This is a genomic window from Rhodococcus sp. AC861 (genome assembly GCF_979256035.1).
On record NZ_CEEDMW010000001.1, the window covers coordinates 912119 to 1024719 of the forward strand.

Consider the following 112601-nt stretch of genomic DNA (forward strand, 5'->3'; position numbering starts at 1 on the left):
CACATCGGTTCGGCCGATGACAGAGTAGAAACCCCTACTGTCCCTGCGCGGGGGTCGGGAAGTCGTCGATCCGAGTCGGTATCCGACGCGAATCTCGACATCCGGACACGATGAGCCCCGACAGGCCGACCAGCCGCTCACGACTGATCGACGCTGAACTGGGTGTCTTGTCGTGAAGAAGCAGTCGACAGAGGTGCGAATCACGACTAGCGGGATCGGTGTCCTGTCGACAGGATTGCCGCGATGACAGCTCCGACGAGCAACAGCATCATGACATCGTTGCTGCGATCCGCGGCCGCGGTGTCACTCCACGTCGACACGCGCACGATGACCGCGAGTAGGTACAGTCCGACAGTCGCAGATCGCCAGTAGCCCACAACTCGGCAACTGTACGTGCCACTCCGCCCACGCACGGCAACAATTCTCGAACGCCCCAGCTGGACAGCCGCTTCGGGTCAATCGCCCTTTCAGGAGGTACGCGACATGGTGTCCGCGTTCTCGAGGTCGAAGCTGGCGGACTCGAGGCTCAGTCGTCGAATCTGGAGCAACGCTCGTTCGATGATGACGGTGCCCACGATCATGGTTCCGACAGCGGCCGCGCGGTCCTTGCTCGCCCTGGCGTAGGCGACTTCGCTTCTTACTACGGTCTCGGCATGGTCTGCGGCAGTGTCGAAGTCCGACATCGACACCGGTATGCCGAATCGGCGCATCGTGGTGATGAGTTCCGCAAGTCGGTGATGCGCAGGCGCAGCCGGGTCGACGTGCCAGTGCCGGGCGGTCATCCATGCCTCCACCACGTCGCGCGCGGCAACCAGGTCCGGATCGGTATCGGAGGCGGTACGAGGGTCGCCCAGGCCGTGCGTCACGGCGCCGAAGGTGTCGTGCAGCGTCACCGTGTCGTCGTCCACCGCAGCCAAGGTGGCGCGCACACGCGCAAGGGGCAGTTCGCCGATCTCGGTCATCGAGCGAATGAGCCTGAGTCGACGCACGTGCGATTCCCCGGAGTCCGCCTGATTCGTCGCCGTCCGCACTCTGCCTCGCAGCAATCCTTCGCGGAGGTAGTACTTGATCGCTGAAATGGGCACGCCCGAGCGCGTGCTCAGTTCGGCGATCTTCACGACCGGGGCCTCGACATCACAATCGGAGACGAGCCATATCCATTGTGGATAGCTGAGGTTTCTAATTTGCTGAGGGGCGCTTCCCGCCCATATGCGGGTGTCGCCCGAAGTTGAGCTTCCGCAGTAGACGAATAGGCGACCGCCGACAAGGGTGTTCACTCGGGTGAACCCGTACCCGCAGAGGAGAATTGCATGGTTGCACTGCCCTGGCTCGCGGGCCCCCAGGACGCGAAGGGACTCGACACCGCTGTCGTCATGGCGTCGCGATTCGAGCTCGCCTCCACCCGGCACGTCATGCAGTTCAGGTCGCGTCGCTCCGCATACATCGTCAGGTGCGCCGATCCGACGGAGCGATAGGGGTAGCCCTGATCGCGAGGCCGCTGCGTCGTGAGTTCTACACACTCAGCTCCTGGCGAGACCGCGACGCGGTCGATGCAATGCGTGCTCGCCGCCTGCGCCCTCGGCACGCGCACGGCTACTCTCGGACCGGTGACCTCGACGTGGACGACCGCAGACATCCCGGATCAGACGGGGCGGCGTTTCGTCGTGACCGGCGCCAACAGTGGCTTGGGTGCGGCCACGGCGCGAGCCCTGGGTGCTCGTGGGGCGGAGGTGGTACTCGCGTGTCGCAATACCGACAGGGGAGAGGATGTCGCCCGCGAGATCGGGCCGACTGCGACCGTTCGCGAGCTCGATCTCGCCGATCTGGCCTCCGTGAGACGCTTCGCCGACGCGACCGAGCCCTTCGACGTCCTGGTCAACAACGCCGGTGTGATGGCGTTGCCACACAAGACGACGGCTGACGGTTTCGAGATGCAGTTCGGGACCAATCACCTCGGGCATTTCGCGTTGACCGGACTGCTCGTCGACCGCATCTCCGACCGGATCGTCACACTGTCCAGTCTCGCGCACACGAGCGGAGACATCTCCCTCGACGACCCCAATTTCGAGCACCGCCGCTACAGTCGTTGGGCTGCCTACGGCCAGTCCAAGTTGGCGAATCTGTTGTTCGCGTACAAGCTCCAGCGGCGCCTGTCGGAAGCGCGCTCCTCGGTCGTCTCCGTCGCGGCGCATCCCGGCATCTCGTCCACGAACCTGGCGTCCCACACCGAGTCTGCCCTCGACAAGATCCTCTCGTTCGGAGCGGGCGTCATCGGTCAGACCTCGAACATGGGAGCGTTGCCGCAGCTGTACGCGGCCACGGCCGCCGGCGTCGAGGGAGGCTCATACATCGGACCCGACGGTTTCCGGGAGATGCGTGGCCATCCGACTGTCGTCTCGTCCAGTAACCGTTCGCGCGACCTGAAGCTCGCGACCGCCCTGTGGAATCTGTCCGAGCGGCTGACCGGGGTGAGCTACACGAGCCTGCGCCGGGACCCGCCGATTGCCTGAGGGCTCCACGTCCCCGGGGGCCGCAGGGTTCCCGTCTCGGTGGGACACCGACGAGGCTTGTGCATTCACGATGCCCTTGGCGCGTTCGAGCATCGCCTACCCGGTTCCGCCCACGCGCGCGTTGTAGCGACCGGTCGCATCCGGACACGCTGCCGAGATGCCGTTCACCGGCAGTCGCGTAACAGCGGAAACCGTTTCTCCGTTCGCCGCCACGCGGCGTTCCGTCAACGTCACGCCGCCTGTGGTCGGGGTGATCTCGAAACCCCACACCATGCCATTCTCGGTGATCCGGTACGAGATCTCCCGATTGGGCTCGAGAGTCACCATTTCGCCGGTGGTGGGCCACACCAGCAGGCCACGCTTGTTGATGTTGATCATCTTGTACGCCGACATCCCGTGTCCAGCATCCGATCACTTCCGGGGGCAACACCGCTTGCAGCCGACGTGCCGGCGCCGATTACACGAAGGTGGCAGCGAAGGTCAGGAACACCACGAACAGTGCCGCTCCTCCGAGTGCTGCGCCGATCACGGCGTCGCGCCCGTTGGTCGCAACGCCGTCTTCGTCGCGGCACAGGCCGATCCACCCGCACGCCACGGCGAGGACGCCGGCGGGGACGGCGACGTAGTCGCCGATGAGCGGTATGAAGGCGAAGACCAGAGCGACGATTCCGGCGACCAGCGCGGTGTTGCCGGCGCCGTCGCGATACACCGGTCGGCCGGGCGGTGTCTCAGCCATCGGTGGGTCTCTCCACTGCGCAGAAGGAATTCATCCGTGGCATAGGTCTCTGGTCCGAACGATCCGGCGACGAAGCATGCTCGCAGCTGCCACGCTGAAACCGTACGCCGAACACGATCGGTACAGCGCCGGTGGCGTTCACGGTGCGGCCTGGCCTATGAATCGACTGTCGTCTCGAGCCCCGAGAGGCTCGATGCTTCGATGCCGCTGCCTCTGAACGTTCGAACCTACGGTCCAAACGAAGAGGCTCACACCGGTCGACATGTGATTCCCGCCTCATGGCGGTCGGTGGTCCGCGATTTGTCCGGACAATAGTGGGGGTGACCTCACCTATGGCTCTCAGTCGTGACACAGCAGTCGGCCCCGAAGCCCGGTTGTCCTGGATATTGTCCGGCCTCGCCGGGATGGTCGGGGCCGTCGCATTCCTGCATTCCGCCGGATACTTCGTGACCTTCATGACCGGAAACACCGAACGTGCGGTCGTGGGCCATTTCGGTGAGCCCGCCGGCAAGGAGGTGGCGCCGGGTGCCTCACCCTGGGCGGCCCTCGCTCTGATGGGATCGTTCCTGCTCGGCGTGGTCATCGCATCGATCTGTCGACGGCGATACTGGTCCAATCACCCGCACGGCGCCACTGTGGTGACGACGATCGCCCTCGCGGCTGCCGGACTGATCGACATCGCTCTGTCCGGATGGTCGTCCGCCGACGTCAATTTCTATCCGATTCTGCTCATCGCTTTCGCGCTGGGCGCGCTGAATACCGCCTTCACAAAGAAGGAGGAGACCTACATTCCTCTGAGTTATGTCACCGGGACCGTAGTCAAATTGGGGCAAGGAATCGAGCGCCACCTGTTCGGTGGCGGAACCCGATACGACTGGCTCTGCTACGTCATGCTTCTGGGGTCGTTCTCGCTCGGCGGCGCCTTCGGCGCTTTCATCGGCGTCGTCATCACCGGCCCCCAGGTGCTTCTGATTGCCGCGGCGATCAGCTTCGGTGCCACTCTCTTCACGTTGACGCACACCGAGCGTCAGTCGGTCTTCGGCTGACGTCTGCGCCTCACACGGGTCGGTGTCGTGCGACTCGAGGCAGACGGCCTGTGCGCGTTGCCGAACCGAATACGACGATGCATACGGCGATTCACCACGAGGCGAGTTAGTCAGCCATCGCCTTCGTGACGGCGGGACCACTGGTGAGTGTCCGATCGGCTTCTCCCTGCTTGGCGAAGTCGAACCACAGGACTCCGGACACGTTCTCCGACGACAGATACGCCAGGAGTTCGCCTGTCCAGGTTGCCTTGTCGCCGTGGGTGTCGCCCGATCCTGTTTCGTGGACCCATACCGGCGCGGAAGGAGCGATCATGTCGACAGTCGACAGGATCGGACCGAACACTTCGGCGGGTGTCTGCCAGAAAGCGCCCGATGCACCGCCGTTGTATCCGTCGACGCCGATGACGTCGACGTAGGCATCTCCCGGATATGCCGCCCTTGCCGCGTCGAGCCCTGCTGGTCGTTCGGACGAGCCGTCGACCGACCACACCCACTGAACGGCGGTGGCGCCTGCGCGAAGGAACACGTCGTGCACGTGGCGGTAGGCGTCACGGTATTGCTCTGCGGTGGTGCCCCCGACGCCGACGGCCCACGGGTACCACGTGCCGTTCATCTCATGACCGAATCGGATCTGCATCGGTTTGCCGAAAGTCGCTGCTGCGCGCGCCCAATCTTCGATGTACGGGTCGAATGTCCCTGCCGCGCAACGGCGGCATCCACGCCGGGTTCGGGCCCTCCCGACGACAAGCCGAAAACTCGCGAACTCGGCACCGGGTTGCTGCAGGACACCACAAGACACGAGGTCGACAGGAGTACAGACGACCTTCGAGTGTGTCTTGCAGAATGGCGTTCCGGGCACCCGCCCGCTATTCGTCGGTCGATGTGATCCTACCGAGCGCGGGCGAGGATCTCCGCGTAGTGGACAACACCTTCACCCATGTCGCCGACCTGAACAGTCATGGCCCGGGGGATCTTGGTGGGTCGCCTTCGTTGGTCCCGGTCGACGGCAGTCGGGAGTTGATGGAGGTGACGATGGTGTGCGCGGTTGTCACCAGCGTTGTGCGCTGACGGGCTGTCAGGTTCGCGGTGGTGACGTCGTCCAGTTCGCGCCACATCGCGGCGATCGGCTCGCGCATCGATTCACCCTTCGCGGTGAGGTGGTTGACCGATACGCGGCGGTCGTGCTCGGCGGGTCGGCGCGTGAGCAGCCCGGTGTCCTGCATCCGTCGTAGCGCCTTGGACATGGTCGAGTGGTCGACGCCGACATTCGCCACAAGCTCGGACTGTGTCTGACCGTCTCGTTGATGCAGGTGCATGAGAATCAGTTCTTGCCCGGGGTGAAGGTCGAGACGCCGCAGCAGTGCTGAGGCGTAGCTGCGGTGGGCGCGTGCTAGTTGGAAGATCGAGTAGCTCACGTTCCCTTCGACGAAGACGGTTCCTGGAGGCGGTGCTGCGGAGTCAGGCATGTCTCTATTCTCGGCTCACAAGGTCGGGTAGTCGGTGTACCCGACCTCTCCTCCGCCGTAGAACGTGCTGGGGTCGGGCTCGGTGAGCGGGGCACCACTCCTCAGCCGGGCCACGAGGTCGGGATTGGCCAAGGTGAGGCTGCCGACGGAGATGACATCGGCGACTCCGCTGTCGACGTCGGCGACGCGGGTGGCGATGTCGGTGCCGGCGCGATTGAGGATCAGTGTCGTCGGCCACAGGTCGCGGAGGCCGGTGAGTAGAGCATCGTCGCCGAAGTGCATGACGTGCAGGTATGCAAGGCCCAGCGGCGCCAGGGCGCCGACGAGTGCCGGGTAGAGCTCCCGGGTGTCGGATTCGGCGATGTCGTTGAGGGTGTTGCCGGGAGAGATGCGGAATCCGGTTCGATCGGCGCCGATGTCGTCGGCGACGGCTGTTGCGACCTCGACGGCGAAGCGGATCCGGTTGTCGAGCGAACCGCCGTAGGTGTCGGTGCGGTGATTGGTGTTGTCGGAGAGGAACTGATGGATCAGATATCCATTTGCTCCGTGGATCTCGACGCCGTCTGCGCCGGCTGCAATCGCCGCGGCGGCGGCCTCGCGGAAGTCGTCGACGGTCTGCGAGATCTCCCGACCGGACAGTTCCCGAGGCTGAGGGATCTGCTGCATCCCGGACTCAGTGAACATCGACGCTGCGGGTGTGATCGCCGACGGTGCTACCGGTTGACGTCGGTGGGGAGTGTTGTCGGGGTGCGAGACACGTCCGACATGCATCAGCTGGATGACGATCTTGCCGCCGGCTGCATGGACTGCGCTGGTGACCTGGCGCCACCCGGCGATGTGGGCGTCGGTGTAGATGCCAGGGGTCAGCAGGTAGCCCTGTCCGTCATCCGACGGTTGGGTTCCCTCGGTGATGATCAGGCCGGTCGAGGCGCGTTGGGCGTAGTAGAGGGCGTTGAGCTCGGTCGGAACGCCTTCGGGTGTGGAGCGATCGCGGGTCATCGGGGCCATCGCCAGGCGGTTGGCGACTTCGGTGCCGCCGACGGTTGTCGGTGACCAGAGAGCGTCGTACATGGGATTTCCTGACGTGTGGTGGGGGTGTGCCATCGGGGGAGCGGGTCGAGGCCGTTCGGAGTGTGGCTAGGTCATTCGATGGTCAGAGCGAGCTTGCCGCGGGAGTGGCCCGCATCGCTCGTGTCCTGGGCGGCAGCGGCCTGCTCGAGCGGATAGGTGTTGACGGTGGTGACGAGAGTGCCGGCGGCTGCGTCACGGGCCAGCTCGCGCAGGCGTTTCGGCGAGCGCGGAGTGGGGCCGCTCACGAACGGGATACCGAGCTCGCGGGCGCGGAAGTCCGCGATGGTGGCGATCCGCTCGGTCCCGCCGCGAAGTGCGATCGAGTCGTCGAGCGCACCTCTGCCCGCCAGGTCGAACACCGCGTCGACGCCGTAGGGGGCCAAGGCCTTCACCCGGTCGACGAGGCCCTCCCCGTACTCAGTGGCGACTGCGCCGAGTGAGGTGATGTAGTCCTGGTTCGCCGGCCCGGCGGTCGCGATCACTCGGGCACCGCGCGCCGTGGCGAGCTGGATGGCGATGGTGCCCACCGCCCCGGAGGCACCGTGCAGCAGAACCGTCTCGCCCGCAGCGACTTCGAGTAGATCGAGAACCCGCTCGGCGGTCGCTCCGGCGATAGGCAGCGCCACCGCCTGTTCCCAGGAGAGGTCGGCGGGTTTGATCGCCACAGCGGAGTTGCCGGCGAGGGCGTACTCGGCATAGCTCCCGGTGTCCGACCAACCGAACACCTCGTCTCCGACGACGATGTCGTTCACGTCCGGACCGACGGCGTCGACTATGCCGGCGACCTCGAACCCGGGTGTCGACGGCAGCGAGGTGGTGATGGCGCCGGACATCTGGCCCGAACGGATCTTGCCGTCGAGGGCGTTGACCCCTGCGGCCCGCACTTCGACGCGCACCTGGCCGGGGCCGGGCTGCGGGATCTCGATGTCTGCAAGGTGCAGTTCTGCGGTGGTACCGAATCGATCGAACTGCATGGCTTTCACGAAGTCTCCTCATTTATTTGGCTAGCCACACGTTAGCACAATTATGTGGCTGGCCAAGTAATGACTGCTGCTGACGGCTGCTTCGACTCGGTCGGGTGACAGTGAGGCCGTCCAGGTCACACCGGCACGTGGCGCACCCCCGGAACCCGGACCCGTTGCGACAACCGGCCTCGAACATCGGGGGCATGATTCAAGCAACTGAAACAGCGGTGGACTGTCCGCGGCAGCCTGGAAACATTGTCTGCTCCCGATAATGTGGACAGCACCGGGCGCTGCGATCGAGCACCGCGAGCGCGGGCGTCGGTGCGCACCGTGTGGTGCCGAGTTGGGACACCGCGCAGCGCTGTGTGCGATAGTTTCTCGGACGTGCACCTTTCGGAAACCGCCGCGATCAGGCTGATCGGTTCGCCTCGGGTTCAGGGGATTTCAGGTGTTGTCGACGTGCGCGCGTTCGGTGGTCCGCGGTGCGCGACCGTGTTCGCATACCTCGCCATGAACAACGGGCGAGCCGTCCTCTACGGAGAACTGGCGACTGCTGTCTGGTCGAAGGATCGCCCGACCACCTGGGCCGCAGCTCTGCGAAGTGTCATCTCCAAGGTCCGCCAACTGCTCACCGAGTCCGACGTTCTTGCCGGGTCGACTCTTACCAGTAGGTCCGGGGCACTTCTTCTGTCGTTGGCTCCGTCGGTGCAGGTCGACCTGGACCTCGCTCGGCGACATCTCGAAGTCAGCGAGGACAGTGCTGCGCTCGATCGTGCGCATCGGGCCTCTCGACTGTTGGGGCTGCTCGCCGCGCCGGCGCTCGAAGGTCTGCACAGTCCGTGGGCGGACGAGGTTCGCGGCGTGTTCGACCGGATTCGATTGCGCGCGCTGGAAGTCGATGCAGTCGCGGCAGCGGAGCTCGGGCGCCACGACCATGCGCTACGGAGGTCGCAGGAGCTGCTGGAGGCGGATCCGTTCTGCGAGGAGGCGTATCGGGTAGCAATGCGTTCCCACGCTGCGCTCGGGAACAGAGCTCGGGCACTGGGTGTGGCGCAACAGTGTCGTACCGTGCTGGCGAACGAGCTCGGTGTCGAGATGTCGGCGGAGACACAGGCCGTGTTCTCGGAGCTGCTGGTCGACCCGGTGCCTGTCTCCCTGGCACCCGTCGATGTGGTCCCTGATGGGCCCGAAGCGGGAGAACTCGCCGGCTCGGATGCGGCTGCAGTGGCCGTGCCCCGTCGGTTGGATGCGAATGGTCCGGGGACCGTCGTGGTGGGGGTCGAACGAGAACTTCGCATGATCGAGAATGCGATAACGGCCGCGTCGGCGGGTCGGGCACAGTTGGTCGTCGTCGCCGGTGACGCGGGTGCGGGAAAGACGACATTGGTCGCCGAAGCTGTCCGCCGCGCGGCTGTCACCGGAGCCGATGTGTTGGTGGGGCGGTGCAGTATGAACGCTCTGATTCCGTTCGAACCGTTCATCGATGCGTTCGTGCGGGAATCCGACCCTCATACGGGTGGTTCCCCGTCGACGGGGCAAGGTGAAAGTGCAGGACAGACGATTCTGTCGATGTTGACTACCGGATGGGGTGGCTCGGAGAAGTGGTCGGCGGAGGGGCCGGAAGCAGACCACCGCTCGATGCTGGTGGCTGCGGTAGAGCATTGGCTGACCGGGCCCGACCGAGGTCCGGTGACGGTATTCGTCGTCGACGACCTGCAGTGGGCATCGCCCGCAACGCTGTCGGTTCTGCGGTATCTGTTGCATTCTGCCGCCCACCGACGACTGTGCGTGGTGGTGACCGTGCGCGGCGCCGGCCGCAGTCACAGCAGCACCGACGCGCTGCGCTCGGCGCTTCCTCCGTCCGAGGTGACGTCTGTCGGTGTCTCCGCTCTCGCTGTGGAAGACGTCGCCGAGTGGGTGCGGCGCGTCGGCAGTGACCTGGACCCTCTGTGGCTGCACGGGTGGACATCGGGGTTGCCGATTCTGGTCGAGGCGGTGCTCGACGCGCGTCGCCGAGACCCCGACGGGCCGTCTCCGTCGTCCGTCGACGACGCAGTGCTCTGGTTGCTGAATCGGCTGACATCCACGGCGAGAGACATTGTCACCGCCTGCGCCATCGCCGGGTCGAACACTGCCCGCGAGGTGGTTCGACACGCCGTCGATTGCACCGATCTGCAATTCGTCGCAGCCTTGGACGAGCTGATGGATGCGGGCCTGGTCGGCGCTGTCGAGAACGCGTTGACGATGCGCCACGCGCTGATCGTCGATGTCGTCGACGGAACCGTCTCCGGGACAACACGTGCCGCGGTCCATTCCGCGCTCGCCGTGGCCCTGATCGCGGTGGGTGCCACCTCGACAGTCGACCAGCTGGCACGAGTGGCGGATCACCTCGAGCGCGGGCTGGACGCGGATCGCGCGGCGTCCGCCGACTTCCTCCGCCGTGCGGGGGACCGGTCGTATGCCGTTGCGGCATACGAGGATGCCGCCGAGTTCTACCGTCGCGCGTTGGCCGCTTCGATTCCTCGTGGGCACACCCGCACCCGGTGCGAGCTTCTCATCGGACGGGGGCGGGCGCAGCGGCGGGCATTGGATCGTGAGTACCGCGCCACACTGTTCGAGGCCGTCGACATGGCCCACCGTCTGGGCGATCTCGACCTACTCGTCGATGCCCTGACCTCCGACGTGATCGACGGCATCGCGCTGTTCCAATTGTACGAACCGGATTCGACGCGGCTGAGCCACCTCTACGCGGGCCTCGACGCCCTCGAGCGCGCCGGGCGCGGTACGACCGCGGCGGTCGCGGAACTGCTGACGCAGACCACCGAGGAGATGACCTGGACGTCCTCGGGCTGGTCACGCCGAGCCGCACAGCTGGCGCGGGCAATGCAGATCGGCCGGTCCACCGACCGCGGCGCGCTGATGCACGCCCTCCGTGCCGTGCTCACGGGACTTCGCGTGCCTGCATATCGCGACGAGCGCCGAGCTGCTGTGGCGGAATTGCAGATGCTCGTCGATACCGAGCAGCGTCCCCTCGACCCATCGCTGGCAGTCACTCTCGCCAGAGCCCACCTGGAAATGGGGGACACCCACGCAGCTGGTGATGCCCTGGATATGGTGTCCGCCTCCCGCCTGGCGATCGACACGGAGGCGTCGTGGACGGTGCACTACATGCGCGTCGGTCTCCTCGTGACCGCCGGCGATCTGGGTCGCGCGGAGACCATTTTCGACGACGCCGTCCGCGAACCTCCACCCGCCCCGATGGGTCTCCACACATGGGGTCGAGACAAGACTGCACTGCTCCAGTTGCGTATGTTCCGCGGCGGCCTCGGTGAGATAGCCGCCATGAGGGAAGACATGGCACCGAAGTTCGACGCCATTCCTGCCTACCGAGGCGCTATCGCACTGTCGCTGTTCGACATAGGCGATGTCGATGGTGCCCGAGATATCGTGGGGTGGTTCGCCTATGGGCGCCTCAGTGCAGTTCCCGACGGCATCCTGTGGCTCGCCACCGTCGTGCTGGCCGCGCGGGCGGCCGCCTTGACACGCGTCACCTCGGTCTGTGAGGAGGCACTCGATCTGCTGGCCCCTTACGCAGAGCACACCATCGTGCTGACTCCCGGTGTCCTAGGGGTCGTCGATCACCATCTGGCGCACGTCTGCATGGCGCTGAGACGGTGGGACGAGGCCCGGAGCCATGTCGTGAAAGCCCGAGAACTTCATGGGCAGCGAGGGTTCCGCGTATGGGAGGCCGAGAGTCTCCTTCTGGCGGCGCAGATCGACATCGCGTCCGGACGAGAGATCGACCCCGAACACTTGCAGGCGGCGCGTTCGATCGCGTACCACTGCGGTGCCACCGCACTGCTCGACAGAATCGACGACATGCAGGTGCCGTGCGAGCAGTGATCAGGAGTAGACGACGGTAGCGCTGTCAGCGCCGCGCACGCCGTCGGCGTTGCAGCCCATACGGATACCGGTGTAGCCGGGCACGATGTAGTCGGGCTCCCCGGCGCATCGCGTCCAGGCGGTCGTGGTGGGGTTGCCGCTCGACGGGGCGAACATGACCACCTGGAAGTTGCCGGTGTACCGATCACGACTGCCCTCCGACCGCAGAGTGAGACGGAAGTTTCCGGTGGCCGTCGAGCAGCTTCCGCTCTTACGGAAGGTGAAGGTTGCCGTCCTGGTGCTGGGGAACGCGTCCTGCTGCTCGAAGAACCCTTCGGATGACAGAAACACGCAGCTGTTGTACGCCCCCGGATAACCGAACTCGAACTGCGCTGACGTGAAAGGAACGCTGCCCGTGTACCTGAAGGTGACGGGGTAGCTGAAGCCTGCGGTGGATCCCGGTGGGTCGGTGGGAGAGCCGAAACCGGACGATCCGAAGTCGATGCCGTCGAGTATGTCGCTCACCGGAGAGGCTGACGCGGGTGCAGTGGCCAGCGTCGAGGTTGCCAGCACGGCCAGCGCACCGAGGAACGCGCGCCGCAGGGGACGTCGACCTACTGCGATTGTCGTCATCGGAGACCTTTCGGGAGAGGGGATCATGATGCGACGACGAGGCCGACGAGCAGGCACGTCGCTGCCGCAGCAACGGCGAAGGCGATGGTCATGGGCCGAACTCGTCGCACCGAAGTCCAGAGGACCGCTGCGACGACAAGGGCGATGCCGGCGGCGGCGATGACCGAAGCGCGCCCGGAGCTGATGGGGAGCGCGTTGATCAGGACCCAGGCGACGACGGGCCCGAGCACGATGCCGACGATCACCTGCAGGACGACGGCGGGGGCCCGGCGGGTGGGACTCGAGCCGGTCATGCCGGACGCTCGACGACTTCGAGGAGTTGCATCATGCCGTGATCCTCGTGGAAGAGGATGTGGCAGTGCATCACGAACTGGCCGGTGAAGTCCTCGAATCTGTGACGAATGGTGAGTGATCCGAACGGTGGGAGCATCGCGGTGTCGCGGTAGTGCTGTTGGTCGACGGGTTCGTCGTTGATGGCGACAACCTGGAAGTCGTTGACGTGGATGTGAACCGGATGCGGTTCGTAGGTGCGGTTGACGAAGTGCCATTCCTCGGTGTCGCCGAGGATCATCGTCTCGTTGACGACGTGGTGATCGAAGGTGGTGCCGTTGATGTAGTACATGAAGTGGCCCATGTCGCCGGTGCCGCGGGGTTCGAGTTCTTCGAAGACGAATTCCCGACGGCGGTCGATGGTGGCGGTGCGAAGGTCGTCGAACGGCAGAAGTGTCGTAGGCAGAGACGCGGGCTGCTGGGTGTCGCCGCGGGAGACGAGGTTCATCAGCGGCATCGGCGCCGGGACCATGGAGGAGTAGTAGGGCCCGAATTCTTCCCAGCTCAATGAGCGGAGTTGGTAGGTACCGGTGTTGGCGCCCTCGACGAGGACGTCGGCGCGTCCGCCGGGAATGACTTCGATGATGTCGTGGCTGGTGACGGAGGTGAGAGCATCCCCGTCGACGGCGAGCATGTTCATCCGGTGGCCGTCGAGTTGCAGGCGGAGGAACAGCGAGCTGGCGTTGATGATGCGCCAGCGTTGAATCTCCCCGGGCGCGATGTGGGTGGTGGGTTGGTAGGTGCCGTTGATCAGGGTTTGTTGTAGGTCGTTCGAGCTCTTGTCGCCGGGGACCATTTCGCCGTCGATGATCTGGGTCTGGCTGATCACGAGGAGGCGTTCGGGGCGGTCGGCGACGCCGGGAAGGTCGTCGAGTTCGCCGCGCACGACGAGGGCGCCGAAGAGGCCGCCGAAAACCTGTGTGTCGCTGAGGGTGTGCTGGTGCGAGTGGTACCAGAAGGTGCCGGCGGAATGGTCGGCCGGGAGATCGTAGGCGTAGTCGAAAGTGTTGCCGGGTTCGATAGCCAGCAGGACGTCGTCGCTGGGTTGTTTCGGCGAGACGTGCCAGCCGTGGGTGTGGAGATTGGTGGCTTCGTCGATGTCGTTGATCAGCGCGACCTCGATGCGGTCGCCGGGGCGCACGTCGAGGGTGGGGCCGGGGTAGGTGCCCTCGTAGGTGACGGCTCGAATCCTGCTGCCGCCGAGTGCCACATCGCTGTCGGCCACTCGTAGCTGGGTGGTCAGAGTGCCACCCTTGCTGCGCCGTACCTCGGGTTCGAACCACGTGATGGCGTCGGCGTCCGGTTTGGATGCGCAGGCGGTGAGGGTGGTGCCGGCGAGGAGGGGTAGCCCGAGGAGTGCTGTGGCGGCGCCGAGGAACTGTCGACGGTTCAAGGCACTACGCGCGGATGACGGGTCAGCCATCGGTGGGCTCCTTGGTGATGGTGGCGGTGCGGGTGACGGGGGCGACGCCGTCCGCGGTCCAGGTGACGTTGATGGTGTGGCCGGGTGCACCGTCGCAGGCGAATACGACGGAGGCGCCTATGCCGGTCGGCCCTCCGGCCGGAACTTGATAGGGCAGTTGGTCTTCGATGCCGGCGGGGAGGACGCGTCCGTCGAGGGTGATTTCGACAGCGGTGGCAGAGGGGGCGGTCCACCCCACTGTGACGAGTGCACGGGGTGGTGTTTCGTCCAGGCATCCGAAGGTGGGCAGGACGGTGAAGTCGGCGACCTCGATCGCGGACCCGGGCGTCGGCGACGATGATGCGGGTTGCGCGGTACGGGTGGGTACGGGTACGAACCCGGCGCGATCCTCGGAGTCGGCAGAGCATGCTGCGGCGAGCAGCGCCGCTGCCAGAATGGTCATGGACACCAGTGCACGTGGTGGTGAATGTCGCCGTCCCGCTGGGGCTTGCATGAAGTTCTCCTGGTGCTCATCGGTGGTGGCGCGAATACCCCCTACCCCGCGGAGGGGTAGGGGGTATTCGCAGTTGGTACTGGCTCAGCTGCCGAAGATGCCGGACAGATCGTCGAAGAAGTCACCGAAAAGGCCGCCGTTACCGCCGGTGGGGGGAGAGACGATGTCGAGGTTGCCGCTGAGGTAGAAGTCCTGCCAAGCATCGCCGGTCAGGCCGGGGCCCTCCGATGTGACATTCAACCGAAGCTTCTGACCGTCTCGTGCCAGGACCCCGAACTCGGGGACGTTGAACTCGGTGATGGTGAAGTCGCCGGATCCGCGGCTTGGAATGGTGCCCTTGACCACCGACCCGGAGGTAGTCGTGAACACCAACTCCGTGCCGCCCGGGTACCCGCCGTAGTAGACGCGGCCCCAGATGTTGTTGAACCCGGCGGTGTGCCCGGCATCGTAGAATCCCGCGTCGTCGCAGCGGCTTCCCTCGCGGCTGAACTTGTTGTTGCGGTAGCAACGGGGGGAACCCTGTGGCCCGTCGGCGACGCGGATGTGCGTGTTGAAGTACTTGGTTTGCGCTGTCGACTGGACAGGGTCCGCCGAGGCAATGGCAGTGGGTGCGACGAGGGAGCCGGTCATGGCGGCCGCGACAGCGACGGCGGCCGCGAGAATGCGGAAACGACGGATCATGGAAGTCCTTCGACTGTGAGTCATCCCAGTGGGTTCGGCTCAGGTGTTGATGGTGGTCGGCGAAACTCTGATTGACGATTGCAATTTTTTTGCAATGTCACAAAGTGTCGGAGGATATGACCAGATCAGCTGACACGGCGATGGAGGCGTGGCGAGGCTTGACGGCGAGACCGCCCGGCAGCAATCAGCACCACTGCACATTGTGTAAACAGACCGTCAGAGCTGGTGTAGGCCGGTAGAGCCAGCGGCAGGGCTCCACGCCGAGGTGCTCCGATCCGAGCTCCTCCGGGGGTCGGCAGCGGCCCTTGCCCTGCCGACGCTCAATCCCGCAGGTCGCTGTAGCCGCCCGCCAACCACTCTCGGAGACGCTTCACGGCTCGGATCCCGTCGGGTGTGCCGGGCCGGTCGAGCGGCGCGTGTTCGGATTCGCCGAACACGTCGTGCTGAACGGGTACACCGTTCTCCCGCAGGCGCGCCGCGAACGGTTCGCTGGCGCGCCGCAGGCTGTCCAGCCCGCAACTCATGACGTAGGTGGGCGGAAGTCCCCGCACGTCGGCCAGACCCGGTGACACGTAGGGCGAGTCGATCGGCGTCGAACCGGCCCAGTGCCGCACCATGGCCTCGACCCACGCGTCGTCGATGACGTCGTGGCCCGCCATCGCCTCGGCCATGCCGGGAGTGGTCGGCGGAAGATGCGCCTGCAGAACCGGATACCCCAGGTACAGGGATGCGGGGAGAGGTTCTCCGGCGTCTCGCAGTCGCAGGGTCGCGCCGGCGACGAGGCAGGCGCCCGCGCTGCCCCCGCCGAGGTGCAGTGCGGTGGGGTCGACACCGATCTCGTCAGCGTGAGCGACCGCCCATCGCCACGCGGTGAGCACGTCGTCCTGTGGAGCGGGGTAGCTCACGCCGCCCAGACACATGCGGTAGTCCACGGACAGGACGGGGATACCGGAGGCAGCGAGTTCGATGGCGGGCCAGTGCGCTTCCTCCTGATCGAGGCCGCCCACGAGGAAGGCACCGCCGTGGACCCAGACGAACGCCGCGGTCGCTTCGGGCCCGCCCGCGGGCGGAAGGTAGAGGCGCGCGCGTAACCGGCCGCCGGTGTCGTCGACGAGGTCCCTCGTACGCACGGTCTTCAGGTGCGGTTCGCTCGCGAGGAGCCTGTTCTTCCATCTCGTCCCGTTCGGCATGCCGCCCGCCGCATCGAGTAGACGGACCAGATCGGGAACCGGGGGCAGATCGCCGGTGATGGAGCCGGTCATGCTGTCCAACAACCGCTCTCGGATCGGTCCCGGAAGGTGGGTGATCACGCGCACCACGTGTCCGAGAGCGGCGTAACGGCGCCTGCCGGGGGGTGTGTCGGCGACGGCCATGGCTGCTCCTGTGCTGTCGGATGGTGCGGGCAAGTGTGTCGATACGAAAGCGAGCAGGTGGCGTCTATGACGCCGTTGTTCGGGTGACGGCAGAGCGGTGAATCCGTGTATTGCGCCGGGGTATTCGACCAGATCGACGTCGACGCCGTCGGAACGCATGGCGCGGGTGACCGCGCGCGAGTCGTCGAGCAGGAGGTCTCGCGTACCGACCGAGATCATGGTGGGTGGGAACGTCCTGAACGATCCGTGGATCGGGGACACTGCCGGGTCGTGGAGATCGCGTTCGCCGGCGAACCACGCTGCCTCGCGGACGAGTTCGGATCGGGTGAGCATGTCTCGGCCACTGTTGCCGACGATGCTGGCACCGCTCATGGTCAGGTCGGCCCAGGGAAAGGCCACGGCCAGACCGGCCGGCATAACCACACCGCGGTTCCTGGCCCGTTGCAGCATCAGCAGTGCCAGTCCACCGCCTGCGGATTCGCCTACGACGATCACGTTCCGCGCCCCGATGGATACCACGAGGTCCTCGTAGACGGACAGGGCGTCGTCCACCGCTGCAGGACAGGGGTGTTCGGGTGCGAGCCGATAGTCGACACTCACCACGTCCAGACCGCCGCGAGCGGCGAGGAATCCGACGGTGAGGCCTTGCCGGGCGTCCCCGAGTACGTAGGCACCTCCGTGCAGGTACAGCACGACACCGCTCTGCGCTGCGCCGGAGGACAGGCGTACGACGGGTACTCCTCCGCGATGCTCCGAGGTGACGTTCACACCCCGCGGGGCTCTCAGGAGACCCGTGATCCTGTCGATACTGCGTCTCTCCGCGTCGAGGTCGACGGGCCTGCCCTCTCGCCGTCGTGCGCGCATCCCGGCCAGCGATCCCGCAGTGCGCATCACGACGCTCGCTCTGTCGGTCATCATGCCTCCGTCTCGGTGCGTGTCATCATCTCGTCGAGTACCGAGGCCGGTAGGACGTCGCCGAGCATGTCGACGATCTTCTGCATCGGCATGGAGCCGACCATGCGGAGCAGTTCGGGTGTGATCTCGGGGAGTCCACGATCGGGTGGCACCTGTGCAAGCAACTCGAGCAACTCGGGTCCGATCTGCGGGTGCGTCGTCCAGGTCTCGACAGTGGACTGCAGAGTCAGTGCTGCCGCGGTGTGGTCGCCGGTGAGAGTGACGACCTGATCTGTCAGCACCGTCGCAGCGTCCCGGCACACCTGGACGGTGTAGTCACCGGGCGCCACTACCCAGCCGTGGCGACGAATGTCCCAGTACGCGAACGCTCGTCGCGACAACGAGAACTCGACTCGGTGACTCTCGCCCGGTTCGAGGCGAATCTTCGTGAAGGACCGGAGCTCACGTACGGGACGGCGAACGGGGCCGGCGGTGGTGGAGACATAGATCTGCACGACCTCGGAACCGGCCAGCCGGCCGGTGTTGCGGACCGTCACCGTCACCGTGGCACTGTCGTCGCCGACCGCTGTGACAGTCAGGTCGTCGACCCCGAAGGTGGTGTAGGACAGCCCGTGTCCGAACGGGTGTCGAGCAGGGCGCTCCGCAGTTTCGTGCCAGCGATATCCGACCATGACACCCTCGCCGTAGCGGACATGCCCCTGTTCTCCGGGGAAGTTGGTGTAGGAGGGAGTGTCCGACAGGCGTACCGGGATGGTCTCCGCCAGTCGGCCCGACGGGTTCGCGACGCCGAACAGCAGGTCGGCTACCGCACCACCGGCGGCCTCGCCGGCCAACGACACGTCCAGGACGGCGTGAACGTCGTCGTGCCATTCCTCCATGGTCACCACTCCGCCGTGCGCGAGTACGACGACGGTGCGAGGTGCGGCGGCCGCCACCGCGGTGATCAGCGCAGATTGCTGCTCGGGCAGGAGCGTCGTCGAGCGATCGAACCCTTCGGATTCGGCGGTGTCGGGTAGTCCGGCAAAGATCACCGCGACCTCTGCTGCGCTCGCGGTAGCCACGGCCTCCGCGCGGAGTGCGGTGGCCGCCTCGGTCGACGGGGCGTCGTCGAGAGTGAATCCCGGTGCGAAGGTGACGTCGCAGTCGCGCATCGAGGCGAGTTCGCGCAGACAGGCGAGTGGCTCGTCGACATCGACAGCTGCCACGCGTGAGCTTCCGCTGCCCTGGAAGCGGGGAGTCCGGGCGAATTCGCCGATCACCGCGATCCTGGTGCCTTGGTGCAGTGGGAGAGTGCCATCGTTGGTCAGGAGTACCGCGCATTCTGAGGCGAGAGTTCTGGCCAGCGCATGATGAGCTGCGAAGTCGACGTCGCGGTCGTCCATCTCCGCGGCGCCGCGACCGAGTTCGAGCACACGCGCGGCGGCCCTGTCGACGACGGTCTCGTCGAGCGACCCGTCGGCCAGCGCATCGAGTATCAGGCGTGCACTTCTGCCGCCGGTTCCGGGCATCTGGAGGTCGAGACCCGCCCGGACCGATGCGACGGGATCGGCGACCGCTCCCCAGTCGGAGACCACCGCACCCCGAAATCCCCACTCGCCCCTGAGGACGTCCGTCAGCAGCCAGGTGTTCGCCGATGCGGGTGTGCCGTTGATCCTGTTGTAGGCGGCCATGACGGTGGCAGGAGCGGACTCGGTGACCACCCGCTCGAAGGCCGGGAGATAGATCTCGCGCAACGTCCTCTCGTCGACGTCGGCACTGATCTGCATGCGGTCCGTCTCCTGATTGTTGGCCGCGAAGTGCTTGACCGACGCCCCAACTCCCTCCGCTTGCTGACCCTCTACGTGGGCTGCGCCGAGGACGCCGGACAGCAGGGGATCCTCGGAGTAGTACTCGAAGTTCCGCCCGCACAGCGGTGATCGCTTGATGTTCACCCCCGGCCCCAGAACGATGCCGACGCCCTGCGCGCGCGCCTCGATCGCGATCGCCGCACCGATCGCGCGCGCGACGGCGGGATCCCAGCTCGCACCCACGGCTGCGGCCAGAGGGAAGCAGGTCGCGGGCGTGCCCGATTCATCGGAACGTCGTTGCAACCGGACTCCGTGCGGACCGTCGGTCATCGTCACGGACGTGATGCCGAGTCTCTCGACCGAGTGGGTGGACCAGAAGTCTCGACCGCTGAGTAGGTGCGCCTTCTCCTCCGCCGTCATCTCGGATACGACGGGATGGGTCATGGGTCGACTCCAGACGTTCGGGGTGTGGTTACCCGTGTCAGTAACGCGTGTTACCGCATGTCAGAGTAGAGACGGACTTACAGCCGCGCAAGGCCGGATGACAGGATGAGCTCATGGACGATGCGGTGAGCGCCGGGCGCGGGCGGCGTGCGACGAGCGCCGACGTCGCGCGGGAGGCCGGTGTCTCGCGGACGACGGTGAGCTTCGTGTTGAACGACGCTCCGCACAAGGTGCTCCCCGAGGAGACGCGTCGCCGTGTGCTCGACGCAGCGGCACGGTTGTCGTACGCGCCGTTCGCGGAGGCACGCGCTCTGAGCCGGGGGCGCAGCGACGTGGTGTTGATGATCCTTCCTCCGGCACTTCCCTTGTCCTCGGACGTCGGGGAACTGGTGGAGCATCTGTCGCACGACTTCGGCCGTACCGGACTGACCTTGATGACTGTGCCGTCCACCGATCTTCCGGGCGGCTCGGCCTGGACGGCGGTGACACCCGCGGCGGTCATTGCGTGGACGCTCGATGGCACGGACGCGGATCGTCTGCGGCGCAATGGTGTCGGGGTGACGGCCTCGCTGACCGGGCCCGACGCCATCGGTCGGTGGGTCACCGGACCTCGCGAGGATCGAATCGCCCGCCTGCAGGTCGATCGGCTGCGTCGAGCCGGCCATCGAACGCTCGGTTACGCGGTGCCCGACGACGACCGTTTGTCCCCAGCTGCGACGCTCCGTCTGCGCGCGCTGGAACGTGTCTGCGCCGAAAAGGGACTGACCGCCCCGGTCGCCGTGCGTGTTCCGCTCGATCGAGGTCTCGCCGGCGACGCTGTCTCGACGTGGCGGGAGGGGCCGGCTCCGGTCACCGCCGTCTGCGCGCACGATGCGTTGACCGCGCTCGCCGTTCTCGCCGGAGCGCGCGACGCCGGCCTCGAGGTGCCGAGAGACCTGGCCGTCATCGGCGTGAACGATTCTTCCGCAGCGGCTCTCGCGTTCCCCGCCCTAACTATGGTGACCCTGGACGTGGCGGCGAGTGCCGGCTTCGTCGTCGACGTGGTCACCGCGTTGCTGGATGGCCGCGAGGTTCCCGAGGTGGGTCCCGACGTCGCGGGAGTGGTCGAGCGCGACTCCGTGTGAGCGCCACGTCAGAGACCCACCCATTCGCTGGTGCCGGCGGCGAACTGCTGGCGCTTCCAGATGGGCACCTCCGTCTTGATCCGGTCGACCAAGGCCTGCAACGCTGCGAACGCCTCGGCGCGGTGAGGGGACGCGACCGCGGCAACGAGAGCAGTGTCGCCGATCGTCAGGTCGCCGACGCGATGGACGGCCGCTGCCGGCAGGCCGGACGACGCGGCCGCGTCCTCGCAGCAGCGACGGAGGAACTTCACGGCGTCGGGGTGGGCTCGGTATTCGAGTGCGGATACCGACTCGTCGTGGTCGTGGTCGCGCACGACTCCCCAGAACACCAGCACGGCACCATGTTCCGGACCGGCCACGGCGTCGGAGACCCCCGCGGGATCGATCGGGTCGCTCGAGATCCGGGCGAGAACCGTTGGCCTCAGGTGCCTGTCGCTCACGCCGGATGCTGAATCAGTTCTGTGCGTAGCGGCAGAGGTGTGTCGATACGGCGGGCAGTCCGTCTTCTGCGATCCGCTGGTTGTGCTGCTCTCGAGCATGAACGATTCCTTCCACTCGTGGTGGTGATCCGACGCGGGCGCCCCGGTCAGAGCACAATCGCCGTGACCGTCTCTCCGGCGTCGAGCGAAGGAACTTCGCCGTCCAGCTCCACGAGACAGCGCGCCTCCCGCACCGCCCCGAGTCCGTGTCGTCCCGAACCGGTGAGCAGGGCGAGCGACCCGTCAGGGCGTTCGGCGGCGAGATCCAGCGTGTGTCGGCCAGGCCTCCTGGCCATCGGGTGGGCCAGCGGCATCCGCACGGTGGGACGGTTGTCCGGCACCAGACCCATGGCGCGCCGGAGAATCGGCCGCGCGAAGATCTCGAACGAGGCGTAGGCCGCGAGGGGGTTGCCCGGAAACGTCAGCAGGGTCGTACCGAAGGCGGTCCCGGCACCCTGCGGTCGCCCGGGCGACATCGACACGCCGGCGAAGAGTACGCCGTGGGGCGTGAGCGTCTGCTTGACCACCTCGTGATCCCCCACGCTGACTCCGCCCGAGGTGATGACGGCGTCCGCCCGTGCTCCGAGGTCTTCGAGGTGTGCGCTGAGCCGGTCCACCGAATCCGGCACGGCGACACACGCGACGAGTTCGGCCCCGCAGTCTTCGACTGCGGCAGACAGGAGTGCCGAGTTCGCATCGTGGATCGAACCGTGCCGCAGGGGAGTGGAGGCGTCGACGATCTCGGCTCCGGTCGACACCACGGCGACACGGATTCGGCGATGCACGAGAACCTGCCCCACGCCGGACGCTGCCAGTAGTCCGATCCGCAACGGTGTCAGGACCGTCCCCGCACCGAAGAGCCGCTCGGGAGGCATGACGTCCTCGCCGGTCCGCCGCACGTGCGCGCCGAGCGTGCTGGGACGACGAAACGCCACCTGCAGGCCGTCGTACCGAGCGTCCTCCACCGGCACCACCGCATCGGCCCCGGCAGGAAGCGGGGCGCCGGTCATGATGCGCGCCACCGTTCCCGCGCGCAGCTCTTCCGGTATCGGGTGACCTGCGGGTATCAGGTGGGACACCGGGAGCCGGACCAGCGCGTCCGATCCGGCGGCGGCCACGTCCTGGGCATGCACCGCATATCCGTCGACAGCGGAGTTGTCGAACGGCGGAAGCGGGATCGACGCGTTCACCTCCTCGGCAAGGACGAGTCCCGTTGCCGCCGCCAGCGGCGTCAGCACTGTCGGCGTGCGCGAGATCAGGCCGGCGATGATCCTTCGATGCTGCTCCACCGTCCGAAGGCTCGGTGCCGACGGCATCACGGCGATGGTGAGCCGACGACGACAGCGGACACGAGGTCCGTGTCCACGCCGGTGGCACCGAATTTTGCTGCGCCACCGGGGGATCCGATGATGTCGAAGAAGTCCACGTTGGTCGAGATGTACGCGGACCACTGCGCGGGAACATCCTCCTCGTAGAAGATTGCCTCTACCGGACACACAGGTTCACACGCTCCGCAGTCGACGCATTCGTCCGGATGGATGTAGAGCATGCGGTCACCCTGATACATGCAGTCGACCGGACACTCCTCGATGCAGGCCCTGTCCAGAACATCGACGCACGGCTCTGCCACCACGTAAGTCATGAAAAATCCCCTTCTATGTATATCGCCATAATACAGAGGATCGCGTGCGGCGCAACGTATCTCGAAGCGACAGTCGGCTGGATGAGTGATGTGTGCGCGTGCACAGCATTTCCGACCTGATCGTGTACTCACACCCCTTGTCATCGCCACTCGGTCCGGGCAGCGTTGTTCATCGGGGCGAAATGACGCTGCTCGAAGCGATTCGCGACCGGGAAGACCCACCCCCGGCGATCACGCGCGGCGACGATCCGTGCTTCATCACATACAACGACTGGAGACGACCGTGACGGACGAGAACGGCCCCGGCTGGCAGAAGACCGCATGCATTCTGTGCGAGAACAACTGCGGTATCACTGTCTCCATGGAGGGCCGGAGTATCGCCAAGATACGTGGCGACAAAGAGCACCCCAAGTCGCTGGGGTACACGTGTAACAAAGCGCTACGACTGGATCATTACCAGAACGGCGGGTCTCGACTGGACACCCCCATGCGACGTGAGACCGACGGCACCTACAGCCCGGTCGACTGGGACACGGCGATCGGCGAGATCGCACACCGTCTGCGGGCGGTACGCGACGAACACGGCGGCGAGAGCATCTTCTTCTGCGGGGGTGGAGGACAGGGAAACCATCTGGGTGGCGCGTACGCCGGTGCCATGATGCGCGGACTCGGCGCGAGGTACAGATCGAACGCCATCGCGCAGGAGAAGACCGGTGAAGCCTGGGTGGACGCGCACCTCACCGGTGGGCACACGGTGGGCGACTTCGATCGTGCGCAGGTGAGCGTCTTTCTCGGAAAGAATCCGTGGCAGTCTCACGGTGTCGCTCGGGCGCGCACCGTGTTGCAGGAGATCGGCAAGGACCCGAACAGGTCGATGATCGTTCTGGACCCGGTACGCACGGACACAGCGGAGCGCGCCGACCTCCATCTTCAGGTCAAGCCGGGAACCGATGCCTGGTGCCTCGCTGCCGTTCTCGCCGTCATCATCGACGACGGAATGATGGACCACGCCTTCCTCCGTGAGCACACGGCCGGTGTCGAGCAGATCGTGGCCGCTGTCCGCGGACTCGACGTCTCGGCGTACGCGCGGACGTGCGGGGTGGACGAGTCGTCGATCAGACGAGCGGCGCATCTCATCGGGACAGCGGACAGCGTCTCGGTGTACGAGGATCTCGGAGTGCAGCAGAGCCCCAACAGCACCTTGGTGTCCTACCTCGAGAAGCTCATCTGGCTGATCACCGGAAATTTCGCGAAAAGTGGTGCCATGCAGAATCACTCGTGGATGGCGCCGGTGGTGAACTACTCGCTGGACGTGAAGCACACACCGGTCCACGGCACTCCGATGTTCGGCGGGCTGGTTCCGGGAAACGCCATCGCGGAGGAGGTGTCGAACGATCACCCCGCAAGATTCCGGGCGATGGTGATCGAGTCGTCCAACCCGGCGCATTCGATGGCCGACTCGGCGAGTTTCCGGCAAGCCATGGAGGACCTCGAGTTCAGCCTCGTGATCGATGTCGCCATGACGGAGACCGCACGGTGCGCAGATTACGTGCTGCCCGCGTCCAGCCAGTTCGAGAAGTGGGAGGCAACCTTCTTCAGTCTGGAGTTCCCACGCAACAGTTTTCAGCTCCGGGCGCCGATTCTGGACCCGCTGCCGGGCACCTTGCCCGAACCCGAGATCTACGCACGACTGATCGACGCTCTCGGGCTGATCGAACCGTGGTGGCTCGCGCTGCTGCGCGGAGCGCTGAAGCTTGGTCACAAGGTGTACGGCGTCGTTTTTCTCGCGCTGCTCAGACTGGACAAGAGGTGCGTCCCGGTCGCCGCATACCTGCTCTACGCGACACTGGGGCCCACGCTCCCGAACGGCGCGACATCGGCCTCGGTCATGTGGGCGTTGTCCCAGAAAATCTTCCACGAACATCCCGGCTCGGTCCGCGCAGCCGGCCATCGCAACGCCGAGGCCCTGTTCACCGCGATCTTGGAGAACAGATCAGGCGTCGAGATCACCGTGGACGATCTCGACGGCGGAGCGTGGAACTACGTTCCCGCTGCGAACCGGCCGATACAGCTGGCCATCACACCCCTGCTGGAGTCGTTGACGGCGTTGACGGGCAAGAACCCGTCCCATGTCAGCGACGAATTCCCGTTCGTTCTCTCGGCCGGCGAGCGACGCGCATTCACCGCGAACACAATCTTCCGTGATGACACGTGGCGCAAGCGGGGCGGAAACGGCGCATTGCGCATCTGCCCCTTCGATGCCGAGAAGCTCGGTCTCTCCGAAGGTTCCACTGTCCGGATCACGACTGCCAAGGGTTCAGCGATGGCACATGTGGAGATCACGGACACCATGCAGCCCGGCCACATTTCCCTGCCGAACGGGTTCGGACTCGACCTTCCCGGTTCGGCCCGCGTGGGTGTGGCACCCAACGAGTTGACCGATGCTGCCCGCCGCGACGAGTACTCGGCCACCCCCTGGCACAAGAACGTGCCCGCACGCGTGGACGCGATGCACACTCCGGAGTAAGTGCGCCGGCGCAGTGAACACGGGCACGCGGCATCGACACTGCGGCACGTGTTGCGACCCTGCGCCGTTGGTACTATCCAGTTTCCCGAAGTCGTCACAACGTCGTTCTCACAGGAGGATTCATCATGCGACTGTCCACTCGCAACCAGCTCGTCGGCACCATCACCGAGGTCACTCTCGGTAGCGTGATGGCGACCGTGAAGCTACGTCTCGACGGCGGCGACCAGACCGTCACGTCCTCGATCACACGAGAGGCGGCCGAAGACCTCGGCCTCGAAGTGGGTCAGCACGCAACCGCGTTCGTCAAGTCCACCGAGGTGACGATCGGCGTCGAGTGAGCCGGTCACCAGTCTCGGGTCGACACAGCTAGCCGCCGGCGAAGGGCGGCAGGACGTCGATCCGGGAACCGACGGGGTAGGCATCGTCGCGGACCATCTCGTCGCCGATGAGGAACACCGCCACGTCCAGCACACGATCCAGTTTCTGCCCGTGGCGTCCACACAGCGCAGACTTCACGTCCGCCACGGTCGCGCCGACCCTCAGATCGTACGACTCCTGCGTGGTGCCCGCGGCGTCCGCGGCCCCTGCGAAGTACCGCACGCTCACAGTCACGGACTCAGCCACCGATGGCGCCCATCGAGCGTTCCGGTGGCACGAAGTCTTCTCGCTCCATCCCGTGCCCGGCCCACTTGTTCCACATCGCTCCGCGCCAGAGGTCGGCAATGTCTTCGTCGGTCGCACCCCCGCGCAACGCCACCCGCAGATCTGTCTCGGAGTCGCTGAACAGGCACGACCGCACGGTCCCTTCCGCCGTCAACCGCGTCCGATCGCAATCGACGCAGAACGAGCGGGTGACCGAGGCGATGATCCCCACCGTGGCCGGGCCGCCGTTCACGGACCACTCCTCGGCCGGTGCCGACGGGTCGGTGCGTCCGATCTCCTCCAGGGTGAACCGACCCCCGAGCACATCCAACAGTTCTGCCGCCGACACCATCGTCGAACGAGCCCACTCCCGGTCCGCGTCGAGCGGCATCTGCTCGATGAACCGCAGATCTACACCCCGGTCCAGGCACCACTGCACCAGGTCCCGGGCGCCGTGCAGAGTCTCGCGCATGAGGACGGCGTTGATCTTGACCGGCGTCAGACCGGCCGTCAGGGCCCCGTCGATACCGGCGAGCACGGCGGGCAGACGGTCCCGCCGCGTCAACGACGCGAAGTGTTTGCGGTCGACCGTGTCGAGGGAGACGTTGACCCGCGTCAGACCCGCCGCGCGCAGACGCTCCGCGCGGCGCTCGAGGCCGATCCCGTTGGTGGTCATCGATAATTCGACACCGGGCGCGTGCTCAGCAGTCAGGGCGATGATGTCCACGATGTCCTTGCGGACCAGCGGTTCGCCGCCGGTGAAGCGCACCTCCCGCACACCGAGAAGACGATCGGCGATGCCGACGAGGCGGGCGATCTCCTCCGCCGCGAGCAGTTGTTCGAACTCCAGGTTCGGCAGCCCCTCGGCCGGCATGCAGTAGGTGCATCGCAGCGAGCACTTCTCGGTGACCGAGATGCGGAGGTCCCGCGCGATGCGACCGAAACTGTCCAGCAGGTGCGGAACGTCCGGACGGCCGACCATCATGTGCTGCGGACGCGGTAGGGCGGACGGCGCGCGTGCGACACCGGGCAGGCTGGGAATTCCCATGCTCACCGCCGTCATCCGATCACCTCTCGTCGAGTCGCGGGCATCATCGCACCGTGACACCGAGGAGTGTGGCCAGCTGATTCGCAATCGGATTGAGGTCGAGTGCGCCGGGGTCCACCTTGGGCTTGTCGTCCCAGGGCTGCGGAACGGCGGGATCCATGTAGGGCGCACTGCCGGCACCTCTGACGCCCGTCACGGATCCTCGCGGTGCTGTGCACCCGACCGACAGATCGATCGGGAAGTCCCGGGTCGTCTCGTCGAAGTCGGGATCGGCAGCGCGTTCTCGCTCGAGGGTTCTCTGGGTGGCTTCGTATCCCACGGTGCACGGCGGGGGGTTGTTCGTCTCCACGACGAGGCCGAAGTGGGTGGTTCCGTCACCGGGGCTCTGAGCTCGGGCCCCCATGGCCGTCCGGGGGAGAACCTGCAGCAGCGGTCGAAGGGCCCATGCCCGTGGGCTGACCGCGGCGGTCACCGAGGCGACGTCGCTCGCGATCGATGTGATGCTCGCTCCTGCACTGGTGATCAGTGCACCGGTTTCATAGGATGCGTCGATTCCGCTGTCGACTAGTCGACGTAGGTCGCCGTCGCTCGCGCGGAGCTGCGCGGTGATGTCGTCGAGCCCCGAGCTGAAATCGATTATTGCGGAGGATTGTTCGGATTGCGTGTCGAGCACGACGCGCGCATCCCGTACGAGATCCAACGTCTCGGGGAGGGCGTCGAGCTGCGCCGCACTGAGCGAGTCGAGTGATGTGACGAGTGTCGCGAGATCACCTCCCATACCGTCGAACCCGTCGCCCAGTTCGGTTACGACGGTTCGCAGTTCATCGACCGGAATGCTGCGCGCGAGGCCGTCGACGTTGGACAGCACGCTCTCCACTGGAGTCGGGATGGTCGTCATCGATCGTTCGATGATCGAGCCGTCCTCCAGATAAGGGCCCTCGTCGGTATCGGGCCGCAGGTCCACGTACTGCTCACCGATGGCGGAGCGTGCGGCTACCACCGCGGAGGTCGACGCGGAAATCGGTTCGGACGAGTCGTCGATCAACAATTCGACGTCGACGCCCGCGTCGACAAGTGTCAGCGATCCGACGCGACCGACGGGAATGCCGCGCGACGTCACCTCGGCGTTGGTGAAGATGCCGCCGGAGTCGCTGAGCTGCACTGTGACCGAATACTGGCCGATCCCCAGGAGGGACTCCATGCGGACATATGATCCGCCGGCCACGGCGAGAGCGGTCGCGGCTACTGCGAGGGCGGCGAGTCTGACGTAGGTGCTTCGTTCGACGGCGGTCATGCAGCGGTCGCGCGGTCAGCCGCAGGAGGGCAGTCCGTCACCGTGTGGGGATGTGCAGTGCCGTGTAACGCTGTCATAGCGCATGTATATCAATGTTATGCCGTTCTCGCAACGCATCCCGAGCGTCGACGGCGCGGGTAGGCCACCCGGACAGCGAGTTCGCCCGAGGCGTGGCTGCGCTCCCCGTTTCGAGGCCGACGGGGGAGATGCTCTGACGACGACATCGTGCGGTTGCCGTCCGACGTCTCGAGTGGTGGAGAGCGACATGCCGTTCGCCGGATCGACCAGAAGCGGTTCGTCACTGGACTCGAGTGGCGTGGGTTCCGGTCCGTCGGGGCCGGCCAGGGGAAGGTGCCGCGGGGCGCCGACCGTCGGTACGAACTGCCGCTCCGCCCCGGTCGCCGCGTCGAGCAGCCTCAGACCGTCGGGTTCGCGCACTGCGGCGACAGCGATGCCGGACGCTCTGAGTCCGCCCTATGACGTCACCCGTGAGGGTCGTCGCCGTCGCGTAAGCCCACCTACACGGCTCGGTTGTCGGGTGTCCCGACTCCGGGGACAGATACTGGCCACAATCCACATCGACGTCGTCCGTCTCGGATGGATACTTGTCCCGTGACCGACATCGATGCCTCTGGTTTGCCCCGCTACAGCAGGACGGGCCGGGGGGCTCCCATGCTCCTGATTCACGGGATCGGGCATCGACATCAGATGTGGGATCCGGTGGTTCCGATACTGGCCGAACACTTCGATACCGTCTCGATCGACCTGCCGGGCTTCGGAGAGAGCGATCCCCTCGGCGACGGTGACGCACCCACGCCGGCACGGCTGGCGGATCGGGTGGAGCTGGTGATGGACGAGCTGGGGTGGAGCAGTGCGCACCTCGTCGGTAATTCTCTCGGTGGATGGCTCTCGCTGGAGCTGGCGCGCCGTGGTCGGGCGACGTCGGTGTGTGCACTCATGCCCGCCGGTCTGTGGCGGTCGACGGGTGGCACAGCGCGTGTGCGGCGGCAAGTGCTGTTCTCGTTGTGGACGAACGGTTCTCGACTTCCGGGTGCGGGGTTCCTCCTGCGTCGCTCGCTGCTGCGGACCATCGGCTTGTTCGGTTTGTTCGGCCGTCCGTGGCGCATTCCGCCCGCCGTGGCGGCAGACGATGCACGGAATCTCGCCACCTGCGACTTCGATCGCACGATGGCGGCACTCGAAGGCACCCGATTCGGCGGCGGCGCAAACGTCGATGTCCCGATCACGGTGGTCTTCGGGGGCAGAGACCCGCTGATCCGGGTAGCGGAGACCGACCTGGGTGAGCTGCCGTCGCTCGTTGCCGTCTTCGCGCACAAGCACTTGGGTCACGTTCCGACATGGGACGATCCGGAGCTCGTCGCGGATCTGATCACGGGCTCGACGACGACTTCCTGAGCACGCATGATCGCCCCGCGACGACTGTCGCGGGTGCGGAGCACGCACTCCGCACCCGCGACAGTCGATCGAAAGAATCAGTCGGTGACGGCCACGAACTCGTTCGGGGTGATGTCGAGTGTGCTGCTGACGGTGACGTCACCGGTGGTCAGGTCGACGGCGTGAATGCCGTCGGTGTCCGGTTCGGTGACGTAGGCGGTGTCGCCGGTGATGGAGATGCCGGGGTGCGCATCCTGGTATTCGGTGGGGCCTTCCCACTCACCGATGACGGGGTAGGAGGCGGTGAACTCGCGCGTCGTCGGGTCGAAGACGTGAACCGCGCCGTCGGTGCCGATGATGTATGCCTTGTCGTCGGGACCACGGGACACCCCGCGCCAGGTGTACTCGGCACCCTCTGGCATCTGGACCACCTCGAGTGTCTTGGTGGCGGTGTCGATGACGGTGACCGCGTGCAGCAGTGAGCCTTCCGCGTCGGCGTCGTCCTTGTAGTCGCCGACGATCAGGGGGCTGGTCTCGCTGACGTACGCGTTTCCCACGCGCCCGTAGGGTTGATCCGGCGCGTCGAGCTTGGTGATCTCACCCTTGTCGTAGACCAGAGCGCCGTTCTCGCAGCCGAAGACGACGACCTCGTTCTGTGCCGTTCCCTCACCGTGCACGCCGGGGCACTGGTCGTTGCGGGCGATGACGGCGCCGGAGGTGTCACGCACCTCGATACCGGTGCGTCCGTTGGCGTTTCCGACGGTGGTGAGGAACGTGCCGTCCTCGAGGACGATCGATACTCCGTGGTGCGCCTCGACGCCGGGGATGCTCTCCACCTCGGGGAGCCCGTCGGTCGATTCAAGTGCGGCCGTGTCGAAAATGGTTGTATCACTGGTCCCGTCGGCGTACAGAACGGTCTTGCCGCCGTGGCGGACGACGTGACCGGCCTTCTCCGCCTCGAACACAGTGTCGGTGAGCACGGGTTCGTCCGTGGTGCCGGCGGCGGTGTCGAGTACCTGGAAGCCCTTGCTCGTGGTCACCATGACGTTGCGACCGTCTCCGGCGAGGTTGAGGCGCGTGTAGTCCTCCGAGTCGAAGTCTGCGACGGTCTCGAGGGTGGCCGCGTCCAGCACCCGTAGGCCGCCTTCGTAGGAGACCGCGACACGGGGCCCGGCCTCTCGCGCTACCGACGTGGTCGTAGAGGTGGAGTCGGCGGCAGTGGTAGTTCCGGAGGAGCAGGCCGCGAGGGTAGCGACTGCTCCCAGAGCGAGCACCGTGGTGCCTGCTCGCCGGACGTGACTGATGCGCATGTGATGTCCTTTTCTGTGGGGGATCGGAACTGATCAGGTGGAGAGGCCGGTGGCGATGCGTTCGGTGTTGACGCGCATCATCGTGAGGTAGTCGGGAGCGCCGCCGTCGGCGCCGGAGAGGGACTCCGTGAACAGCGGGACGACGTCGACACGGATGTCGGCTTCGCTGGCGAGTGCCTGGACGAGGCGGTCCGGTGACGACGACTCGGCGAAGATGGTGCGGACTCCGGTGGTGTTCACGGCATCGACGAGGTCGGACAGGTCCGACGCCGACGGTGCGGCGAGGGTGGTGCCGCCGGGAATGACAGCGCCGACGACCTCGAAGTCGAAACGATCGGCGAGGTAACCGAATACGTGATGATTGGTGACGAGCGCACGCCGTTCGTCCGGGATCGCGGCGAAAGCGGCGGACATCTCCGCGTCCAGAGTGTCCAACTTCGTGCGATAGACGCCGGTGCGCTCGGCGATGGCGGCGGGATCCACCCCGTCGAGTCCGGCGAGCACAGGCTCGAGGGCATCGACGACGGCGATCATGCGTGCAGGATCGGTCCAGAAGTGCGAGTCGGGGCTGCCGGCAGCGTCCCCCTCGCGGTAGTCGAGGACGTCGATGGAATCGCCGGCGACGAACATCGGGACGTTTTCCGCGGCTGCCGCGTCGAGATGCTGCTGCAGGCCCTCCTCCAGGCCGAGTCCGTTCGAGACGACGAGGTCCGCCGAGCGCAGTCGAGCGCCCTCCTGTGCGGAGATCTCGAAAGAGTGCGGGTCGGCGTCGGGTTTCATCAGGGTCACGACGTCCACCTCGTCGCCGACGAGTTCTTCGACGACATCGCCCAGGATGTTCGTCGAGACCATCACGGACGGACGGTCGTCTCCTGCCGCCGAACACGCTGTCACAGAGAGGAATACTCCGATCGTCGCCACCGCCGCGGCGAGGGATGATCCTGTTCGATGTCGTCTCACGCTCAGCGTCCCGTCTCGGCGGTGAAGGCCGGTTCGGTCGCCGTCTCGAATGTGCGTGAGATGCGGGCATCGTCGGCATAGTCGATCTCGTACACACGACGTTCGTCGGGCGCGCTGAGATAAGCGCGCTGCTGATCGGCGACCAGGGTCGGTGCCTTCCCTGAGGCCAGGGATGCGGCTACGAGCGGACCCGTCTCGGCGACCACGGAACCGTCGCTTCCGTCCAACACGAGGACGCGACCGTCGGTCGCGAGAGCCAGGACGTTCTCGTCGCTGTCGTCGACCGCCGACACGTGCACCAACGGTGTGGGGGTGGGCAGGAGCGTCCACGACTTCTCGCGGGTGTCGAGCAACCAGATGCCCTGGTCACCGGCAAGGCCTGCGACAGTAGGACGACCCTCGCGGTTGTCGAATGCTGTTGCGGGAGGGGCGGTCGCGTCGGCGGGGTACGGAATCCTCTCCACCGTGAGCTCATCTCCGGTGGCTGACGCGAGCAGTGCGCCGTCGGAGCAACCGACAACGGCGCCGACCCGCGTGGTGATCGTGCCGGCGGCATCGGGGCACGGCTCGACGAGGCCGGTGCGCTGACCGTCGGCGGTATAGCCGACGACCGTCCGTGACTCACCGACGCCCTCGGTGACGAGTGCGAACGTTCCGACGGGCACGACCATGCCGACGCCGGGTGGGTTCTGCAGGCGGAACGACTCGGCGATCTCGCCCCGGGACAGTGCCTCGGTGTCGAGAAGCACGGCGTCGCCGGAGTCGGGGAAGTACAGCCCGGTTCCTCCCGAGGTCGACAGGTTCGACGTGGCGACGGCCGGCTCACCGTCACCCTCGACGGTGCCGAGGAGTCGGGGTTCGGCGCGGTAGTAGTGGAAGTGGTCCACGTGGTCCCAGGTCCAGACGCCGCTGTCCACGATCTCGATGCCGGCGTTCGTCGTGGCGAACAGATAGCGGCCGTCGGTAGTCATCGCCTCGGGTGCCCCGATGGTGCCGAGATCGGACACCGAGTCGTCCAGAAGATCGACGTGTGAGACGGCCCCGGTGGGGTCGATGGTGGTGAGCCCCAGGCGAGGCTCGGCGAGTTCCGCCGCGTCGGCGACGGCCCCGTGGCCTTCACCGGACGCCTCCTCGACGGGAAGCGGCGCCGCCTGCTCGGTGGAGCACGCGATCGGGCCGACGACGAGGACGCCGAGTGCGAGGGCTGCGGTCATGATTCGTTGTCGCACAGTGTCCTTACGGGTAAGAGGTGGGTGATCGAGCAGTTGTCAGGCGGGAAGAGCCGCCACCGCGCCGCGGCGTCCGAGCGATGTGACGGCAGATCTCGAGGCCACCGACAGGCCTGATATCGCGATCGCGGTGGCGGCGACGGAGGCGCCGGCGGCCGTGGCTGCGTGCCACGACACCAGAAGCCCCCCGAACACCGACAGCACCCCCAGAAGTGCGGCCAACGCCATCCGGGTCGGGATGCGGGTGGTCCACTGCCCGGCTGCGACGGCAGGAGCGAGCAGCAGTCCGACGACCAGAAGCGAACCGACGGCCTGATACGAGGCGACGACCGCCAACGTCACCAGAGCGACGAGGCCGGCCTGGGCCGAGCGGGGACCGAGACCCAGAACGGCGGCGATCCGCGGGTCCAACGCGAGCGCCACCAACGGCCGATGGAAGGCGACTGCGACCGCGAGACCGATTACCGCCGCGGCCGCCAGGAGAACGAGGTCGACGGCGGTGATGGCGAGAATGTCGCCGAACAGGATCGACGTGGCGTCGGTCGCGAAGCTTCCCGAGTGGGAGATGATGATGACCCCCAGCGCGAGCATCGAGACGAACAGCATGCCGATGCTCGTGTCGTAGGACAACTTTCCCCGCCGCTGAAGTGCGGTGATTCCGAGACTCATCGCCACCGCGCTCACCGCTCCGCCCACCAGTACCGGTGCTCCCAGAACCGTGGCCAGAGCAACGCCGGGCAGCATCCCGTGCGCGAGCGCCTCGCCCAGGAATGCCATGCCGCGGATGACGACCCAGGTCCCGACGACTCCGCACAGCACCGCCACCAGTGCGCCGCCGAACATGGCCCGCTGTACGAAGCCGAGCGTGAAGGGCTCGAACAGGGTGCTGATGGCCTCGGCTGTCACCCACGGGATGTTAATGACAGTGATAACGGTTTTCAAAATCGTTTAGGCTGGGCTCGTGTCTACCTCTCGATCCGAACAGTCACCCGCCGCTCGTCTTCGTGGGGTGCGCGTCGAATACTCGGGACACGTCGCCGTGCGCGACGTCGACCTGGACGTGTCACCCGGTGCGATCATGGCGATCGCCGGTCCCAACGGTGCCGGCAAGTCCACTCTGCTCGAGGTGATCGCCGGCACCACCCCGCTGACGTCGGGTAATCGTGTTGCGACACAGCGGATTGCGTTCGTACCGCAACGCGCAGCGGTGTCCGACCGGTTGCCTCTCACCGTGCGCGATGTCGTGACCGTAGGCGCGTGGGGTCGAACCGGTCGGTGGCGCAGACTCGACTCCGGCTCTCGCGCGTCGGTGAACGACGCCCTCGACCGTCTCGGCATCGCCGAACTGGCCGCGGTGCCTTTCTCGACACTGTCCGGTGGGCAGCGTCAACGCGCGCTTCTCGCCCAGGGTCTCGCGGGCCAGGCAGACCTGCTCCTGCTCGACGAACCCACCACAGGTCTGGACACTGCGAGCGGGGAAAGGATTCGGGCCGTGATGAGAACGGAATCCCAGCGCGGCGCGGCCGTTGTCTGCGTGTCTCACGACCCGTCGGTACTGGGCACCGCTGATCGGGTCGTGACACTCGAGGACGGTCGCATCGTTTCCTGACAGCACCAGGGGCAGAACGCAGAATACGGGTCGCGAGTGCGGATACGGTGCGCTCGCCGCTGCTTGACGGGCGCACCGCTCCGGGCGCAGCGGGGCGCCTGAGGTGGGCATTGACATCCATGAGGGGTCCCGAAACGGATCGAGCGGAAGCGGTTGCCATCGTCCAGTACTGAACGAGTCGTTCACAGTGCTAGCTGCCCACGGGCGGTAGTCGTCCCGTGTCCGACTCGGACTCCATCACCCGCACGGGCCTCCGGGGGGGGGCATTCGCTGTCGGATCTCTCGTGCGGAACCGACTGGGCGAGTGTGTGCGCCGATGTGGTGGATGCACACGGCGTCGCGATCGTCGCCACATCGGCCTCGCACCTAGATTCGCGCCGGGTTGATCGCAGTCGCAGTCGCTGTCGCCGTCCGGTGCGGGTAGTCCGCCTCGCGGTGCTGGAAGGCGAGAATCGCAGGGTTGCTGATCCTGCCGTTCCGTATCTCTATGGACCGGGCGATGGTGGGGGAGGAGTCCCATGAGGACGGGCCGTCCATCACGGTGCGTAGGTAGGGCAGCAGGGCTTCGCTGATCTCCCAGGTCGCGGAGTCCCACAGGTAGGACGGGCTGTGATCGACAGCGTAATACCGGACGTTGTCGCCGACGAGGAATGTCGGAGCGTCGAACGACGTCGGCCGTGCCCACTCGAATCCCATTCCCTCGTCGCAGGAGACGTCCACGATGAGCGTTCCGGGCGCCACGGCCTGCAAGTCGTCGGTGGAGAGGAACGTCAACGGTGACGCGGTGTCCTGAAGGACGCAGTTGACGATGATGTCGTGGTCGGCGAGGAACCCGGGCAGCGGCACTCGGCCGGTGTCGGTGAGGGCTCGGTTCTCGTGCGGATCGTGCTCGTCGACATCGAAATTGACGATGCGCGCGGAGTGGATGGGCGAGCTCACCGCCGATGCGCCTCTCTGGGTAAGGACGTCGACGTCGTGGATGCCGTGGGCGTTCAGCGCGGTCACTGCGCCGCGGGCGGTGCTGCCGAATCCGATGACGGCCGCGCGGAGTCGGCGACCGTAATCACCGGTCGACCCGGCCAGTTGAAGCGCGTGCAGGACGGAGCAGTAGCCGGCGAGTTCGTTGTTCTTGTGGAAGACGTGCAGTTTGAACGAACCGCTGCTGGACCAGTGGTTCATGGCCTCGAACGCGATCAGGGTGAGCCGACGGTCGATGGCATTCTGCGTGAGTTTCTCGTCCTGAACACAGTGCGGCCACCCCCACAGTGTCTGCCCGACGCGCATTCCCGCGAGGTCCGAGACCTGCGGTTTGGGGAGGAGGAGGACGTCGCAGTCGGAGATGAGGTCGTTTCTCGATCGCAACCCTGCGACCAGACGCGACAGATCGTCGTCCGTCACACCGTACGGCGCTCCGTATCCCTTCTCCAGGTAGATGCGCGACCGGAGATCGGCGTCGATGCGCTCGAGGTGTCGGGGATGGATCGGGAGGCGACGTTCGCTCGGTTTACTGGAGAGTGATGCGACGCCGAGGGTGAGCTGGTGCACGAGTGCCCTTCCGGTTGCAGTGCAACCGATTGTCGGAGAACGAGATCGGACGTCAGGTGAATGCCGGTTCCTGCGGGTGGGGTGTCGTGGAAGACCATCTCGCGCGGACGGTGGTCCCGGTCGCCGAACGGTCGACCGTCGAGACGGTGCTCAGCGCCGAGATGAGCGGCAGGCCGTTGCCGCGAAGACCGTTGTGTACGGGGTTCTTCCACCGTCCGCGATCGATCACGGTGACGTCGAGGGAACCGACGTCGACCGTGTATGTGACGCCGATCTGCATCGTGCCGACACCGTCCGAGTCGAGGTACGCGTGATCGACGACGTTGGCCATCGCCTCGTACACCGCCAGCACGATGTCTGCTCTGCGCGTGCTGTCGAACGGCAGGATGTAGAGCCACGCGGCCAGAGCCCTCCGCACGGCGCCGATGCACAGGGCGTCCGCGGGTACTTCGGACATGACGAAGTGCGGGTGCCGGGTGACCGGAAGGCCGGGGACGCCGCTGCGGTCTGTGGCGGGGTCGCGTGTCGTCTCCAGTACGCCCAACGCACGGCCGTTCAGGACGACACCGCGGCCAGCGCCGTGTCGAGGTCGGCGTGCAGGGAGAGCATCTCGTCCAATCCGACGAGCATCAGCGGACGCGTCGTGGCCGGGCCGTTCGAGACGACCGCGAGCGCGCCGATCCGACGGTGCGTGTCGATCAGAGCCGTCATCCCGGTGGACGACAGGAAGGCGACCTCCGTCAGGTCGACGATGACAGCGGAGGGCACCGTCTGCGACAGCGCTCGGTCGAGCTCTGCCGTCAGCATCGGCGTGGTGTTGAGGTCCAGGTCGCCCCGGACCGAGACGATCAACACCGAACCATCGAGGGCAGTGGTGACCTCGACGGAACGGGTGTCGTGGTTCCGGTTCATTGCGCTACCGCCACAACCGAGCTGACCGTGCGCTCCGCGAGCACCGACACACGTACGTTCTCCCGCTGAGACTGTTCGACCAGGGCGGCAAAAGCCGCGTCCGCGGTGATGCCGCGCACCGCCATGACGATGCCCTTCGCCTGTTCGATGCAGGCGCGGGTCTCCATCGCACGACGCAGGTTGCCTGATTCTTCCCGGGCCTCCGCGGTGTGCCGCGATTCCCACACAGCGACCTCCACGGCGGTCACGAGGACCTTCACCAGGACCTCGTCGATGTCGCTGAAGCCGTGATCGCCGACGCTGTAGATGTTCAACGACCCTGCATGCTCCGAATCCACATCCAAGGGTGCGGACAGGAAGCTGCGTACGCCGGCGTCGGTGGCCGCCGCCGCGAAGAGCGGCCACCGCGAAGCTGCTTCTTCGACGCGATCCCGCACGATGCGCCCGGTCCGGGCGGCCTCGAGGCAGGGGCCCTCGTTCACGCGGTACTGATCGGCTTCGATGTCGCTGACCCTCGAATCGGATCTCGCCGCGGTTTCCGGGTTGGCCGCATCGTGATGCAGGAGTGTCACCCCGGCCATGTCCGCGCCGGGGAGTGCGGCCACCGCTTGGTCGCACAGTCCCTGAAGAAGGGCCTGAAACCGACTGTGTGACAGCAGGATTTCACGAAATACGTCCAACGCGTCGAAAGTGTCCGCAGCGAAGTAGCGCATCGCGATCGGGGTGGGAGTCGCACGAGTAGGGCGGGACGACAACGCCCCCGCGATCTCGTCGTCGAAGGCGGTCGCAGCCGCCAGCGTGGCCGCCGTGCTGCGATCATCCGGGGGCAGGCCGGACGAGATCGAATCCGTCATGCGGAGTCCTCTGTGGTGCAGTCATGACACCTGTCGACGTGCGCGGAGGACGCTGCGCGGTGATGACTTCACCGGATGAGGCCAACCGTACGCTGCGGGTCAACCCCCTGACCTCGCGCACGGACTAGTTCCGCCGGGATCGGCTTCCGATCAACGACGTGATGGATGCCGCCAGAGCGGCAACGAAGACATCGCGTGTCGCGGCAGCGACCCGGTCCAGCGACAAGTAGGGGTTCAAGTCCTCGAGCTCGACGAGAAGTAGGTCGCCGGTGCTGGTGCGACACGCGTCGACGCGCTGGATCCCATGGTCGATGTCGTTCCAGTCGATGAAAGTTCGAGCGAACGTCAGATCGGCGTGCGTCGGTTCGTAGTGTTCCAACGCCCACCGTCGGCTGGGATCCGGTGCGTAGAGCGCGTACTCGAATGTGTGACCGATGAAGTAGAAGGACACCTCGTACTCGAACATGATCCGGGGTTGCACGAAACTGTCGTCGTCGTCCAAGTCCGCGAGCTCGGCATCACGGACGAAGCGCAAACCGACCGAGTCTGCGCCGAACTTCGGTTTGACGACATATTCGACCGACTCGGGCAGGCGTGCTACATCCGCGGGACGATCGACGGTGGGAATCACCGGGTACCCGTCGGCGAACAAGTCCACCAGGTATTGCTTGCCGGCCATGTCGGCCTTGCCGCTCAACTCGGACAGCACCGGGACCTTCCGGGCCTCGGCAAGCGCCCTGAACGCATCGTGTTCCTGTCGGTAATGGATTGCGGGGCCGGAATTTCGAACGAGGACGGCATCGAACGAGTCCATCAAGTGCGACGCGTCCAAGGGATGACACAGTCCTATGTCGAAATGCTCTCGCAAACGTGTCGAGAGGTAGATGTCCTCGTCGCAATAGCGGCGCCCACGAGCCTCGTAGGCCAGGTCGGTGACGTAGAGAACCCGCTTGCGGGCAGGTGGGGCGGAGACGCTGGACAGAGCCTGGACATTCACTCGATCAGTGTCGCAAACCGTCAGTACACCGGCCTGAACCCGGCGATCAACGTGACTACGTTCCCGTCAGGATCGGTGATCGATGCGAGTCGGACTCCGTTGGTGGCATCCGTCGTGTCGCCGACGAGTAGTCCGCGGCCTGTGACCTCCGTGATCTGAGCGTCGATGTCGTCGACCGCAAGATTCGTCTGTGTGTGGCCGGCCCGGTCGGCGTCGCGGAACACCTGGATCCATGCACCCGGAACGACCTGCCATTCGATCAGACCCGGCATCGGGTTGTTGTCGGGCTCACGTCCCAGCAGGCGTGTGTACCAATCGCGTGCGACATCGATGTCGCGCACGGGTACGACGGTCAGCACGTGGTCGATCATGGGATTGTCCTCTCGTCGGGTGTCGTGGGTATAGACCGGCGAGAGGTCGCGATCTCATCGGTGTTCCGGACGTTGTCCGCGTCGATTCGACCCCGCTCGATACGTGCTGATCAGTGGGCGTAGGTCGGCTGTGCCGACGATTCGAGATCGTCCGGCCTGCATCGCGTGGCCGTGCGACACTTCGAGAGTCGGAGAACAGTCAGTCGAAAGGGTTCCGCCGTTGCGTCAGCTGCCTGAATTCCGAAGTGCGATTCGCGGTCCCTGGCTGACGTCGGTGTTCGGTGCCGTCCTTCTGGTGGCACTGCCGGTGATCACTGTGACCGGGCTGCTGTCCTACATCGCGTACGGGCCGCAGTTCGGGCAGGCCCGCCCGGGCGACGTGGGGTGGCTGAGATTGCCCCAGTTCGACTGGCCGACCGATCCGTCATGGATCTACCGGTTGAACCAGGGCCTGCACGTCACGCTCGGCATCGTCATCATTCCGTTGGTGCTCGCGAAGCTGTGGTCGGTGATGCCGAAGCTGGTGCAGTGGCCGCCGGTCCGATCCCCGGCGCAGGCGCTCGAGCGGCTCAGCCTGTTGATGCTGGTCGGTGGTGTGCTGTTCGAGATCGTCACCGGTGTGCTCAACATCCAGTACGACTACGTCTTCGGCTTCGACTTCTACACGGCCCACTACTTCGGGGCATGGGTGTTCATTGCCGGATTCCTCGCGCACGTGGCCGTCAAGGTTCCGGTCATGTGGAGGACGTTGCGACAGACGTCGCTGTCCGAGGTGCTCCGGGAGCGCAATCGAGCGGCCGGGGTGGAACCGGAGCACGAGCAGAAGGCGCCGGACGGCATCTCTCGGCGCGGGGCCCTTGCACTCGTGGCCGGCGGGAGCGGACTGCTGGCGGCACTCACTATCGGACAGACCATCGACGGGCCATTGCGATCGACCGCTCTGCTGGTGCCCCGCGGCCGCTCCTACGGCGACGGGCCGAACGACTTCCAGATCAATCGCACGGCGGTCGCAGCGGGAATCGATCCGGCGTCCACCGGGGATTCGTGGCGTGTGGAGTTGTCGGGAACGACGAGCGTGGTTCTCGACCGAGCAGCACTCGAGGCGATGGATCAGCACACCGCGGTATTGCCGATCGCGTGCGTCGAGGGGTGGTCGACGACGCAGGAGTGGACCGGGGTGCGCCTGCGGGACCTCGCCGGCCTCGCCGGCGTGTCCGACGGCACCGCCACAGTGGCCTCGCTGGAACAGGGAGGTGCGTTCGCGCAGGCGACGCTGGCGCAGAACCAGGTGTGGCATCCGGATTCGCTTCTCGCGTTGACCGTCAACGGTGAGGCGCTGTCGCTCGACCACGGCTATCCCGCTCGGGTGATCGTTCCGGGCCTTCCCGGTGTCCACAACACCAAGTGGGTGTCGCGTATCGACTTCGCCGGCGGGGCCGATCGATGAGGCGGCTGTACGGGGCGGGCGCCGCTCATGCGGCCGTCATGGTCGTGTCCTTCATCCTCGCGGGTGCCGCCGTCCTGACTCTCGGGGTGGACGCACTGTGGAACCCGGACAGGTGGTGGCAGTCGATCGCCGTGTGGTTCATCGGTGCGGCGATTTTGCACGACCTCGTTCTGTACCCGCTGTACTCGCTGGCGGATCGGGCGACGCGCCCGACTCGCAACTGGACGGTTCGACAGGTCCCGGTGCGGCAGCACATTCGGGTGCCGGCCCTCGGCGCCGCCCTGACGCTGCTGGTGTTCTTCCCGGGCATCCTGAACACCGACGACACTGCCATCGTGGCGGCCACTGGCCTGAACCGTGACCCGTATCTCGAGCGGTGGCTGTGGGTCGTGGCGGCCATGGTCGCGATCAGCGTCGCGGTGTTCCTGGTGCGGGTGCTCGCGGCGGTGAGGCGGCCGTCACCTGCGATGCCACGCGTCCACGACCGGACGGATACACAGGGCGCGTAGATGTAGCGCGAAAATGGCTGTGCTACAACGTTCTACGTCCGATCGGGTGAGGTTCCACCATCGCTGCCACGCAGGTGGCCGCGGGAACGATTGCGGTCGAACACCATCCATGGGCCGTGTCGCGGCGAATGTGGAGTAACCATTACCGACGACAAGGAGCTGATATGTTCACCATCCGTAAATCCGTGGCCGCTACTGCGATCGGCGTGATGTCCCTGATTCCGCTGGCCGCCTGCTCGTCCGGTGACGACGGCGGATCGGCAGCGACGACGTCCAGTTCGTCCTCCGCCGCCGCATCGACGTCCACTCAGCCCGAACCTGCCGCGCAGGTCGACGCTCTGACCGGCGTGGACACCGCCGTTGCGCTCGATACCGGCTTCACGGACGCTCTGACCACGCTCGGGTTGACCCCGGGAACCGTGGGCACGGCGACCCTGGCGGACGGATCACTTCGATTCCCGATCACCGGCGGCAACGTCAAGTACTGGACGCCGGGCACGGTCGATCCGTACGTGCAGGGCTCCATCGACCACGAAGGCAGCGGATTGTCGCTGACCGCCGGCGGCACCACGGTGGAGCTGACCAACTTCGTCATCGATCCGGGCACCTCACTGCTCATGGGTGATGTGACCGTCAACGGAGAGAGCGCCGCCACCGACGCCGTGCTGTTCGATCTCGACGGCCGCACCCTCGAGCCGCTGGCCACCGGCCCGAACAACACCGCGATTCTGCAGGGCACGACCGTGCATATCTCCGAGACCGCCGCCGGCCTGCTGAACGAGACGTTCAAGACCGACGCCGTCACCCCGGGACTGCTCGTGGGAGTCGCCACGATCACTGTCAACACGCAGTAACGAGGCATAGCCTCCTACCCGGCCCACATCGACACCGATGTGGGCCGGATCGTGTCGACGAGTCGGGCGATGGCCCCTGAACGTGGAAAACGACTCAACGCGACGTTTGTCGCCGACGTCCACCGGGAATGGACAAGCATCCACATCGAGGAAGTGCCGGACCAGTCGGGGTCTGTAGAAGGGACAAGCGTGACAGCGACTTCGGCGGGCGAGGCCCCTGACAATTTCGATGTTCTGTTCGACACTGCCTCCACCGGTACCGCGTGGTGGGTGCGGCACCGGGACGGCCGACGGAACCTGTTGCCGGTCGGGCGTTGGCTCGGCGGCGAGCACGCAGACGCCGATGACCGCGCAGTGGACGAGACGTTGCTCGCCCTTTGCCGGGGACGCACGATCGATCTCGCGTGTGGGCCGGGCCGGTTGGTCGAGGAACTGCGGCGACGGGGAGTGTCGGCGATGGGTGTGGACACGTCCCCGGCAGCTGTCGCGCTGGTCCGTGAACGTGGTGCCAAAGCCGAGCTGGCCGACATCTTCGACATCGTTCCACACGAAGGGCATTGGGACACAGTGCTTCTCGTCGACGGGAACATCGGCATCGGTGGTGATCCCGGCCGTGTCATCGGTCGTGCTCACGACATCGCGTGCGAGAGCGGATCGGTCCACGTCGAAGTGGCAACGCCCGGAACGGGATTCGTCGCCGAATGTCTGCGTATCGAGAGCGACGAGACTGCGGGGCCCTGGTACGACTGGGCGCGAATCGATGCGGACACGCTGGCGCCACTCGCCGCGGCACGAGGGCTGGTACCGGTCGGTGTGACCGCGATCGCCGGTCGGTACTTCGCTCACTTCGTCAAACCCCCGTACGGTTCAGCCCCCGAGACTTCCGAGTGAGCGGCCCGACTGCGATCGATCGGCGGCGCGGGTGGGTTCCTCGAGTTCCGGAACTGATCGGCGCACTCCTCGCGGCTGCACTGGTCGTCGCGGCAGTGTTCGTGGCGCGGCGGGAGAACGCCGTCGTCACCCCGCTGATCGGCGGCTTGGGTTTCAAGTTCGACGATTTCGCGTCGCTCGCGCCCCTGTTCGGGCGGTGGGGCGCTCACGTGGGACCGGGGACTCCGGTCGCGGTGATCGTCGGCGTCCTGGTGGTGATCCTCGGCCCGTCCGTGGCGGCACGCATCTCGTGGCGTCCGCTGCTCCTCGTCACCTGGGCGACGGCCCTTGTCTGGACCGTCGGTCTGGCTGCGGTCGACGGCTGGCAGAAAGGGTTCGTCGACAAGTTGACGTCCCGCGACGAGTATCTGTCCGAAGTGGGCGGTATCGACGACATCGGTGCCACGCTGCGCGGCTTCTCCGACCGGATCGTCGACGGCCAGGCGGAGTCCTGGACCACGCACGTCTCCGGGCATCCCCCCGGCGCGATCCTGACGTTCGTGTGGTTGGACCGCATCGGACTCGGGGGAGGCGCGGCCGCCGCATGGTTGTGTGTGATCGTCGGGTCATCGGCCGCCGTTGCCACCGCTGTGGCCGTCGCAGCGCTCGTCGGCCGCGACACCGCCCGACGGTTGATCCCGTTCGCCGTGATCGCGCCGAGCGCGATCTGGATCGGTGTCTCCGCGGACGGATTCTTCACGGGCGTGTCCGCCTGGGGCATCGCCCTTCTGGCCGTCGCAGCAGCCGGTCGACGACTGCTCCACGACGCCGTTGCCGTCGCGGCCGGTCTCCTGCTCGGGTTCTCGGTCTACCTGAACTACGGCCTTGCCCTGATGGGACTGCCTGCTCTCGCGGTGCTCATCGCATCCCGCCGTGTGCGGCCACTGCTACCGGCGATCGGCGGCGCCCTCGTCGTCGCCGGACTCTTCACCGCGTCGGGCTTCTGGTGGTTCGACGGGTATGTGGCGGTCCAGGAACGATATTGGCAGGGCATCGCGTCCGCGCGCCCGTTCGAGTACTGGAGCTGGGGCAACATCGCCGCTCTGGTCTGCGCCGTGGGACTCGCGGTGCCCGCCGCCCTGTCCCGCGTGGTGTCACTGCCACGTGTGCGACGTGCCGAGCCGGTGACGCTACTCGTGGTGGCAGCTCTGCTGGCCGTGACTTTCGCGGACCTGAGCAGGCTGAGCAAGGCGGAGACGGAGCGGATCTGGCTGCCGTTCCAGGTGTGGATGACGGTCGCCACTGTCGCGATCGGGGACCGCTCGGTGCGCTTCTGGCTGGCAGCGCAGGCCGTGCTGGCATTGGCGATCAACCATCTGACGTACACGAACTGGTGAGCGACCCGCCCCCCTCGATCGACACGACAAGGAGAAGACGATGCACGTGTTACTCACCGGCGCGGCCGGTTTCATCGGTGAACACATTTACGAAGCACTGTTGGCGGCCGACCACGACGTAACGGCTGTCGACGCGTTCCTGCCTTCGGCACACGGCTCGACGCCGCGGCACGCGCCGAACGTCACGACTGTCGACGTCCGTGACCCCCGCGCTCTGGACGATGTCATGGCGGGGGTCGACGTGGTGTGTCACCAGGCCGCCGTCGTCGGAGCCGGCGTCAGCACCGCGGATGCGCCCGCTTACGCCAGCCACAACGACCTCGGTACTGCCGAAGTACTTGCCGCGATGGCCCGAGCCGAGTGCCGGAAGCTGGTTCTCGCGTCATCGATGGTCGTCTACGGCGAAGGTCGCTACCGCTGCCCCGTGCACGGTGTCGTCCGTCCGCGCCCACGGAACCCGTCGGATCTGCGGAACGGGGTGTTCGATGCGAAGTGCCCGGAGGGTGACGAGCCGGTGACGTGGGAGACGGTGGACGAGGACGCTCCGCTCGAGCCCCGAAGTCTCTATGCAGCAAGCAAACTCGCGCAGGAGAACTATGCACTCGCCTGGTCGCTGGCGACGGGCGGATCGGTCACGGCGCTGCGCTACCACAACGTCTACGGTGACCGAATGCCGCGTGACACACCGTATTCCGGTGTCGCCGCGATGTTCCGCTCATCGCTCGAGGGCGGTGAATCACCGACTGTGTACGAGGACGGTGGGCAGATGCGGGACTTCGTCGACGTCCGCGATGTCGCCGCCGCCAACCTTGCCGCCGTCGAGCACGACGGAGCGGGGTTCGTGGCCTGCAACGTCTGTTCGGGACACCCGATCTCGATCGGTGACGTAGCGCGCATTCTGTGTCGTGCACACGGGGGCGGCATCGAGCCGAAGGTGACGGGTCAGTTCCGTCCCGGCGACGTGCGGCACATCGTTGCCGGTGCCGCTCGGGCCGAGAAAATTCTCGGATTCCGAGCTGCAGTCGGTCCGGACGAGGGACTGACGCGGTTCGCGTCGGCACCGCTACGGGCGGCATCCGACGGCTCGGCCCCGGTGGTGTGACGATGATCGATCCTTCCGATGTCACCGTCGTACTCCCGTGCCGCAACGAGGCGCAGTCTCTCCCCGATGTTCTCGACGCCGTGCCCGACGGCTATCACTGCCTGGTCGTCGACAACGGCTCCACCGACGGCACCGCGGAGGTGGCCCGCGCGCACGGGGCCGAGGTGGTCGTCGAGGCGATACCCGGATACGGCTCAGCCGTGCACGCCGGAATCACCGCTGCTCGAACGACCGTCGTGGCTGTCATGGACGGCGACGGATCGATGGACCCGCGCGAACTGCCCGGGCTCGTCGCAGCGCTGGACTCCGCCCAACTCGTCGTCGGTCGGCGCCGCCCGGTGCACCGCAGTGGCTCGCCGTGGCACGCCCGCCTCGGCAACAAGGCTATTGCCTGGCGTCTGCGCAGACGGCTGAAGATCGATGTCCACGACATCGGCGCTCTTCGGGTGGCGCGCCGCGAGGATCTGCTCTCGCTCGACGTCCCGGACCGACGCTCCGGTTACCCGCTGCAACTGCTGGTTCTCGCCGCTCGGGCAGGGTGGACGGTGGTCGAGCACGACATCTCGTACCGCCCGCGGACCGGGGGAGTGTCGAAGGTGTCGGGGTCGGTTCGCGGCACAGTGGTGGCCGTCTGGGATTTTGCGAAGGTGATTCCATGATCGATGCGACGCTGCTCGTCATCGCGAAAGCGCCGGTACCCGGTTTCGCCAAGACTCGACTGATGGCCGCCATGACCGCCGAGGACGCCGCGTCGGTGGCGGCCGCGGCGCTGCTCGACACGCTCGCCGCGGCGAGGCAGGCTCCTTTTGCCCGGAGGGTGGTCGCGATGACCGGCGACCTGGCCGAGGCGATGCGCAGCGACGAGATCCGAAAGTCACTGGCAGATTTTCTGGTCATCGACCAACGCGGGGACGGATTTGCGGAACGCCTGATCCACGCGCATCACGACGCCGCCGGATCCGGTCCCGTCGTGCAGATAGGCATGGACACACCGCAGGTCGACCCCGCGATGCTCACCGACGTCGGTGAGGCTCTGGCACCGTCGTCGGCGATCCTGGGCCGTGCCGAGGACGGAGGGTGGTGGGTGCTCGGACTGCACGACGCATCCGATGCGCAGGCCCTGCGAGCAGTGGAGATGTCCACTGACCGCACCGGGGACGACACTCGGGATGCGTTGCAGCGCCGCGGACTCGTCGTCGATGCAGCACCGACTCTGCGTGACGCGGACGAGCTCGTCGATCTCGACCCGATCGCACGACAGTGCCACCCGGACAGTGAGTTCGCCCGATGCGTGGCTGCGCTCCCCGTTTCGAGGCCGACGGGAGAGATGCTCTGACTACGACATCCGGAACCCGGAGTGTGCTGTTCCGCTTTTACCTCGTCGGGGCTGCGAGCGCCGTCGCGTACGTTCTGTTGTTTCTCGTGTTCCGGGTCGTCATGTCGTCCCAGGCTGCGAATGTGCTGGCGCTCCTGGTCTCTGCGCTCGCGAACACCGCGATCAACCGCCGATTCACCTTCGGTATTCGCGGTACCGATGCAATCGTTCGCCAGTACGTGCAAGGACTGGTCGTCTTCGCCCTCGGGCTGGCGGTGACCAGCGGGTCGTTGGTGCTCCTCCACAGGTGGGTACCTGATGCGTCGAGAGCAGTGGAGGTGTCCGTCCTCGTTGCCGCGAACCTCGTGGCCACGGTGGTGCGCTTCCTAGGGCTGCGCCGAGTGTTCACCGAACACTGATCGTGAACGTCGCACAGGCACGTGTCACGACGCGTCGACACTGTCGGCAGGAATGATCTGCAGGCTCGAGTCCGCGCCGGGATCGCTGCCCGTCACCAGGACGTTTCCCGAGCGCGGATCCACGGCAACGGAATTGGCCTGACGAACCGTCGGCAAGTCGGCCACGATCCGCGGCGACGCCGGGTCGGCGACATCGACCACCCGAAGGATGTTGCTCTCGGTCAGCGTGATCAGAAGTAGCTTCCGATCGGCGTCGTAGGCGAGCCCGTACGGATTACCGGGTGCGTCGATGCGAGCGACCTCGCTGATGTCCGGGGTGATGCGCTCGAGGTAGACCGCGCCACCGTCGGTGTCGGCGAAGGCAGCAAGGTCGGGGCCGAGCGATGTCGCATGCGTCAGTTTGGTCCCCAACGGTCCCTGCGCGACGAGCTTCTGGTCCGGCCCGCTGTAGATCCAGATCCCGTTGCCCTGCACATCGGCGACAGCTGCGTAATCGCCCACAGCGGCAACTCCGCCCGGTTGTACGGGGCCGGCGGGGAGAGATGCTGTCACGACACCGTTGCGGACGAAGACGACTCCGCCGCCCATCTCGTTGGTCACGACGGTCGTGCCGTCGGCGGTCACCACGGCATCGTGCGGTTGCCGTCCGACGCCTCGAGTGGTGGAGAGCGTCGCGCCGTTCGCCGGATCGACCAGGAGCAGTTCGTCACTGGACTCGAGTGGCGCGAGTACAGGTCCATCCGGGCCGGCCAGAGAGAGGTGCCGCGGGGCGCCGACCGTCGGCACGAACTGCCGCTCCACCCCGGTCGCCGCGTCGAGCAGCCTCAGGCCGTCGGGTTCACGCACTGCGGCGACGGCGATGCCGGACGCCGTGACGACGATTCCCTCGGGTGCTCCCGGAAGCGGGACGACGGTGCCGATCGGATCCTGTGCTTCGGGTGCCCGGGCCGGTTCGGCAGCAGGGGTCTGTGTGGGCGCGGGTGCAGGTTCCTCGGTGGAACAGCCGGCGAGAAGAGCGAGTACCGACAGAGCGACGACGAGTCGTTTCACGTTGTGCCACCGAGCTTCCTTAGTGCGGCGTGGAGCGTTCCTTCGAACATACCCGGGAGGCCGGCCCGATCTGCGCGAGTGGGCTCGATCAGGCGCAGCGAATCGTATCGAGCGCTCCTCAGCGGGTAGAAGGCTGCCGTGTGCGCCGCTCGGCTCGGAGGTCGGGATCGAGTCGCCGCGCGAGCGATTCGGATGCCGCGGGGCCGGCGACGAACCGAGCGTTGCTGTCGCCCAGCGTGCGGCCCGTTCGACGATCGACGAACACAGGGTCGATCTCCTCGCCCGCGTCGTCCACAAGGAGCATCCCTCGATCGTCGGGGTCGACATGCTTGTTCCCCCACGCGTACAGCGCGACGATGACGGGAGTGAGTTCACGTCCTCGGCGGGTCGGCACGTATTCGGAACGTGGTGGACGGTCCTGGTACTGCCGACGTTCGAGCAGACCCGCCTCGACCAGAGACTTCAGACGCCTGGTGAGCATGTTCGGCGCAATACCGAGGTTGCGCTCGAACTCGTCGAAGCGGGTGAAACCGTCGAGAGCGTCGCGGAGGATCAGCAGTGTCCACCATTCGCCGACCTGCTCGAGGGTGTCGGCGATGGGGCATCCCATGCTGTCGAAGCTGCTGCGCTGCATCGGTTATCGCGGTGAGATGACGAGCAGCGAGCTGGTGGCCGTCGCTACGAGTCTGCCCTGGTTGTCGACGACGGACCCTTCGGCGAAGATCACCCGCGACCCTGTCTTGGTCACCCGTCCTGTCGCGGTCAACGGGCCACTGGTGTCCAGGATGTTGCGGAGGTAGCTGACGTTGATGTCGATCGAGGTGTAGCCGGTGCCGGCGGGCAACGTCGTCTGGGCTGCGCACCCGACGATCGTGTCGAGGAGGGTGCACGCGAGTCCGCCGTGGACCGTGCCGATCGGGTTGTAATGCGCCTGTGACGGTGTGCATTCGAACACCACCGTGCCGACCTCGGCTCGGATGGCGGTGAACTTCATCAGGGCGGCGATCGGTGGGGGAGGCAGTTCGCCGTCGACCAACGCCTGCATCACATCGAGTCCGCTCATGCTTGCGGCCCGGGCCAGAACCGGACCCGGGTCTGCCCAGGTGAAGGTTTCGGACCGCCGAAGCTCGTCGGTGTCGCTGTGCATAGCGCTCCCATAGGTGCTCGAATCGGGCCGTCGCCGGCGTGTGGTGCCGACACTATGGTGGTTACTAGCATGATGCAAGTAACCGACCATGGTGTTCGTCGGTGCCCATGATTGCGGTCTGCGGATCCGGGAGATCAGTGCAGTTCGCGCAGCACCGCGTAGAACGCGGCCTTCTCCTCGAACCCGATTCCGGGGCTCTCGGTAAGTCCCACCTGACTGCGTTCGACGACCGCCCCGTCGGCGAATCCACCGGTGGGCTGGAACTCGCCGGGGTAGGACTCGTTGCCGCCCAGCTTCAATGCGGCGGCGATGTGCAGCGAGAACTGGTGCCCGCCGTGCGGGATGCACTGACGTGACGACCAGCCGTGGTCCTTCAGCATCGTCTGGATGCGCAGATACTCGGTGAGGCCGTAGCTCAGCGCCGGGTCGACCTGGATGATGTCGCGGTCCGGTCGCATGCCGGCGTAGCGCACGAGATTACGAGCGTCCTGGAGTGAGAACAAGTTCTCGCCGGTGGCGATACGACCCGAGTAATGCTCGGACAGAACAGCATTGAGTCGGTAATCGAGTGGATCCCCGACCTCCTCGTACCAGAAGAGTCCGTACGGCTCGATCGCCGCGCCGTATTCGAGGGCGGTCGCCAGGTCGAATCGACCGTTGACGTCGACGGCGAGGCGTGACCCGTCACCGTCGAGGACCTCGAGCACGGCGTCGATGCGGCGCAGGTCCTCGGCGAGGTCGGCACCGCCGATCTTCATCTTGACCACGTGGTACCCCATGTCCAGGAACCCGCGCATCTCGTCCTGGAGATCGGCGAGGGTCTTCCCGGGGGCGTAGTACCCGCCGGCCGCGTAGACGAAGACGGAGTCGTCGGGCACGCCATCGCCGTGCTTGTCGGAAAGCCAACGGTAGAGCGGCTTCTCGGCAATCTTCGAGGCGAGGTCGAACAGGGCCATGTCCACGACACCGACGGCGACCGACCGCTCACCGTGGCCGCCCGGCTTCTCGTTGCTCATCATGACGTCCCACGCGATGGTGGGATCGAGTTCTCCTTCCGCATCGAGCAGCGCGTCCGGTGACGCGTCGAGCAGGCGCGGAATGATGCGGCGGCGCAGGATCTCGCCGGCGCTGTAGCGGCCGTTGGAGTTGAAGCCGTATCCGACGACGGGCTCGCCGTCGCGCACCACGTCGCTCACGATCGCGACGATGGAGCAGTCCATCTTGCTGAAGTCGATCCAGGCATTGCGGATCGACGAGCTGATCGGAACTGTGCCCTCGTGGACAGCGGTGATTTTCATCTGGACCCCTTCTTGCATCTTGTAAGTCTTATAAGATATTCGAACGCTATACTCATCACGACCGAGAACACAACCCGTGACGAGAGGCGGACCACCGTGGCCGTTGCGCAGAATGTCTTCTCCAGTAAGGGAGACGTGGCCTACGCCCAACTGCGTAGCTGGATCCTGCTGGGAACACTTCCCGCGGGATCCCGTCTGGCGCAGTACGAACTCGCCGATCGTCTGCAGATGAGCATCACCCCGTTACGAGAGGCGGTGCGGCGACTGAGCAGTGAAGGTCTGATCGAACTCGACAGCCACAAGAACGTGCGCATCGCATCGATGTCGGCCACCGAGGCACGCCAGCTGTTCGAGGTGCGTCTGTCTCTCGACCCGACCGCCTTGGAACTGGCGGCAGAGCGGCGCACCGAACGCGACATCTTCGAGATGCGGGCCGCGGCCTCTCGACTGGTTCCGGTGACGCAGAGGTGGGGTGAAGAAGGTCTGATCGCGCACCGTGACTTCCACCGGACCTTGTACCTCGCGTCCCACAACGACGTTCTCATTCATCTGCTCGAGGACCTGTGGGACAAGTCCGATCGGTACCGCCGGGTGGGCCTGGAGTTACCGCCCGGCGCCGAACCCCGCACCATCGATCACGAGGAGCACTTCCAGATCCTGGAACTCGTCGTCTCGGGTGACGGTCGCGCGGCGGGGGAGCTGACCCGCACGCACATCCAGAACAGCCTCACCGCCGCAGCGATCGAGGCGCTCGAGGGTGACGAGGTCACCCCTTTCTGACCCGGTGGTCAGCCGCTCCCCGCACAGGTCAGGCCGAGCCTTCAGGGGCCGGCGCCTGGTCGCCGTCAGAACTGTCGCGCGGCGACGTCAGGTCGGTGGGAGGCGGCGAGCAGCTCGCGGAGACGGTCGGCCGGTACCGGCGCTCCGGGGTCGGCGAGGTAGTCGGCGGCGAATGCGGCTTGATCTGCAGCGTAGATCGGGGTGTACGCGCCGGATTCGGGTTCGAAGCTCCAGGATTCGGCGAGGGTTCCGGCGTCGACGGTGTCGAAGCCGAGTGCGTTCACGATGGCCGCCACGCGCGCCTTGGCATCGGCGTCGTCTCCGGCGATCGGCAGGGCTGTCCGGGGTGTGGAGTGGGCCAGGTTCGGGATGTGATGGAAGAGGATGTTGTTGAACGCCTTGACGATCACGGTGTCGGGTAGCAGTGCCTGTTCGTACTCGGCGGTGGTGTTGTCGAGGGAGTCGAGTTGCGCGATGCGTCCGTCGCGGTGCGGGTAGTAGTTGCCGGTGGAGATGACGGTCTTTCCGGCGAAAGCATCGACCGGGAGGTTCCCGTACGCCCCGAGCGGCACGGACAGCAGGGGGATGTCACCGAACTCTGCGGCGTCGCGGACCGTGCCTGCCCGAGCGCCGGGTCCCAACTCTGCGATCAGGTCCGTCAGGGACTCCGGTCCTCGCGAGTTCGCGATCACGACCTCGTGGCCCGCGGCGACGGCGAGTCGGGCCACCGCGGATCCGATCGATCCACTGCCGATGATTCCCAAGCGTGTCATGGTGCTGTCTCCTTCTGTCGATGTCGTCTCACGGTCGTGAAACGTAAAGTCGTCGGTCACTTCTGGGCGGGTTCGCCGGTCGTGTCGCGGGTGTGCGAGGTGGTCTCCCACCCTCTGCGGGTGAGGGTGGCCAGTGCCGCGGCGGAGTCGCGGTCGGCCATCGCCGCACCTCGGACCCAACTCGTGGCGAGGCCGGCGAGGAACAGGTCGCGTGCTCGGACGTCGGAGCGTGCACTGCCTTCGCGCTGTGCGGCTTCGAGGAATTCTTCGGTCGTGGTGATGAATCCCTGACACGTCGTGGCGAGTGGGGACTGGTCCGTCGTCGTCGCGGCCCGCAGTGGTTCGGGGAGCCCGTCGAACGCGCTCGCCCACTCGGTCAGTGCCTCGAGCCACCCGTCGAGGGCGTCGGCCGCAGTCGTCGATCGGGTGCGCAGCTCGTCGCGTCGGGAGACCAGTGCGTCGTCTCGCGCGGTGAGCAGTGCGGCGAGAAGTGCTTCGCGACTGGGGAAGTGGCGGTACAGCGTCCCCGCGCCGACGCCGGCCTGCTTCGCGATCGCGTCGAGGGAACCGCCGACTCCGTGTTCGGAGAAGAACTGTTCGGCGACGCCGAGGATGTGGTCCCTGTTGCGGCGTGCATCGGCTCGCGGGGCGCGAACCTTGCTGATCGCGTCATCGGCCACGTCGGTCACCTCTCTGTTGACAAAGCGGGGAGTGTCTCCATATCTTGCTGAAGTGGAGACTACCTCCTCTTGTCGACGGTGTCGACAGCCGGTTGTCTCTCGATCGCGACCACGCTCTGCCACGGAAAGAAGACACGATGTCCGAACAGATGATCATCGGCATGCATCTGGGCAACGGGTACGGCAACCTGCCCGGCTCCTGGCGGGCACCCGGAGTCGACCCCACCAGCTATGCGAGCTACGACGCGAAAGTGCGGCACGCGCAGACGGCCGAGAGAGGAAAGATGCAGTTCCTGTTTTTGCCCGACGGGCCCACCCACGTCGGCGACATCGAGAACGAGCCGCCGAATTTCAACCTCGACGTCATGATCACAGTGGCTGCTGTCGCGCGCGAGACGACCCGGATCGGCCTGGTGGCCACCGGCTCCACCACCTTCACCGAACCGTTCACCCTCGCCAGGCAGTTCAAGGCGCTCGACGTTCTGAGCCACGGTAGGACGGGGTGGAACGCCGTTACCTCGAGCGGCGAGGATGTCGCGGCCAACTACGGCAGGTCGTTGCCCTCCGGGCCCGAGCGCTACGCACGAGCACACGAGACGGTGCAGCTGGTGCAGTCGCTCTGGGGCAGCTGGGGAGAATCCGCCTGGGTGCACGACCAGGAGACCGGCCGCTTCGCGGATGCCGAACAGATCGCTCCGATCAACCTCGGTGGTGCCCATGTGGCCTCCCGCGGTCCGCTGTACATTCCACCGTCGGAGCAGGGACAACCGGTCATCTTCCATGCCGGCGGAAGCGCGAATTCTCTCGAGCTCGCCGGTCGTTTCGCCGACGCCGTCATCGGTGCCGCATTCACCATCGAGGACGCACGTGGGCAGCGCGATGCGTTCCGACGTGCGGCCGAGCGCGCCGGGCGCGACCCCGATGCGATTCGCTATGTCGCCGGTCTGATGACCTCCCTCGCCGACACGCGGAGGGATGCGCTCGATCGTCGAATCCTGCTCAGCGGGCGGACTTTTCCCCCGCGCGTGTCCTACCTCGGACGCATGCTGGGACTGCGCCTCGACCACACGCACCTCGACGAACCACTGTCGGCCCAGCAATTGTCCGCGGCCCGTCCGTCGCCGGGCGACCCCCGATCGGGTCACGCCCTGGCCATCGCACGTGAGGGCTGGACCGTCCGAGACGTGCTCGCCCACGGGGTCATCGACTACCACCCTGTCATCGTCGGTCCGGCCTCCGACGCCGCCGATCACATGCAGGAATGGTTCGAGGCAGGAGCAGTCGACGGCTTCTGGGTCTCCCCGGACGTCTACGACGGAGGGATCGATGCGTTCGTCGACGGAGTCGTCCCGATCCTGCAGGACCGCGGTCTGTTCCACCGGGAGTACGAGGGGACGACCCTGCGCGACCACCTCGACGTCCCCGCGCTGTACGGGACGAGGTGACCCGGCGGCATCGTTTTGTGTGAACCCGCTCCTTGACTGCGGATGCCGTCATAGGTGACGATATCGTCAAATAGTCCGCAACCTGAGGATCATCATGCTTCGAACATCGCCGCGCGGGCTTTCGCGAGACCTTCCCGCGGCCGTCGGGCTCGCCCGTGCGGCGATCGGTATCGCCCACATGATCGCGCCGACTCGTGCGAACGAGCTGCTCGCCGGCCCCGACGCTTCGCTCGCCACGACCCGCGCAGCGGCCCGAACATTCGGTGTCCGTGAGATCTACATCGGCGGCGGGCTGTACGCGGCAACTCGTCACGCACCGGCCGTTGTGCGGACACTGCTGCGCGCAGGGGTGGTCGTCGACATGTGGGACACCGCTGCATTCGCCTGCACCGCTGACTTGCCGACCAGGACGCGGACAGCCGGATGCATCATCGCCGGGGGCTTCGCCATCGCCGGCGCCCTGGCCGAGATGCACCTGGATCGGTGACGGCCGAACCACGTGATCCGACGGTCAGCGCACCATCTCCACCTGAGCATCGAAGTCGAACCTGTTGATCGCTCCGATTCCCGTTGTCGTCTCGGTGCCCATCAGGGACGCGATGGGTGAATTCGGTTCGGCGGTCACGTGCCCGATTCCGGCCTGCGCCGTCGGCCGATCGACCGTCAAGCGAAGAGCACTTCTGCTGTTCTCGGTGTCCTTCCAGATGCTGACCTGACCGAGAGGCGACGGCAGTCGTGGAACGGGCGCCTCGTCCACGATCCGTACGGAGCCGCCCTCCGAGACTCCGCCGACTGCGTCGGCAGTCGCGCCGACTCCCGGCACCAACGTGATATCGAACCCGGCCGAACGCATCAGATCGTGGATCTGCTGATTGTCGGTCACCTGCTCCACGGCGTAGAAGTGGTACCCCGGCCGAGCATCCTTGCGGTCGACGGAGAGCACACGCTCACCGAAGGTGACGGGACCGTCGACGGGGACGCCGTCGATGGTCCCGCTCTGGCAGGTCTCGACACCCATCAGGAGTGACGAGTTACCCGGAATGCCGGGGCCACCGGGCAATCCGATGAAGGACGAGGAGGTATAGCCGTCCGGCAGTGCTGCGGCTGCGCGCTCGGGTGGCACCGAGACGATGGCGGACACCTCGACGCAGTCTCGAAGCTGGAAGCTGCCGAGAACATCGTTCGGTGTGGCGGACGCGGACGGGGCGACCGCCGAAGCAAGGGCGAACACGAGTGCCGCGGTGAACGAGACGGCCTTAAGCCGCAAGTCCTTCGAATGTGTGTGCATCGACATCTTCCTGTGGCGTGAACGGTCAGTTCAAGGCGACGAGTTCGTGCAGCGTTCGCCCCGTGCGGGTCTCGGTCACCCCGTCGCGCACGACGGTCAGCTCGAAAGTCGAGTCGAAGCGAAAGTACCCGGGGTGTCCGACGAGGCTGTAGAGCAACGGTCGGAACATGCGATGGCCGGCGACGGGAACGTCGTCCAGCAGGTCGTGGGCGTGCACGACGTTCTGGACGGTCAGCAGGAGGGACACCTGTCCCGGTACCTCGATGCGGAGCCACGCGGGGTACGACCGGTTGGCGATCTCGTTGAACACCATCGGTCCCTCGGTGACGTCCGCCTCGCCGGAGCTCAGTATGATCTCGTCCCTGTACGCCAACATCAGTGGGCGACTCTCGTGGGCGCCGAGCCGAGCCTGGGTCTTGACCAAGGCGTAGAGCAGCGAGTAATCGTCGTCGTACAGTCGGCCCCAGTGCCAGCGGTCGATGACGCGCTTCATGTCGCCCGCGCCCCAGTTGTGGTCCGCGTAGCCGCGCCCGGTGACGGCAGTGGTTCGTCCGCCGATGGTGATGGATCCCTCGACGCGCGCACGCGGCGCGGCGACGACCCAGCCGAAGACGTCGGTGCCTCCGAACAACGTCTCTCCCTCTCCGGGCATCCAGCTCGGAAGTTCGTTGTGGAAGCGGAGATCGAAAGTGACGTCCTCCTCGGAAAGGTAGAGATGATGGATGGGAAGCCCGTCCGCAGGGAACTCCGCCCATGCGTGGTTCGGCCCCACGACGACGTCGCAGGCGGCGATCGACGCGGTGGTGTCCTTCTTGGAGTGACGGACGAAAATCTGCCGCCGTGAGCCGTCGGGTGCGTAGATCAAGATCTCCACGCTCGGTTTCGCCACCAGCGCAGGCTCTTCCGGCCGGCGCAGGTTGAGGAATCCGATGATGGTGTGACCGTCGTCGAGATGTGCGTCGAAGTACCAGTGCTCGAAGCCGGATCGGCTACCCGGCACAGGATGGGCCGCGTTGTGGCGCGGGTGGACGTCGGTCAGTCGTGCGTCGCGTCGGCCGGGGCCGTTCCAGGTCTCGACGATCTCCGGCGCGCTCATGCGGAGAATCCGATGTGGACGGTCTTCTCTTCGGTGTCTCCGTCGAGTCCGGTGCGACCGAGTTCGCGGCCGACCCCGCTCGCGCCGCGTCCGCCCCACGGCAGAGCCGGGTCCGGCACACCCCACCCGTTCACCCACACGGTGCCCACGCGAAGTTGCTCGACGACGGAGTGCACTCGGGAGATGTTCTGCGAGTACACCATCGCGTTGAGGCCGTATTGCGTGTCGTTGGCGATCGCGACGGCCTCCTCGGTGGACGAGAAGCTGATGACGGTGGCGACGGGACCGAAGATCTCCTCCCTGGCGATGGTGAGGTCGTTGTGTCCGCGGAAGACGGTGGGCTGCACGAACTGTCCCGGGCCGTCCAGTCGGCGCCCCCCGGTCACCAGTTCTGCACCCTCGGCGACACCGGAGTCGATGTATCCCATGATGCGATCGAGCTGACGTTCGTTGACGATGGTGCCCATCGTGCTGGTGTCGTCGAACGGGTCTCCGATCACGGCCGCGTCGGCCGCAGCAACCAGCCCCTCGACGACACGATCGACGACGGACTCGTGTGCGAGAACGCGCGTGCCCGCGGCACACACCTGGCCCTGGTGATAGAAGTTGCCCATCGCGATCCACGGCATCGCCGCGTCGAGGTCAGCGTCCTCGAAGATCAGTTGCGGTGCCTTCCCGCCGAGTTCGAGGACGATCTTGCGGAACGTGGTGCCGGCGAGCGACTGAATCTGCCGGCCGACACGGGGACTGCCGGTGAAGGACACCTTGTCCACACCGGGATGGCCGGCCAGAGCCGCACCGGCGGTGACGCCCAGACCGGTGACCACGTTGAGCACACCCGGCGGTAGGCCGGCTTCGGCACACAGATCCGCGAGATGCAGTGTGGACAAGGACGCGTCCTCCGCGGGCTTGATGACCACCGCGTTTCCTGCGGCGAGTGCGGGTGCCAGCTTCCACGCGGCGATCAACAGCGGGTTGTTCCACGGCGTGATCGCGGCGACGACACCGAGAGGCTGCCGGACGGTGTAGCCGAACCGACGTTGCGGTCCGAAGTCCGGCAGCATGACGGTGGTTCCGGAGATCTTGTCCGCCCACCCAGCGAAGTGCCGGAACACCGCGGCAGCGGCCGGGATGTCGCCGTTCACGGAGTCGCGGAACAACTTGCCCATCTCGACTGCTTCGAGTGCGGCGAGGGTCTCGCAGTCGCGATCGATCAGATCCGCGATCGTGAGAAGGATCCTCGTACGTTCCGGGCCGCTGACGCGCGACCAGTCACCGTGGAACTGCGCACGTGCAGCGCGGACGGCCCGGTCGACGTCGGCCTCGGCGCCGGCAGCGACGGAGGTGACGAGAGCACCCGTGGTCGGATCGATGCTGTCGTAGGTCTGCCCATCGGAGGCAGCCTGCGAGGCGCCGCCGATACGCAGCAGCGGATCGGGTAGGGCGACAGAGGGACGGGTGGTGGTGCTCGCGGTCATGGCTGCTCCGGGTTGCTGGGAGTGAGGGGAGACGTGAGATGGCGCTGCAGTCCGGCCCACGAGGAGTCGTAATCCGGCTGGCGATGCGGTGCGTCGTGGGCGAGTGGGGTGACGAGCAGGGGGAGCCGTGTCTCGAACATGAACGGCAACGATCCTTCGAGCTTCTGCGGTGCCAGGTCGGCCGCGGTGGCGAGGTCGAAAGTCTCCTGGTCCGGTCCGTGCGCACCCCACATGTTGTGCAGACTTGCACCCCCGGGCAGGAAGCCTTCTGCCTTGGAATCGTGTTGCCCCCGGACCAGTCCCATGAACTCGGTCATGACGTTGCGATGGAAGTGCGGGGGCCGGAACGTGTGCTCGGCGACGTTCCACCGGGGCGGGAAGATGGCGAGATCCACATTCGCCTGTCCCGGCCGTTCGGAGGGCGACGTCAGAAGCGTGAAGATCGACGGGTCGGGGTGGTCCCACCCGAGTGTTCCCATGACGTTGAAGTCGGCAGTGTCGTACTTGTACACACCGTGATTGCCGTGCCAGGCCACCACGTCGAGAGGCGAGTGGTCCAGCTCTGTCGAGAAGAGTCGGCCGCCGAACTTCTGGATCTTCTCGACGGGTCGGTCGTCGTCCTCGAACGCTGCGACGGTGTAGTGGAAGTCCCGCGCGTGGGCGAGACCGTTCGCGCCGATGGGTCCGAGTTCGGGGAGCGTGAAGTAGGACCCGTAGTTCTCGCACACATAGCCCGCGGCATCGTCGTCGAGCAGCACGACTCGGAACGTGATGGCCCGTCCGACGACGGCGATCTCGCCGGGAGCGACGTCGACGATTCCGACCTCGGTGTGTATCCGTAGACGGCCGGACTGGGGAACGATCAGCAACTCTCCGTCCAGGTCTGCGACGTAGCGGTCGGTCATCGATCGTGTCGCGTGGTACAGGTGGATCGCGATGCCGTCACGCTGCAGCGCATCACCGTTGGCAGCGATGGTCGTGAGGCCGTCGAGAAAGTCGGCCGTCTCGAAGGGTCGGGCCACGGGATTCCACCGAAGCCGGTTCACGTCGAGAACTCCGTCACTCAGCGGCGCGGATCGGAGCGTTGGGTGGTCGATGAGGTGATACGGCCGGTGCGCTGCACTGGGGCGGATCCGGTACGTCCAGGTGCGACGGTTGACCTCTCGCGGCTCGGTGAACGCCGTCGCGGACAGTTGTTCCGCGTAGAGACCGTGGGGCGCTCGCTGCGGCGAGTTCTGACCTCGGGGGAGTGCACCGTCGAGGGCTTCGGACTGGTGTTGGTTGCCGAAGCCGGATAGATACTCGGTCATCGTCGCAGTGCTCCGTTCGCGTCGAATTCGGCCTCGCGGCCGTCCATCTGGTCCCGGTACCACCGGAGTCGTTGTGCCACAGCGACCTTCTCGACGACGGGCGCCACTCCGGGTAGGAATCGTCGGGAGAGCTCGATCGCTGTCAGGAGAGGGAAGCGCAGGAGGATGATCAGAATCCACGGGAACGCCCGAGGCATCGTGTAGTCCGACCGTGTCACCGGACTCATGAAGAGAGCGGTGTAAGCGCCGTGAATGCCGTAGTTGTACCGCGCGCGGAGACGCGCGAGGCCTCGCTGCTCGGGGCGCGGTGCGAAGCCTGCGGGGAAGGACTCGATGAGTTCCTTGCCGTGTGGTCCGGCGTCGTAACTGCGGGCGGCCGACACCATCGCCGTCATGCGGAGTGAGTCGGCGATGGTGGTGGGGAAGTTCGACACGTCGACACCCAGCAGGTGACCCATGTACTTCTGGAAATGGAGCAACGCCCGGATCTCGTCGGCGGTGGTCTGCAGACCCACCAGCCGCAGAGCCAAAGCAGGGACGGTGCTGCCGCCGAGGAGAGTCAGCATCTGGTAGCCCTGGCTGATGGGGTAGCCCCACTTCTCGCGATCCCACTCCGGGTGTCCGTCGACCTTGCGACGTACGGCGACGTGCATGACGCGGACCTTCATCGCGGTGGCTCGGCCTTCGGACCCTATGCGGGACAGGGCACCCGGCTCGGAGGTGTCGATCCAGAACTTGCAGGTCTCGAGGAATCGGCGCATCGCGTTGTCGCCGGCGTACCCGCCTGCCAGTGAGAGCGGGGTGGCGACGGCAGCCTCGGTGTACATCTCGAGGGTGATGCCGCCGGCAACGGTGAACAGCATCGTGCCCCACCGTCGCCACACCGCGGCCCCGCGTTCCACCAGATCGGTGTCGAGCCAGTCCGGTTCGGTCTCGAACTCGTCGAACAGGACGCGCATGCTCTCGGGAACGTCGGGAAGAGAATCGATCCCGTGAGCGAGTGCACGGTCGAGGAGGGCGCGTGTTCCCGTCGGGTCTGCCGCGTACACCTCGTCGACGAAGTTCTCGGCCACTGTGTCGCCGAGGAACAGACTCTCGCAGAACTCCCTCGCGACGTCATCGCTGGGGAACGGTGACGACCGGAACACTCGCTCGAACAACGCTTCAGCGCGCTGGATACCGGGACTCTGCCGGTTCTCCCAGTAGGTAAAGGCGGTAGGAGTGCGGGTGGCGCTGGTCATCTCGATGTCCTCTCCGACAGGGCGTCCGTCAGCCAGGCCAGCGCTGCGGTGGTGACTCGGTCGACTCCGTCGGGTTGATCGACCAGGTAGTGGTTCAGGTGGGGCATCTCGACGACCGTCGCGCCGCCGCGAGCTGCGGCCATCGCACGCGCATCGTCGGCGAAGGCCGCTTGGTCACCGAGCAGAGGCATGACGAGGGTAGGAACTGTCACGTCGGTCAGGTTGCGCACGGCATCCGCGTTCGTGTGGTCGAGGCTCCACGTGCTGAGCCAGCTGCGGACCGAGACGAAGCGCGCGAGTCCGCCGGCAGCGGAATTGGCCGCGAACGGGTCTCCGTACATGCTGCCCGGAACCCGATCGCTCGGGTCCAGCGTGATGTCGACGAAGCGTGGATCCGCGACGGTGCGGTGGACGACGAAGGCCCGGTCCGACGCCCCGCGCCGCGTGAGATCGTCGAGTTCGCCCAGTGCCCACGTGTCGATTCGGCGCATGCGGGCGAGCTGCGCCGCCCGGTACTCCTCGACCCACGTGCGGTCGAGTGGCGTCGTACGTCCAGGTGCGTAGAGGTCGAGGTCGGGGGCGACCGAGGACGGGTCGGACTCGTCCACGACTGCTCCGTCGATCCAGTGGCGCAGGACGCGGGCGCGTCCGGAGTGCGCTCCGACAAGCATGAGGGCATCCGCGGGAACGAGCTCCGCCGACGCGAGATCGACAGGGTCTCCGGCGGGAGTCGTCGTGATCGTCGGAGTCTCGGCCTGCGACTGGTAGAACGCGGACAGCGAACCGCCGCCGCTGAATCCGAGGAGAACGACCTTCTCGAACCCGAGCTCGTCCTTCATCCACCGCACACCGGCGCCCACGTCCAGAGCCGCGCGTTCCATGATCAGTGCCGGCTCGTTGGAGGAGTAGCGGGTGTTGAGACCCATCGTGGGGATGCCGGCGGCCGCGAATCCGCGGAGCAGGAAGTGCGACAGGAAGTCGCTCGACGGGTGCGCCATCAGGATGCCGACGCGTCGATCAGGCCTGCCGATGGGCGACACCAGATTCGCATGCAACGTCGGGTAGTGCCGGGAGAGTCCGGAATGCATCTCCACGCGCCCGTCCCGCGCCGGTTCGTACGGTATTCGCTGGAACTCGTCGACTGTCTCCGGCACCTGCCCCCTGCTTTCGATCGGTGAAATCCGGTTGTTCGTGTGGAGCGAACGTACCGTACTACCGGGTATGGAGAAAGCGTTTCGGACAACGAAATCTGTTCCGCTGTTTCGGAAACAGCATCCGTACTCTGTAGTACGGTCGGACCTGAGGGCCGCGCTGGAAGTGGCCCGGGACAGGAGTGGCTGTGCGCACACGAACGCGGGTGATCGTCGGTGTACTCGCTGTCGCCGCGGTGGCCACCTCGGTCACGGTCTCGGCCACGACGTGGACGCGATCTCAGGAGGCTCGCGAGCGCACCACGCTCGAGCAGCAGTACCTGCAGGTCGCACGGCAGGGCGTCCTCGACCTCACGACCATCTCCGCAGACACGGTCGATGCGGACGTCGAGCGGGTGACGTCGGCGTCCACCGGTCGCTTCCGCGACGAGTTCTCCCAGCGCGCTGCGGATTTCGTGTCCGTCGTCCGGGATGCGGACGTCACTGCCACCGGATCGGTGAGCGAGGCGGGAATCGAGTCGATGACCGATTCCGACGCGCAGGTGCTCGTGGCGGCGACATCGACGGTCACCAATGCCTCGGGAGCCACGGACGAGCCGCGTGTCTGGCGCCTGCGCGTCTCGGTCGCACGCGACGGTGACCGCCTCGCGTTGTCCGACGTGCAGTTCGTGCCGTGAGCGACGACGTGGCGGTCACTCTGGACGCCGACACGGAACCTGAGGATGCGGTCGACGACGGCGCGGCGACCGATCGACGACGGGGCCTGCGCCGGAGGGGTGCGCAGATCTCGATCGTCGTCGGAATCGTTGCGCTGGTTGCTGTCCCGGTCGGGATCGAACTGACGGTCCCGGATCGGGCGGTATCCGATGCCGTCGAGTCGGACGTCGTCCGGGCGGCGACGGAGGGGACCGTCGCCGTCCTGTCCTACCGAGCCGACAGCGTGCAGTCCGACGTCGACGGCGCGAAGGCACGCCTCACCGGCGATTTCCTCACCTACTATTCCGGTTTCGCCGAGCAGTCCGTCGTTCCGGGAGCGATCGAACGCGGACTCACCTCGAGCGCGGTCGTGTCGGGTGCCGCGCTCGTCTCGATGGACGACGCCGAGGCCGTCGCGCTGCTGTTCGTCAACCAGACTGTCACTGCGGCAAACTCTCCCGATCCGCGTGCCACCTCGACCAGCCTCCGCGTGGAGATGGCGCAGGTGGACGGCCGCTGGCTCGTCTCCGCGCTGGATCCTGTGCGGTAGGTCGCCGGGTCACTCGTCCGGCAGCATCATCTGTTCCACTGTTGCGGGCGGCGCGTCGGACAGTGTCGACTCGACCCATCGCGACCCGTCATCGGTGATGTAGGACCCGTTGTTCGGGTCGTAGGCACCCTGTCGGCACAACTGCACCGTCGCCGCCCGCCGGCCCGGGAACTCCTGGCACGGCAGGTTGCGTGCACCGCGGATCGCGCTGGGGTCGTCCGGCGCAACCTTGCAGTACAGGTCGGTCGGCGTCGGCACGGTGTCGACTTCGACGGGTGATCTGCGTTGGTCGGCGGGGAGAAAACCTTCCGTGCACGGCGGCGGGTCGTTGAGTTGTGCGGCGAAGTACGTGTTCTGGCCGGGGTCACCGGCGTCTGCATTCGCCTTACCGGTGCCCTGCGTGGCGGCGATGAGTGGGGGATACAGAACCAGGATCTGTTCCAGCGCAGCGTTATAGGTGACGGCTACCTGCTCGACGCTGATCAGGTTCGACAACAACAAGGGGAGTGTGGGGCGCAGGTCCTGGAACAGTCCCGACACCGCAGCGCCCAGGGGTTCACCACCGTCGATGACGGATCGTAGGTTGCCGTCGCGCGCCGACACCTGACCGGTGACGGTGGCCAGTGATGCGGCCCATGACCGGATGGCGTCACTGCTCGCGGCGGTCGCACCGAGCACCGGGTCGAGATCGGTGACGAGGGCCGCGATCGGGTCGATATTCTCCCGCGTCGCCGAGGTGACGGACCCGAGCGAGTCGAGCAGCTCGCCGAGGGTGTCGCCGTCGGCACCCAGCGCGAGGGAGCTGTCGTCGAGAACGCGGCCGAGAGTCACCGGGTCGACGGAACGGAACGCGGCGTCGAGCCGGTCGATGGTGGGGGCCACCGACGTGGGGATGGTGGTGCGGTCGATCGGGATGACCGATCCGTCCCCCAGAAAGGGCCCGTCGTCCGTGTCGGGCAGGAGATCGATGAACTGTTCGCCGATGGCCGACATGCTGTGCACCTCGGCGCGTGTCGACGCAGGAACCGACACGTCCGACGACAGCGAGACGACAGCGGATGCACCGGTGGGAGTGACGCGCAGGGCACTGACCTTGCCGATCTCGCTGCCGCGGTAGGTGACGTTCGCGTTGGTGTAGAGACCGGCGCCCCCCGCGAGCTCCACAGTCACGCTGTACCGGCCCAGCCCCAGCTCTTGCGGAATGCGTGCGTAGTGGACACCCGTGATCCCCACCGACAGCACTGCCACCACGGCGATGACCGTCAGCTGGACACGGAGTCGGACAGTCGGAGTCATGGTGCGCCGTTCTGTGGCAGAAGGTTCGGGGGCAAGAGGTTCGGGGGCAGTAGCAGGTCGTTCACGGTGGGAAGCGTTGGCGTCGGCGTGGGTGCCATGGCGCCCACGGCTCCCTCGAGCCCGGCGAGCATCCCTTCGAACGGTGTGCCGAGGAGAAGAGCGTTGTCCAGCGTGGCCATTCGGAGATCGAGCGTCACCTCGCCGTTGGCGTAGTCGCCGCGCACCGCGTTCTTGTAGACGTCGATGGGGAACGGATAGGTGAGGAGATACCGGAATGATTCGGTGAGTGATGTTCCCGAATCCGCGAGAGACTTCAGGACCGGGCCCAGATCGTCCAGTGCTGTGACGAGGTCGTCGCCGGTGTCGTTCACGATGGCCTCCGCCGTCGTGCCGAGGCGTCCGAGGGAGTCGAGGGCCGAGACCAGGTCCCCCCGGCGATCCGACAACACGGTCAGAGCCGGAGCCAGCGCGGTGACCGCGTCGCCCAGGACCGCGTCGTTCGCGGCGACCGTCCCGGCGAATCGGTCCAGATCCACGATGGCGTTCTGGATGTCGCTCTTCTGATCGTCGAGTCCGACGAGCAGTGTCTCCAGACCCGCCAGGACCGAGCGCAGCGACTCCTCGTTGCCGTCCAGTGCCGCGTCCACCTCGGTCGTGATGTCGTTGATGCGGGCGAGCCCACCCCCGTTCAGTACCAGGGACAACGACGACAACGTCTGCTCGGTCGTCGGATACGCGCCCGCCCGGTCGAGGGGGATCACATCGCCATCGGAGAGTCGACCCTGGGCGTCTCCCGTTGTCGAAGCGGCCAATTCGATGTGGGTCGATCCGAGGAGGCTCGTCTGCCCCACCGATGCGACGGCATCGGCAGGGAGTGCAGTACTGCCGTCGAGACGCACGGTCACCTCGGCGTGCCCGTCGACGAGCGCCAGATCGGCCACACGTCCGACGGTGACGTCGCCGACGAGGACTCGCGCGTTGCGTTCGATCGTGGAGACGTCCGGCATCTCGATGACCACCTCGTACGATCCGGGACCGTCCCCCGCTGTGCCCGGCAGCGGAAGCGAGTTCAGGCCCTGCCATCCGCACGCCGACAGCAGTGTCGACGAGCACAGAACGAGTGCCACCGACGACGCGGCCTTCCGTGTCGTCATCGCCCACCCTCGCTGTCGACGATCTGGCCCGGCAGAGCGCCGACACCCTTGATGGGGTTCGCCTGCAGGGGCAGGTAGTCGAACGCGAGAGTCTTCAGCAAAGGACCCAGGTACCGAACACACGACTCTGCTCCCTCCTGCGCTCCCACCTGCTCGGCGGCGGCGATGGCCGAACAGACGAAGTCCATCGGATTCGCGAAGTTGTTCGGCGCCAACGACGACACGATCGCGTTGTGCGCCGGCTGGTAGATGTTGTTCAGATTCGACAGCGCAGTAGGCGCTACGTGGAGGATCTGCGCGATGCCGTCCCGCTGGGACGCCAGCTCGGCCGTGAGCTCCTCCAGGCTGCCCAGCGTGGTTGCGACGCCCGTCCTGTTCTCGCGGACGAAGCGCTCCACGTCCGACACCGCGCCGTCCAATGATGCCAGCGCGCTGCCGATCTCGTCCTGATCGTCGGCCAGCACGGAGGTGACCGAGGCCATCGTCTCGTTGAACGTGACGATCTGCTGATCACTCGCAGCGAGTGCCGACACGAAGACCTGGAGGTTGCGCACGAGGGAGTAGAGGTCGGTTCTACCGTCCGAGAGCGTGCGCATCGCGTCGGACAGCTGGGTCAGCGTGGTGCGGATGTCCTGCCCACGCCCGCCGATATTGGCGTCCACCGCATCGACGAGCGCTCCGAGGGGCCTGGCGGCGTCGACCGAGTCGGGCCCGGTGGGGCCCTGCGGCGCGAGCGTTTCGGACACGCGAGCGAGTTGTTCGGTGATGCGGTCCCACTCGACGGGCACTGCGGTCCGATCGAGCGGGATGGTGTCGGCGGATCGGAGGGTGTCGCCGCCGTCGTACGCCGGGGCGAGCTGGACGAAGCGCGACGCCACCACACTCTGCGAGACGATGACCGCCTTCGCATCGGCCGGAATGGGGTACGACGAGTCGTAGCGCAGTCCCACCTCCGCGTGGTCGCCGCGAGGCTCGATCGAGGTCACCGAGCCGATGGTCACTCCCATCAGGCGCACGTCGTCACCGACGTAGAGACCGGTGGTGTTCGCGAACTCCGCCGTCACCGCAACCGAGGTGAACCGCGGCACGATCGCATAGGACGCGGTCGCAGCGACGACGAGGAACAGCACGACGCCGACGAGCCTCCTGGTCATCGGGGTGCTCCGTTCAACGCAGTCAGCGGATTGACGGAGGTGGAATCGGCCGGAGCCGGGCCCAGTCCGAGGGCAGCCCGGATGAACGGGCTGATGACCTGGCCGGGGATCAGGTTCTGGATGTACGAGTTGAAGAACGGTCCGCTGGACACCGCCTCGCCGAGTTGCGTCACGTACGGCCCCAGGTTCTCGATCGCGGCGGAGATGTCCGCCTTGTTGTCGGTCAGGACGGTGAGGACGGAGTCGAGCGAGGCCAGTGTCGGCGCAAGCTCGGCCTGGTTGTCGGCCACCAGTCCGCGCAGTTGGTCCGCCAACCGCGTCACGGTTCCGAAGAGTGTGTCCACGGCGCCGCGTCGTCGGTCGAGTTCGGCGAGAACCGTGGCCGCATCGACGATGAGCGTGTCGACCTGCGCACTGCGGTCTGCAAGGACGCCGGTGACCTTCTCGGCCGACGCCAGGAGGTCACGCAAGCTCTCGTCCCGCGACGCGACCGTCGCGGACAAACGACCCACCCCGTCGATGGCGCGGCCCAGGTCGTCCGGTGTGCGGTCGAGCATCTCGGTGGTGGCGGCGAGTGAGTCGGTGAGCTGCTCGGTGTCGATACCGGCTGCGTCGTCGGTGAGGTCGCCCAGAGCGTCCGTGAGCTGATACGGGCTGGTGGTGCGGTCGAGCCCCACGGGTTCCGTCGTCGACAGGCGGCCGGCGCCACGCGGATCCATCCGGAGGTTCTTGGTGCCGAGGACGGTTTCGGTGGCGATGGCGAGACGGGTATCGATGCCGGGCAGCACCTTTCCCTCGACCGAGAACGTCACCAGGACGGCCTGTCCCGCGACCGCGATGTCGGTGACCGTCCCTACCCGCACCCCCGCGACCTCCACGGCGGCGCCTGTCTCGAGTCCTCCGGTGTCGAGGAACAATCCGCTGTACGACGTTCCGGCGGAGACGATCGGCAGTGCGGCCGCGTTCATCGCTGCTGCTGCGGCGATCACCACGAGGAAGGTGCCGACGATGCCGGTGCGGACGGTGTCGACCGTGCGAAAGCGTTCCATCATGCTGGGGCACACCTTCCCGAGTTCTGACCGATGAGCGGTGTCGTCAGGCCCCGCCCGTCGGGCGTGTCGATTTTCAACCTGATGCCGCACAGGTAGTAGTTGAAAAAGTTCCCGTACGCGCCGAGGCGGCTGAGGGAGGCGTACGTGTCCGGCAAGCGAGTGGTGATGCTCGCGATGGTGTCCTTGCCGGCATCGAGTTGTGCTGCCGTGCGCTGCAACTGGTCGACGGTGGTGTCCAACGGCGGACGTGCGTCGACGAGCAGGTCGCCGATCGTGGCGGCCGAACTGTCGATGCTCGTCAGTGCCTCACCCCAGGTCCGGGTGTCGGCAGCGAGGCCGGACACCAGCGTCCGAGCACTGTCTATCGCGAGGGACACGTCGTCCTGGCGCCCTGCGAGTGTCGCCAGGGTGGTCCGCAGATTCGTGATCAGCTGTCCGATCACCTCGTCACGGTCTGCCAACGATGACGTCAGACTCGCGAGCCGCGCCAGCACCGAGGCGACGGTGCCGCCCTGCCCCTGAAAGACGTCGACGAGTTCGCCGGTCACTCTGTTCACGGTGCTGGGGTCGAGGCCGGAGAACAAGGGTTGGAATCCGCCCAGGAGTCGGTCCAGATCCAGTGCAGGAGAGGTCCGGTCGACCGGGATGGTGACGCCGGCAGCGAGAGGCGCGGCGTCACCGGCAGTGTCGGCCAATTCGAGGTAACGATCGCCGACCAGGTTCTGGTAGCGGATCGTGGCCGTGGTGGACTCGGTCACGGTGTACGCATCGGTCACGTCGAACTCCACCACGGCGTGGTCGTTGTCGACGATGTCCACCGTGCCCACCGATCCGACCTCCACACCCGCCACTCGGACGAATTCACCACTGCGCAAACCGGACGCGCTGGTGAAGAGCGCCCGGTGGGTGGTGGTCGAGTCGAAGCGGACCTGGCCGAAGACGACCACCAGGGCGGCGAGCACCAGGGTCATGGCGACGACGAAGCTCGTGAGCCGAACGAGGTTGCTCCGGTGACTCATCGAGTCGTGCTCGGTGCTGCGAGACCGCCGGGGAGGAAGTCGATGATGGACGTCGGGTCGAGGACGGGGGCGGTGGTACCGGCGCGGAACGGGTTCGATCCGGTGTCGGCGCGGACGTAAGGAGCTGGAATATCGTTGTCGGACAACAGCGGTAGCGCACCGCACCGGGGCCCGCCGGTGGCGGCGACCTTCGGTAGGTCGGTGGCGTACTCGTACGCCGGCACCCCGAACAGCACGGTGCTGTTCAGCAACATCGTGCGGCCGTTGCCGCCGGAGACCTTCTCCGCGGCCTGCCGTGCGATGTCGGCGCCCTGAAGGAAGCACGTGAACTCGGGGGAGTACTCCCGCAGCAACCCGGTCGTCGGGACGAGATCGGCCACCGTGGCTGTCACTCCGTCGGCGTTCTCCGCGAGAACGGTGCGAGCGTCGGTCGCCGCTCCCGTCAGTGATGTCAGGGCGGGGCCCAGCGCATCGGTGCTGTCGGTGACCGTGCGCGCGGTGGTGGTCAGCGAGGCCAGAGTACTGACCAGATCCGGTGCGCTGTCGCCCAGTGCACCTGATGTGACAGCAGCGGAACGCAGGTCACGTCGGAGTGTGGGAACGAGCGGAGTGACCGCCCCGAGCACGGTGTCCAGGTTCTCGATGGTCGTGCCCAGCGCGCGGCCGCGACCGTTCAGGGCGGTCGAGAGCGCTCCCAGGGTGGTGTTCAGCTTCTCGGGTTGCGACGCGACGAGAACGGACGTCAGCGATTCGAACACGGAGTTCACCTCCACGGTGACGGAGGAGGCGGCGATGACGGCGCCGTCGGCGATGGGCACGGCGGACGGTGCCGGAGGAGCAGTGAGGGTGACCATCTTCGATCCGAAGATGGTGGTGGCGGCGATGGTGGCCCCCACATCGGAGGGCACCGAACCCGCGATGTCGCCGCGGAGGCGGAGGTCGATCACGGCTCCGCGGGTCGACGGGCGGACCTGCGAGACGGTGCCGATCTCGACACCGTTCATCTTGACCAGGGCGCCGCGCTGCATCACCAGCCCGGCGCGATCGGACTGCACCGACACGGTGACCGACGGCATGATCGCTTCCCTGACGGTGCCCCGATAGGCGAGGTAGGCCGCCGCGACGACTCCGACGATCAGCAGAATCGACAGGAGCGCAGCACCTTTGAGGCGTGCGGAGGATTGCGTCATGTCACCCTGCCAGGTGCACGGATCGTGCGCTACCGTACAGCGCGAGCGAGATCAGCAGTGTGACGCTGACGACCGTGATGAGGGACAGTCGCACGGCGCGTCCGGTGGCGGTGCCGACGCCCGCGGGACCCCCGGAGGCGGTGTAGCCGTAGTAGGTGTGGATGACCATGACCGCGACGGCCATGACGATGACCTGGACGAACGACCACAGAACGTCGGTCGGGACGAGGAACGTGGAGAAGTAGTGGTCGTAGACCCCGCCGGACTGGCCCAGCACCACGACTGTCGCGACCCGGCTCGCGAGGAACGACGTGATGAGTGACAACGCGTAGAGCGGAACCACGGCGACGATGCCCGCGACGATGCGGGTGCCGACGAGGTACGGCAGCGACTTGATCGCCATGACCTCGAGCGCGTCGATCTCCTCGCTGATCCGCATGGCGCCGAGCGCTGCCGTGGTCCCGGCGCCGATGGTCGCGGCCAGTCCGACTCCCGCGGTGACCGGTGCGACGACCCGGACGTTGACGTAGGCGGCCAGGAACCCGGTCAGCGCGTCGACCCCGATACTTCCGAGCGAGTCGAAACCCTGCACCGCGACGGTGGCACCGGCGAACAGCGTGAGGAAGCCGAGAATGACGATACTGCCGCCGATCGCGGCGAGAACCCCGGTGCCGAGGGAGATCTCGGCGATGACGCGCATCGTCTCCCCGCGGTACGACCGGACGGCTCGGCCGGTGGACGCAAGTGCACGCGTGAAGAAGATCGCGCGTTCGCCGAGTACATCGACCGCTCCGGAGGCAGCGTTCGTCCGGCGTCGCATCGCAGCGGCGACGTCGCTCATCTCGAGAACCATCAGCGGCCGCTCACGGCGAGGCCCACGGAGGTGAGGACCAGGTTGGCCAGGAACAGGGCGACGAACGAGAACACCACGGTCTCGTTGACCGCCTCCCCGACGCTCTTCGGTCCACCCCGCACGGACAGTCCGCGGTAACAGGCGACCAGCGCGGCGAGGAGACCGAACAGTGCTGCCTTCACCTCGGAGAGCAGCAGTTCCGGAAGTCCCACCAGCAGCGTGACTCCTGCGGCATAGGCACCCGGCGTGACGTCCTGGAGGTACACGGAGAAGAAGAACCCGCCCACCAGTCCGATGGTGCACACGGCGCCGTTCAAAAGAGCCGCGACGAGGGTGCAGGCGAGAACGCGAGGCAGGACGAGGCGGTGTACCGGGTCGATGCCCAGCACCTCCATCGCATCGACCTCCTCGCGGATGGTGCGCGATCCGAGGTCCGCGGCGATGGCGGTGGCCGCAGCGCCGGCCACGACGAGAACGGTCACGAGCGGCCCGATCTGGGTGACGGCGCCCAGACCTGCGCCCGCACCGCTCAGATCGGAGGCACCGATCTCGATAAGCAAAGAGTTCAGGGTGAAGACGACCAGCACCGTGAACGGGACCGACATCAAAATCGTCGGCAGCAGGGACACCCGGGCGATGAACCAACTCTGATCGACGAACTCCCGCCACTGGAACGGCCGCTTCGCGAGTGCTCGGGCGGTGTCGAGTGCCAAGGCGTAGAACTCCCCGAGAGACGACACCGCGCCGCGTGCCGCCGACGTGACTGCGCGCGAGGTGGAGACGCTCACCGGCCTACCCGACCGGGTTGTGTCCGTTCGTGGTCCATGCGACCTGCCCTTCCGGCGATCCTCGGCACAGCGTCTGTGACTCAGGACACCATACCGCACTGTATGGTGTGTTCGAACGGTTTCGACGATCCGGCCTTGGGAGACATGAATGTCGTTGTGCAGCAGACTCATTTACGTGGTGCTCATCGCGATCGGAGTCCAGGCGTGTGTCGTGGCTCCGGCCATGGCCGGCCCGGCGGATCCGTGCGTCGACACTGTTCTCCTGGTGCACGATCTGGGTTCCTCCGCGGCGGAGTGGGACGGGTGGACCGACGACCTGATGAGTCGGGGGTGGTGTCCTGTCGCATTGACCTACGGCGAATCGGCTCTCACGGAGGCGCTCCGGCCGGTCGCCACGGTCGCCGGTCTGGCTGCCCTCGAGGACTCAGCGTCGCAGGTGCGGTCAGCGATCGACGGGATCATCTCCCGCACCGGGGAGTCGCGAATCCGCGTCGTGGCACGCGGTGCGGGAGCGTTGGCCGTGCAGTCTGCACTGACCCGCTCTATGAACGACGGACTTGCCCCCGTGTCCACACTGGTCACGCTCGGACCGCTCTGGCGCGGAACGAACCTCGCCGGGGCCGGCACTATCGCCGCGTTCAACCGCGGTATCGGTATCTACGACGAGCTGGCCCGCCTGGAGGAGCCAGTGGTGGGTCCATGGTGCGGGGCGTGCGGTGAGATCGTCACGGGGTCGACGTTTCTCACGACTCCGCCCGTCGATGTACCGGTGGTCGGCGTGCGGTATGTCGACGTCGCCACGGCGACCGACGGACTCGTGACCGATCCGCTCACGAGTGCGATGCCGGGCAGTGAGGCGATCGTCGTGCAGTCCGTCGATCCGACGAGCACGGTCGACCACGGCCAGCTCTCGGGCGACGAGCAGGTCCGGCGACTCGCGCTGGACGCCCTCGGTCGGGTGTGACCCGGCGAGGTGATCGTACGATCGACGGATCAGTCGAGCATCACGACACGAAGGAGAGCGATGGCACCCGAAGCCGCGTCCGGCGATGCCCGCACCCGGAGTGGCGCCCCCGCGCGTCGACGGCGTGGCAGTGAGAAGAAGTCGGCGCCCGCGCCACGGGCTCCGCGGCTCACCGTCGACGACTGGATCGACGCCGCCTTCGCACTGCTGGTGAGCGAGGGCGTGTCGGAAGTGAAGATCACGACGTTGTGCGAGCGGCTGAAGGTGACCAAGGGCAGCTTCTACTGGCACTTCGCTGATATCGACGAGCTGATGACCGCGATCGCCGACAAATGGTGCGACGAGCAGAACGACACGCTTCGCGGGCTTGCGCAGGTGGACACCGTACCCGTGGACGCGAGACTGCAGGTGATGGCGGAACTGCTTCTGCAGGAACGTACCTGGGCTGTCGAGGCGGCGGTGCGGGACTGGGCTCGGACCTACGACAAGATCGCCGTGGTCGTCCGCGAGCTCGATCAGCGCATCTTCGACGTCGTCCAGAACTCGATGCGCGAACTGGGGTTCGACGAGGCCGAGGCACGGTTGCGAGCAGGCTTCCTCGTGTACGCGGGAATCGGTTTCGTGCATGCCCGCGACAACCTTCCCACGCCCACCCCGGACGAGGTGCGGGCGATGTTCGCCCTGCTGACCGCGCGGTAGTTGCCCGTCACTCCGCCGAAACGGGCCTGACACACCATACGGTGCGGTACGGTCAGCCCCGGCGCACTCGCGCCGCGGGCATGGGGGTGCGAAGTGGCGGAGGATTTCTCGGTCGGTCGTGACGGTGCGATGGCGCGCCGGCGGTTCCTGCGCAATCTGGGCTTGGCGGTGGCAGTGGGTGCGACGGGGTGTGTTGCCACCCGCGCTCAGGCTCAGCCGACCCTCTCGAGTCCGCTGCTGTTCCACTCGCCGGCACTGACGCCGTACATCGACGAAGTGGCTCCGCTACCTACTGTGCGCGGGGCCGACCACGTCGTCCGAACCGTGTCCACGATGCATCGATATCACTCGGGAGTGTCTGCGGCGCCCGCGATGGCGTACGAGGTGGACGGGGTGGCGACCACGGTGCTCGGCCCCACCCTCGAAGCGGTGTCCGGTCAACGGATGTCGCTCACCCTCACCAACGACCTCGGCCCGCATCCGTTCGCGCGCGATCTCGACACGAGTCTCCACGGAGTCTCGCCTCTCTTCCGGACCAGTCCGCCGACGGTGCTGCATCTGCACGGCGGGCTGACCCCGCCGGACAGCGACGGGCACGCCGAGCAACTCGTGCATTACGGTCGCACCCTGCGCTACGAGTTCCCGTTCCGCCAGGAGGCGGCGCACTTCTGGTATCACGACCACGCCATGGGAATCACCCGCGCGAACGTGTACGGCGGACTCGCCGGGAACGTCCTGCTCCGCGACCGCTTCGACACCGGCGAGCCGGGTAATCCGCTGGGTCTGCCCGCAGGTGAGTTCGAGATTCCGCTCGTACTGCAGGAGAAGATCCTGAATCCTGATGGCAGAGCGAGTCTGCGATCTACGCCCGTGGTGCCCGAGGGGTCCTGGGAAGGCGGGGCTGTCGGCGATCTCGGAGTGGTGAACGGTGCTGTGTGGCCGCGTATCCCGATCGCTCGCGGGGTGTACCGCTTCCGGATGATCAACGCCGGCTCGTACAGCGTCTGGAATCTCTACCTCGATCACGAGATCCCGTTTCTGGTCATCGGCAACGACGGCGGACTGCTCGATGCCCCGGTCGAGACCCGACACCTCCGGATCGCCCCGGGTGAGCGCTACGACGTGCTCGTGGACTTCGGTGCAGTCGAACCCGGCACGGCGGTGCGGCTGCTCAACGACGAGGCACCACCCTTCCAGGCCGCCCAACTGGGCGCCGTCGCCATGACACACTTCTGCCGCTTCGACGTCACCGCGGCTCGCGGCCATACGGGCACGGTTCCGAACAGTCTGCGCGACGGCGGATCTCGACCGGAACCCCTACCGCCGATCGCGACTCCCGACCGCCACCGCGTCGTCACCGTCAGTCAGCCCTACGCGCTACGGCTTCCGCCGGCCTACATGGCTCTCAACAATCTCCGCTACACCGACGGGGACATCGAGTCGCCCCGCGCCGGAACCACCGAGCGGTGGGACATCGTGAACATCACGGCGGATCCGCATCCGATCCACCTGCACCTGGTGCACTTCCGTATTCTCGAGCGCGTCCCGCTACGCACCGTCGAGCTTCAACTCGCTCATCCGCAACCCGCAGTCGGGACCAAGTGGACGCCGTCACCGGAACCCTTTCTCGCCGGCCCGGGTCTCCCTCCGGCGCCCTGGGAGAGCGGGTGGAAGGACACGGTGCGGCTCGATCCCGGCACCGTGACTCGCATCGTCGTGCGATTTCCCACCGCCGAGGAACTCGACTTCGATCCCGACGCCGTGTTCCCCCGGCCGCCCGAACCGGGTGCTCTGGCGTCCTACGACCATGCAGCTCACAGCGCACCGGCCGGGGATCTGCAGGGCTACATGTGGCACTGCCATATCCTCGACCACGAGGATCACGAGATGATGTTGCGGTACCGCGTGATTCGCTGAGGTGGGGGAGGTGCTCACCCGCTGGCGACGTCCCTCACGTATCTCCGTGGCTGGTGTCACCCCCGACGAAGTAGGTCCCGACCGAGGTGCTGGGCGAGTTCAGTAACCAGGCCGTCATGTGACCTCACCCAGGGCGTAAGCGTCGTTGTGCGGGCCATGCGTCCGGTGCATGGTGTTGCCGACAGGGTCGGCATTGTGCTCCAGGTCGACGAAGTCGCAGTCTGTGACATGAGCAACTATGAGCGACCGTTACGCAATCCGGCTGATGGTGAGCCAGACATCGAGGGGACACATGAGTCGAATAGTGATAAGTGGTGCGTCGGGTGATCTGGGTCGACGTGTGGCGAGCGACCTGTTGCACCGTGACCCCCACCGCGATCTCACGCTGGTGACACGGTCTCCGGCGACGCTGCTTACCGAAGGCGCAGGGGTGTGGGTCCGGGCGGGTGACTACCAGGATCGTTCGTCGCTCGACGAGGCGTACCGGGGCGGCGACACCCTGTTTCTCATCAGCGGTCTCAACCTGGGGCGTCGCGTCGAGGAGCACCGGAACGCCATCGGGGCGGCAGCGGCGGCGGGCATTCGCCACATCGTCTACACATCGGTCGGCGGTGTCCAGCCCGGAAATCCGGCACTGTCTGCCATCGACCACCTGCAGACGGAGTCCGATCTCCGTGACAGCGGGCTGGACTACACGATTCTCCGTAATCAGCTGTACGCGGAAATCGTAGCCGCCATCTGGCTCGCGCCGGCGGCCGCGGAAGGCGTCCTGGAAATGGCCACGGGACACGGCTCGTTGGCGCCGGTCTCGAAGGTCGATATCGCCAGAGTGGCGGCGTCCGTCCTCGACGATCCCACGCGCCATGCACGCGCCGTGTACGAGATCACAGGGCCGGATCTCCTTTCGATGGACCAGATCGTGGAACTTGGACGCGAGGCGTGGGACACGGAGATCGCGTATCGGCCCGTCTCGGAGAGCGCGCGTCTCGAGTTCTTCGATTCGGCCGGCATCCCCCGTACGTACGACCCCGCGATGGCTCCCAGTGCCGACGGTCACCTCTGGGCCAGTGACGAACTCGTGTCCGCCGATCTTGCCGTCGCGCAGGGCTACCAGGCGCTGCTGTCCGGACACGTGGAACAGATCACCGGTCAGGCGCCCGTTCCTCTGCGCTCGGTACTCGAGCAGTTGCACGGCGTCCGATACGACGAGATCGCCCTTTCCCGTTGACCGTTCATCACCGATCAGAACAGCGAGTGCCTCACATGTCACTACAAGAAGATGTCGTCTCGATGCCGCCGGCAGCATCACTGTCCGATGTGCCGGCCTATCCGGACGTGCCCACCTATCTCAACATCCTGGGGAGCCTCCACGTCTGGGAGGGGGACGGCTGGAAGAAGGAGTCGATGTCGTGGAAGGAGGGAGCTTACATCGGGTCCAACCTCAGCGGAATTCCGGAGATGACGTTCCGGGGTCCTGATGCGCAGGAATTCCTCTCGCGGCTCAGCATCAACAACGTCTACACGTGGCCGTTGGGAAAATCGAAGCACCTGGTGATGCTGGACGACGACGGGTACATCGCCAATCACGGCCTGGCGGTCAGGGACGGTGAGGACTCGTTCCGGCTGTTCGCATCCATGCCGTGGCCCCTGTACAAAGTGCCATCGATGGGTCTGAACGTCGACGTAGCGTTGCGAGACATTTTCATCTTTCAGGTCGCTGGTCCGCAGTCGCTGGCTGTCCTGGAGGAACTGACGGGCACATCGCTGCGGTCATTGGCATTTCTCGGCATCCAGAAGATCGACGTGCAGGGCATAGATGCTTCGATAGAGATCGAGCTCTCTCGGATCGGGATGTCCGGCACGCTGGCGTACGAGGTGCGCGGACCGCTCGAGCACGGTCCGGCGGTCTTCGACGCTGTGTACAAAGCAGGCCGAGATCACGACATCACTCGTCTCGGGTGGCGCACCTACGTCGTCAACCACACCGAAGGTGGTTTCCCGCAGCAGGGTTGCACATTCCTTCCGGCGGCCTTCAAGGATCCAGGTTTCGTGACTCACCCGATCTTCGGCGCGGCCCTACCGCCGCATCAGGTCAACGGGCAGCTCAGTGGCAGCGCGGAATCAGCAGACATCACCAAGCGTTTGCGTACCCCCTTCGAGGTCAACTGGGGCTGGATGGCGAAGTTCGACCACGATTTCATCGGTCGCGCCGCCCTCGAAGCCGAAGCGGCGGCCCCCCGGCGCAGGACTGTCGTTCTGAGATGGAACAAGGACGACGTTCTCGACGTGTTCGCGTCCCAGTTCGAACCGGGTGAGGAATACCGGCACTTCGAGTTTCCCACGACGCCGCAGTCACCGGCGGGCGACCACGCAGACGTCGTGACCAAGGACGGTGTGGAAGTGGGGATCTCGTCGCTGGCGGTCTACTCGTATTACTACCGCGAGATGTTGTCGCACTCGACGATGGATGTGGAGCTCGCGGAGATCGGTACGGAGGTCGTGCTCCGATGGGGGCATTATGGACGGCGAGTCAAGGAGATTCGTGCAACGGTGGAACGGTTCCCGTATCTCGATCTTCCGGCCAACAAGGATATCGATTTCGAGGCAGTACCGCCGAACTCTGTCCCTTCGTCGACCGTCGCGAAGGGGTGAGCCGGCCATGTCACTGGCAAGCTTGACCTCCACCGACCTCGGTACCCTCGTCATCCAAGGCGCTGACCGGGAGGGGATAGTTGCATCGGTCTCGTCGCTGCTGACGAAGTACGGTGCGAACATCGTGTCGCTGGACCAGCATTCGACGGATCCCCAAGGTGGTCGTTTCTTTCAACGTACGAGGTTTCACCTCGACGACCTGCCGGTTCGGCTTGCGGCGTTGAAGGACGACCTCGATCTGGTTCTGGGAGAGTTGGGTCAGTCCTATCAGCTCACGGAGGTGCGTACACCCAAGCGAGTGGCGATCATGGCGTCCAAGACCGATCACTGCCTGCTCGATCTGCTGTGGCGCCGCCGTCGCGGAGACATTCACATGAATGTGGCAATGGTGATCTCCAATCATCCCGATCTGGGTGACGACGTCCGCGGGTTCGGAATTCCTTTCTTCCACGTACCCGCCGATCGCGCGTCGCGGTCCGCCGCCGAGGCGGAGCACCTCAGGCTTTTGACGGGAAATGTGGATCTCGTCGTGCTGGCGAGATACATGCAGATTCTCACCGGTGATTTCTTGCGAGAGGTCGCAGTACCGGTCATCAACATTCATCACTCGTTCCTTCCCGCATTCATCGGCGCCGGCCCGTATCAAAAGGCGAAAGATCGTGGCGTGAAGCTGGTCGGTGCCACCGCGCACTACGTCACGGAGGATCTCGACGAGGGTCCGATCATCGAGCAGGACGTGGTCCGGGTGTCCCATGTCGAGTCGGCGTCCGAACTTCAGAGGCGTGGAGCCGATGTGGAGCGACAGGTGCTGTCGCGTGCTGTGCAGTGGCACTGTGACGACCGCGTCGTCCGGGACGGGAACCAGACCATTGTCTTCTGAACCGACTCCGTCAGTCCTGCTCGACGGGCGGGCTGTGTCGTCGTCGATTCGTAAGGCACTGCACGAGGACGTGGCCGAGCTCGTGGCCGCAACCGGGCGACGTCCCGTCCTGGCCACAGTTCTCGTCGGTGACGATCCCGCATCGCATACGTATGTTCGGATGAAGGTTTCTGCCTGCGCGAAGGTCGGTCTGGAGTCTCGCCGGGTGGATATGCCGTCGTCGTCGACCACGGAGCAGGTCGTCTCGCTTGTCGAGTCGTTGTCGAACGACCCGGACGTGGACGGGATTCTCGTGCAGCATCCCCTGCCGGCCGGAGTGGACGAACGTGCGGTGTTCGAGGCGATCGATCCCACGAAGGACGTGGACGGCGTGACGATGACGTCGTTTGCCGCCATGGGGCTCGGCGTGCCGGGGTATCAGTCCGCTACGCCGGGGGGAATCGTGCGACTCCTCGATGCCTACGACATCCCGATCGCCGGCTGCCACGCTGTCGTGATCGGACGAAGCGCAATTCTAGGCAAACCCATGGGGCTGCTGTTGCTCGCCCGCGATGCGACGGTGACCTGGTGTCATTCGCGCACAGGGGATCTGCGTGTTCATGTCGAGAAGGCTGACATCGTGGTCGCGGCGGCGGGGTCAGCCGGACTCGTCGAGGGAGACTGGATCAAGCCGGGTGCAGTAGTCATCGATGCCGGATACGCAGACAATCGTGGGGACGTCGACTTCGACGGCGCGATGGGACGGGCATCCCACATCACTCCGGTGCCCGGTGGCGTCGGACCGATGACCATCACGACGTTGCTCGCCCAGACTGTCCGGTCTGCGCAGTACCGACGGCGACACAACCGGATCTGACCGGGATCGAGAAGGTACCCGATGTTGCCAGGCGGCGACATCGGGTTCTCTCGTGTCTGCTGTCAGTTACAAAGTATGACCACTCGATGCCGGTCTCATGAGTCGTGCGCATGGTTACAACAACGTTCCTGTCTATGGACCCGAGTGCGGCGCGGTGATGGGCTGTAACCCGCATCACACCGATGTCGGGCGCTCGTCGGTCGAGCCGCGGCGCCGACCCACCACTCCCTGAGGAGCATTCGTGACCACCTCATCCGATTCGCATCCGGGCACCATCGAAAGCCTGAGCGCGCACACCATGACGCCGAAGCGCGTCGTGGAACTGTTCGACGACGCTCGCTCTCGATGCCCGGTCGCGCACAGCGACGAGCACGGCGGATTTCACATGATGTTGGACCATACGACGGTCCGAGCGGCGGCCGCGGATCACCGGCGATTCTCGTCGGAGCCGCAGGTTCTCCGTCCGATCCTTCCACGGCCGTCCCTCGCGGCTCTGGAGATGGATCCGCCTCGTCACGGAGACTGGCGTGCGCTCTTCGACCAAGCGGTGACGCCACACGTCGTCGACGTTCTCGAACCGTTGGTCCGCGCAGACGTGGACAAACACCTCGACGAGGTGATGCCCGCCGGACGGGCCGACCTCGTCGCTGACCTGGCGAATGCCGTTCCCGCCGAGGCGATTTGTCGACTCGTCGGAATCGACGACGATCTCGTTCCGGAAGTACGCGACCGAGCGATCGCGATGTTCGCTGCGCAGGGTGACCCGGTAGCGTTCCGCGAGAACCTGGGTGCCTTCGCCGAGATCGCCCTGGCGGAGGTACGCGAGCGGCAGGAGCGACCTCGGGACGACTTCCTGACCTACCTCACCACCGCCAGCGTCGAGGGTGTGCCGCTCGATGACGACGGCTACATCTCGGTGCTCACCGGGTTCCTCGGCGCAGGACATCACACCACCACGTCGGCCATCAGCAGTCTCTTGTTCGAGGTGTTCAGTCGACCCGACGTCCGTGCGCGGCTGATCGCCGATCCGGGTGCGATCCCGATTGCCGTGGAAGAGACCTTGCGGCTCCGGCCACCTTTCTTCGGCTTCTTCCGTCGTGCCACCGTCGAGTCGACAGTGGCCGGAGTGGTGATACCGGAGGGGGTCGACGTCTACCTCGGATGGGCGGCGGCGAATCGTGACCCGGCGGTGTTCGACTGCCCGGCCGACTTCAGCCTCGAACGCGGACGCAACCGTCATCTGTCGTTCGGGTCCGGCCTGCACACCTGTCCGGGCTCCCGGCTCGCCAGGATGGAGCTCAGGGTGTGCCTGGAACAGATGCTCCGACGGCTTCCCGATCTGGAGCTGGATAACAGCCGACCGGACTACCGCTTTTCGGGCGGTGACTACGCGCACTTCGCGACGCTGCCGGTCCGTTTCGAGCCGGCGACGGGTCGGAACCGATGACAGTCGGCATCCCGAGTTGGATGGTCCCGCCCGCACCGACGGTCGATCCCGCGACCGTTCTCCGTGTCCGAGTGCTGTCGCGTCGTTGCGTCGCGAACGACGTCGTCGAGTTCGCGCTGTCCGCTGACGTCGACACATTGCCGGACTGGGAACCGGGCGCGCATATCGATGTGCATCTGCCGGAGAGGCGAGTTCGGCAATACTCGCTGTGTGGAGATCCGGCGGACCGCGACATCTACCGGATTGCCGTACTCCGAGAACAGGAAGGACGCGGAGGATCGCGCTTTCTCCATGACGACGTCGAAGAGGGCGATATTCTCCAGATCTCTTACCCTCGGAATCATTTCGCGCTGGTCGACGCGACGAACTATGTGTTCATCGCCGGCGGGATCGGTATCACGCCCATTCTTCCGATGGTCGGCGCGGTGCGATCGCGTGGTGCTTCGTGGTCGCTCGCGTACAGCGGTCGCAGAGCATCCACCATGGCTTACCGCGAGCACGTGGAGGAAGATCCCCGCGTGAGCGTGAGACCGTCCGACGGGGGTGACCGACTGGACCTCCGAACCCTGCTCGCAGCCCAACCGCGCGGCACCGCGGTGTACTGCTGCGGACCCGGAACGCTCCTGGACGAGGTCGAGCGGGTCATCACGACGTGTTCCGGAGTGTCGCTCCATGTCGAGCGCTTTGCGCCGATCGACGTAGATCTTCCTCGTCGGCCATTCGACGTCGAACTCGATCGATCGGGCGTCGAATTGCACGTGCCGGCGGACCGCTCCCTTCTCGACGTCCTCGAGGGTGCCGGCGTGGTGGTTCCCGCGTCCTGCAGAGAGGGAACATGTGGAACGTGCGAGACCACAGTTGTGAGAGGAACTCCCGAGCACAGGGACAGCGTGCTGTCGACTGCGGAGCAGGCCGTGGGGGATTGCATGATGGTCTGCGTCTCGCGGTCCTGCGGCGCCACCATCACGCTGGACCTCTGACAGAGCCCCCTGTCAGGAAGTTCACTGCAGCGGACGAGAATTGCTCGTGGAACTGGAAGATCCCCCCGTGGCCGGAATCCGGATAGATGATCAACTCGCTGCCGGCGATGCGCCGGTGCAAGTCCTCGGACAGGATGCTGGGCACCATGCGGTCGTTGTCGCCGTTCGCGATCAACGTCGGCTGCGTGATCAGGGACAGGTCGGACGGTGCGGACCGCCCGTACTTCTTGATCGCCGCGAGCTGCGTGCGGAGCGTGCTGACGGGGACCTCGGTGTCGCGATCGGTGGTGCGTTCCTGCAGTCGTGACACGAATTCCTTGCCGGCCTTCTTACCCGGCGCGTTCCGGTCGAAGAACAGGAATTCTTTCGGGTCCGACAGGGTCAGCGTCGCACGCAGGATGTCCTTGTAGGTGACACCCGCGACCTTGTCGATACCGGTTCCTCCCCGCGGCCCGGTGCCGGTCAGCACGAGCTTCCGAACCAGTTCGGGGTGCGCGAGGGTGAGATCCTGCGCGACCATGCCTCCCAGGGAGAAGGCGAAGATGTCGATCGTGTCGAAGCCGAGGGCACGAACGAAGGTGTAGGCATCGGCGGCAGCTTCTTCGACTGTCCCCGCGACTGCCCCGGACGACGCCCCGACCCCCTTGTAGTCGAAAGCGATGACGTGGCGGGTCCGCGCGATGGGATCGACGATCCGAGGGTCCCAGTTGTCGAGGTTGGCTGCCAGATGGACGAAGAAGACGACGGGAACACCGCCTCGCGGACCGAGCTCCCGGTACGCGTACGTCGTGCCGCCCGCGGAGATCGTCCGGGTCGGCGCCTCCGCGTAGGAGGTGATGGTGCGATCGCCGATAGTGTTGTCACTCATGCTGGTTCGCTCGTCTCGTGGTGGGGGAGGGTGATGACGGTCTTGCCTCGAACGCTGCTCGTACCGAGGGAGGCCAGTGCGTCCGGCGTCTGCTCGAAGGGGAAGGTGGCGCCCACGACGGGTCGGATCGTGCCGTCGTCGATCAGCGCGGCTATGCGGCGCAGTCGGTCGCCGTCGGAGTGCATGAACAGGAACGAGTAGGTGACGCCGAGCTTGTCCGCCTGCTTGCGGATCTTGCGGCTCAGCATGCCGATCACCGTGCGTACCAGGAGATTGAGGCCGGCCTCCCGTGCGAATGCCGGGTCGGGCGGACCGGCGATGCCGACCGCGATGCCGCCTGGCTTCAGTATTCGGAGCGACTTCTCGAGGTTCTCGCCTCCGAGGCTGTGCAGAACGAGGTCGAAGTCGTGATCGCCGTCCTCGAAATCCTCGCTGCGATAGTCGATGACGACGTCGGCACCCAGGTCGCGGAGGAATTGCGCGTTCGACCCGCTCGCGGTGGTGGTGACCGTCGCTCCGAGATGTTTCGCCAGTTGGACGGCGATGGTGCCGACGCCGCCGGACCCGGCGTGGATCAGAACCTTCTGTCCTGCTCGAAGGTTGCCCTTGTCGACGAGTGCCTGCCACGCGGTGAGCGCAACGAGGGGCAGGGATGCTGCCTCGACGGAGGTCACCGTGGTCGGGCGCAGCGCGAGGTCGGCCTCGGCGACCGCGACCCGCTTCGCGAACGTACCGATGTAGTCCTTGCCGACGCGGGCGTAGACCTCGTCGCCCGGTACGACGCTGCGCACCTCCGGACCGACGTCGACAACGGTTCCGGCGACGTCGTGACCGACCGTCCGGGGAAGCGAATAGGGGAGGATCTGCTTGAACTCGCCTGCTCGATTCTTCTCGTCGAGGACGTTGATGCCGGCGGCGTCCACTCGGACCAGAACGTCGTGGGCACCGATGGTCGGCTCGGGAACGTCACGGAGTTCGAGTGGCTTCGTGTAGCCGGTGAGCACGAACGCCTTCACGACGCCGCATTCCGGGTTGCGGCGACCGTGAGCAGGTCCGCGTAGACGGATTCGGCCGGCTGGCTCAGGGCGTTCTTGGCGTGGTGGGAGATCTCGTCGGCCAGCACTTCGAACCGGTCCGACTCGACGGCGTCGAACACCGAGCGCACGAGGTCCTCGGTGGTCAGTTTGGGGCCCTCGGCGTGCGCGGCCATGGCCGTGTCGACGTATCCCATGTGGACTCCGACCACGTGCACACCCCTGGGTGCGAGTTCGATCCGCAGAACATTGGTCGCCGACCACAGGGCTGCTTTCGACGCGCTGTACGCGCCGCCGAAGGCGAGCCAGCTCGCAACCGAATGGATGTCGATCAGCGCCGATCCGGGTCGCGCGGCCAGGATGGGTGCGAACGCGCGGGCGAGCAGAACCGGTCCGAAGAAATTGGTCTCGAAGTTCTCTCGGATGTCGGCCTCGGTGACATCGAGGAGGCTGGCGCTCGGAGGCGTCGCCCCGGCATTGTTGATGAGCACCGTGACATCGGATGCGGTGTCGGCCGCGTTCGCGATCGAGCGGGAATCGGTGACATCGAGGGTCAGGGGAACTATCCGGTCGTCGTTCCAGTCCCTCGGTGTGCGCGCTGTGGCGTAGACCTTGGTGGCGCCGCGTTCGAGTGCGTCGTGGACGAACTGGGTCCCGATGCCCCCGTTCGCGCCGGTGACCAGAACAATGGAGTTGAGCAGTGTGGGCATGGTCGAGGCTCCTTCGGGCGTTCGATTTTCACGACTATACTCATAACTGAGTGCAATCAGATTTATTCCGGAGGAGGTTCGATGTCGAACGCACGCCCGCAGGCACCGGGGCGCCGCGAGCGCAACAAGCAGGAAAAGCTCGCTCGCATCACCGCTGCGGCCGGCGAGCTCTTCCTCGAGCACGGAGTCGACGACGTCACGACGCAGCAGATCGCGGACAGGGCCGACATCGGAACCGGAACGCTGTTCCTCTACGCGAAGACGAAGAGCGAACTCCTGCTGCTCGTCCAGAACTCGTTCTACGTCGACGCGCTCGTCAGGGGTAGGGCCGCCGCGGCTCGTATCGAGGACACGCTCGGTGCCGTGATGGCCATCGTGCGTCCGGTGGTCGAATGCAACAGGACCAGGGTGGACAACGGGCGAACGTACCTGCGCGAGATCGTGTTCGGAGATCCCGACGAACCGCACCACGGTGCCGCGCTGGCGTTGACCGTGGAGACGGAGGGAGAGATCGCCTCGGTACTGCTGCGTGACGAGACAGCCGACCCGGCGCGTGCCGAGGTGACGGCGCACATCGTCTCCGCCATCATGTTCGTCACGATGGCTGCGTCCTTCAACGCCGACAAGTCGGTCGAGGATCTGCTGAGTGAGATCGAGGCTCAGGTGGCCGTCCTGCTGCGGTGATTCGGCTCTGGCACCGATAGTGGAATCGGGACCCCGGAATCCGGGGTCCCGATTCCACTGTCGCGGCGCGGGGTGTCAGGCGTTGTGTGGCGCAGCCTGCTGCGCCGCCCACGATCCGAGGAGTCGAAGGCGCTCCGCGCTGGCAGACCCCGGCTCGGCGGTGTAGACCATGAGAATGGAGCCGGGGTCCGCCGTGATCACCAGTTCCTCGTACGCCAGGTGCACCTCTCCGACCACGGGGTGATGGAAGCGCTTCGTACCCGCGCCATGGGTTCGCACGTCATGGGCTCCCCACAACGTGCGGAAAGTCCGGTCGCGAGTGGACAATTCACCGACCAGGTCCTGCAGTCCCTTGTCGTGGGGATCTCTGCCCGCTTCCGAGCGCATGATCGAGACACACATCTGTGCGAACAGATCCCAGTCGGGATAGAACTCGCGCGAGACCGGGTCCAGGAACTGGAACCGCGCGAGATTGGGAACTCGTCCGCCGTCGCCGATGATCGGCGCGTAGAAAGCCTTGCCGAGTTCGTTCGTCGCCAGAATGTCCTGCCGCTGATTCCGCACGAAGGCGACGCCGTCGGTGATCGAGTCGAGTGCCCACTGCAAGCTGATTCGCGGTGCCGCGGGGCGTGCCGCCTTACGGCGGGGTCGCCCCGATGTCGGAACGCCGTCCGCCGCGCGCGCGAGATCGAGCAGATGCGCGTGCTCCGTGTCGTCCAAGTGGAGTGCGCGTGACAGTGCGTCGAGCACCGACGAGGATGCGCCACCGATGGCGCCTCGCTCGATGCGGGCGTAATACTCGACGGACAGGCCGGCCAACGACGCAACCTCGCTGCGCCGCAGGCCGGCCACCCGACGAGTGCCGCTGCTCGCGATCCCGGCATCCTCCGGTGTGATCCTCGCGCGGCGCGTCATGAGGAACTCACGCACCTCGGCCTTGTTGTCCATGCTGTCCAGGGTAGGGCGGCGACGGCGAGGGAGGGAGACCCTACGAGTACACCTTTCCCGCGGTGATCAGGCCAGCGTCGCCGTGTCGATGACGAAGCGGTAGCGGACGTCCGAGGCGAGTACTCGCTCCCACGCGTCGTTGATCCTGTCGGCGGAGATGACCTCGATCTCCGCCCCCAGGTGGTGCTCGGCGCAGAAGTCGAGCATCTCCTGCGTCTCGGCGATCGAGCCGATGGCAGAGCCTGCGAACGTCCGTCGGTAGGGGATGAGGGAGAAGATCTGCACGGGCAGGGGCTCGGCAGGAGCGCCGACGTTGACCATGGCCCCGTCGACAGCGAGCAACGACAGATGCGCATTCAGATCGATCGCGGCACTGACGGTATTGATGATCAGGTCGAACGTGGAGGCGAGTGCGGTGAACGTTTCGGGATCCCCGGTCGCGAAGTAGTGGTCGGCTCCCAAGCGGAGGCCGTCCTCCTGCTTCTTCAGCGACTGCGACAGAACGGTGACCTCGGCGCCCATGGCGTGGGCGATCTTGACGGCCATGTGACCGAGTCCCCCCATTCCGACGACAGCGACCTTCTTGCCGGGCCCGGCGCCCCAGTGGCGGAGAGGAGAATAGGTGGTGATGCCGGCGCACAGCAGCGGCGCCGCAGCGTCGAGCTCGATGCCGTCAGGGATTTTGACGACGAAATGCTCGGTGACGACGACCTGCTGGGAGTAGCCGCCCTGGGTGGTGGTGCCGTCGCGGTCCGTGCTGCCGTACGTCTGGATGTTGCCGACGAGGCAGTACTGTTCCGATCCCTTGATGCACTGGGCACATTCGCCGCACGAGCCGACCATGCAGCCGACGCCGACGCGGTCGCCCACGGCGTGCTCGGTGACCTCCGAGCCGATCTCGGCCACGATTCCTGCTATCTCGTGGCCGACGACGAGCGGGTACGGCACCGGGCCCCATTCGCCTCGAGCGGTGTGGATGTCGGAGTGACAGATCCCGGCGAACGCGATGTCGATGCGGACGTCGTGGGGCCCGACGTCGCGGCGGTCGATGGTGGTGGGGGACAGCGGCTGATCGGCTGCGGTGGCGGCGTAGGCCTTCACGGAAGTAGTCATACGACCAGTCGACACCCGATGCCGAGGCCGAGGGAGTCCCTGACGTGAGGTGTACCGGCAGGGCGCCCCTCGAGTCGACGAGTTCTGGGGCCGGTCAGTCGAGGGGCGCCGCGAGGGTGCGGAACTGCCCGCGTTCGGTGTGGATGGTCCACAGGGACTCGGCGAGGGCAGCAGGCTCGTGTGACGGCTCACCGGCTCCGATTCCCCGCGGAATGATCAGCTGACCGACGTGTACGCCCTCGGGCACGAGAGCATCGTGCAGGAGTTGTGCGTAGGCACTCTCGCCCGCGAAGGCGACGGATGTGCCGGTGACGGTAGCGCCCGGACGAATGGCACTGCCGCCGTTGACGAACAGGACGGTGCCGCGTCCCAGTGCGCGCATACCGGGTAGGACGTGCGTGACAGCAGTGACGGGACCGAAGATGGAGAACTCGACCGGACCGACCAGATCCTCGGCACGGGTCTCGAGAACGGGCTTCATGAATTCCCTGGCAGGAACCGGACTGTACTGCAGCACCTCGATCGGACCGAGCTGCTCGGCGTCCGACAATGCTGCCGTCAGCGATGTCGTGTTCCGGACATCGGCGGCGAAACCGCGGGCCGTGATCCCTTCGTCGGTCAGCCGAGCGGCGATGCGATCGACGTTGTCCTGGTTCCTGGAGATCAGTGCGACGGAGAACCCTTCGAGCCCGAATCGGCGAGCCGCCGCTGCGCCGAGCCCTTCTCCTGCACCGATGATGGCGATCGTGGTCATAGTGCTCCTCGTGGGCGGGGGTGGGGTCACGGGACGCTCGCGTGCTCGGTCACCGCGTGGCTGCTCGCTGCTCGACTTCTGTCGACGACTACGAGGGTAGCGAGTGGAACGAGTAGCGCCGCCGCGAACACCGTGCCGACGATCGGCACTGCGACGGGTCCGCTACCGCTGATGGCGTGCGCGGTCACCCAGCTGCCGACTGCGGTACCCAGGTTGAACATCGACGTACACAGGGAGGTAGCCAGGGTGGGTGCGCCCTCGGCGAATCGGACCGCCATCGACATGAGCACGGGGTTCATGCCCAGCCCGGCCATTCCCGCGACGGCGAGAAGCGCGATCGAGGCGACCGTGAATTCCGAGAACAGGCTGAGCAGTCCGAGCGACACGACGACGAGGATGCCGCCGGTCAGCGCGGTGGCGTACGGCGCCCGGTCGGCGAAGCGTCCACTGCCGAGCGTCCCGGTGACGGCGCCGACTCCGAAGATCGCCAGACCGATCGGAAGCAGCTCTGCCGAGAGGCCCGATCGCTCGGTGAGCAGGGGAGCGATGAACGAGTAGGTGGACATCACGGCGGAGGTGACCAGGACACACGCAGCCATGACGATCCAGAGTCGACCGGAGGTCAGCGAGGCGAGCTGTGAGCGCAACGGAACCACTGTCGAGGACGAGCGGCCACCCGGAACGAACCGTGCGACCGGAACGGCTGCGAGCACGGCAAGGCCGGCGAGTATCCAGAACGGACCACGCCATCCCATGATCTGTCCGGCGATGGATCCGAGAGGCACTCCGATGACAGTGGCCAGGATGCCGCCGCTGAGGACGAGTCCGATTGCGCGAGCGGCATTGTCGGGCCCGGATACTCGTGCACCGACGGACGCGGCGATCGACCAGAATGCACCCGTCACGAGCGCAGTCGCGAATCGGGCAAGGAGCACGACGGTCACGTCGTCGGTGAGGGCGACGACGACATGGCCTGCGGCGAACACGGCCAGTGACACGAGGAGCGTGGTGCGCTCGGGGATCTTCAGAGCGGCCACCGCGACCAGCGGTGTGGCGATCATGCCTATCGCGAATGCGGTGACCAGAAGTCCTGCGTCGGAGATGTCGACGGCAAGGTCGGTGGCGATGTCGGGTAGCAGCCCGGCCACGACGAATTCCGACGTGCCCATGAGGAACGTGCCCATCGCCAACACGGAGACGAGAAAGGGAAGGGGTTGTCGTGCGGTGGAAGACACAGGGAGAGCTTCACTTTCGGATGCGGACGGTATCGTGGGTCGGAAACGACCGTAACCGGAGCCGATCGGATCAACGAGGCACTGGGAGGGAACCCCAGTCAGGGGTTCCCTCGTAGGGACTCCCACCGCATCGATTCAGTCCCTAGCGTTCCGAGGACATTCCAGCTTGCCGACGTGACGAGGTACGAACGATGAGAAGACTCCTGTCCTCCTGCGCTCTGGTATCGGTGTTCGCCCTGCCGGCCGGATGTGGTGGTGGCAGTACAGGTCCGACCACAACCACGGCAGGAAGCACGGAAGCAGCAACCGAACAACAGAACGGAGTCGCCGTGCGCATCACGATCGACGTCCGAGGCACCACGGTCACCGGGACACTGAACGAGAGTGCGGCCGCTCGCGATCTTGCAGCCCGGCTACCGGTGACCGTCACCATGTCCGACCACGGAGGAGTGGAGAAGACGGGTCCGATGTCCGCGGCGTTGACGACCGAGGGGGCGCCGGACGGCGCTGATCCGGTGCCGGGTGACATCGGCTACTACGCGCCGTCCGAGGACTTCGTTCTGTACTACGGCGATCAGAGCTACTTCCCCGGCATCGTGATTCTCGGGGCGATGGATCCGTCGGGCGTCGACGTGGTCGCTTCGGCGGGCAACGCGGCGACGGTGACCCTGTCCGCTGGGGAGAGCTGAGCACGCCGCGCGTCGTCACCCTGGCATGAACCGGCACACTCGAGCATTCTGCTCACTTTCCTGCATCGCTCTTGTGCAGCTCGATCAGCTCTGGTCGACTGAGCGCAGTCACCCACCCGCCAGTGACTCCAGGTGCTTCGCGATCCGAAGGCCGAGGCGTCGCCTCACCCTTTCGATACCACCTCAGGAGCACGGTTATGACCAGCATCAGTCCCGCCGACCGCCGCTCGGCACACGGTACGGACGACGACCTCCGCACCGTCGCCGAGAAGGTGCTGTGGCTGTCGACGTCGATCATCCATCACGCCAATCGAATTCGTCCGAACCCGAGTGGGCTGAAGGTCGGAGGCCACCAAGCCTCCTGCGCGTCGATGGTCTCGATCATGACGTCCCTGTGGTTCGAGCAGTTGCAGCCCGGGGATCGCGTGTCGGTCAAACCGCACGCATCTCCGGTGCTGCACGCGATCAACTATCTCCTCGGTGAGCTGGACGAGAAGTACTTGACGACGCTGCGCTCCTACGGCGGCTTGCAGTCGTACCCCTCGCGCGCCAAGGACCCCGATACTGTCGACTACTCCACCGGGTCGGTGGGAATCGGTGCGACGGCACCTATCTGGGGTGCGATGTCGCGTCGCTACGTCGACGCTGCCTTCGGGGACGACGACACGGCCGCCGCCGAGGGTTTCCGGGGTCGGCAGTACTCACTCGTCGGCGACGCCGAACTCGACGAGGGCGCTGTGTGGGAGGCGGTGATCGATCCGGGTATCGCGGAACTCGGGGAGATCGTGTGGATCGTCGACCTGAACCGGCAGTCGCTCGACCGCGTGGTCCCGAACTTCGCGGCGCGTCGGCTGGAGAAGATGTTCGACGCCGCCGGCTGGCAGGTCATCACCGTCACATTCGGACGCTTGCTCGAGGACCTGTTCGCCCGTTCCGGTGGTGACGCACTGCGTCGACGCATCGTCGACATGCCCAACCCGGAATACCAGCGTCTGCTGCGCTGCTCCGCGGACGAGCTGCGCACCCGGCTGCCCGGCAGTGGGGACGACGCCCCCGCCATCGCCGAGCTGATCGCCGACGTCGACGACACCATGCTCACCGAATCCATCCGCAACCTCGGCGGACACGATCTCGACGCGCTGCGCGCCGCCTACGCGCGTATCGACGACACACGACCGACGGTGATCATCGCGTACACCGTCAAGGGCTTCGGATTGCCGACGCAGGGTCACCCGCAGAACCATTCGTCCCTGCTGACCGTGGAGGAGTACGCCGCGCTCGCCGCGACACAGGGCGAGAACCCGGAATCGCCCTGGGCCCGTTTCCCTTCCGACACCTCCGCCGGTGAACTGTGCTCGCAGGTGGCCGAACGCCTGCGCCGCGACCCTGTGCCGTCCTCTCGGCCCCCCGCGGTCCCGACCGACATCGGGCGGACGCCGAAGGGAACGGCGACGACGCAGGCAGCTCTGGGGCGTGTCCTTCTCGATCTGACCAGGGCGGCGCCAGAGGCCGCCCGACGTGTGGTGACCGTCAGCCCGGACGTCAGCTCCACCACCAACCTCGGCGGCTGGGTGAACAAGGTCGGAGTGTGGTCGTCCTCGGAGCGCCACGACTGGTTCGGTGACGATGCCGAGACGATCATGCACTGGCGTGAAGCGCCGACCGGGCAGCACATGGAGCTGGGTATCGCCGAGACCAACCTCGTCGGGTTGATGGGTGAGCTCGGTGCGACGTGGAGCCGGTGGGGTCAGCCGCTGTTCCCGATCGGAGTCATGTACGACCCGTTCGTCGAACGCGCTCTCGAACCGTGGTCGTACGGCATCTACGCGGGCGGACAATCGATCCTCGTCGGCACCCCGTCGGGGGTGACGCTGGCCGCGGAAGGTGGTGCGCATCAGTCGATCAAGACGCCGTCGATCGGGTTGGAGCAGCCCGGGTGTGTGAGCTGGGAACCGGCGTTCGCGATCGACGTCGAGTGGACTCTCCTGGCGGCGATCGGGCGGTTGGGGCGCCCCGGCGGCACGTCGGCGTATCTGCGACTGTCGACCAGGCCGGTCGACCAGAGCATGGCGAATGTTCCGGCCGATCCTGCTGCGCGAGAGCGTCGTCGACGGCAGGTGGTCGCCGGGGGATACCCGCTGGTACGGCGGGACGGTGCCGCGGTGACGATCGCCGCGATGGGCGCGATGATGACCGAGGCCCTCGCGGCGGCGGAGCGGCTCGAGCAGATCGGGCTGGTCGCCGACGTCCTGTGCATCACCAGTCCGGGGGAGCTGTATCGGGCGGTGCAGGCGCGGCAGGGGCACCTCGAGGCGGAGACGTGGATCCTCGATCAGCTGCTGCCGGCGGAGCGCGCCACACCGATCGTGACCGTCCTCGACGGCCACCCGCACACGCTCGCGTTCCTGGCTACCGTCAATCGGGTGGCGTCGACATCGTTGGGAGTCAGCGACTTCGGGCAGGTCGGCTCACTCGACGAGGTGTACCGACACCACCGCATCGACACCGACTCGATCGTGCGCGCCGCGCTCGACGTCACGGGGCGCTGACAGCGCACGTCACCACGGCAGGGTCGGTCACTCGGCGCGGTCGTGCAGAGTGATCCGGTAGCCGTCGGGGTCGGCGAAGGTGAATGTCCGGCCGAAGGGTCCGTCGACAGGCGCGGACACGATGGTGTGGCCGTCGTCGAGCATGGCGTCGTGAATTGCCTGTACGTCGTCGGCGTGCAACCAGATCGCGGCGCCGATGCCAGGCTGAGCAGCGGAGGCGAGATCGGTACCGGAAACGATGTCGCGCAGCGCGAACGCGATCGGCGTCGTCTGGAAGACGACAGCATGTGGGGGGCCGGTCGGCGATCGGACCATGCCGAGGTACTGCTCGTAGAAGGTCCTCGACGTGTCGAGATCGCGTACTTGGAGTGAGATGAAATCAGGCCCGGTGACGGTCATCGAGATGTCCTTTCGGTATGTCAGTTATCTGACATGAGGGACCGTATGTCAGGATGCTGACATGAGTCAAGACGGAGAGGGAATCGACCTCCGGACGTCCGTGGGCTATCTGCTCAAAGAAGCGGCGAGTGCGCTTCGGGCGGCGATGGACGACGTGCTCGGACCGCTCGATATGACGGTGACGCGTTATTCGTGTCTCGAGCTGTTGGCGCAGAGACCGGGGCTGTCCAACTCTGAGCTGGCGCGCGGGGCGTTCGTGACGCGGCAATCGATGAACGTGCTGCTGCAGACCCTCGAACGGGAGGGGCTCGTGACCCGACCATCGGAAGCGCCCGCCGGACGAGCGCTTCCGACCCGATTGACCGCTCGCGGTCGGCGGCGCCTCGAGGAGGCGAGCGCGGCCGTCCGGTCGGTCGAGGTCGACATGCTGTCCGGCATGACCGATGCCGAGCGGCAGGGCGTGCTCGACGGCCTACGACACATCGTCCACGGATTGCATGACCGAGGCGCCGAATAACTCGGATGCACCCGGTGACATGGATGCGCTCCATGTCGAGTCGCCGTCAGTGATCGTCACCGCCGCTACACCGGCGAATTCAGCCCCGAAGTCGTGCGGCGAGATCGTCGACCCGGTGGGCGATGTCGTCGCGCACGAGCCGCATACGGTCGATCCCGTCGATGCCGCGCTCGGACGGCTCGTCGGTGTCCCAGTTCAGATAGGTCGGTCCCTCGACCGGGTCGATCGTCGCTTCGCTGCCGAGGGTGACTACGTAGTCCATGCGGGACAACAGGTCCGGGTCGATCGGCTTGGGATGCTCACCGGCCAGATCGACACCGACCTCGAGCAGTGCCTGTGCCGACAGAGCATTGACGGAGCTACCGGGAGCGGTGCCCGCGGAATGCACCTCTACGTCGCCGCGAGCGAGCGTGCGCATCAGGCCTGCGGCCATCTGCGATTTGCCGCCGTTCTTCACGCACACGAACAACACACTGGGCTTGTCGGACATCACGATTCCTTCGTCCGCGGGGTGTGTGAGAACCGTTTACGCAGTGCCAGTGAGACGTAGACGAGTCCCACCAGGACGGGCACCTCGATCAGCGGTCCGACGACCCCGGCGAGCGCTTGGCCGGAGGTGGCCCCGTAGGTGGCGATCGCGACGGCGATGGCGAGTTCGAAGTTGTTGCCCGCCGCGGTGAATGCCAGCGTGGTGGTGCGTTCGTAGCCCAGGCCCATGGCTGCGCCGAGGGCGTATCCGCCGCCCCACATCACCGCGAAGTAGACGAGCAGCGGGACGGCGATGCGGACGACGTCGAGGGGCTGGGAGGTGATGCGGTCGCCCTGCAGGGCGAACAGGACGACGATGGTGAACAGCAGGCCGTAGAGCGCCCAGGGGCTGATCTTCGGGATGAACGAGGTCTCGTACCAGTCGCGGCCCTTGGCGCGTTCGCCGAAATACCGCGAGGCGAATCCGGCGATCAGGGGGATGCCCAGGAAGATCAGGACCGACTTCGCGATCTGCCAGGGGGATGCCTCGATAGTGGTCTGGTCGAGGCCGAGCCAGCCGGGAAGGACGGACAGGTAGAACCAGCCGAGGACGGCGAACATGATCACCTGGAACACCGAGTTGATCGCTACGAGAACGGCGGCGGCCTCGCGGTCGCCGCAGGCGAGGTCGTTCCAGATGATGACCATCGCGATGCAGCGGGCGAGGCCGACGATGATGAGCCCGGTGCGGTACTCCGGCAGGTCGGGCAGGAACAGCCAGGCGAGCGCGAACATCAACGCCGGGCCGAGAATCCAGTTCAGAGCCAGGGAACCGAGCAAGAGCTTCTTGTCGCCGGTGACCGTGTCGAGCCGGTCGTAACGGACCTTGGCCAGTACCGGGTACATCATGATCAGCAGGCCGATCGCGATCGGTAGGGAGACGCCGTCGACGGAGATGGACGACAGCGCGTCGTTCATCCCGGGGATCAGTCGTCCGAGCAAGAGTCCGACGACCATGGCGACGCCGATCCACGCCGGGAGGAATCGGTCGAGGGTGGACAACTTCCCGACGACGGCAGGGCGGTCGGAGGTAGCTGCCGAGCTGCTCATGCGGTGACCAGGTTCTCGGACGAGAGGATCGTCGAGAGTTGCTGCATGGCAGCAGGAACGATCCAGTAGTACACCCATGTGCCTCGTCGCTCGCAGTCCAGCAGGCCGGCTTCTCTGAGTACTTTCAGATGGTGCGAGATGGTGGGCTGCGACAGGTCGAAGGAGTCGGAGATGTCGCACACGCATGCTTCGCCGCCCTCGTGGCTGGCGACGACGCTCAGCAGACGCAACCGCGCAGGGTCGCCCAACGCCTTGAACATCCGGGACAGGTCGGCAGCCGAGTCCGCGGACAGCGGCTCATGGACCAGCGGAATGCAGCATTCGGTTCCGGCTGTCGCCGCGGACGGCTGCTGTTTCGACATCTGTCTATATTGACCGATGGCGATACAGGGGTCAATTCACGCGAGCTGCCCCCGCGCTCAGGGTCACTCGTCGAGGGCATCGAGGAGAGCGCGGGCGCGGCCAGTGACGGAATCCGCGTTGCTGTAGGCGTCGGCACGCAGCATCGCGGCAGCGGCCGACGGCGCAAGACTGTGTCGGGCCATGAGAACCCCGATGGCCATGTTGACGGTGCCGTGGTCGAAACCGTCGTCGGTGCTGTCGAGCACGGCGTCGACAACGACGCGGTCACGCAGGGGGGAGAGTCGGGGAGTGAGCAGTTCGAGTCGACGGGAGATGACGACCGCGACGGCGGTGGTGTCCACCTCCGACGCCGAACCGGTGCACCAGTGCATCTGCAGCGTGCCCAGCGGCCGCGACGGGGGACCGATCGGGAATGTGCGGACGGCAACGACTCCGAGTCTGTGAAGTTCGTCGACAAGGGTCATCCACCGGTCGCAGTCCCGAGTGTCGTGGACATGAGCGGCATGGGGTCGGCCGTCCGCCATGGATTCGGCGTGCGGGCCGATACCCACCGCGTACTGGAGGTCGGCGACTGCGGCAGCTGTGTCATCGGTGGTGTAGGTGACCGCGCGAGTTCCGGCGTCGTCCGGGCTTCCTTCGGCGACGACCGCGGCGCCGTCGGCGGAATGGACCCGCAGGCATTCACCGATCCACGTCTGCGGTGTGACGGCTCCGCCGAGACCTCGGAGGAGTGTGTCGTCGAAATCCATGGGCGAGCCCTTCACGGGAATCCGGCCTGTGCAGACCGCAGCTGAGGGAGAACTCGCCACTCCTTCTGTACCCGGTAACAGAGCTTCTACACCGAATGCGCGGTCACACTGCCGGGAGAGGTCGGGGCGCTCGAGCCGGCTACAAGTACAGATCGTCCTTGCGGATCAGTGCCGTGGCGATGACGCTGATCACCGACGTGCCGGCGAGGAATCCGCACGCCAACCACGGTGATCCGCCTGCCGCGGCGATCAGGGCGGTGAGGACGAGTGGGGTCACTCCGGAGGCGTAGATGCCGGAGAACTGGTAGACCACCGACAGCCCGGTGTACCGGATCTCGGTCGGATAGAGGCCGGCGTAGAGGGTGCCCTGAGCTCCGTAGAACGTCGCGTGCACGATGCCGAACACCAGCACCAGGCCGACTCCGAACAACCACAAGTTGCCGGTGTCGAAGAGGGCGAACACGGGGAACACCGCCAGCCCGTACGTCGCGATGCCGACGAGGTACATCCTTCTCGCGCCGACTCTGTCGACGAGCAGACCGGACACGGGAATGAGCAGTGCCATCACCACGGCCGCCACGGTGACCACCAACAGCACCGACACCTTGTCGAACTTCAGTTGCGTCGTCGCGTAGGTGATCGCGAAGACTCCCCAGGTGTTGAAAGCCGCGCCCTCGCCCCATCTCGACAGCAACCCCAGCACGGTGTTCCGCCCGTGACGTCGAGAGAACACCTCCTTGATCGGCGCGCTCGAACGCTGTTGGAGATCGGAGACCTCACGGAAGGCCGGCGTCTCCTCCACTTTCAGGCGTACGACCAGACCGACGATCACCAGCACCAGGCTGAACAGGAACGCGATGCGCCATCCGTAGGACAGGAACTGCTCGTCGTCGAATACCACCTGCAGCACGGCGAACATCGCGGTACCGAGAGCGAGTCCGAGGGCGAGGCCTATCTGCGGGATACTGCCGAACAGGCCGCGCTTCCGGGCCGGACTGTGCTCTACCGCCAGGAGCACCGCACCCGCCCACTCTCCGCCGAGGGCGAATCCCTGCGCGATTCGCAGCAGCAACAACAGAACCGGGGCCAGCAGGCCGACGTCCGCTGTCGTCGGCAACACACCCATCAGGGTGGTCGCGACACCCATGATGAGCATCGACAACGCCAAGGTCTTCTTGCGGCCGATGCGGTCACCGAAGTATCCGAAGACGAGTCCCCCGATGGGGCGCACGACGAAACCGACAGCGAACGTGGCGAACGAGAGCATGGTTCCGACGAACGAGGACTGGTCGGGGAAGAACAGCCTATTGAACACCAGGCCGGCAGCCGTGGCGTAGAGGAAGAAGTCGTACCACTCGACAGTGGTGCCCAGCAGGCTCGATGCGATCACCGTGCGGAGTCGCTTGCGCCGGTCGACTTCGGATTCGAGCGAGGCCGATTCGGTGAGAGCGGTCATGTAATCCGACACTGACGTACCGATGGCCCCTCGGTCACCCTTTGCGCTCGAGGTGATCGGAAGTCCGGCGGGTGTGAGACGTCAGGCAGAAGGCCATGGTCAGTAAGTCGGTGTCGTCCGAGTCGGCGACCCCGCGATACTTCCACCCGACCGCGTCTTCGCCGGATCGAACTCGAAGATTTCCAACTGGAAACCCACGGGCCGATCGGCACACAGGTCCACCAGGTGCGCGGACAAGGTCCGATGGAACTCCTCGACAATCCGTCCAGTGGTGGCCTCGTCACGACCGGCTGCGATCTTGATGCGGACGTGGACATATCCATTCGGCCCACCGACGGCGTCGTCGGCTATCCGCGATGTCTCGACGGCTGTCGCGAATGTCCTGATGCCCCAGTGCGGGAAGACGCCCAGTCGCTGGGCCGTCGCATGCATCGCATCGACCAACCCCGTCGCGTCCAGCAGGTCGGACACGTTGTCGGTGTACTCGATCGCTATGTGTGGCAAGAAGATCCCTCTCCTCCGAAATTGCAGCCGTAAGGGTCGAGCGCCGTCACACCATCGACCCGATGCGGTCGTACCGGACGTCCTTGACGGTGTCGAGCACGGACCGAAGTGATGCCGGTGCTCGACCCGTGATCTGTTCGACATGGCCGGACAGAATCGACTGATACCCGCCGGCAATTGCCAGATCTGCCGACACGAGTTCGTCGCTCGCCCACCGATGGCCCTCCGCGTTGGGCGGCATCGAGGGGTCGTACGTTCGCGGCAGCCCGACCGAATCGAAATAGGCGAGCCGCTGTTCCTCCGAGACCGCCCGGTACTCGATGGGTGTCTCGAACGCTTCCGCTCCCAGGCGCACGATGTCGGACATGGACAGCAGCTCCGGTCCGGTGATCTCGTACACCGCGCCGGCGTGTTCGGTCGGGTCTTCCAGGACGGCGGTGGCAACACGGGCGACGTCGGCCTTCGACACCGGGGCCAACGACCCGTGCCCGGTGGCCATCTCGAGAACACCCTCGCGGGCGGCGGGGGCCAACCAGATGGCGCCGACGATCTCGGCGTACAGGGAGTTGCGGAGGATCGTGTACGCCAGTCGGCTCGTGCGGAGATCGCGCTCCGTCTCGTAGTGATCGATCGCCGACAGTGCGGGACTACCTGGCTGCACGCCGCCCACGGAGGTGTAGACGATGTGGCGGATACCGGCTCGTTGGGCGGCGTCGACAGCAGTGCGATGCTCGACAGTGCGACGACCGAGGTTCAAGCCACTGATGAGGAGAAGGACATCGCCTCCGCGATATGCCTCGTCGAACAGCTCGGGCCTCTCGAAGTCGCCCGGACGCACGCTGACGCCGGGCCCTTCGACGCTGATGCTCGAGGGGGTGCGCGTGACCAGGGTCAGCTCTCGACCCGGGTCCGCCTCGAGGAGTTGCTGCGTGACCCGGCGTCCCAGGTCGCCCGATGCTCCACTGATGACGATCCGGGTCACGACTTCCTCCATCGATTGGTTGTGCGGGCCGAGTGTTTGTGCCGAGCACCAAGCGTGACGTCGGCGAGTGACCCGGGCAACACCACGTACTTCATCCGAGGCATGCCCGACGTGCATAGCCGCTTGTCATGTGGATGCCCGACGAGGCGGGGGCGATCGGGAACGAAAAAGTGCCCGATTGTCACGGCAAACGTGACGGACATAATGTGACGAGCGTCTCAGTGATCTTCGAAAGGCAGGCGCATGCAACAGAATTCGATTCTCCTTGATCCGGAACCGACCGCGACGGACCCACTCTTCTCGCCACTCGTGCTCAACATGACACCCGTTCGCAATCGGTTCTATCTGCCGGCGATGCAGCGAGGATCGCGTGGCTATCGGCCGACGGCGGGAATGGCGACGACACTCCGAACCACTGCCGAGCAGGGGCCGGGGGTCATCATCACGGAGGGGGCAGCGCCGGAACATCCTGCGGGATACTGGCAGCCGGCGTTCAGCATCCTGGGCCGCGACACCGCCGACGACTGGGGTCTCGTGGTTCGCGAGGTGCTGGGCACCGGAGACGTCGTGGTGCTCATGCAGCTGTGGCACCCCGGAGCCTTGCGCCTCGTCGTCGACAGCATCGAGAACCCCTATCCTGATCATCCCGCGTGGAGCCCGTCTGGCCTCATCCAGGAGGGACGGCCGAACGGTGTCGCCATGACTCGACGGGACCTCGAGGACACCAAGAACGCCTACGTGGACAGCGCCCGGATCGCGCAGAGTCTCGGTGCACACGGGATCGAGCTCCACTGCGCACACGGGTACCTCCTCGACCTGTTCTTGTGGCACGAGAGCAACATTCGCACCGACGAGTACGGTGGCGACACACTTGCCGAGCGCGCAACCTATCCCGCCGAGATCATCGCAGCTATCCGCGCGGCGACAGGACCCGACTTCATCGTCTCGGTGCGATTCTCACAATGGAAGGAAGTGGACTACGGAGCGAAGATTGCGCAGCACCCGGACGACTTCGGACCGTTCCTCGAGCGCATGGAGCAGGCGGGCGCCAACGTCTTCCACATCTCGGCGCGGCGATTCGACACTCCGGGGTGGCCCGAGTTGGACCCGCGCAGGAGCGTCGCAGCATGGGTGAAGGCCATGACCGACCTTCCGGTCATGACCATCGGAAGTGTCGGTTTGTCCACCGATCTGGCGAGCGACGTCTTCGATGACAAGGACCCGCTCCTTCAGGTCGAGGACGACGTCGTCCGAGTGCGTCAGGGCCTGGAGGCCGGCGACTTCGACATGATCGGCGTCGGGCGCGCCCAGATATCGAACCCCGACTTCGTCGACCGTGTGCGCCGCGGTGATTACGACGGCCTGCGCGAGTTCAGGAAATACCGAGACCTCGCCGAGGCGTACGAAAGCTATTCGCACGAGGGGCAACTCGTCGACCAGTCCAGGAAAGGCGACAGCGACGTTCCAGCTCGCTGACGGCGGTAGAGACCCGAGGCGCTGACCGGTCGACGAGCCGCACCATGGTGTGCGGCTCGTCGATCCGTGTGACGAATACGCGAGAACGTGGCTGCGTTCGCGGTACTGTGCGGACGGATACATGAGGAGGGCCGACCCGTGGGCGTCGACGCAGTCCCCGGTGACGCGTCACCCGTGGACATCATCATGGAGGACATCGCACTCGTACTTCGCGGCGTGTCCGCACCTTCCGAGGAGACCGAGGACTTGTTCCGAAGTCTCGCCTCCGTGCTCACCGAGTTCGACAGGAATAGAAATGTGCCGGTGGTGGGCATCGTCGGGCATGTCGGAAATTACTGGCGGAACTGGCTTCTGGTGATCTCGCGCGTCGGCGCGCTACGCCCCTCGGCCATGCGCCGGCTGCTCGACACGTTGGATCCCACACACCCTCTGTCCCAGAAGATGCTGACCCACAATCTGCGCATGCTCGAGCGTGACGGCATGTACACGCGGACGGTGATCGCCGGCGCGCGCAGGCACGTCGAGTACACCCTGACTCCGCTGGGTTGTGAGTTGTCCGATCTCGTAGTGAACCTGATCGACTGGGGACTCCGGCACACCGATGAGATCGACTGTGCCCGGACGCGTTTCGATCAGACCGCCGAGCACGGCGCACACGAACCGCCCCCGACGTCGTAGTCGGGGGCGGATAGGAGCGTCGGTCAGTGCTCGTACGTGTCCAGATCCCGGTCCTTGCTCTCCTTCGACAGTGCGATGAACACTGCGCTGACGACGGCGAGGCCGATCATGTAAAGGCCCACCAGGAATGTCGAACCGTTCGCGGCGGCTTGAAGAGACACCAGGATCACCGGAGTGAATCCTGCACCCAGCAGCGTGGCGGCCTGGTACCCCAGCGACGCGCCGGTGTACCGCGCGGACGTGCCGAACTGCTCGGCGATGTATGCCGCCATCGGGCCGAACGTCGCGGACTGGACGAGGCTGAAACCGAGCACGAAGGCCAGTGTCACCAGCAGTGCGCTTCCGGAGGACAGCATCGCGAGCACCGGGAAGATCACCACCGCGAACACGCCGAGCCCGGCGAGCATCACCGGTCGACGGCCGACACGGTCGGACAGTCGGGCGAAACCGAGAAGAGCGAAGATTGCCACGAACTGGCACAGGGCGAAACCGAGCAGGACGTCCGACCGGGCCACCCCGGACTTCGTGGCGTGACCGATGGCGAAGGTGGCGAACATGATCTGAATGGCGACGCTGGCCATGCACCCGCCGGCGACGAGGATCAGATTGCGCGGGCGACGGAGAATGCTCACGATCGGCGCGGCCGCACGCGCTCCCGCAGCCTGTGCCGCACTGCGTTCGAGTGCCTCGCGGAACACGGGACTCTCGGAGACCCTGCTGCGAACGAACAGGCCGACGGCGAGAAGGACGGCGGAGAGGAGGAACGGGATCCGCCAACCCCACGCGAGGAAGTCGTCCTCCGGAAGCAGCGCGACGAGAGCGAGGGCGAGGGTTCCCAGCAGCGAGCCGGTCGGTGCGCCTGCGTTGGTGAATGCGGCAGCGAAGCCCCGCCCTCGACCACCGACGTGTTCGAGCGACATCAAGGTCGCGCCACCCCATTCACCGCCGATGGCGATGCCTTGCAGGACGCGGAGCAGAACCAGGATGATCGCTGCCCAGGAACCGATGGCGGTGGCCGGCGGAACCAGTCCGATCAGGAACGACGCCGCGCCCATCACGCTCATCGACACCAGCAGCATCGATTTGCGTCCGTACTTGTCACCGAAGTGGCCGAAGATCGCTCCGCCCAGAGGCCGTGCCAGATAACCGGCCGCGAAGGTGCCGAGTGACGCGATGGTGCCCGCGACGGGTGAGAGGTCGGAGAAGAACACGGGAGCGAAGACGATGGCGGCGGATGTGGCGTAGAGAAGAAAGTCGTAGTACTCGATGGTGCTGCCCAGATAGCTGGACAGAACGACCCGTCTGATCTCGCGGCGTCTCGCGTCGGTCGGTGGAGGCACCAGCGCAGAGTTGTCCGCACCGAGGGTGCGTGGTCGAAGCGGTGTCGGTTCCACGGGAATCGTCATGATGGGTCTTCGGTCCTTCGGTACGGGTGTCGAGGTGGTGTCCGCCGGGGGCGGCCGCTGTGACACGCGGCCACCCCCGGCGGAAGATCGGTCACGCTACAGTGGCGTCGATCTTGTCGTAACGGACTTCGCGAACTCGCTCCATCACCGAGGCGAGCGGCTCCGGCGCGCGTCCGGTGATCTGCTGCACGTGCAAGCTTTGGAGAGCTTGATATCCCTGGGCGAGACCGACTTCCGCGGAGACGAGCTCGTCGCTGGCCCACAGGTGGCCGTCCGGGCTGGGGGGCATGCTCGGGTCGTACGTGCGCGGGATTCCGACCGCGTCGAAGAATGCCAGTCGCTCCTCCTCGGAGACCGGCTTGTACTCGACCGGAGACGAATGCACGTGCGAGGCCATGGCCGCGATCCGGTGGAAGTCGAGTAGCTCGGGACCGGTGATCTCGTAGATCCGTCCGGCATGCGCCGCCGGGTGCATCAGGCATTGCGCGGCGCAGCGTGCGACATCCTCCTTGGCGACCGGAGCGAACATTCCGTCTCCGGTGGCCTGGGACAGGACGCCCGACGGTACTGCCGGTGCGACGAGAATGTTGCTGACGATCTCCGCATACAGGTGATTCCGCATGAAGGTGTACGTGATGCCGGACTCCCGCAGATCGGCTTCTGTCTGCAGATGATCGATGGCCGACAGCGCGGGGTTGCCCGGCTGCACGCCGCCGACCGAGGTGTAGACGATGTGGCCCACACCGGCGTGCTGAGCGGCGGCAATCGCGGCGCGATGTTCCGACACTCGCCTCCCGAGGTTGAGGCCGCTGATGAGGAAGAGCACGTCCCCACCCACGTAGGCCTCCCGAACCGTCGGCGGGTACTGGTAATCGCTGTGCCGGATCTGCACGGTGTCCGAGGCGAAGTCCGCGAGCTTCTCGGGGGTGCGGGTGGTCAGGATGAGCTCGCGATCGGGGTCGGCGTCGAGGAGCAGGCGCGTCACTCTCCTCCCCAGATCGCCCGAGGCTCCGCTGATGATGATTCGACTCATATGCACTCCTTGTGTGGGCGATGGGACTGTGTCGCACCGCAACCGCGTCCGATGTTGTGACGTGCGCTACATACGACCATCGGTCCACGTGTCCGGTCCACCACCAGAATCATGTGGTCGACCATGCACGCCGAGCATCGTGTGGCATGTGTCGGATGCATGGTCCCGCCCAACATTTCGGCGTTGCAGCGTTCTGACGGGCGTCGCATGCTGGGGAAGCCAGACGTGATCGGGGTCACCGAACCCGACGGACACGTCCTCCCGAACGAAAGAGACCCGACATGACCGCCTTCGCCACCCCCGAGCTCGCAGATCTCGACACCGCCGGCGTATCGGACGCAGAGCTGGTGGCACGCGCCACCGCGCTGATCCCGCTCATTCGCGAACACGCCGCCGACGCCACGAAGAATCGCAAGGTCTCGCCCGAGGTGATCGATGCGATCGCCTCGGCCGGCTTGTTCCATGTGATGGTCCCCAAGCGTTGGGGTGGACAGGGTGCGACGTTCAAGACAGCGTGCGACGTGGTCGCCGAGATCGCCCGCGGCGACGGATCGACCGGCTGGGTCACGGCGCTCACTCTGCTCGCGACGGCCTACGGAGCCACCAACACCACCCAGGCGCAGGACGATGTCTTCGGTGCGAACCCCGGTGCGCGCATCTGCGGGATCTTCTCCCCGGGTGACAAGAGCGAGAAGGTCGAGGGCGGATATCTGGTGAGCGGCAAGTGGCCGTATGCCTCCGGTTCGTTCGCGGCCCAGTGGGCGAGCCTCACCATCACTCTCGAAGGTGGCGCACCCGGTATGGCATTGATCCCCGCCGAGGCGTTCACCATCGAGCCCACCTGGTTCGTCGCAGGCATGCAGGGAACCGGTAGCGACACCATCGTGGTCAAGGATCATTTCGTGCCGGAATACCGCGTCCAGCCGGTCGCCGACATGTTCTCGTCCAAGTTCCGCTCACCGTTCACCGAGGAGCACGTCGCCTCGATGCCGTTCAACGCGGTCGCGGCAGGCATCCTCGTCGCGCCTCAGATCGGTCTGGGCCGTCACGCCCTCGAGCTCACCCGTGAGAAGCTGCCGAAGAAGCCCGTTGCCTACACCGCGTACGGCCAGGCAAAGGACTCGCCGACCCACCAGCTGGGTGTGGCGCGCGCTGCCACCAAGCTCCGTCTCGCCGAGCTGCTGCTCGACGCGATGGCGGCGGACATCGATGGCGCCGCAGAAAAGCACGAGCTGCCGAATCCGGAAATTCTTGCGCGCATCCGCAACGACACCGGCGTGGTCGCCGAGTTGGTCAAGGAAGAGATCGACTACCTGCTCACCGCCAACGGCGCCGGCTCGTTCGCCGACGTCAACGTCCTCGGCCGCGTCTGGCGCGACAGCGAGACGGCTGCGCGGCACGCGCTGGTGACGCCCGAGATCGGCCGCGAGGCCTACGGCCGTCAGCTTCTCGGCAACTACGATCCGACGATCGGCTTGTGAGGACGGTGACCGCCGCCGTGGCGCAGACGTTCGCAGGTCAGGCGAATGCCGAGGACTACCGTCACGTTCTGAGCCACGTGCCCACGAGCGTCTCGGTGATCACCGCGATGACCGAGAACGGTCCGGCGGGTATGACCGTCGGAACCTTCACCTCGGTGTCGCTCGACCCGCCCCTGGTCGCCTTCTACGTCGATCTGGGTTCGACTACCTGGCCGGTCCTGGCCGAGGCGGACCACTTCGGGATCAACGTTCTCGGTGCTCACGCCGGCGATCTCTGTCGCGCGTTCGCCCGACGGGGCGCCGAACGCTTCCTGGGGGTCGAGTGGAGTCCGTCCGGACACGGTGTGCCCTGGTTGTCCGACGCCATCGTCTCGATCGACTGCAGTCCGCACTCGGTGGACCGCATCGGTGATCACCTGCACGTGGTGGGTCGAGTGGAAGCCATCGCGCAGCAGCGTCCCGACGAACCATTGATCTTTCTGCGAGGTGGTTTCGTGGACATGTCGGCCATCGCGGACCGAGGTGTCGACCGATGATCGCCGAGCACGTGGAGATCCGGGTCAGGGAGGGGTGTGCCGGCGACCTCGAGAGCGGGTTCGACGAGATCCGCACTCTGCTGCTGGCCGCACCGGGATGCTCCGACGCGGCGCTCGCCGCCAGCGTCGATCGTCAGGACACGTACCTGCTGACCGCGCGGTGGGCACGGCTCGAGGACCACACCGAGACGTTCGCAGGTTCGGAGTCCGGCGCTCGTGTGCGCCGCATCCTGGAGCCGCTCTGCGCAGAGATGCCGCGGGTGACGCACTACTGCTGCTGAGTCATGAGCCACTCGGCTACTCGCGCCCCTGCCATATTTTCACGCTATGGCAGGGGCGCTTTATTGATATTTGTCAAATGGTTGGAGCCGGCGAAGACTGTGTTCCACGCCATAAATTTTCGACCGAGTGAGGATGTTCGCCATGATCGACGTCACTGTTGATTTCGCCCGATGTGATGCCAACGGCACGTGTGCCGCGCTGATGCCCGACGTGTTCCGTATCGGCGACGACGGATTGTTGGTCCAGCTCGCAGAGTCCGTGCCGGACGATCGAGACCAGGACCTCGACGAAGCGATTCTCTGCTGCCCGATGGGAGCGATCTCGCGCTCATGACGACCTCACACGCTCTGGATCCGTTCGCACCCGATTCGCCCACCCATTCCGGTGGCGCAGCCGATGGCCAGTCGGTCATCCGCGGCGAGTACGGATACGCCGTCCTCGACTTCGCGCTCGCGACCACCGTTCTGCGCGACATGCGCTTCGTCAACGCTGCGCTGACGCTCATGGAACAGTTCGGCATCACCGACGGTCCGGTCCACGATTTCCGGGCCCGCAGCCTCATCATGGCCGAGGGCGCACGGCACATTCGGCTGCGGACCCCGCTCGCCCGATTCATGGGCCCGACGATGGTCGAGGACATTCGCGTCGAACTCCGCACAATCCTCGCGGACATCGATCCGGGTGGCCGGTCCGACGGCCCGGTCGACTTCAACGAGACCGTGGCGCGGAAGATCCCGGCGCGGGTCTACTGCCTCCTCGCCGGAGCGCCCGCCGAGGACGCACCTCTGGTCGCCAGGTTGTCCGCGGGCACTCTCGCGCTGCTGCAACGAGATCCGAGTCTGAAGGACTCGATCTTGCAGTCCTACGACGAACTGTTCGCATACCTGACCTCGCTCATTGCACGCAAGCGCGAACAGGGACTGGGCAACGACATGCTCTCGTTCCTCATCGGCCAGGAGATCGAGGGAAAGCTCGATGCCGAGGAGTTGCTGAGCGAGGCGACGGCGATGCTCGAGGCCAGTTCGGTGAACACCTCCCACCAGACTGCTCTCGTCGTGTGGACACTCCTGCGGGAGCGGGAGACGTGGAAGCGCTTGCAGGAGGACCGATCCCTGATTCCTGCCGCGGTCGTCGAGGCATGCCGGCTCTACCCCCGTCCCGGCATCGTCAGCAAGATCGCATCCGAGGACATCGACATCGCCGGCACGACCGTCCCGGCCGGATCCGATGTCCATGTCGCGGTGTGGTCGGCCAATCGCGATCCCGAACGCTTTCCGAACCCGGATGCCTTCGACATCGATCGTGAACGCGTGCAACCACTGACCTTCAGTACAGGTCTGCACGGATGCCTCGGACAGAGCCTTGCCAAGGTGGAGATGGAGGAGGTGGTGGGCTTCCTGCTCGACCGCTACCCCGATGCGACGGTGGTCGACGAGGGGACACGCATCGGACATGCCGGCGGACGCTGGCTCGTCGACTCGCTCGCCGTCGACCTCGGACCCGCACGCGCCGGCCGATCTGTCGCGGAGGCCACGCCGTGACCGCGGCAGCGCAGACGATCACCGAACACCTTGCGGCGCAGTGGGCAGACACGACGTACGACGATCTCCCGCGCGATGTCGTCGACGCCGTCAAGGACCACATCCTCGACACGCTGGCCGTCGCGCTCGTGGGTGCGAGCACACCCGAGGTGACGGCCGTGATCGACGCGTCCGTGTCGTTCTCGTCCTCGCCCACGGGATCCGTCGTCTGGGGGACCGGACACCGGTTCACCCCCGCGCACGCCGCCCTGGTCAACGGTACGTCGGCGCATGCCCGCGATTTCGACGACGGTGGCGGCGCGGGCCACGCCGGCTCGACGGTGCTACCTGCCGCACTGGCCGTCGGTGAACATGCCGGATCGACCGGGCGACAGGTGATCACCGCGGTCGTCGCGGGTTACGACGTGGGGTATCGCGCACTGCAATCGCTCGGTGGTTTCGCCGCGCACACCGATCGCGGCTGGCACACCAGCGGCACGATGGGCAGCCTCGGCGCAGCCGCAGCGGCGGCGTCGCTTCTCGGCGCCGACCGCGGAGCCTATGCCGACGCTCTCGGGATCGCGGGATCGTTCACCGGAGGTGTGTGGGCGTTCATCGACGACGGTGCGCTGACGAAACGTATCCACCCGGGCAAGGCCGGTGAGACCGGCGTCGACGCCGCGGTCCTGGCCGTCGGAGGCATCACCGGACCTCGGCGCATCTTCGAAGCCGAGTGGGGCGGCCTGCACTCGGTTCTCGCCGACGGGATCGGCCATCCCGAGCGCGCACTGCGGGATCTGGGTGTCGACTTCAACGTCGCGACCTCCTATCTCAAGCCGTACGCGTGCTGCCGCGGGAGCCACTCCGCCGTCGACGCGGTGCGGAGGTTGATCGCCGAACGCGGCCTCACTCCGGAGAACGTCCGGTCGGTGACGATCACCGCCGGCACCACCGCGGTGAACATGCTGTCGGTCTCGCCGATCGAGAACGTCTTCGACGCCCAGTTCAGCCTTCCTTACGCTGTCGCTCTCGCGCTGTGTGGCAGCGACCTCGGGCTTGCCGACTACGACCCGCCCCGTCACGGCGAGGCACGGATCGCCGATCTTCTGACGGCGATCTCGATGGAGGTGGACGACTCCATCGAGATCGAGGACGGTCCTCGGCTGTCCTTCGTGCTCACCGACGGCGAGACGATCACCGTGGACGCCGGAAACCCCACCAACGCAAGCGGATCCGCGGTGCGCCCGCTCTCCCACGACGAGGTCGTCGCCAAGGCTACGTCGGTGCTCCGCCCACTGGGCGGGGACATTGCGTCTCGCCTGGTCACTGCCGTGGAGAACCTCGACGACGCTCCCTACCTCACCGAACTCCTCGCCGTGCTGGCGGCCGAAAGGGTACCCACATCATGACCACGCCCGAGACGATCGCGCGGACCGAGGTGATCTCGGCCGAACCGGTCGAGTCGATGGCCGCCCTTCTCGACATCGACGTTCCCCACGCACTCGGTGACACCGTGCCGCCGATCTGGCACTGGCTGCACCTGCTTCCTCGTGACCCGCATGCAGACCTGGGTGAAGACGGACACCCGCTGACGGGGATCCCGGCACCGCCCGGTGGTGGTCGCCGACGCATGTTCGGAGGAGGTCGCGTGACGACCTTCGGGGAACTGCGGATCGGCGAGTCCGCGACGAAGGTGACCTCCATCGCGAAGTCGGTGGACAAGGTCGGCCGAACCGGCGCGCTGACGCTCACCACCGTGCTCCAGGAGATCACGCAGAACGGCGCACTGGTCATCCGCGAGGAACAGGACATCGTCTACCGGGAGGGTGGTTCTGCGCCCCTTCCGACACCCGCTCCTGCGGTCGATCCGCTGCGTGAGCCGTCGCTGTCCCTCACGGTGAACGAGGCGCTGCTGTTCCGATTCTCGGCGTTGACCTACAACGCGCACCGCATTCACTACGACCTCGACTGGTGCCGCCGAGAGGGATACGACGGGCTGGTGATCCACGGACCACTGCTCGCGTTCCTGATGGCCGATCACATGCGTCGCCAGGGAATCTCGCTGCTGAACCGGACGTTCGGGTACCGACTGGTCTCACCGATGACGCGGCCGCAGACAGTCACCGTGACCCCCGATGCCGACGGTCTCCAGGTCGGCGCCGAAGCGCGCAGCGCCGCGGGTGTCGTGTGCGCGGTGGGCACGCTGTCCGACGGGCCGCAGCGATGAGCGCCGAGACCGACGTTCTGATCGTGGGCGGGTCCGTGGCTGCGGTCCGTGCGGCCGAGGCGATCTCGCGGCACGCGCCTGCGATTCGAGTGACGATGGTCAGCGACGAGCCGCACCTTCCGTACGAGCGGCCACCACTGTCGAAGACCGCACTCGACGGCACCCTCGACCTCTCGGCATTGACCTACCCCTCCGTCGCAGGTCTACGCGAGCACGGAGTGGAGTTCGTGACGGATACCCGAGTCACCTCTCTCGATGTCGAGGACCGCACGGTCTCCACGACCGCCGGTGACATCACGTACGGCGCAGCGATTCTGGCCACCGGATGCGAACCGATCTTTCCGCCGATGTTCCGACAGCTCCCCGACGTGTTCGTGCTGAGGCGCTTCCAGGACGCTGTCGCCCTCCGCGCCGCGGTGGCGGATCGACGAAAGTCGGTGGCCGTCATCGGGGCCGGCTTCATCGGTGGGGAATTCGCCGCCACGCTGGCGACGGTCGGACGACCCGTCACCATCGTCGATCTCGCTACGAAACCTCTGGGCCGGTTCGGGGACCCGGTGGCTTCCGAATACGCGGCGCTGCATCGAGATTCCGGTGTGACACTCGTACTCGGGGACGCGGTGACCGGAGTGGAGGACGCCGAGGCCGGCAGAGTGCTCCGCCTGGCCAGCGGTGCCACCGTCCCGGCCGACGTCATCCTTCTCGGCATCGGTGTGCGACCGTCCACCGGGTGGATGGAGAACTCAGGACTGACGCTGGACAACGGTGTGGTGTGCGACTCGACGCTGCGTGCGGCGGACGGTGTGTACGCGGCCGGCGACGTGGTCACCTGGCCCAACGAGCGATTCGGTGCGACGATGCGCATCGAGCACTGGACCAACGCGGCCGAGCAGGGCCGCGCGGCCGGAATCAACGCGGCCAACGCCGTGACGGGTCTGGCCCCGATCGACTGTGTCACCGTGCCCTACTTCTGGTCCGATCAGCACGGTGTCCGCATCCAGTTCTCGGGATTCATCCGAGGTGACGAGGAGATCGTCGAGTGCCCGGGTCCGGGCGGATCCCTGTACCTGTACGCCGGCGGCGACACGCTCCACGGTGTGCTGGCGTTCGAGCGGCGCGCCGAGTTCGTGAAGATCCGGGCGATGCTCCGTCGTGAGACGACGGTCGGTGCGGCCCGCGACATCCTGTCCGTCGGAGCCTGACCGTGTCAGTCCGTCGACGGCTGCGCCGCCGAACTGCCGTCGCCGCGGCGATGAAGTACATCGACGAACTGTGCGGCGACAGGGGTGATGACGCCTCCCCTCCGGGTCACGACGCCGAGCGGCAGATCCGGCCAGCCACCCTGCACCTCGACCGCCACCACGCCCGGATGATGCTCTGCCAGAACGGTACTGATGACGGAGATTCCTACGCCTGCGGCGACGAGACCTGCTGCGGTCTCGACGGTGGGGACGGATACGACCGACTCCGGGCTGCCGCCGACGGCGGCGAATCTGTCGTCGATCAGTCGGGACAGGCTACGTGCCCCTGGCACCCGGGACGGAAGTATCCACCGCTCGCCCCGCAGTTCCTCGAGAGCAACCCGCTTCCGTGCGGCGAGGGGCGACGACCCCGACACCACCAGCGTCAGTGGCGAGTGCGCGATGATCGTCGTGTCGAAGGCGACGTCGTTCACCGTGGGCAGTGGTTCTTCCACCAGGACGGGAACGACGGCAAGATCGAGGTAGCCGTCCGCCAGGTTCTCGAGCAGAACCAGAGGATTGGCGTCGGCGAGTTCGAACGTGATGCGCGGATACTCTGCCAGGAAGTCGGATACCGCGCTGTTGACCATGTGCCACAACCCGATCGGTTCCGCGCCGATACGGAGTTCGCCGTCCAATCCCTGCCCCATGGACCTGAGCGCCGCCGTGATGCGCTGCTCCTCGGCCACGAGTCGCCTGCCCGCGTTCTGCAGGTAGCGCCCGGCGTCGGTGAGGGTCACGCCGCGCGGATGGCGCTCGAGAAGCCGGACGGCGAGCTCGGACTCCAGTTTGGTCATCGCAGAGCTGAGCGGGGGCTGCGACAGATGCAGGATACGTGCCGCCTCGGTGATGGATCCGGCATCCGCAACGGCGAGAAAGTAAGTGACGCTCCGGATGTCCATGCGCCGAGTGTATGGCAGGGCCACCGCAATGGTATTGGCCTTTCGGGGACGAGTGCAGGATCGTGAACAACCAGGCGAGTGATGGAGGAACAGTGTCCGAAGATCAGCAGGTGACAGTGATCGGGGCCGGCCCGACGGGGCTCCTGACCGCCCTCGGCCTGGCTCGACAGGGCGTCACGGTCACGGTCGTCGAGCGG

Annotated in this window: 115 protein-coding genes (1 of these 115 cut by a window edge); 47 read left to right on the top strand and 68 right to left on the bottom strand. The window is 66.1% G+C overall.

Annotation, left to right across the window (positions count from 1 at the left end; all coding sequences use genetic code 11):
• Positions 1–467 precede the first annotated feature (467 nt).
• Positions 468–1118 (bottom strand): MerR family transcriptional regulator, encoded by a 651-nt coding sequence (locus AC0IX4_RS04355; RefSeq protein ID WP_471828158.1) that lies wholly within the window; start codon positions 1116–1118, stop codon positions 468–470.
• Between the two features lie 192 nt (positions 1119–1310).
• Here AC0IX4_RS04355 and AC0IX4_RS04360 point away from each other — a divergent pair, with 192 nt between their 5' ends.
• Both AC0IX4_RS04360 and AC0IX4_RS04365 read left to right on the top strand, forming a co-directional pair.
• Positions 1311–1475 carry a hypothetical protein gene (locus AC0IX4_RS04360; RefSeq protein WP_156388260.1) on the top strand — a complete coding sequence of 55 codons (165 nt, stop codon included), beginning with the start codon at positions 1311–1313 and terminating at the stop codon, positions 1473–1475.
• A 132-nt stretch (positions 1476–1607) separates the two neighbouring features.
• Positions 1608–2510 (top strand): oxidoreductase, encoded by a 903-nt coding sequence (locus AC0IX4_RS04365; protein ID WP_471828159.1) that lies wholly within the window; start codon positions 1608–1610, stop codon positions 2508–2510.
• A gap of 96 nt (positions 2511–2606) precedes the next feature.
• Here AC0IX4_RS04365 and AC0IX4_RS04370 read toward each other — a convergent pair whose 3' ends face one another.
• Both AC0IX4_RS04370 and AC0IX4_RS04375 read right to left on the bottom strand, forming a co-directional pair.
• A complete protein-coding gene (locus tag AC0IX4_RS04370; RefSeq protein WP_471828160.1) occupies positions 2607–2903 on the bottom strand; it encodes a hypothetical protein in 297 nt (98 codons plus the stop codon).
• A 64-nt stretch (positions 2904–2967) separates the two neighbouring features.
• A complete protein-coding gene (locus AC0IX4_RS04375) occupies positions 2968–3246 on the bottom strand; it encodes a hypothetical protein (protein ID WP_471828161.1) in 279 nt (92 codons plus the stop codon).
• A gap of 332 nt (positions 3247–3578) precedes the next feature.
• Between AC0IX4_RS04375 and AC0IX4_RS04380 the strand changes: the two genes are divergently transcribed.
• Positions 3579–4292, top strand: a complete 714-nt coding sequence (locus AC0IX4_RS04380; RefSeq protein WP_056070859.1) for a YoaK family protein — start codon at positions 3579–3581, stop codon at positions 4290–4292.
• A 106-nt stretch (positions 4293–4398) separates the two neighbouring features.
• Here AC0IX4_RS04380 and AC0IX4_RS04385 read toward each other — a convergent pair whose 3' ends face one another.
• The 4 genes from AC0IX4_RS04385 to AC0IX4_RS04400 form a co-directional block, all read right to left on the bottom strand.
• Positions 4399–5151: a glycoside hydrolase family 26 protein gene (locus AC0IX4_RS04385; protein ID WP_471828162.1), complete on the bottom strand. Its 753-nt coding sequence runs from the start codon at positions 5149–5151 to the stop codon at positions 4399–4401.
• A 97-nt stretch (positions 5152–5248) separates the two neighbouring features.
• Positions 5249–5758, bottom strand: a complete 510-nt coding sequence (locus AC0IX4_RS04390) for a MarR family winged helix-turn-helix transcriptional regulator (RefSeq protein ID WP_056070854.1) — start codon at positions 5756–5758, stop codon at positions 5249–5251.
• A 15-nt stretch (positions 5759–5773) separates the two neighbouring features.
• On the bottom strand, positions 5774–6829 hold the full coding sequence (locus AC0IX4_RS04395; protein ID WP_471828163.1) for an alkene reductase: 1056 nt from the start codon (positions 6827–6829) through the stop codon (positions 5774–5776).
• 71 nt (positions 6830–6900) lie between these two features.
• The gene (locus AC0IX4_RS04400) at positions 6901–7803 is read right to left on the bottom strand and encodes an NADP-dependent oxidoreductase (protein WP_471828346.1); all 903 of its coding nucleotides are present in this window, start codon (positions 7801–7803) and stop codon (positions 6901–6903) included.
• A 450-nt stretch (positions 7804–8253) separates the two neighbouring features.
• On the opposite strand from AC0IX4_RS04400, the gene AC0IX4_RS04405 reads away from it, so the two are divergent.
• Positions 8254–11697, top strand: coding sequence for an AAA family ATPase (locus AC0IX4_RS04405; protein WP_471828164.1), 3444 nt, complete (start codon positions 8254–8256; stop codon positions 11695–11697).
• Here AC0IX4_RS04405 and AC0IX4_RS04410 read toward each other — a convergent pair whose 3' ends face one another.
• The 7 genes from AC0IX4_RS04410 to AC0IX4_RS04440 all read right to left on the bottom strand — a co-directional run bounded on the left by AC0IX4_RS04410 (position 11698) and on the right by AC0IX4_RS04440 (position 19755).
• On the bottom strand, positions 11698–12309 hold the full coding sequence (locus AC0IX4_RS04410; RefSeq protein WP_471828165.1) for a hypothetical protein: 612 nt from the start codon (positions 12307–12309) through the stop codon (positions 11698–11700).
• A gap of 23 nt (positions 12310–12332) precedes the next feature.
• Positions 12333–12602, bottom strand: a complete 270-nt coding sequence (locus AC0IX4_RS04415) for a hypothetical protein (RefSeq protein WP_056070838.1) — start codon at positions 12600–12602, stop codon at positions 12333–12335.
• Positions 12599–14062 (bottom strand): multicopper oxidase family protein, encoded by a 1464-nt coding sequence (locus AC0IX4_RS04420; protein WP_471828166.1) that lies wholly within the window; start codon positions 14060–14062, stop codon positions 12599–12601. The genes AC0IX4_RS04415 and AC0IX4_RS04420 overlap by 4 nt, the downstream gene beginning before the upstream one ends.
• A complete protein-coding gene (locus tag AC0IX4_RS04425; RefSeq protein ID WP_471828168.1) occupies positions 14055–14504 on the bottom strand; it encodes a hypothetical protein in 450 nt (149 codons plus the stop codon). The genes AC0IX4_RS04420 and AC0IX4_RS04425 overlap by 8 nt, the downstream gene beginning before the upstream one ends.
• A 135-nt stretch (positions 14505–14639) precedes the next feature.
• Entirely contained in the window at positions 14640–15236 is a 597-nt protein-coding gene (locus AC0IX4_RS04430) for a hypothetical protein (RefSeq protein ID WP_471828170.1), read from the bottom strand.
• A 320-nt stretch (positions 15237–15556) separates the two neighbouring features.
• Positions 15557–17524: an alpha/beta hydrolase fold domain-containing protein gene (locus tag AC0IX4_RS04435; protein WP_471828172.1), complete on the bottom strand. Its 1968-nt coding sequence runs from the start codon at positions 17522–17524 to the stop codon at positions 15557–15559.
• Complete coding sequence (locus AC0IX4_RS04440) at positions 17524–19755, bottom strand: glycoside hydrolase family 3 C-terminal domain-containing protein (protein WP_471828173.1); 2232 nt, start codon at positions 19753–19755, stop codon at positions 17524–17526. Before AC0IX4_RS04440 ends, AC0IX4_RS04435 begins: the two co-directional genes overlap by 1 nt.
• Before the next feature lie 113 nt (positions 19756–19868).
• Here AC0IX4_RS04440 and AC0IX4_RS04445 point away from each other — a divergent pair, with 113 nt between their 5' ends.
• Complete coding sequence (locus AC0IX4_RS04445) at positions 19869–20879, top strand: LacI family DNA-binding transcriptional regulator (RefSeq protein ID WP_042574365.1); 1011 nt, start codon at positions 19869–19871, stop codon at positions 20877–20879.
• 8 nt (positions 20880–20887) lie between these two features.
• Here the strand turns inward: AC0IX4_RS04445 and AC0IX4_RS04450 are convergent, their stop codons facing one another.
• From AC0IX4_RS04450 to fdxA, 3 genes are all read right to left on the bottom strand, one after another.
• Complete coding sequence (locus AC0IX4_RS04450; protein ID WP_235579496.1) at positions 20888–21319, bottom strand: molybdenum cofactor biosynthesis protein MoaE; 432 nt, start codon at positions 21317–21319, stop codon at positions 20888–20890.
• 146 nt (positions 21320–21465) lie between these two features.
• Positions 21466–22647 (bottom strand): molybdopterin molybdotransferase MoeA, encoded by a 1182-nt coding sequence (locus tag AC0IX4_RS04455; protein WP_471828174.1) that lies wholly within the window; start codon positions 22645–22647, stop codon positions 21466–21468.
• Positions 22648–22673: 26 nt separating this feature from the next.
• Positions 22674–23000: a ferredoxin gene (gene fdxA, locus AC0IX4_RS04460; RefSeq protein WP_042574367.1), complete on the bottom strand. Its 327-nt coding sequence runs from the start codon at positions 22998–23000 to the stop codon at positions 22674–22676.
• A 283-nt stretch (positions 23001–23283) separates the two neighbouring features.
• On the opposite strand from fdxA, the gene AC0IX4_RS04465 reads away from it, so the two are divergent.
• Positions 23284–25527 (top strand): molybdopterin-dependent oxidoreductase, encoded by a 2244-nt coding sequence (locus tag AC0IX4_RS04465; protein WP_471828175.1) that lies wholly within the window; start codon positions 23284–23286, stop codon positions 25525–25527.
• 125 nt (positions 25528–25652) lie between these two features.
• Entirely contained in the window at positions 25653–25865 is a 213-nt protein-coding gene (locus AC0IX4_RS04470; RefSeq protein WP_042574369.1) for a TOBE domain-containing protein, read from the top strand.
• A gap of 28 nt (positions 25866–25893) precedes the next feature.
• Here AC0IX4_RS04470 and AC0IX4_RS04475 read toward each other — a convergent pair whose 3' ends face one another.
• From AC0IX4_RS04475 to AC0IX4_RS04485, 3 genes are read right to left on the bottom strand one after another with little or no spacing between them, the layout of a single operon-like run.
• Positions 25894–26151, bottom strand: a complete 258-nt coding sequence (locus tag AC0IX4_RS04475; protein WP_471828176.1) for a MoaD/ThiS family protein — start codon at positions 26149–26151, stop codon at positions 25894–25896.
• The gene (moaA, locus tag AC0IX4_RS04480; protein ID WP_471828177.1) at positions 26144–27232 is read right to left on the bottom strand and encodes a GTP 3',8-cyclase MoaA; all 1089 of its coding nucleotides are present in this window, start codon (positions 27230–27232) and stop codon (positions 26144–26146) included. The genes AC0IX4_RS04475 and moaA overlap by 8 nt, the downstream gene beginning before the upstream one ends.
• A 28-nt stretch (positions 27233–27260) precedes the next feature.
• Positions 27261–28511 carry an MCE family protein gene (locus AC0IX4_RS04485; protein WP_471828178.1) on the bottom strand — a complete coding sequence of 417 codons (1251 nt, stop codon included), beginning with the start codon at positions 28509–28511 and terminating at the stop codon, positions 27261–27263.
• 612 nt (positions 28512–29123) lie between these two features.
• Between AC0IX4_RS04485 and AC0IX4_RS04490 the strand changes: the two genes are divergently transcribed.
• A complete protein-coding gene (locus tag AC0IX4_RS04490) occupies positions 29124–29927 on the top strand; it encodes an alpha/beta fold hydrolase (RefSeq protein ID WP_471828179.1) in 804 nt (267 codons plus the stop codon).
• Positions 29928–30004: 77 nt separating this feature from the next.
• On the opposite strand, the gene aztD is transcribed toward AC0IX4_RS04490, so the two are convergent.
• The 4 genes from aztD to aztB all read right to left on the bottom strand — a co-directional run bounded on the left by aztD (position 30005) and on the right by aztB (position 34311).
• The gene (gene aztD / locus AC0IX4_RS04495; RefSeq protein WP_471828180.1) at positions 30005–31216 is read right to left on the bottom strand and encodes a zinc metallochaperone AztD; all 1212 of its coding nucleotides are present in this window, start codon (positions 31214–31216) and stop codon (positions 30005–30007) included.
• Positions 31217–31249: 33 nt separating this feature from the next.
• Positions 31250–32068: a zinc ABC transporter substrate-binding protein AztC gene (gene aztC, locus AC0IX4_RS04500; RefSeq protein ID WP_471828347.1), complete on the bottom strand. Its 819-nt coding sequence runs from the start codon at positions 32066–32068 to the stop codon at positions 31250–31252.
• A 110-nt stretch (positions 32069–32178) separates the two neighbouring features.
• Positions 32179–33390: an ABC transporter gene (locus tag AC0IX4_RS04505; RefSeq protein ID WP_471828181.1), complete on the bottom strand. Its 1212-nt coding sequence runs from the start codon at positions 33388–33390 to the stop codon at positions 32179–32181.
• Positions 33391–33444: 54 nt separating this feature from the next.
• Positions 33445–34311: a zinc ABC transporter permease AztB gene (aztB, locus tag AC0IX4_RS04510; RefSeq protein WP_471828182.1), complete on the bottom strand. Its 867-nt coding sequence runs from the start codon at positions 34309–34311 to the stop codon at positions 33445–33447.
• Positions 34312–34366: 55 nt separating this feature from the next.
• On the opposite strand from aztB, the gene aztA reads away from it, so the two are divergent.
• The gene (aztA, locus tag AC0IX4_RS04515) at positions 34367–35014 is read left to right on the top strand and encodes a zinc ABC transporter ATP-binding protein AztA (protein WP_471828183.1); all 648 of its coding nucleotides are present in this window, start codon (positions 34367–34369) and stop codon (positions 35012–35014) included.
• A 366-nt stretch (positions 35015–35380) separates the two neighbouring features.
• Here aztA and AC0IX4_RS04520 read toward each other — a convergent pair whose 3' ends face one another.
• The 6 genes from AC0IX4_RS04520 to AC0IX4_RS04545 all read right to left on the bottom strand — a co-directional run bounded on the left by AC0IX4_RS04520 (position 35381) and on the right by AC0IX4_RS04545 (position 39693).
• On the bottom strand, positions 35381–36559 hold the full coding sequence (locus AC0IX4_RS04520; protein WP_471828184.1) for a N(5)-(carboxyethyl)ornithine synthase: 1179 nt from the start codon (positions 36557–36559) through the stop codon (positions 35381–35383).
• 52 nt (positions 36560–36611) lie between these two features.
• Positions 36612–37016, bottom strand: a complete 405-nt coding sequence (locus tag AC0IX4_RS04525; protein WP_042574530.1) for an ATP-binding protein — start codon at positions 37014–37016, stop codon at positions 36612–36614.
• A gap of 98 nt (positions 37017–37114) precedes the next feature.
• Positions 37115–37471 (bottom strand): STAS domain-containing protein, encoded by a 357-nt coding sequence (locus AC0IX4_RS04530; protein ID WP_471828185.1) that lies wholly within the window; start codon positions 37469–37471, stop codon positions 37115–37117.
• Positions 37468–38325: an ANTAR domain-containing protein gene (locus AC0IX4_RS04535; protein WP_471828186.1), complete on the bottom strand. Its 858-nt coding sequence runs from the start codon at positions 38323–38325 to the stop codon at positions 37468–37470. The genes AC0IX4_RS04530 and AC0IX4_RS04535 overlap by 4 nt, the downstream gene beginning before the upstream one ends.
• Before the next feature lie 124 nt (positions 38326–38449).
• Positions 38450–39322: an ATP-grasp domain-containing protein gene (locus AC0IX4_RS04540; RefSeq protein ID WP_471828187.1), complete on the bottom strand. Its 873-nt coding sequence runs from the start codon at positions 39320–39322 to the stop codon at positions 38450–38452.
• Positions 39323–39342: 20 nt separating this feature from the next.
• Complete coding sequence (locus AC0IX4_RS04545; protein ID WP_471828188.1) at positions 39343–39693, bottom strand: VOC family protein; 351 nt, start codon at positions 39691–39693, stop codon at positions 39343–39345.
• 220 nt (positions 39694–39913) lie between these two features.
• On the opposite strand from AC0IX4_RS04545, the gene AC0IX4_RS04550 reads away from it, so the two are divergent.
• The 9 genes from AC0IX4_RS04550 (at position 39914) to AC0IX4_RS04590 (ending at position 47606) form a co-directional block, all read left to right on the top strand.
• Entirely contained in the window at positions 39914–41140 is a 1227-nt protein-coding gene (locus tag AC0IX4_RS04550; protein ID WP_042574380.1) for a molybdopterin-dependent oxidoreductase, read from the top strand.
• On the top strand, positions 41137–41649 hold the full coding sequence (locus AC0IX4_RS04555; RefSeq protein ID WP_042574381.1) for a hypothetical protein: 513 nt from the start codon (positions 41137–41139) through the stop codon (positions 41647–41649). Before AC0IX4_RS04550 ends, AC0IX4_RS04555 begins: the two co-directional genes overlap by 4 nt.
• 164 nt (positions 41650–41813) lie before the next feature.
• Positions 41814–42503, top strand: coding sequence for a hypothetical protein (locus AC0IX4_RS04560; protein WP_471828189.1), 690 nt, complete (start codon positions 41814–41816; stop codon positions 42501–42503).
• Positions 42504–42692: 189 nt separating this feature from the next.
• Positions 42693–43394, top strand: a complete 702-nt coding sequence (locus AC0IX4_RS04565) for a methyltransferase domain-containing protein (protein WP_471828190.1) — start codon at positions 42693–42695, stop codon at positions 43392–43394.
• Positions 43391–44770 (top strand): hypothetical protein, encoded by a 1380-nt coding sequence (locus tag AC0IX4_RS04570; RefSeq protein WP_471828191.1) that lies wholly within the window; start codon positions 43391–43393, stop codon positions 44768–44770. Before AC0IX4_RS04565 ends, AC0IX4_RS04570 begins: the two co-directional genes overlap by 4 nt.
• Before the next feature lie 40 nt (positions 44771–44810).
• Positions 44811–45872 (top strand): NAD-dependent epimerase/dehydratase family protein, encoded by a 1062-nt coding sequence (locus AC0IX4_RS04575; protein WP_471828192.1) that lies wholly within the window; start codon positions 44811–44813, stop codon positions 45870–45872.
• A gap of 2 nt (positions 45873–45874) precedes the next feature.
• Positions 45875–46531 carry a glycosyltransferase family 2 protein gene (locus AC0IX4_RS04580; protein WP_471828193.1) on the top strand — a complete coding sequence of 219 codons (657 nt, stop codon included), beginning with the start codon at positions 45875–45877 and terminating at the stop codon, positions 46529–46531.
• Positions 46528–47208: a TIGR04282 family arsenosugar biosynthesis glycosyltransferase gene (locus AC0IX4_RS04585; RefSeq protein ID WP_471828194.1), complete on the top strand. Its 681-nt coding sequence runs from the start codon at positions 46528–46530 to the stop codon at positions 47206–47208. The genes AC0IX4_RS04580 and AC0IX4_RS04585 overlap by 4 nt, the downstream gene beginning before the upstream one ends.
• 23 nt (positions 47209–47231) lie before the next feature.
• On the top strand, positions 47232–47606 hold the full coding sequence (locus tag AC0IX4_RS04590; RefSeq protein ID WP_471828195.1) for a GtrA family protein: 375 nt from the start codon (positions 47232–47234) through the stop codon (positions 47604–47606).
• Between the two features lie 24 nt (positions 47607–47630).
• On the opposite strand, the gene AC0IX4_RS04595 is transcribed toward AC0IX4_RS04590, so the two are convergent.
• The 4 genes from AC0IX4_RS04595 to AC0IX4_RS04610 all read right to left on the bottom strand — a co-directional run bounded on the left by AC0IX4_RS04595 (position 47631) and on the right by AC0IX4_RS04610 (position 51101).
• Positions 47631–48656 (bottom strand): YncE family protein, encoded by a 1026-nt coding sequence (locus tag AC0IX4_RS04595; RefSeq protein ID WP_471828196.1) that lies wholly within the window; start codon positions 48654–48656, stop codon positions 47631–47633.
• Between the two features lie 118 nt (positions 48657–48774).
• Positions 48775–49290: a winged helix-turn-helix transcriptional regulator gene (locus tag AC0IX4_RS04600; protein WP_471828197.1), complete on the bottom strand. Its 516-nt coding sequence runs from the start codon at positions 49288–49290 to the stop codon at positions 48775–48777.
• A gap of 3 nt (positions 49291–49293) precedes the next feature.
• Positions 49294–49719 carry a PaaI family thioesterase gene (locus tag AC0IX4_RS04605; protein WP_471828198.1) on the bottom strand — a complete coding sequence of 142 codons (426 nt, stop codon included), beginning with the start codon at positions 49717–49719 and terminating at the stop codon, positions 49294–49296.
• A 218-nt stretch (positions 49720–49937) separates the two neighbouring features.
• The gene (locus tag AC0IX4_RS04610) at positions 49938–51101 is read right to left on the bottom strand and encodes a mandelate racemase/muconate lactonizing enzyme family protein (protein WP_471828199.1); all 1164 of its coding nucleotides are present in this window, start codon (positions 51099–51101) and stop codon (positions 49938–49940) included.
• Positions 51102–51197: 96 nt separating this feature from the next.
• Between AC0IX4_RS04610 and AC0IX4_RS04615 the strand changes: the two genes are divergently transcribed.
• The gene (locus AC0IX4_RS04615) at positions 51198–51881 is read left to right on the top strand and encodes a GntR family transcriptional regulator (protein WP_471828200.1); all 684 of its coding nucleotides are present in this window, start codon (positions 51198–51200) and stop codon (positions 51879–51881) included.
• A gap of 65 nt (positions 51882–51946) precedes the next feature.
• Here the strand turns inward: AC0IX4_RS04615 and AC0IX4_RS04620 are convergent, their stop codons facing one another.
• Both AC0IX4_RS04620 and AC0IX4_RS04625 read right to left on the bottom strand, forming a co-directional pair.
• Positions 51947–52654 carry an NADPH-dependent F420 reductase gene (locus tag AC0IX4_RS04620; protein ID WP_471828201.1) on the bottom strand — a complete coding sequence of 236 codons (708 nt, stop codon included), beginning with the start codon at positions 52652–52654 and terminating at the stop codon, positions 51947–51949.
• A gap of 56 nt (positions 52655–52710) precedes the next feature.
• The gene (locus AC0IX4_RS04625) at positions 52711–53334 is read right to left on the bottom strand and encodes a TetR/AcrR family transcriptional regulator (RefSeq protein WP_056072750.1); all 624 of its coding nucleotides are present in this window, start codon (positions 53332–53334) and stop codon (positions 52711–52713) included.
• Between the two features lie 137 nt (positions 53335–53471).
• On the opposite strand from AC0IX4_RS04625, the gene AC0IX4_RS04630 reads away from it, so the two are divergent.
• Both AC0IX4_RS04630 and AC0IX4_RS04635 read left to right on the top strand, forming a co-directional pair.
• Positions 53472–54779, top strand: coding sequence for an NtaA/DmoA family FMN-dependent monooxygenase (locus AC0IX4_RS04630; RefSeq protein WP_471828202.1), 1308 nt, complete (start codon positions 53472–53474; stop codon positions 54777–54779).
• Between the two features lie 94 nt (positions 54780–54873).
• A complete protein-coding gene (locus AC0IX4_RS04635) occupies positions 54874–55266 on the top strand; it encodes a hypothetical protein (RefSeq protein WP_056070741.1) in 393 nt (130 codons plus the stop codon).
• A 24-nt stretch (positions 55267–55290) separates the two neighbouring features.
• Here AC0IX4_RS04635 and AC0IX4_RS04640 read toward each other — a convergent pair whose 3' ends face one another.
• The 6 genes from AC0IX4_RS04640 to AC0IX4_RS04665 are packed head-to-tail and all read right to left on the bottom strand — an operon-like array spanning position 55291 to position 62346.
• Positions 55291–56067: a hypothetical protein gene (locus AC0IX4_RS04640; RefSeq protein WP_471828203.1), complete on the bottom strand. Its 777-nt coding sequence runs from the start codon at positions 56065–56067 to the stop codon at positions 55291–55293.
• A gap of 25 nt (positions 56068–56092) precedes the next feature.
• The gene (locus AC0IX4_RS04645) at positions 56093–57163 is read right to left on the bottom strand and encodes a lipocalin-like domain-containing protein (protein ID WP_471828204.1); all 1071 of its coding nucleotides are present in this window, start codon (positions 57161–57163) and stop codon (positions 56093–56095) included.
• Positions 57160–58641 carry an aldehyde dehydrogenase family protein gene (locus AC0IX4_RS04650; RefSeq protein WP_471828206.1) on the bottom strand — a complete coding sequence of 494 codons (1482 nt, stop codon included), beginning with the start codon at positions 58639–58641 and terminating at the stop codon, positions 57160–57162. The genes AC0IX4_RS04645 and AC0IX4_RS04650 overlap by 4 nt, the downstream gene beginning before the upstream one ends.
• On the bottom strand, positions 58638–59951 hold the full coding sequence (hmgA, locus tag AC0IX4_RS04655; protein ID WP_471828207.1) for a homogentisate 1,2-dioxygenase: 1314 nt from the start codon (positions 59949–59951) through the stop codon (positions 58638–58640). Before hmgA ends, AC0IX4_RS04650 begins: the two co-directional genes overlap by 4 nt.
• Entirely contained in the window at positions 59948–61192 is a 1245-nt protein-coding gene (locus AC0IX4_RS04660; RefSeq protein ID WP_042574400.1) for an oxygenase MpaB family protein, read from the bottom strand. The genes hmgA and AC0IX4_RS04660 overlap by 4 nt, the downstream gene beginning before the upstream one ends.
• Positions 61189–62346, bottom strand: coding sequence for an alpha/beta hydrolase family protein (locus AC0IX4_RS04665; protein WP_197074731.1), 1158 nt, complete (start codon positions 62344–62346; stop codon positions 61189–61191). The genes AC0IX4_RS04660 and AC0IX4_RS04665 overlap by 4 nt, the downstream gene beginning before the upstream one ends.
• 185 nt (positions 62347–62531) lie before the next feature.
• On the opposite strand from AC0IX4_RS04665, the gene AC0IX4_RS04670 reads away from it, so the two are divergent.
• Together AC0IX4_RS04670 and AC0IX4_RS04675 are read left to right on the top strand one after the other, a co-directional pair.
• Positions 62532–63020 (top strand): hypothetical protein, encoded by a 489-nt coding sequence (locus tag AC0IX4_RS04670; RefSeq protein ID WP_471828208.1) that lies wholly within the window; start codon positions 62532–62534, stop codon positions 63018–63020.
• The gene (locus AC0IX4_RS04675; RefSeq protein ID WP_471828209.1) at positions 63017–63589 is read left to right on the top strand and encodes a hypothetical protein; all 573 of its coding nucleotides are present in this window, start codon (positions 63017–63019) and stop codon (positions 63587–63589) included. The genes AC0IX4_RS04670 and AC0IX4_RS04675 overlap by 4 nt, the downstream gene beginning before the upstream one ends.
• Before the next feature lie 9 nt (positions 63590–63598).
• Here AC0IX4_RS04675 and AC0IX4_RS04680 read toward each other — a convergent pair whose 3' ends face one another.
• From AC0IX4_RS04680 to AC0IX4_RS04715, 8 genes are read right to left on the bottom strand one after another with little or no spacing between them, the layout of a single operon-like run.
• On the bottom strand, positions 63599–64885 hold the full coding sequence (locus AC0IX4_RS04680) for an MCE family protein (RefSeq protein WP_471828210.1): 1287 nt from the start codon (positions 64883–64885) through the stop codon (positions 63599–63601).
• Entirely contained in the window at positions 64882–66039 is a 1158-nt protein-coding gene (locus tag AC0IX4_RS04685) for an MCE family protein (protein ID WP_471828211.1), read from the bottom strand. The genes AC0IX4_RS04680 and AC0IX4_RS04685 overlap by 4 nt, the downstream gene beginning before the upstream one ends.
• A complete protein-coding gene (locus AC0IX4_RS04690; protein ID WP_471828212.1) occupies positions 66036–67193 on the bottom strand; it encodes an MCE family protein in 1158 nt (385 codons plus the stop codon). The genes AC0IX4_RS04685 and AC0IX4_RS04690 overlap by 4 nt, the downstream gene beginning before the upstream one ends.
• A complete protein-coding gene (locus AC0IX4_RS04695) occupies positions 67190–68245 on the bottom strand; it encodes an MCE family protein (protein WP_471828213.1) in 1056 nt (351 codons plus the stop codon). Before AC0IX4_RS04695 ends, AC0IX4_RS04690 begins: the two co-directional genes overlap by 4 nt.
• Positions 68242–69264, bottom strand: a complete 1023-nt coding sequence (locus AC0IX4_RS04700) for an MCE family protein (protein WP_471828214.1) — start codon at positions 69262–69264, stop codon at positions 68242–68244. The genes AC0IX4_RS04695 and AC0IX4_RS04700 overlap by 4 nt, the downstream gene beginning before the upstream one ends.
• On the bottom strand, positions 69261–70454 hold the full coding sequence (locus tag AC0IX4_RS04705) for an MCE family protein (RefSeq protein WP_471828215.1): 1194 nt from the start codon (positions 70452–70454) through the stop codon (positions 69261–69263). The genes AC0IX4_RS04700 and AC0IX4_RS04705 overlap by 4 nt, the downstream gene beginning before the upstream one ends.
• 1 nt (position 70455) lies before the next feature.
• The gene (locus AC0IX4_RS04710) at positions 70456–71295 is read right to left on the bottom strand and encodes an ABC transporter permease (protein ID WP_197074732.1); all 840 of its coding nucleotides are present in this window, start codon (positions 71293–71295) and stop codon (positions 70456–70458) included.
• An 11-nt stretch (positions 71296–71306) separates the two neighbouring features.
• Complete coding sequence (locus AC0IX4_RS04715; RefSeq protein WP_471828348.1) at positions 71307–72047, bottom strand: MlaE family ABC transporter permease; 741 nt, start codon at positions 72045–72047, stop codon at positions 71307–71309.
• 223 nt (positions 72048–72270) lie between these two features.
• Between AC0IX4_RS04715 and AC0IX4_RS04720 the strand changes: the two genes are divergently transcribed.
• The 9 genes from AC0IX4_RS04720 to AC0IX4_RS04760 all read left to right on the top strand — a co-directional run bounded on the left by AC0IX4_RS04720 (position 72271) and on the right by AC0IX4_RS04760 (position 82490).
• Positions 72271–73059 (top strand): esterase/lipase family protein, encoded by a 789-nt coding sequence (locus tag AC0IX4_RS04720; protein ID WP_471828216.1) that lies wholly within the window; start codon positions 72271–72273, stop codon positions 73057–73059.
• A gap of 60 nt (positions 73060–73119) precedes the next feature.
• Entirely contained in the window at positions 73120–73758 is a 639-nt protein-coding gene (locus AC0IX4_RS04725) for a TetR/AcrR family transcriptional regulator (protein ID WP_027504457.1), read from the top strand.
• A 129-nt stretch (positions 73759–73887) separates the two neighbouring features.
• The gene (locus tag AC0IX4_RS04730) at positions 73888–75675 is read left to right on the top strand and encodes a multicopper oxidase family protein (RefSeq protein WP_471828349.1); all 1788 of its coding nucleotides are present in this window, start codon (positions 73888–73890) and stop codon (positions 75673–75675) included.
• Between the two features lie 292 nt (positions 75676–75967).
• Positions 75968–76903, top strand: a complete 936-nt coding sequence (locus tag AC0IX4_RS04735) for an NAD(P)H-binding protein (protein WP_471828217.1) — start codon at positions 75968–75970, stop codon at positions 76901–76903.
• A 35-nt stretch (positions 76904–76938) separates the two neighbouring features.
• Positions 76939–78327: a hypothetical protein gene (locus AC0IX4_RS04740; RefSeq protein ID WP_471828218.1), complete on the top strand. Its 1389-nt coding sequence runs from the start codon at positions 76939–76941 to the stop codon at positions 78325–78327.
• A 7-nt stretch (positions 78328–78334) separates the two neighbouring features.
• On the top strand, positions 78335–79207 hold the full coding sequence (gene purU / locus AC0IX4_RS04745; protein WP_471828219.1) for a formyltetrahydrofolate deformylase: 873 nt from the start codon (positions 78335–78337) through the stop codon (positions 79205–79207).
• Positions 79161–80063 carry a bifunctional 5,10-methylenetetrahydrofolate dehydrogenase/5,10-methenyltetrahydrofolate cyclohydrolase gene (locus tag AC0IX4_RS04750; protein WP_471828220.1) on the top strand — a complete coding sequence of 301 codons (903 nt, stop codon included), beginning with the start codon at positions 79161–79163 and terminating at the stop codon, positions 80061–80063. Before purU ends, AC0IX4_RS04750 begins: the two co-directional genes overlap by 47 nt.
• 241 nt (positions 80064–80304) lie before the next feature.
• Positions 80305–81510, top strand: a complete 1206-nt coding sequence (locus tag AC0IX4_RS04755; protein ID WP_471828221.1) for a cytochrome P450 — start codon at positions 80305–80307, stop codon at positions 81508–81510.
• Positions 81507–82490 carry a PDR/VanB family oxidoreductase gene (locus tag AC0IX4_RS04760; protein WP_471828222.1) on the top strand — a complete coding sequence of 328 codons (984 nt, stop codon included), beginning with the start codon at positions 81507–81509 and terminating at the stop codon, positions 82488–82490. The genes AC0IX4_RS04755 and AC0IX4_RS04760 overlap by 4 nt, the downstream gene beginning before the upstream one ends.
• Here AC0IX4_RS04760 and AC0IX4_RS04765 read toward each other — a convergent pair.
• From AC0IX4_RS04765 to AC0IX4_RS04775, 3 genes are read right to left on the bottom strand one after another with little or no spacing between them, the layout of a single operon-like run.
• Entirely contained in the window at positions 82474–83358 is an 885-nt protein-coding gene (locus AC0IX4_RS04765) for an alpha/beta fold hydrolase (RefSeq protein ID WP_471828223.1), read from the bottom strand. The two genes, AC0IX4_RS04760 and AC0IX4_RS04765, sit on opposite strands and share 17 nt — an antisense overlap.
• A complete protein-coding gene (locus AC0IX4_RS04770; protein ID WP_471828224.1) occupies positions 83355–84374 on the bottom strand; it encodes an NADP-dependent oxidoreductase in 1020 nt (339 codons plus the stop codon). Before AC0IX4_RS04770 ends, AC0IX4_RS04765 begins: the two co-directional genes overlap by 4 nt.
• Positions 84371–85102, bottom strand: a complete 732-nt coding sequence (locus tag AC0IX4_RS04775; protein ID WP_471828225.1) for an SDR family oxidoreductase — start codon at positions 85100–85102, stop codon at positions 84371–84373. The genes AC0IX4_RS04770 and AC0IX4_RS04775 overlap by 4 nt, the downstream gene beginning before the upstream one ends.
• An 81-nt stretch (positions 85103–85183) precedes the next feature.
• Between AC0IX4_RS04775 and AC0IX4_RS04780 the strand changes: the two genes are divergently transcribed.
• Entirely contained in the window at positions 85184–85786 is a 603-nt protein-coding gene (locus AC0IX4_RS04780) for a TetR/AcrR family transcriptional regulator (protein ID WP_042574412.1), read from the top strand.
• Positions 85787–85861: 75 nt separating this feature from the next.
• On the opposite strand, the gene AC0IX4_RS04785 is transcribed toward AC0IX4_RS04780, so the two are convergent.
• The 4 genes from AC0IX4_RS04785 to AC0IX4_RS04800 all read right to left on the bottom strand — a co-directional run bounded on the left by AC0IX4_RS04785 (position 85862) and on the right by AC0IX4_RS04800 (position 89836).
• Complete coding sequence (locus tag AC0IX4_RS04785; protein ID WP_042574413.1) at positions 85862–86734, bottom strand: helix-turn-helix transcriptional regulator; 873 nt, start codon at positions 86732–86734, stop codon at positions 85862–85864.
• A gap of 66 nt (positions 86735–86800) precedes the next feature.
• Positions 86801–87847: an NAD(P)-dependent alcohol dehydrogenase gene (locus AC0IX4_RS04790; protein ID WP_471828226.1), complete on the bottom strand. Its 1047-nt coding sequence runs from the start codon at positions 87845–87847 to the stop codon at positions 86801–86803.
• Positions 87848–87941: 94 nt separating this feature from the next.
• Positions 87942–88601, bottom strand: coding sequence for an SDR family NAD(P)-dependent oxidoreductase (locus tag AC0IX4_RS04795; protein WP_471828227.1), 660 nt, complete (start codon positions 88599–88601; stop codon positions 87942–87944).
• A gap of 26 nt (positions 88602–88627) precedes the next feature.
• Positions 88628–89836 (bottom strand): MFS transporter, encoded by a 1209-nt coding sequence (locus AC0IX4_RS04800; protein ID WP_231568662.1) that lies wholly within the window; start codon positions 89834–89836, stop codon positions 88628–88630.
• 329 nt (positions 89837–90165) lie between these two features.
• Here AC0IX4_RS04800 and AC0IX4_RS04805 point away from each other — a divergent pair, with 329 nt between their 5' ends.
• Positions 90166–90525 carry a cyclophilin-like fold protein gene (locus AC0IX4_RS04805; protein ID WP_471828228.1) on the top strand — a complete coding sequence of 120 codons (360 nt, stop codon included), beginning with the start codon at positions 90166–90168 and terminating at the stop codon, positions 90523–90525.
• A 197-nt stretch (positions 90526–90722) separates the two neighbouring features.
• Positions 90723–93074, top strand: coding sequence for a transketolase-like TK C-terminal-containing protein (locus AC0IX4_RS04810; protein ID WP_471828229.1), 2352 nt, complete (start codon positions 90723–90725; stop codon positions 93072–93074).
• Positions 93075–93101: 27 nt separating this feature from the next.
• Here the strand turns inward: AC0IX4_RS04810 and AC0IX4_RS04815 are convergent, their stop codons facing one another.
• On the bottom strand, positions 93102–93473 hold the full coding sequence (locus AC0IX4_RS04815; RefSeq protein ID WP_471828230.1) for a VOC family protein: 372 nt from the start codon (positions 93471–93473) through the stop codon (positions 93102–93104).
• A gap of 61 nt (positions 93474–93534) precedes the next feature.
• Between AC0IX4_RS04815 and AC0IX4_RS04820 the strand changes: the two genes are divergently transcribed.
• Positions 93535–93990: a MarR family winged helix-turn-helix transcriptional regulator gene (locus AC0IX4_RS04820; protein ID WP_471828231.1), complete on the top strand. Its 456-nt coding sequence runs from the start codon at positions 93535–93537 to the stop codon at positions 93988–93990.
• Between the two features lie 79 nt (positions 93991–94069).
• On the opposite strand, the gene AC0IX4_RS04825 is transcribed toward AC0IX4_RS04820, so the two are convergent.
• The 7 genes from AC0IX4_RS04825 to AC0IX4_RS04855 all read right to left on the bottom strand — a co-directional run bounded on the left by AC0IX4_RS04825 (position 94070) and on the right by AC0IX4_RS04855 (position 99622).
• The gene (locus AC0IX4_RS04825; protein WP_042574421.1) at positions 94070–94480 is read right to left on the bottom strand and encodes an arsenate-mycothiol transferase ArsC; all 411 of its coding nucleotides are present in this window, start codon (positions 94478–94480) and stop codon (positions 94070–94072) included.
• On the bottom strand, positions 94480–95568 hold the full coding sequence (gene arsB / locus AC0IX4_RS04830) for an ACR3 family arsenite efflux transporter (RefSeq protein ID WP_042574422.1): 1089 nt from the start codon (positions 95566–95568) through the stop codon (positions 94480–94482). The genes AC0IX4_RS04825 and arsB overlap by 1 nt, the downstream gene beginning before the upstream one ends.
• Positions 95565–95930: an ArsR/SmtB family transcription factor gene (locus AC0IX4_RS04835; RefSeq protein ID WP_471828232.1), complete on the bottom strand. Its 366-nt coding sequence runs from the start codon at positions 95928–95930 to the stop codon at positions 95565–95567. Before AC0IX4_RS04835 ends, arsB begins: the two co-directional genes overlap by 4 nt.
• Before the next feature lie 63 nt (positions 95931–95993).
• Positions 95994–96680, bottom strand: coding sequence for a hypothetical protein (locus tag AC0IX4_RS04840; protein ID WP_056070661.1), 687 nt, complete (start codon positions 96678–96680; stop codon positions 95994–95996).
• Positions 96681–96819: 139 nt separating this feature from the next.
• The gene (locus AC0IX4_RS04845; RefSeq protein WP_471828233.1) at positions 96820–98136 is read right to left on the bottom strand and encodes an MFS transporter; all 1317 of its coding nucleotides are present in this window, start codon (positions 98134–98136) and stop codon (positions 96820–96822) included.
• Positions 98137–98235: 99 nt separating this feature from the next.
• Positions 98236–98640, bottom strand: a complete 405-nt coding sequence (locus AC0IX4_RS04850; RefSeq protein ID WP_471828234.1) for a hypothetical protein — start codon at positions 98638–98640, stop codon at positions 98236–98238.
• Positions 98641–98686: 46 nt separating this feature from the next.
• The gene (locus tag AC0IX4_RS04855) at positions 98687–99622 is read right to left on the bottom strand and encodes an SDR family oxidoreductase (protein ID WP_471828235.1); all 936 of its coding nucleotides are present in this window, start codon (positions 99620–99622) and stop codon (positions 98687–98689) included.
• A gap of 243 nt (positions 99623–99865) precedes the next feature.
• Here AC0IX4_RS04855 and AC0IX4_RS04860 point away from each other — a divergent pair, with 243 nt between their 5' ends.
• Both AC0IX4_RS04860 and AC0IX4_RS04865 read left to right on the top strand, forming a co-directional pair.
• On the top strand, positions 99866–101098 hold the full coding sequence (locus tag AC0IX4_RS04860) for an oxidoreductase (protein ID WP_471828236.1): 1233 nt from the start codon (positions 99866–99868) through the stop codon (positions 101096–101098).
• Between the two features lie 138 nt (positions 101099–101236).
• A complete protein-coding gene (locus AC0IX4_RS04865; RefSeq protein ID WP_231568663.1) occupies positions 101237–101776 on the top strand; it encodes a winged helix-turn-helix transcriptional regulator in 540 nt (179 codons plus the stop codon).
• A 23-nt stretch (positions 101777–101799) separates the two neighbouring features.
• Here AC0IX4_RS04865 and AC0IX4_RS04870 read toward each other — a convergent pair whose 3' ends face one another.
• Both AC0IX4_RS04870 and AC0IX4_RS04875 read right to left on the bottom strand, forming a co-directional pair.
• Positions 101800–103182 carry an MFS transporter gene (locus AC0IX4_RS04870; RefSeq protein ID WP_471828237.1) on the bottom strand — a complete coding sequence of 461 codons (1383 nt, stop codon included), beginning with the start codon at positions 103180–103182 and terminating at the stop codon, positions 101800–101802.
• Between the two features lie 91 nt (positions 103183–103273).
• Positions 103274–104215: an NAD(P)H-binding protein gene (locus AC0IX4_RS04875; RefSeq protein WP_042574425.1), complete on the bottom strand. Its 942-nt coding sequence runs from the start codon at positions 104213–104215 to the stop codon at positions 103274–103276.
• A gap of 281 nt (positions 104216–104496) precedes the next feature.
• Between AC0IX4_RS04875 and AC0IX4_RS04880 the strand changes: the two genes are divergently transcribed.
• The 8 genes from AC0IX4_RS04880 (at position 104497) to AC0IX4_RS04915 (ending at position 111463) form a co-directional block, all read left to right on the top strand.
• The gene (locus AC0IX4_RS04880) at positions 104497–105696 is read left to right on the top strand and encodes an acyl-CoA dehydrogenase family protein (RefSeq protein ID WP_042574426.1); all 1200 of its coding nucleotides are present in this window, start codon (positions 104497–104499) and stop codon (positions 105694–105696) included.
• Complete coding sequence (locus tag AC0IX4_RS04885; protein ID WP_471828238.1) at positions 105693–106232, top strand: flavin reductase family protein; 540 nt, start codon at positions 105693–105695, stop codon at positions 106230–106232. Before AC0IX4_RS04880 ends, AC0IX4_RS04885 begins: the two co-directional genes overlap by 4 nt.
• On the top strand, positions 106229–106513 hold the full coding sequence (locus AC0IX4_RS04890; RefSeq protein ID WP_042574427.1) for an antibiotic biosynthesis monooxygenase family protein: 285 nt from the start codon (positions 106229–106231) through the stop codon (positions 106511–106513). The genes AC0IX4_RS04885 and AC0IX4_RS04890 overlap by 4 nt, the downstream gene beginning before the upstream one ends.
• Positions 106514–106655: 142 nt before the next feature.
• Positions 106656–106847 carry a ferredoxin gene (locus AC0IX4_RS04895; RefSeq protein WP_042574547.1) on the top strand — a complete coding sequence of 64 codons (192 nt, stop codon included), beginning with the start codon at positions 106656–106658 and terminating at the stop codon, positions 106845–106847.
• Positions 106844–108055, top strand: a complete 1212-nt coding sequence (locus AC0IX4_RS04900; protein WP_471828239.1) for a cytochrome P450 — start codon at positions 106844–106846, stop codon at positions 108053–108055. The genes AC0IX4_RS04895 and AC0IX4_RS04900 overlap by 4 nt, the downstream gene beginning before the upstream one ends.
• The gene (locus tag AC0IX4_RS04905; protein ID WP_471828240.1) at positions 108052–109443 is read left to right on the top strand and encodes an MmgE/PrpD family protein; all 1392 of its coding nucleotides are present in this window, start codon (positions 108052–108054) and stop codon (positions 109441–109443) included. The genes AC0IX4_RS04900 and AC0IX4_RS04905 overlap by 4 nt, the downstream gene beginning before the upstream one ends.
• Positions 109440–110261, top strand: coding sequence for an FAS1-like dehydratase domain-containing protein (locus AC0IX4_RS04910; protein WP_471828241.1), 822 nt, complete (start codon positions 109440–109442; stop codon positions 110259–110261). Before AC0IX4_RS04905 ends, AC0IX4_RS04910 begins: the two co-directional genes overlap by 4 nt.
• Positions 110258–111463, top strand: coding sequence for an NAD(P)/FAD-dependent oxidoreductase (locus AC0IX4_RS04915; protein ID WP_471828242.1), 1206 nt, complete (start codon positions 110258–110260; stop codon positions 111461–111463). Before AC0IX4_RS04910 ends, AC0IX4_RS04915 begins: the two co-directional genes overlap by 4 nt.
• A gap of 5 nt (positions 111464–111468) precedes the next feature.
• On the opposite strand, the gene AC0IX4_RS04920 is transcribed toward AC0IX4_RS04915, so the two are convergent.
• Positions 111469–112404 carry a LysR family transcriptional regulator gene (locus AC0IX4_RS04920; protein ID WP_056070646.1) on the bottom strand — a complete coding sequence of 312 codons (936 nt, stop codon included), beginning with the start codon at positions 112402–112404 and terminating at the stop codon, positions 111469–111471.
• 92 nt (positions 112405–112496) lie between these two features.
• Here AC0IX4_RS04920 and AC0IX4_RS04925 point away from each other — a divergent pair, with 92 nt between their 5' ends.
• Positions 112497–112601 carry the 5' portion of an FAD-dependent oxidoreductase gene (locus tag AC0IX4_RS04925; RefSeq protein WP_042574433.1) on the top strand. Its footprint extends 1101 nt past the window's final position, so the window shows 105 of its 1206 coding nt (coding positions 1–105); the start codon lies at positions 112497–112499; its stop codon lies beyond the right edge, outside the window.

Bases quoted from the DNA above. Each gene is read 5' to 3' on its own strand.
- AC0IX4_RS04765 (WP_471828223.1), bottom strand. From the start codon at position 83,358: ATGAGTGACAACACTATCGGCGATCGCACCATCACCTCCTACGCGGAG.
- AC0IX4_RS04485 (WP_471828178.1), bottom strand. From the start codon at position 28,511: ATGACCGCCGTCGAACGAAGCACCTACGTCAGACTCGCCGCCCTCGCA.
- AC0IX4_RS04795 (WP_471828227.1), bottom strand. From the start codon at position 88,601: ATGACCACGATCGCCATCATCGGTGCAGGAGAAGGGCTCGGCGCAGCG.
- AC0IX4_RS04685 (WP_471828211.1), bottom strand. From the start codon at position 66,039: ATGACGACACGGAAGGCCGCGTCGTCGGTGGCACTCGTTCTGTGCTCG.
- AC0IX4_RS04395 (WP_471828163.1), bottom strand. From the start codon at position 6,829: ATGTACGACGCTCTCTGGTCACCGACAACCGTCGGCGGCACCGAAGTC.
- AC0IX4_RS04435 (WP_471828172.1), bottom strand. From the start codon at position 17,524: ATGACCGACAGAGCGAGCGTCGTGATGCGCACTGCGGGATCGCTGGCC.
- AC0IX4_RS04375 (WP_471828161.1), bottom strand. From the start codon at position 3,246: ATGGCTGAGACACCGCCCGGCCGACCGGTGTATCGCGACGGCGCCGGC.
- AC0IX4_RS04700 (WP_471828214.1), bottom strand. From the start codon at position 69,264: ATGAGTCACCGGAGCAACCTCGTTCGGCTCACGAGCTTCGTCGTCGCC.
- AC0IX4_RS04370 (WP_471828160.1), bottom strand. From the start codon at position 2,903: ATGTCGGCGTACAAGATGATCAACATCAACAAGCGTGGCCTGCTGGTG.
- AC0IX4_RS04635 (WP_056070741.1), top strand. From the start codon at position 54,874: ATGCTTCGAACATCGCCGCGCGGGCTTTCGCGAGACCTTCCCGCGGCC.
- purU (WP_471828219.1), top strand. From the start codon at position 78,335: ATGTCACTGGCAAGCTTGACCTCCACCGACCTCGGTACCCTCGTCATC.
- AC0IX4_RS04585 (WP_471828194.1), top strand. From the start codon at position 46,528: ATGATCGATGCGACGCTGCTCGTCATCGCGAAAGCGCCGGTACCCGGT.
- AC0IX4_RS04875 (WP_042574425.1), bottom strand. From the start codon at position 104,215: ATGAGTCGAATCATCATCAGCGGAGCCTCGGGCGATCTGGGGAGGAGA.
- AC0IX4_RS04605 (WP_471828198.1), bottom strand. From the start codon at position 49,719: ATGAGCGGACTCGATGTGATGCAGGCGTTGGTCGACGGCGAACTGCCT.
- AC0IX4_RS04825 (WP_042574421.1), bottom strand. From the start codon at position 94,480: ATGTCCGACAAGCCCAGTGTGTTGTTCGTGTGCGTGAAGAACGGCGGC.
- AC0IX4_RS04415 (WP_056070838.1), bottom strand. From the start codon at position 12,602: ATGACCGGCTCGAGTCCCACCCGCCGGGCCCCCGCCGTCGTCCTGCAG.
- AC0IX4_RS04505 (WP_471828181.1), bottom strand. From the start codon at position 33,390: ATGACCGCAGCCCTCGCACTCGGCGTCCTCGTCGTCGGCCCGATCGCG.
- moaA (WP_471828177.1), bottom strand. From the start codon at position 27,232: ATGACGGCGGTGAGCATGGGAATTCCCAGCCTGCCCGGTGTCGCACGC.
- AC0IX4_RS04420 (WP_471828166.1), bottom strand. From the start codon at position 14,062: ATGGCTGACCCGTCATCCGCGCGTAGTGCCTTGAACCGTCGACAGTTC.
- AC0IX4_RS04680 (WP_471828210.1), bottom strand. From the start codon at position 64,885: ATGACTCCGACTGTCCGACTCCGTGTCCAGCTGACGGTCATCGCCGTG.
- fdxA (WP_042574367.1), bottom strand. From the start codon at position 23,000: ATGACTTACGTGGTGGCAGAGCCGTGCGTCGATGTTCTGGACAGGGCC.
- AC0IX4_RS04400 (WP_471828346.1), bottom strand. From the start codon at position 7,803: ATGCAGTTCGATCGATTCGGTACCACCGCAGAACTGCACCTTGCAGAC.
- aztD (WP_471828180.1), bottom strand. From the start codon at position 31,216: ATGCGCATCAGTCACGTCCGGCGAGCAGGCACCACGGTGCTCGCTCTG.
- AC0IX4_RS04660 (WP_042574400.1), bottom strand. From the start codon at position 61,192: ATGACCAGCGCCACCCGCACTCCTACCGCCTTTACCTACTGGGAGAAC.
- hmgA (WP_471828207.1), bottom strand. From the start codon at position 59,951: ATGACCGAGTATCTATCCGGCTTCGGCAACCAACACCAGTCCGAAGCC.
- AC0IX4_RS04735 (WP_471828217.1), top strand. From the start codon at position 75,968: ATGAGTCGAATAGTGATAAGTGGTGCGTCGGGTGATCTGGGTCGACGT.
- AC0IX4_RS04695 (WP_471828213.1), bottom strand. From the start codon at position 68,245: ATGATGGAACGCTTTCGCACGGTCGACACCGTCCGCACCGGCATCGTC.
- AC0IX4_RS04785 (WP_042574413.1), bottom strand. From the start codon at position 86,734: ATGGACAACAAGGCCGAGGTGCGTGAGTTCCTCATGACGCGCCGCGCG.
- AC0IX4_RS04810 (WP_471828229.1), top strand. From the start codon at position 90,723: ATGACCAGCATCAGTCCCGCCGACCGCCGCTCGGCACACGGTACGGAC.
- AC0IX4_RS04410 (WP_471828165.1), bottom strand. From the start codon at position 12,309: ATGACGACAATCGCAGTAGGTCGACGTCCCCTGCGGCGCGCGTTCCTC.
- AC0IX4_RS04690 (WP_471828212.1), bottom strand. From the start codon at position 67,193: ATGACCAGGAGGCTCGTCGGCGTCGTGCTGTTCCTCGTCGTCGCTGCG.
- AC0IX4_RS04645 (WP_471828204.1), bottom strand. From the start codon at position 57,163: ATGAGCGCGCCGGAGATCGTCGAGACCTGGAACGGCCCCGGCCGACGC.
- AC0IX4_RS04920 (WP_056070646.1), bottom strand. From the start codon at position 112,404: ATGGACATCCGGAGCGTCACTTACTTTCTCGCCGTTGCGGATGCCGGA.
- AC0IX4_RS04840 (WP_056070661.1), bottom strand. From the start codon at position 96,680: ATGGATTTCGACGACACACTCCTCCGAGGTCTCGGCGGAGCCGTCACA.
- AC0IX4_RS04880 (WP_042574426.1), top strand. From the start codon at position 104,497: ATGACCGCCTTCGCCACCCCCGAGCTCGCAGATCTCGACACCGCCGGC.
- AC0IX4_RS04710 (WP_197074732.1), bottom strand. From the start codon at position 71,295: ATGAGCGACGTCGCCGCTGCGATGCGACGCCGGACGAACGCTGCCTCC.
- AC0IX4_RS04445 (WP_042574365.1), top strand. From the start codon at position 19,869: ATGGACGATGCGGTGAGCGCCGGGCGCGGGCGGCGTGCGACGAGCGCC.
- aztC (WP_471828347.1), bottom strand. From the start codon at position 32,068: ATGGTCTCGACGAACATCCTGGGCGATGTCGTCGAAGAACTCGTCGGC.
- AC0IX4_RS04600 (WP_471828197.1), bottom strand. From the start codon at position 49,290: ATGCAGCGCAGCAGCTTCGACAGCATGGGATGCCCCATCGCCGACACC.
- AC0IX4_RS04900 (WP_471828239.1), top strand. From the start codon at position 106,844: ATGACGACCTCACACGCTCTGGATCCGTTCGCACCCGATTCGCCCACC.
- AC0IX4_RS04380 (WP_056070859.1), top strand. From the start codon at position 3,579: ATGGCTCTCAGTCGTGACACAGCAGTCGGCCCCGAAGCCCGGTTGTCC.
- AC0IX4_RS04915 (WP_471828242.1), top strand. From the start codon at position 110,258: ATGAGCGCCGAGACCGACGTTCTGATCGTGGGCGGGTCCGTGGCTGCG.
- AC0IX4_RS04535 (WP_471828186.1), bottom strand. From the start codon at position 38,325: ATGACGGATTCGATCTCGTCCGGCCTGCCCCCGGATGATCGCAGCACG.
- AC0IX4_RS04555 (WP_042574381.1), top strand. From the start codon at position 41,137: ATGAGGCGGCTGTACGGGGCGGGCGCCGCTCATGCGGCCGTCATGGTC.
- AC0IX4_RS04870 (WP_471828237.1), bottom strand. From the start codon at position 103,182: ATGACGATTCCCGTGGAACCGACACCGCTTCGACCACGCACCCTCGGT.
- arsB (WP_042574422.1), bottom strand. From the start codon at position 95,568: ATGAGCAGCTCGGCAGCTACCTCCGACCGCCCTGCCGTCGTCGGGAAG.
- AC0IX4_RS04845 (WP_471828233.1), bottom strand. From the start codon at position 98,136: ATGACCGCTCTCACCGAATCGGCCTCGCTCGAATCCGAAGTCGACCGG.
- AC0IX4_RS04580 (WP_471828193.1), top strand. From the start codon at position 45,875: ATGATCGATCCTTCCGATGTCACCGTCGTACTCCCGTGCCGCAACGAG.
- AC0IX4_RS04820 (WP_471828231.1), top strand. From the start codon at position 93,535: ATGAGTCAAGACGGAGAGGGAATCGACCTCCGGACGTCCGTGGGCTAT.
- AC0IX4_RS04440 (WP_471828173.1), bottom strand. From the start codon at position 19,755: ATGACCCATCCCGTCGTATCCGAGATGACGGCGGAGGAGAAGGCGCAC.
- AC0IX4_RS04860 (WP_471828236.1), top strand. From the start codon at position 99,866: ATGCAACAGAATTCGATTCTCCTTGATCCGGAACCGACCGCGACGGAC.
- AC0IX4_RS04360 (WP_156388260.1), top strand. From the start codon at position 1,311: ATGGTTGCACTGCCCTGGCTCGCGGGCCCCCAGGACGCGAAGGGACTC.
- AC0IX4_RS04630 (WP_471828202.1), top strand. From the start codon at position 53,472: ATGTCCGAACAGATGATCATCGGCATGCATCTGGGCAACGGGTACGGC.
- AC0IX4_RS04650 (WP_471828206.1), bottom strand. From the start codon at position 58,641: ATGACCGCGAGCACCACCACCCGTCCCTCTGTCGCCCTACCCGATCCG.
- AC0IX4_RS04530 (WP_471828185.1), bottom strand. From the start codon at position 37,471: ATGAACCGGAACCACGACACCCGTTCCGTCGAGGTCACCACTGCCCTC.
- AC0IX4_RS04835 (WP_471828232.1), bottom strand. From the start codon at position 95,930: ATGTCGAAACAGCAGCCGTCCGCGGCGACAGCCGGAACCGAATGCTGC.
- AC0IX4_RS04640 (WP_471828203.1), bottom strand. From the start codon at position 56,067: ATGCACACACATTCGAAGGACTTGCGGCTTAAGGCCGTCTCGTTCACC.
- AC0IX4_RS04470 (WP_042574369.1), top strand. From the start codon at position 25,653: ATGCGACTGTCCACTCGCAACCAGCTCGTCGGCACCATCACCGAGGTC.
- AC0IX4_RS04390 (WP_056070854.1), bottom strand. From the start codon at position 5,758: ATGCCTGACTCCGCAGCACCGCCTCCAGGAACCGTCTTCGTCGAAGGG.
- AC0IX4_RS04740 (WP_471828218.1), top strand. From the start codon at position 76,939: ATGTCACTACAAGAAGATGTCGTCTCGATGCCGCCGGCAGCATCACTG.
- AC0IX4_RS04780 (WP_042574412.1), top strand. From the start codon at position 85,184: ATGTCGAACGCACGCCCGCAGGCACCGGGGCGCCGCGAGCGCAACAAG.
- AC0IX4_RS04760 (WP_471828222.1), top strand. From the start codon at position 81,507: ATGACAGTCGGCATCCCGAGTTGGATGGTCCCGCCCGCACCGACGGTC.
- AC0IX4_RS04610 (WP_471828199.1), bottom strand. From the start codon at position 51,101: ATGAAAATCACCGCTGTCCACGAGGGCACAGTTCCGATCAGCTCGTCG.
- AC0IX4_RS04890 (WP_042574427.1), top strand. From the start codon at position 106,229: ATGATCGCCGAGCACGTGGAGATCCGGGTCAGGGAGGGGTGTGCCGGC.
- AC0IX4_RS04545 (WP_471828188.1), bottom strand. From the start codon at position 39,693: ATGATCGACCACGTGCTGACCGTCGTACCCGTGCGCGACATCGATGTC.
- AC0IX4_RS04730 (WP_471828349.1), top strand. From the start codon at position 73,888: ATGGCGCGCCGGCGGTTCCTGCGCAATCTGGGCTTGGCGGTGGCAGTG.
- AC0IX4_RS04430 (WP_471828170.1), bottom strand. From the start codon at position 15,236: ATGATCCGTCGTTTCCGCATTCTCGCGGCCGCCGTCGCTGTCGCGGCC.
- AC0IX4_RS04525 (WP_042574530.1), bottom strand. From the start codon at position 37,016: ATGTCCGAAGTACCCGCGGACGCCCTGTGCATCGGCGCCGTGCGGAGG.
- AC0IX4_RS04790 (WP_471828226.1), bottom strand. From the start codon at position 87,847: ATGACTACTTCCGTGAAGGCCTACGCCGCCACCGCAGCCGATCAGCCG.
- AC0IX4_RS04725 (WP_027504457.1), top strand. From the start codon at position 73,120: ATGGCACCCGAAGCCGCGTCCGGCGATGCCCGCACCCGGAGTGGCGCC.
- AC0IX4_RS04620 (WP_471828201.1), bottom strand. From the start codon at position 52,654: ATGACACGCTTGGGAATCATCGGCAGTGGATCGATCGGATCCGCGGTG.
- AC0IX4_RS04910 (WP_471828241.1), top strand. From the start codon at position 109,440: ATGACCACGCCCGAGACGATCGCGCGGACCGAGGTGATCTCGGCCGAA.
- AC0IX4_RS04575 (WP_471828192.1), top strand. From the start codon at position 44,811: ATGCACGTGTTACTCACCGGCGCGGCCGGTTTCATCGGTGAACACATT.
- AC0IX4_RS04815 (WP_471828230.1), bottom strand. From the start codon at position 93,473: ATGACCGTCACCGGGCCTGATTTCATCTCACTCCAAGTACGCGATCTC.
- AC0IX4_RS04560 (WP_471828189.1), top strand. From the start codon at position 41,814: ATGTTCACCATCCGTAAATCCGTGGCCGCTACTGCGATCGGCGTGATG.
- AC0IX4_RS04705 (WP_471828215.1), bottom strand. From the start codon at position 70,454: ATGACGCAATCCTCCGCACGCCTCAAAGGTGCTGCGCTCCTGTCGATT.
- AC0IX4_RS04895 (WP_042574547.1), top strand. From the start codon at position 106,656: ATGATCGACGTCACTGTTGATTTCGCCCGATGTGATGCCAACGGCACG.
- AC0IX4_RS04425 (WP_471828168.1), bottom strand. From the start codon at position 14,504: ATGACCATTCTGGCAGCGGCGCTGCTCGCCGCAGCATGCTCTGCCGAC.
- AC0IX4_RS04775 (WP_471828225.1), bottom strand. From the start codon at position 85,102: ATGCCCACACTGCTCAACTCCATTGTTCTGGTCACCGGCGCGAACGGG.